This is a genomic window from Acinetobacter kyonggiensis (assembly GCF_900107285.1).
Lineage (GTDB): Bacteria > Pseudomonadota > Gammaproteobacteria > Pseudomonadales > Moraxellaceae > Acinetobacter > Acinetobacter kyonggiensis.
Map to the genome: position 1 here is coordinate 173,015 of NZ_FNPK01000001.1, position 115,343 is coordinate 288,357.

Here is a 115,343-nt window from a genome sequence, read left to right on the forward strand (position 1 = left end):
CGTATATCGAATCACAACAATATGATTCAGCAGATCTGCCTACACTGGTTTTATTTGATGTGAGTACAGCTTATGAAGTTTATACTTTCTGTTGGACTCTTTGCTGCCTATTGCATGCTATATGGTTGTGTATCGTCCCCGACAACGAATACCATGCAGCGAGAAGCCTATTTGCAGCAATTTATCGGGCAATCCAGTGATCAAATTCGTGCACAACTTGATTTAAGCAGCATAGGCTACCAGCAAGTCAGTCCACCTATCTTAAAAGCAAATACCTTAACTTATATTGCAGCTCGATCCATCAGCATTCCTGTCCCTATGGCGCAAAATCCTGCCATGGGCATCGGTGCAGGAACAACCGTTCCCATCCCAAGTACGGCTGCACAAAGCTACGATGTCAATTTGAACTGCCGTATCAGCTTTCTCTTAGAACAAAATATTGCCAAAGCGCTACACATGTCAGGACGCACCTGTTAAAAACACGCTCTTGATGCACTTTTGGCAAACTAAATATAAAAAATGCAGCTCTTTGGCTGCGTTTTTCATTTCAAATCTATGGTGAATAAACTTAGTTCAATGCAGCAACCACAGCTTGACCCATTTCAACAGTACCCACTTTGCCCATACCTTCAGACATAATATCTGCTGTACGTAAGCCTTGATCCAGTACATGACCTACAGCATCTTCAATCGCTTGTGCAGCCGCTTCTTCACGGAATGTGTAACGTAGCATCATTGCAACAGAAAGAATCGTTGCGAGTGGATTTGCAATGTTTTGACCTGCGATGTCTGGTGCAGAACCATGACAAGGTTCATACATACCTTTACCATTTTCATCCAAAGATGCCGATGGCAACATGCCAATTGAACCTGTCAACATTGCAGCTTCATCAGATAAAATGTCACCGAACAAGTTAGAAGTCACAATCACATCAAATTGTTTCGGTGCACGTACCAATTGCATTGCGGCATTATCCACATACATATGCGACAAGTTAATCTTTGGATATTCGGCTTCTTTCATTGCAGTGACCGTTTGTTTCCAAAGCTCAGTCACTTCTAGAACATTGGCTTTATCTACCGAACAAACTTTACCACCACGCAGACCTGCCAATTCAAACGCTACTTTCGCAATACGTCTAATTTCAGATTCTGAATAAATATCAGTGTTATAACCTTGTTTCTCACCATTTTCTAATTCACGAATACCACGTGGTTGACCAAAGTAAATACCACCTGTCAATTCACGTACAATCAGAATGTCTAAGCCAGAGACGATTTCTGGTTTCAAGCTCGAAGCATCTGCCAATTGTGGGTACAAAATTGCTGGACGTAAGTTAGCAAAAAGGTTGAGTTCACTACGAATTTTTAACAAACCACGTTCTGGACGAATTGAACGCTCAATGCTGTCCCATTTCGGCCCACCGACAGCACCGAGTAAAATGGCATCTGCTTTTTTTGCTTGTTCAGCTGTTTGTTCAGGATATGGTGCACCATGAACATCAATCGCTGCACCACCCAATAAACCTTGTTCCCAAGTCAAACCTAAATTGAATTTTTCATTTACGCGTGTGAGTACTTGTTCTGCGGCGTTAACAATTTCAGGACCGATGCCATCACCAGCTAAAATCAAAATATGTTTTGACATGAGATTTTCCATTTTCAAAGTCAGTCATTGGACTGATGCAATATTAAATTTTTTGTTCCACAAACTCACCTAAGCCATTTAGGGCATTATAAGGTTTGCAGAAACGTCGAATGGTTTTTTGGTCTTGTTGAAGCTCAACACAGAGTGGATCAGGTGCAGAAACATTCAACAGACTTCCTTGATGCCTCGTTCGGTCACGATACATCTTAAAGGTATAGTTTTTTTGAGCATTAAATTTGTGAAATACATGTAGTGTCTCAGCACGATCTTTCGATATCGGATAAAAACGAATCACCACTTCATGCTGCCCTGCTGGCACGGACAAAAACAAAGAATTCGGTTCTGCCAACAATTTGGGTTGTAAACGAACAATCCCCTGATCAATCGCTTCACGGCTCACACGGTGACTTTGAGCATCCACAATCGGCATTTGATCGAAACGCTCAAACTCACATTGTTCTGTTCCAGCACAAAAAATCAACGCATTTAATTTTGTCGACTCTGTCTCTTTCACATTATTAATACGTTTTTTATCCCAGCTTTGGCATGCACTTAAAGATGCAAGCATAAGCCCCAGCACAGCAAGCTGACCGTAAACTTTTGTCATTATTCGAGCCCAACCTCACCAATTAAAACCAACGAGATATTTTTATAGATTCGATATTAACAAGAGTTAAGCTCCGATACTACTATGTCCGAAATTTCAAACAATTAACCACGAATTTCTGCAAAGACCCAAGGGCGTGATTGCTTAGTTTTTTCTTCAAATGCACGAATATCATCCGCAACTTGAAGGGTTAAGCCAATATCATCCAAGCCATTCAATAAACAATGCTTACGAAATGGATCCACTTCAAATTTGAAAACTTCGCCTTGAGGTGTACGAACTTCCTGTGTTTCAAGATCGATAGTTAATTGATAACCCTCACTTGCAGCACATTCTTTAAAGAGTTGATCCACAATGTCTTCTGCTAAAATCACAGGCAACATACCGTTTTTAAAGCTGTTATTAAAGAAAATATCAGCATAGCTTGGGGCAATCACGGTACGAAAGCCGTACTCTTCTAAAGCCCAAGGTGCATGTTCACGGCTTGAACCACAGCCAAAATTGGCACGTGTAATCAAAACGGATGCACCTTGATAACGTGGTTGGTTCAAAATAAATTCAGGATTCTTTGGACGAATGGAATTATCTTGCCCCAGATAACCTTCATCTAAATAGCGTAATTCATCAAATAAGTTATCCCCAAAACCAGTGCGTTTGATGGACTTCAAAAACTGTTTTGGAATAATTAAATCTGTATCAACATTGGCACGGTCTAAAGGTGCAACAATACCTTGTTCAACGGTATAAGCTTTCATAATTTGCTCCTAGTCCCAATTAGAATGAACGAACATCGACGAAATGACCGGCTATCGCTGCCGCTGCGGCCATAGCTGGACTGACCAAATGGGTACGACCGCCATTGCCCTGACGACCTTCAAAGTTACGGTTAGAGGTCGATGCACAATGCTCCCCCGGTTGTAATTTGTCTGCATTCATCGCTAAACACATTGAACAGCCCGGCTCACGCCATTCAAAACCTGCTTCAACAAAGATTTTATCTAAACCTTCTGCTTCTGCTTGTTGCTTCACTAAGCCTGAACCCGGAACCACCATTGCCTGTTTAATTGAACCTGCAACTTTACGCCCTTGAATCACTTCAGCAGCAGCACGAATATCTTCAATACGCGAGTTGGTACATGAACCAATAAATACACGGTCTAATTGAATGTCAGCCAACGCTTGACCGGCATTTAAACCCATATATTGATAAGCACGTGTCCAATCATTACGTTGTACATCATCTTTGGCTTGTTCTAAAGTCGGTACGGCTTGTGAAACAGGAATGACCATTTCAGGTGAGGTTCCCCAAGACACTTGTGGCTCAATGTCTTCACCTTGTAACACCACAACGGTATCAAAATGCGCGTCTTCATCAGAATGTAAAGTATTCCAATATTCAACCGCGGCATCCCATTGTTCACCTTTTGGTGCGTAGTTACGACCTTGCACATATTCAATGGTTTTGTCATCGACAGCGACCATACCAACACGCGCACCCGCTTCAATCGCCATGTTACATACGGTCATACGACCTTCAATTGACATATCACGGAACACTTGACCACCGAATTCAATCGCATGACCTGTACCGCCCGCAGTGCCGATTTTACCAATAATGGCTAAAACCACGTCTTTTGATGTTACGCCTTGACCTAAAACACCATCAACACGAACCAACATGTTTTTCATTTTCTTTTGCACTAAGCACTGAGTTGCTAAAACATGTTCAACTTCAGATGTGCCGATACCATGTGCCAAACAGCCAAATGCACCATGTGTTGCAGTGTGCGAGTCGCCACAAACCACGGTCATGCCCGGCAAAGTTAAGCCTTGTTCAGGGCCAACCACATGGGCAATCCCTTGGCGAATATCATTGATCTTAAATTCAACAATATTAAAAGCATCGCAGTTGTCATCTAAAGTTTGCACTTGGATACGTGAAGTTTCATCTTCAATCCCTGCAATCCCTTGATCACGTTCAGCTTTTGAAGTCGGTACATTATGGTCAGGAGTCGCAACATTGGCACTTAAACGCCAAGGTTTACGACCTGCAAGCTGTAAACCCTCAAAAGCTTGCGGTGAAGTAACTTCATGTAATAAATGACGGTCGATGTAAAGTAAGGCTGAACCATCATCTCGTTGTTTTACTAAATGGTCATCCCACAATTTGTCATACAAAGTCTTTGCTTTTTGGGTATTGCCTGCCATGTCGACGTGCTCCATAGAACTGGGTAATGCTTTTATTAACTTCGATTATAACCACGTATTTACATAAATCTAATTTATCATTTTTATTAGTTTGAAAACTTTTTGGAATTAATTTTTTAACAGATCAAAACCACTTATGCTGACAATATTTCATATCGACACCTTTAAACCAACCTTTTATTTACATAGCATTTTATTGAAATGATCAAGATGAATTCATCGCTTGAGCCAACAATCCAGATTGAATAAAGCACAGCAACATCTCAACCTTCTTATTTGTATTCAAAAGGCTAGATAATTTTTCAGCTGTCTCTTGCCATGCTTGTTGACGGTTAAAAATAAAATTATGTAGATGGGTCTGCTTTACTCTCGAGCAGTTCCTCAATCGCCTTAATTAATTCCGCTTTTGCTGCACTACATTCAGCCGCAGCTCGATTTTCATCATTTTCATCATCGGCAAGCTCATAAACCGCAGTACGTTTTTCTACGGCTTCCTCAAACAAATCGAGGAGATATTTTATATGTTTAATATGCATAACTTACATCCTTTAAGAATAGATCAAGAGTTGATACTTTTTTTAGATTGATTGATTTTTAGATTAACTGGCTTTTAATTCAAAAAACCGATTTAAATATACAAAATGTTCGTTTTTACAAATCAAATAAGACTGATTATCCTTTAATCATATCCCGAAGATAAAGCTTGAGAAATCCCCTTATGGCACATATTCAAAAATTTGTTACTTACAACCAGAAAACCTTAAAGAAGACCTGTAGTTATTACATTATGCACATAGGCATTGCACTGTTGGTTGGCTATTTTGTCACAGGCAGTATCTGGATGGCATTAACGCTGAGTTTACTTGAACCGACCATTCAGGCGATTGCATTTTTCTTTCATGAAAAAGTTTGGGAAAAAAATGCCTCAAACTTGCAAAAAAGCCAGAACATGACGGTCTAGAATATTAAACATATTGTAGGTTCAAGCTTAATTCTTTCCACAAATCACTTTACTACTATGAAGTGATTTGTGATTTTTACCTCGTGCATTCACATCTTCATACATTTTTTAGCTTTGATTTTTATTCTGGCATTCACTTTTGGTATAAAAATATTTTATACTTATTTTGATATTTCATAACCAGACTACTCATATGAATCTTGCTGCTTTTGAAGCTTTTGTTAAAGTTATGGAAACAGGCTCTATTTCTATGGCTGCCGATCTGTTGTTTATTACCCAACCTGCAGTCACTAAACGAATTCATAGTTTAGAAGAATATTTTGGTGTAAAGCTGTTTGAGTCTGCGGGGCGCGGTGTTCAAGCCACTCATGCCGCTCACTCCCTGCTGCCTAAAGTAAAAAACTGGCTCAATGAACTGGGGGATATTCATCACACCCTCAGTCATGAACAAGGGCAAGTTCAAGGTAAGCTTAAAATAGGCACCAGCCATCATATTGGTTTACATCATTTGCCCAATCACCTACGCAATTATGTTCAAGCCTTTCCAGAGGTCACTTTAGATGTGCATTTTGTTGATTCTGAACAAGCCCATGAAAAAGTACTTGCGGGTGACTTAGAATTGGCATTTTTGACCCTACCGCCTCAAGGCGATGCTCGTCTGAGTTATGTGAACATTTGGGATGATCCTTTGGTTTTTGTCGCGGCATCCTTTCATCCTCTAGCCAATCAAAAAAATTTACAACTTGAAGATTTGATTCGATATCCAAGTTTATTACCTGCTGCACAGACATATACCAGTCAAATCACTTTGGCTGAATTTGAAAAACGTGGTTTAAAACCGAAAGTCAGCATGAGTAACAACCCACTCGAATCGATTCGCATGTTAGCCTCGATTGGTCTTGGTTGGTCCGTTTTGCCAAAGACTTTAATCAATCAAGATTTACAACAACTGGATATTAATTTTGAAATGCACCGTCAATTGGGTATGGTTTGGCACCCTGGGCGCAGCCAATCTAAGGCCGTTTTAGAGCTAATTGAAATGATGAAAATCAAGGGTTAAAGCCCCGCGGGAGAGAAAAGTTTCATCTCTTTCAATCCCGCATCTGCATCTATTTAATCTATCTTAACGATTGGTTGATTCTTCATGTAAGGATTCATTGAGCTGATCAACCACAATCGCCCATTCACCATCGGACTTTAATTTTTCAGCTAAAAACTGGTGCTGCGCATCTGACCAATAATCCGCTTCAGTAATTTTGGTATGTGCACTTAATTGATGGGTCGCAATAAAAAGTTCAATCGCGTCCTCAGTGGCCTCTAAGCCTAATTGTTCAAATAAATGAGTCATTCTTGGGCGTACAGCGCTCATTTTTTTCTCCATCCATTTTAATTCTTATGCATAACATAGCAGCTTCATGTTAAAAATGAAGGACAAAAATGTAAGGATTTTATACACATAAATAAAAATACAGCACTTAGAAGTGCTGTATTTTCAATATCATTTTAAAAATACTATGCATACATCATATCGACCAATCTTGAATATCCCAACCTTGTTCTTTCGCCAGTACAACCAAGCGATCATCAGGATTTACTGCAATAGCATGATCGGCATAGTCCAACAGAAAGCGGTCATTGATTGAATCTGAATATGCCCATGATTCCTCAACATTTCTGCCTTGTAGCCATTGTTCTAAACGTGCCAATTTGCCTTTCTGATAACAGGCGATATTAATGACTTTACCTGTATATTGACCATCAATGACTTCTGCATTGGTGGCAATCGTTTCAGTAATGCCAAACTCATGAAAAATCGGTGTGGTAATAAAGTCAGAAGTTGCGGTGATGCCCACCAATTCATGTCCAGCATCACGATGTTTTTCAATGGCAGCAAAACCTTCAGGACGCATTTGTGGACGAATCACTTTTTTCATGAATAACTCATGTAAGTCATGCAAATAATCATGGTCATGTTGAGTTAAAAATTCGAAGACAAATTCGTTATACGCAATCGGATCCAGTTGACCGGCTTTATAGTCTTCATAAAACTGGTCATTCATTTGACGATGTCGAGTTGGATCAACCAAACCTTCATTCACTAAAAACTCACCCCATGAATAATCTGAATCGGTGTTTAACAAGGTGTGATCGAGGTCAAATAAAGCCAATTTCATGAAAATACTCGTAAAAACTGAAATTTAAGAAAAATTTTGTAAATCTATCTCCGCTAGTCGATAGAAATTCGTTAAGATCATAGCAATTTTTAACATTTAAGCTGTGCTTTTTTTCGAGATGGATGTAGAAATAACAATCCCCGAAACTAAAGCCACACATTAAAAGCAGATTTAGGTAGCCAAATGATCGACTCAGAAGGTTTCCGACCGAATGTCGGGATCATTTTGGCAAACGACATTGGACAAGTTTTATGGGCAAAACGCATTGGACACAATGCTTGGCAATTTCCACAAGGAGGGATCCAGTATGGAGAAACCCCTGAACAGGCACTTTATCGTGAACTGAGAGAAGAAATTGGCCTCTTGCCCGAACATGTTCAAATTGTAGCGCAAACAAAAGGTTGGCTACGGTATCGTTTGCCGCAACGGTATATACGCTCGGATTCAGACCCCGTGTGTATTGGGCAAAAACAAAAGTGGTTTTTACTTAAACTGACAGCTTCAGCCAAGAACATTCAGCTGAATTTGTCTGACCCACCAGAGTTTGACCAATGGCAATGGGTAAGTTATTGGTATCCATTAGGACAAGTCGTGAATTTTAAACGCGATGTATACCGAAAAGCGATGGTGGAACTGTGTGATCAGTTGCCATCAATATAAACATAAAAAATCGTATGGAAATGCAGATTTTTTAGCAACATATTGTTATAAATAAAATAGATTTAAACTTTTTTTTGGAGCAGATTTTATGTCGAATATGCAGCTGGACACCTTAAGACGTATTGTACAAGAAATCAATGCGTCCACCAGTTTGCATGAATCACTCGACATTATGGTCAACCAAGTGGCCGAAGCCATGCATGTCGATGTTTGCTCCATTTACCTACTCGATGAACGTAATCAACGCTATTTACTGATGGCTTCTAAAGGTTTAAACCCTGAAGCTGTCGGACACGTTTCACTGCATACGGGTGAAGGCTTAGTCGGGTTGGTGGGACAGCGTGAAGAAATTGTCAATTTAGACAATGCGCCTAAACATGAACGCTTTTTATATCTGCCTGAAACGGGTGAGGAGATTTATAACTCTTTTCTCGGTGTTCCCGTCATGTATCGCCGTAAGGTGATGGGTGTTTTAGTTGTTCAAAATAAAGAACCGCATGACTTTAGTGAAGCAGCCGAATCTTTTCTCGTGACCTTATGCGCACAGCTTTCGGGTGTAATTGCACATGCACATGCCGTCGGCAATATTGATGTGTTCCGTAAACCCAACAGCCTACCTGCGTATAAAACCTTCCAAGGGATTTCAGGTTCTGGCGGGATTGCTTTAGGTCGTGCTGTCATTTTATATCCACCTGCCGATTTAGCCTCAGTTCCTGACCGTGAAGCCGATGACATTAGTGAAGAGCTTGAGCTGCTCGATCATGCTATTGATTCCGTGCGTCAAGAAATTCAATCGCTTGATGACAAAATGCAAGATGCCTTAATGGCAGAAGAACGTGCATTGTTTAGTGTGTTCTTACGCATGCTTGATGCAAATGCGCTACCTGCTGAAATTAAAGCTGAAATTCGCGACGGCAATTGGGCACAAGGTGCTGTTCGTATTGTGATTGACACCCATATTGCGCTATTTGCACAAATGGAAGATGACTATTTGCGTGAACGTGTCTCAGATCTGAAAGATTTGGGTCGTCGTATTTTAGCGTTCTTACAAGAAGCGGATGCCAGTCACCGCGAACTGACCGATGAAAGTATTTTGATTGGTGAGGAAATTTCAACTGCCGCTTTGGTTGAATTACCTGTCGATAAAATTGCCGCGATTGTCACCACTGAAGGTGCCATGAATTCACATATGGTGATTGTGGCACGTGCACTCGGTATTCCAACCGTGGTCGGTGTAACGGAGCTACCCATCAATACGCTTGATGATGTCGAGATGATTGTCGATGCACATCAAGGCCGGATCTTTATTAATCCACCACGTCGCTTGCGTACCCGCTATAAAGAAATTCAAAAAGAAGAAGAACAAATTGCAAAAGATTTAAAGCAATATGAAACCAAGGATTCCATTACCCCCGATGGCGTTACCGTCAAATTATACGTCAATACGGGTCTGATGATTGATGTGGTACGTGGCGTACAACGAGGGGCTAAAGGCGTCGGTTTATATCGCTCTGAAATTCCCTTTATGCTGCGTGATCGTTTTCCTGGTGAAGAAGAACAACGCGCCATTTATCGTCAACAGCTCAGCCACTTTGCCAATAAACCTGTGGTAATGCGTACCCTTGATATTGGTGCAGATAAAGATCTGCCCTATTTTTCGATTGAAGAAGATAATTCCGCTTTAGGCTGGCGTGGGATTCGATTTACACTGGATCATCCTGAAATTTTCTCATCGCAAATTCGTGCCATGCTCAAAGCCAGTATTGGCTTAAATAACTTGCATATCTTATTGCCGATGGTCACCAGTGTCAGCGAAGTTGAAGAAGCCTTGTATTTGCTTGAGCGTGATTGGATGGCGGTTCAAGAAGAAGAACAAGTCAAAATCACCAAACCGAAAATAGGGATTATGGTCGAAGTCCCGAGTGTATTATTACAAATTGAAGAATTTTCTGAATTGGTTGATTTTTTCTCGGTTGGTTCGAATGACTTAACCCAATATTTGCTGGCAGTTGACCGTAACAATCCTCGTGTCGCCAATGTGTATTCACACTTTCACCCAGCGGTGCTGCGTGCTTTAACCCGTTTGGTCAAAGAATGTCATAAGTACGATAAACCCATCAGTATTTGTGGTGAAATGGCAGGAGATCCTTTGGCTGCAATCTTATTGATGGCAATGGGATTTAATACCCTTTCAATGAGTTCCAGTAATATTTTACGGGTACGAAAAGCGATTTGCCATGTCCCGATGACAGATGCACTGGTTCAACTCGAACATGTATTAAAAATGGATAACCCATTAATCGTGAAAAGTTGGATGGAATATTATTTTAAGACGCATGGTTTGGGTGATATGGTGAAATCTGCAACACGTATTGTAAGTGCTTAAGCCACGTTAAATCCAAAAACAGCACAGAAAGAAAAAGGGAGATAATCATTCGAATATCTCCCTTTTTTGTGCTTGCTATAGCCACGTTTTGCATTTTTCTTTCGGTCTGTAAACACTTGGCTTTGATTGACTTCATGCATGTGTTTTGCTACAAAGTTGTGAATCACAATTTCTAGCTTTTTCTTTTGTTTCGCCATTTCATTCACCTATTTGGCTAAGATATTCTGGTACTTTGCCACATGAGATGTGGCAAAGTGATGATACGCTTTATTGTACATTTTACAAGCAAATTATACCAATGAATGGCTCGTTTTAAGCCTTTTCTTCATCTGTTTTGAATAGAAAAACACCCCGACTCCGCAAGAGAAAGACGCGATATATTTTACTCATTTAAAAAGCTCCAGAATTCCTCTCTGTGGGAGAGGAAATCTACAGAGAGGACTATATTCAAGCGGCAAAAGCCCTCGCCAGCAAGCGTTCTACATCTACATGCTGAGGATTTAACATGCCCACCACACGCCCATGAAAACCACTATAACGCGACTGAATAAAAGCAGTGGATACAAAATCTGGTGCATATTTTTTTAATAGCACCGCCTGAGCCAAAATCACTAAACGACTGACTAGACTGCGCGCCATAAACTGTAAGTCCTCAGGTGATTGCTGGAGCAATTTAAACAGCGACTGCAATTCATCTTTCAATGTTTCATCCTGCATGGCTGTCGAAGCTAGATTTTTAAACAAGACTTCTAGCGATTCAGGATCACGCCCAATCGCACGCAGTACATCAAGACACATAACATTGCCTGAACCTTCCCAAATGGTATTGACTGGCGCTTCTTTAAAAATACGCGCCATGATGCCATTGTCGACATAGCCATTGCCGCCAAAAATCTCCATCGCCTCACCACTGAGTTCCACGGTACGCTTACAAATCCAAAATTTAGCGGCTGGTGTCATCACACGTTTCCATGCTTGAGAAACCTCATCATCGGACTCATAACACTGCGCCAAATAGAAACTTAATTGCATGGCGGCTTCGGTTTCTAAGGCTAAATCGGCCAGTACCGCTTGCATCAAAGGCTGTTGCGCTAAATGTTTACCAAAAGCTTTGCGCTGACGGGTATAAGCAATACATTGTACTAAAGCTTGCCGCAGCATTGCGGTACTGCCCACAGAGCAAGTCAAACGGGTGTAATTTGCCATTTCAATGATGGTCGGAATGCCGCGTCCTGCTTCTCCAATCATGATGCCCCAAGCATCCTGAAATTCAACTTCAGAACTGGAGTTGCTTCGATTCCCGACTTTGTCTTTAAGACGTTGAATATAAATATTGTTCTTCGTTCCATCATCCAACCAATGTGGCACATAGAAACAGGCCAAGCCATCTTGTTCCGTTTTAGCCACCACCAAATGGGCATCCGACATCGGTGCAGAGAAAAACCATTTATGCCCTGTGAGTAAATAAGCTTTGCCACGTCCTGACTCTGCGACTGGCACAGCAAGGGTTTCATTGGCACGCACATCCGAACCTCCCTGCTTTTCGGTCATGCCCATACCGAGCCAAATCGATTTTTTCTGGCTGATTGGCACATCACGTTCATCGTATTCAGTCGAAAGTAATTGATCGCCTATTTTTGCCCACAGTTCAGGTTCTCGCTGAATCAGCGGAATACTGCCCAAAGTCATCGAGTTTGGGCACAAGTTGCCGCATTCGACCTGCCCTGCCAAATAAAAACGGGCTGCCCATTCCACCCATTTTGAAGATGAATTGGGATGATTAAACGGATGAGCATGGGTATCAAACTGCCGATTTAATGCCATCCATTTATGCCAAGCAGGATGAAATTCGATAAAGTCTTTACGGCGTCCTCGCGCATCAAAGGCATGTAAAATGGGGGTATGTTTATTGGCTAAATCCGCATATTGGTAATATTCACTTGAACCCACCTGCTGCCCAAATTCAGCCAAAGTTGTTTGATCTTGACTGCCGTAACGCAACAAAATTTCTTGTAAAACGGTATCGGTTTCAAATAGGTTGTAATTTTCCAGTTCATCAAACTGGTTGCTAATTTGATGGTTCATCCATGCATTGATCATACAAACTTCACTCTTGTTCTTATTCCATTTTCATATCAGTATAAAGAAAATTTCACAGTTACATGTTCAGCTTATGCAATGAAGAATCCGAAGGTTCAAGTCCGCCGTAAACCCCGCCAATCCAGAGCTAAGTTGACACAAGAAGCCTTACAAGAAAGTTTTGTTCAGCTTTTGCATGAGCGCCATGCGCATAAAATTACCATTCGGGAAATTACCGATGTAGCGGGTGTCGGTTTAGGGACGTTTTATGAATATTTTTCTAAAAAGGAAGATTTGGTTGCATTGACCATTCATCAGCATGTGAAAAGTAATGCGGAAATGCTAAAAGGTTATGCACAAAGCCAAATGGAATTATCCACAAGATTAAGTTTTGAGGACTATTTACAGCAGATTATTCATTTTCAGCTTGAGCAAATTCAAGCTCAGCAGTTTTTATGGGCGCAGACTTTTTTACTCGAACGACAGGTTTCAAACATTGAAAGTTATCAAAAGAGTTATGCCATGATGGTACAGATGTGGCACAGCATCCTTGAACCTTATGTTGATGATGAAGTGCAACTCAAGCGAATCAGCTTAAATGTGCAACGGGTGTGTTATGGCTTTGTGTCGCAGACCTTGTTGGTCGAGCCAGAGTTTGGGGAGTGGGTGATTTTGGAGGAAGATATTCTTCAAAATTTAGGAAAGCTTAATTTTTAATAAAAACAGGCTTTCCTCTTCACTTTTCGTTCTTACACTTAATATATAATTGATATATAAGATACTAATAAAATGTGATTCGTATAAGCTCGATTATATTAAATTGCATTTTTAGTAGCTAAAGATTTGGAAAACGAATTTTTGTTTCAGCTTTTCTAATTTCATTACTGGTAAAAGAAATAGTTGTTCCTAGTGAATAAGCATAGATCCCTTGAATAGAATCATTAGATGATTCATATGAGATATAAAATCCGTTATCAACTCTATCCACCCATTCGAAATTCATTTTATATTTTTCAAATAGAAATTCGATAATTTTCTTTTTTAACTCTATATCATTTGTATCAATATCATAAGCGATGCAATGAAGTTTACCTTGCCATTCTTGAAGTGAAATAGGTCCAATTGGGGTTGCCAATATATACCAGTTTGATTCTTTGATGAAATTCACGTTTGGAGTATGTTTTTCTAAATTGAATTTAGTCTGGATAGTTGAAAAATCTGAACCTATTTCAAATATAAACGGTTTTATTACTTTATCCTGATTCAGGGTATTGGTCTCTGCATGCAATAAACTATTAGTAAAAAGTAAAATGAAAGCCATCAAGATAAAAAAAGCTTTTGACATAAGTAATTCTAAATTTAAGTTTTCATAAAATTGACACTTTATACGCAACTATGCTTATAAATCAAATAATCTCAATATATTAAAGTCTATAAAAAACCGCTCTTTCGAGCGGTTTTTTCATTCCAGTGAAAACTACTTCACATCAAAACGGTCTGCATTCATCACTTTGTTCCATGCGGCAATAAAATCTTTCACAAATTTCTCTTTGTTGTCATCTTGCGCATACACTTCTGCATATGCCCGAAGAATTGAATTTGAACCGAAGACTAAGTCCACACGTGTCGCTGTCCACTTAGTCGCACCTGTGGCACGATCACGAATTTCATAACGGTTTTTACCGACTGGCGTCCATGTATTTGCCATGTCTGTCAGGTTTACAAAGAAGTCATTGCTCAATACACCTTCACGATTGGTCAACACGCCCTCCTGAGTACCGCCATAGTTTGTACCCAACACTCGCAAACCACCAACCAGCACGGTCATTTCAGGCGCAGTCAAACCCAACAATTGGGTATGATCTAACAGCAGTTCTTCAGGTTGTGCTGCAAACTCAGCTTTCTGGAAGTTACGATAACCATCACTGACAGGTTCAAGATCTTCAAATGAATACACATCCGTTTTTTCTTGAGTCGCATCACCACGGCCTGAGGTAAAGGGAACTTTTAAATTCACACCCGCAGCGTGTGCTGCTTTTTCAACGGCTGCACTGCCCCCTAACACGATGAGGTCGGCAATGCTGACTTTCTTCGCAAGACCCAATTGAATTTCTTCCAGTTTGGCCAAGACTTTTGCTAAACGAGCAGGCTCATTCGCTTGCCAGTCTTTTTGTGGTGCTAAGCGAATACGTGCGCCATTCGCACCACCACGGAAGTCTGAACTACGGAAAGTACGTGCACTATCCCAAGCGGTATTAATCAATTCAGCATCGCTTAAACCGCTATTCAACAGTTTGACTTTCAGCTCATCAATTTCTGCTTCAGATAAAATGTAATCCACACTAGGTATTGGATCTTGCCAAATTAAATCTTCCGCAGGAACATCTGCACCCAAATAACGCGATTTCGGCCCTAAGTCACGGTGCGTCAATTTAAACCATGCACGTGCAAATACTTCTGCAAAGTAGGCTGGGTCTTGGTAGAAACGCTCTGCGATTTTGCGGTATTCAGGATCAACTTTCAGCGCCATATCGGCATCAGTCATCATGGGGTTACGGCGTATATTCGGATTGTGTGCATCAACGGGTTTATCTTCTTCTTTAATGTTCACAGGTTCCCATTGATTTGCACCTGCTGGGCTTTTTGTCAGCTGCCAGTCATAGGTAAACAATAAGTAGAAGAATTCATTGTCCCATTGGGTTGGATGCGTGGTCCAAGCCCCTTCCAAACCGCTGACCATGGTATTGCCTGCATTCCCTGTGCCTTCAGGGTTATGCCAACCCAGACCTTGGAATTCGACATCTGCGCCTTCAACGTCTTTACCTAGCAATTCGGCTTTCCCATTACCGTGTGCTTTACCCACCGTGTGACCGCCCGCTGTTAATGCGACTGTTTCTTCATCATCCATCGCCATACGGTCAAACGTGGTACGCATATCTTGAGCTGTTTTTAATGGATCAGGATGACCATCGACACCTTCAGGATTGACATAGATTAAGCCCATTTGCACTGCTGCTAATGGATTTTCTAATGATTTACGGTCTTGGTCATTTTCATAACGGTTTTTGGTTGCATCCAGCCATTTATTTTCAGAACCCCAATAAATGTCTTTTTCTGGGTGCCAAATGTCTAAACGACCACCACCAAAACCATAGGTTTTCAGACCGGCTTCTTCATATGCGACTGTACCCGCGAGGACAATCAAATCGCCCCAAGAAAGTTTGTTGCCGTATTTACGTTTAATCGGCCAAAGTAAGCGACGGCCTTTATCGGTATTGACGTTATCTGGCCAACTGTTTAAAGGAGCAAAGCGTTGGTTACCCGTATTGGCGCCGCCACGGCCATCTTGCTTACGGTATGAACCTGCTAAGTGCCAAGCCGTGCGTACGAACATCCCAATATAACTGCCATAATCGGCTGGCCACCAGTCTTGGCTGGTATTAATTAACGTGCGAAGATCTTGTTTTACTGCTTCCAAGTCTAATGAATTAAAAGCTTTGACATAGTCAAAGTCTGGGTCCATTGGATTGGTTTTTTGATCATGTTGAGAGAGAATATCGAGATTTAAAGCATTTGGCCACCAAGCCGTATTTGAGCTGGCTATATTGGTATTCGCACCTTCCTTATGGAAAGGACAACCCGATGCAGCTTGCGTATCATTTGTCATTTTTGAACTCCAAAGCTACGTTCAATTGATTATTGTGAAGAACCGTTTATAAAATTACTTACCCTACCAACATAGCTGTTTTAGCTCACAATCAAAAGTGGATTTTACGAATAGAAACAATCGAAAAAGCCTATTTAAGAGATGCAAAAAATTAAAAATATTCAATTTTAAAAAGCTGAATTAAAAGATTTAAGGCTCTGTTGTCACAACATTTAAAAAACAATCATGCTTGCATTTTTTGACGCTATTTTTTTATCGAAAATAAATTTGCTATAGTTATGACATAGCCACTCAGAATAAATCCAGTCATGGCACATCGCATTACCGCAATCATTCAAAAACATGACATTATTTTGTTTGATGCCATTTGTGTGATTTGTAATGGTTGGGCAAAATTTTTGATCAAAAATGATCAATACTCAAAATTCAAACTTGCTTCCGCTCAATCGGCTTTGGGAGAAGAAATTTTAAAACATTATGGGATGTCCACCACTGACTATACCACCATGGTCGTCATTCTAAATGGACAGCTGTATACCGAATCGACAGCTTTACTTAAAGTCATGCAGCATTTGGGGCTGCCTTTTTCGCTGATGAATGCAGGCTATATCGTCCCTCGCCCAATCCGAGATTTTCTCTACCGCCGTGTAGCACTCAATCGTTATCAACTCTTTGGTCAAACCAATGATTGCTTGCTGCCATCTGCCGATAATAAACAGCACTTTTTGGAACATGCGCTTCGTGATGTATAAACAATGCTTGGAAAAACCACTTCAACTCATTCAGATGACACTGGCTGCTCTCTGGATCTATCAAGGATTGATACCGAAAATTTTATTTCAATCCAATGCTGAAATTAATATTTGGCAAGCGATGGGAGTTGAACTTGATATGGCAAAGATATGTGTTGCCCTATCAGGTCTGGTTGAAATCATGTTTGGCTGTACTTTTCTCATTTGGCAAAGAACAGGCTTGATCCATCAGCTCAATATTTTGGGCTTAACTGGATTATTACTCCTGATCATGATCACAGATCCGTTACAACTCACCACGGCATTTAATCCTATGGTCATGAATATTGCCATGATGGTTCTGTCAATCGTTGCCATTCAACTTTTAAAGCTCAGAAACAGTCAGCTTTAAAAGCATCAAACCACCAAACGTCGCCCTTCTCGCACGCAGTAAAAAGGGGTCATCAATTTAGAGGTATTTTTCATCGCCACTTTTAAATCTAACTCAGGTTGTTCACGACTTTCATCAGTCAATTGAAAGGTTCGGTAATGAATCGCCAGTGAACATTTCGAGTGTAAATCTTGATGCGCTTGAAACGCATCTTGTGGATTCATATGCATATAACGCATCAACTCACGTGGCTCATACGCACCTATCGGCAAAAGTGAAACACGTGGTGCGCCTAAACGACTTTGGATCTCTTTGAAATGTGGCGAGTAACCCGTATCCCCTGCAAAGAAGCAATGATCTTTACCTGCTAAAACAGAAAAACCACCCCACAGTGCACGATTTTGGTCACGTATGCCGCGTCCCGAACCATGCTGCGCAGGCGTATAAACAATTTTTAAATCATGTAATAAAGCCGATTGCCACCAGTCCATTTCCAAAACATGAAAACTCTTTGGTAAATACCATGAGTTGCCTAAGCCAGTATAAATCGGCATGGCAAATTGATGATGCAACCACTGTAAGCTGGCTAAATCCATATGGTCATAATGATTATGACTCAGTAATACCGCATGAATGGTCGGTAATTCCTGTAACGCAATGCCCGCAGGAATGACCCGTTTTGGCCCTTTGCCTTGCTTCGGCCCAACATGCTCACACCATACAGGGTCGGTTAATAAGTTATACGGACCAATTTGTAAAAGTACTGTCGCATGCCCAATAAACCAGACCTGCCAATCATCAATGCTGGCCTGTGGACGATCTTGAGGCATGGCCCGTTTAACGGCATGAAATTCTGCATGTTCTTTGGCAACATCGATATTCCATGTCGATGACTTGCGTTTTAATAACCATTTTAATAGGTCTGCACGTCCACGCCCTTGTGGACGCGGTAAAACATTGCAAAATCGTTGACCATCATGCTGGCTCGAATGCATAAATTGCAATGCAGGCTGACGCCAACTATGTGACCAACATTCTTGTGTAGGCAGTTGAAAGTGTAATTTTTCGGGCTTTTGCTTCATGTACATTCAATTTCTTAGTGTGACTTAAACATTCAAAATCCGATATTTCGAATGTTCCCTCATGTATATCACGTTTTTTATTCCAAACGTCCTTTCATACGTTCCAACCACACTTTTTTCGTTTGTGGTTTAATAAACAATGCCACAATTTCAGGATGAATCTGTTTAATTTTCGCTTCAATTCTGTTGACGCATGCTTCAATTTCATCCGATTGCAAATGGTCTTCAAACTCTAAACTTAAAGAGGCAAGCACTTGATGTGCACCCATCTGTTCAGTCAAAACACCATTCGCAGACAAGACTGCACTGTCTTCTTGCGCAATCAGTAAAATGTTATTGCGTAATTGTGGATCTGCAGTTTCACCCAGCAATAAACCTTTGGTTTCCCGCGCCAATAAAATAGCAGAAACAGCCAACACAATACCAATCAATATCGAGGCCACGCCATCCAACTCAGGAATATTTAACTGATGCGCCAAATAAATCCCGATCAACGCAATAAACAGACCACATAAAGCCGCGGTGTCTTCAAATAATACCGTAAAAGTGGTTGGATCTTTACTGCGACGGAAAGCTTCAAAATAACCTTGCTGACCTTTGACCTGACGAAACGCTTTTAACGCCACCAGCCATGATGCTCCTTCACATACAATCGCAATCGCTAAAACAATATAATTCAAACTCGGATTGAGCATTTCTTCAGGATGCCGCACATGTTGTATGCCCTGATAAATCGACACAATGGCACCCAATGCAAAAACCATTAGGGAAACAATAAAGGCCCAAAAATACAGTTCACGCCCATAACCAAATGGATGCTTCACATTGGCAGGCTGCTGCGATTTTTTGATGCCGTAGAGCAGTAAAATTTCATTTAGCGTATCCACGACGGAATGAATTGCTTCACTCAGCATGGCTGAACTATTGGTGATATAGGCCGCGACAAACTTGACCAAGGCTATGGCTAAATTACCCAGTAAAGCCGCATACACCACCATTTTATTTGAGTCAGACATTTAAAGTTGTCCTGAATTTATTGTTATCCAATACAGCGAGCATGATTGTCCCCAGCTCTTTATAGTAACGAAAGCATGGCGCATCTGGTTTATCTTTTTGTTGTTTTTAAAAGCGCATGCCTGTCAGGGAAAATGAGAAATTTATTAGTCAGCTTAATGCAGTCAAAATATGCTCAATCTGTTATTTTGAATATAGCATATACCCAAATAATCGAGCAGATGAACGTTCCGGATGATAAACACAGCATTAAACATGCATAAAAAACAGCCCTGTGCTAAGCACAGGGCTGTTCAAAGATCGCGTTACAAACTTTAAGCAATTTTGCGTAAGTCTAGTGTGATATCCAAATGTTTTTCCATTTCAAATGCGGTATTTTTACTGATCATTTTTTTCAAATGACGCATTTCTTTGCCCGCATTGACGGTAATGCCTGCAACAATTTGACCGTCAGTCACACCGTACATCACGAATGAATTGTCTGCCCCCTTCGCTGTATCCATTTCACCACGGACGTGCCATTCAGCCGCTGCCATATCACCGACAAATTGGACATTAATATCCAGTTGATCAGTCCAGAACCATGCTGGATTGGCTTTAGGATGTTCAACGCCCATCACATGACGCGCAAAAATTCCCGCTTGCAGGTTGGCATTTTCCCAAGTTTCCACACGGCGGTGATGACCACAGTCACGTAATTGAGTGGCAACATCACCTGCGGCATAAATGTCTGAATTTGACGTTTGACAATCTTGATTGACTTTAATCGCGACGTCCACGTCTAAGCCAGCATCAATCGCCAGTTGCGCATTGGGTACAATGCCAATACCGTAAACCACAGCATCGGCACGAAGTTCTTCACCAGAAGCCAAAGTGACCACAATTTCTTCGCCATCCTGCTTTTGATCCAGTCGGCAATCAGCGATTTGCGTTGCAAGACGGACATCGACACCTTTAGCACGATGCTGTTCAAGCAAAAATTCACTCAGGATAAGCGGTGAACAACGCCCCATTACCATCGAACCCATTTCAATGACAGTCACAACACAATCTTTAAACCATGCGCTTGATGCGAGTTCCAAACCAATGACACCGCCCCCAATCAAGATGATACGGCGGCCCGATTGCAGCACAGGGACTAAGGCTTGAGAGTCTTCAAGGTTACGCAAGGTATAAACATGTTTACCCAAAGCATCAAAGTTTGGTAAACGGCGCGCAGCACCACCTGTTGTAAGCAATAATTTATCGTAAGCAATAACCTCACCATTTTTAAGCTCAATACTATGCGCATCGCTATTGATTTTCACTACGCCATTGCCGCGGATCACCTCAACATTGAGATCTGCTAGTTTTTGCTCTGACAAGATTTCAATTTTGGTATCGGAAGGGTTGAGGATCACATCTTTAGACAACGGTGGACGCTCATAAGGCAGATGTGTTTCGTCACCCACCAAAATGATTTTGCCTGCATACTTATTGGCACGAAGTTCTAAAATGGCGCTTGCACCAGCTTGACCAGCACCCACAATAACAATGCTTGCAATATTCGTTTGGCTCATGTCCGTCCTTCCTTAGTTTTTCAATTCTGCCGATACAATGCCAAAGCCAGCAATCCATTCACTAATTGCTTCATAGACTTGCGTGGTCATGTGGTATTCGCCCAATTCAGACAATGCGGCAAATGCGGCAATCCATGAACGAACCTCTTGACCACCACGACCACCATCGCGACGAATTTCGGCTTCAGTCATCGCCTCAATCGCTGCGAAATCGCCCTTCTTGAAAGTTTCAAGTAAGGCAATATCCCATTCAGCATTTAAAGGCACGGCAACAGAAGTATCCCCTGCTGCAAGCTTTTGACCGACTGCAATAATTTTGGCTTGACGTGCATGACGTGCTTCAGTAGATGGATTGCGCCCTGCAATTAGAAATTCTTCTACTTCAGGTGGAACTGAACCCATTTGCGGTGTAGGCGGATCATGTGACAATCCCCCTGTGCCTAAAATCAGTACGCGTTCATTTTCAAGGTTCAGTGATTTGATGAACTGACCAATGGCACGACCTAAAGCCACCGTACGTTTAGTGGTTGGCATTGGTGCTGCTGCACCATTAATAAAAATTGGAATGGTTGGATAACGATCCAGTTGACCATCGCATAGGAAATGCAAAGGTTGAGTCACACCATGGTCGGCCTGCATGCGGTAAGAGTAAGCAACATCGACCCCTTCATCCAAGACACGACGCACTAAATTAAGGGCTGTTTCTTCTGGCACATTAATCTTGTTATTCTCTGCACCATAATTCCAATCGCCTGCGGCTGTGGCACGAATACCGACGCAGAAACTTGGCATGAGGTCATAAAAAAAACCGTTAAAATGGTCGGGGCCGAAAGTAATAATTAAAGTTGGATCAAAGGCTTTAACTTCAGCCGCCATTTTTTCAAATGCAGCACGAACATTGGTTTCCTGTTCTACACGCTGTGGCGAAGCAAATTCCATGAGTGGGCTGTGTGAAGCGCAAATCAGTTTAACGGCCATATGTGACTCCGAAATAGCAGCAATGTCTGTACTTCTTAATCTCCCCTCTTACGGAATATATTCCTCATCTTTGAAAAGAGGGGAAACTTTCGAATATGAAATTTTGATTTAAATTCGAGATACTCCCTCCTTTTGAAAGGATGAGAACCACTGTTTCGCAAGGGGAGGATTTAATTTATGAATAGTTCAGTGAATAAATCACTCGTCAAAAAAACCTGCACGTGGCTGACGCAAACCGCGAATACCCAAACCACAATCCGCATTAATTAAAACACCCGTCAGGGTACGGTTATTAGCGCGAGATGCCAGTAACACATAAGAACCAGTCATATCTTCAGGTTCAGGTAAGAAACCCAATGGCATGCCGCGGCCAATTTTCTCAGGGTCACGCGCATCAAGTAGACCCAAGTTTTCCTGACCCAATGATGCAGCGCCTTTGATATTGACGTTCATACCTGATGGTGCAACCGCATTGACGCGTACTTTTGGTGCAAGCTCATAGGCCAATTCTTTCATGATGCCCACACCAGCATGTTTAGATGCGGTGTAGATTGGACCACCACCAGCGGAATACAGCGCAGAGTTAGACAAGGTGAAGATGATTGAACCTTCAGATTTGACTAACTCATCTAGCGCAGCTTTGGCACCCAAAATGAGTGATTTGGTATTAATGCCCATGATTTCATCAAAGGCTGTTTCCAACTGCTCGCCAGAGGTATTGACGATATCTGCGTAATGATCCCAAATACCAGCATTACCCACGAAGCAATCCAGCTTACCAAAACGCTCTACAGTGGCTTGAACAGCACGGACATTGTCTGCATAGTTGGCCACATCACCCGCAATTGCAAGAATACGGTCACCAAAGTGTTCTTGCAAAGCATCCACTTTAGCTTGTGAACGCTGAAGAACCGCAACCTGTGCGCCCTCTTGTAAAAAACGCTCAACCAAAGCCCAGCCTAAGCCTGAACCACCACCGGTAATGAGTGCAACTTCGCCTTGTAGCCAACCCATGATTACTCTCCTGCCATCTCTACGAACAATTGACCATCTTCAACAATCACTGGGAAGGTTTTGATTGGATCAGTTGCTGGTAGGCACAATGCCTCACCTGTTTTTAAGCAAAAACGTGCTGAATGCAATGGGCATTCAACTGTACCGTCATCTTCCAGATAACCTTCAGACATCGATGCATTACCATGTGAACAACGGTCATTCATGGCGAAGAATTCTCCGCCATTGTTGAACACTGCCAGTGCTTCAATACCGTTTACGCCGCAATCTACTTTTAGCGCTTCGCCTTCGTCTAATTCATCAACTTGGCAAACAAAAATCTTATTCATTAGAAGAACACACTCAGGTTATGTGAGTTATAGGTCACTTGATCTAAGGTAATTTTACGGTTGAAGATTTGGAAGCCGAGGCCACCTTCAACTTGACGTAATTTGTCGTGACGCTTACCGCAGTAGATGGTGACGTCTTTCTCTTTTTGGGTACGGTACAACAAGTACGTGACGTACACATCGTATTCACCGTCCACTTCTGTCGGCTCTACAATCACGTTCGACACCATATGTGTAGTACGTGATGGCGGCTCTTCAGCCCACGCCATGCCCGTTTCAAGACGTGCAACACGACGCTCTAAAAGATCTTTGCTATCGTTAAATACCCACGTGGTTGGCGGTTCAACTGAACGGCGGCGGTCACGGGTTTGTGCATTTGGTGTCGTGCGCAGCGTATAAGAAATATCTTCTGCCAATAGATCCAGCCAATCACGGAATTTCCAATCGTCCAGCGCTTTGCCTTCACGATAGAGGAACTGACTAATTTGATGATGAAGTTCTAAACTGATCTGACTCATTTCATTAGCTCCTTCTCATATTGCTCAGCAGCTTTTTCGACCTCTTCCCATGTTTCATGAATCAATAGATCTGCCCAACGGCGGTATAAGCCACGTGCCGCAGTTTCAGAGAAAATGTAGTTGGTAATCCCGGGGATACCATCTTCACGTTTCTTCTCGTTACCCAAGCCCATTTCCATAATCAGCTTGTTATTCCGCGCTTTATAACCGCGTAATACTTTTTGAATCTCAATCCAGTTTTCAGAGTCATCTTGCTCCAAGAAACCAGCAGGACCAAAGGCACGCGTTGCAGAACGCTCAAACGCTTCTTTCACTTCTTGCGACGCTTCAGCATCGGCAATACAGAATGCCCAGACTTCCGTTTTATTTGGCCCACGTGGGTGCCATACGCGAAGTGTTGCCGTACCGTTTAACCATGACATAGTGGGGAACATGTTGTTGTGACCCGCCAGACGCAATGCACGCGTTTCGCCTAGACGTTCTTTTACTTCGTCATAGGTTTCACGGAAGTAGTTCGCCACTTCACCATCTACCCAGACGTTTGCATCGGGCTTTTCAGTAAAGAAGAAACCTGAACCATGGCCACGTGAACCGTACTGGATCGCGTCTTTCGCCGTTTCCCATACTGGACGCGCTGTTTGTGCAGCACCTAATTTTTTAGAAGACTCATCATCTGGTTTTGCACCCAACACTTGGATGGCTGATGCGTGAGAGAACAAGGCATGATATTGGTCAGATGCAAACTGTTCCGCTGCAAATTTCCAGTTACATTCAATTTCCCACTTATGCACACCACCAATGATCTCAGTCCCGCCCGGACGACGATCCACCACACCATCCAAATACCAAGCAATATCGCCCATATATTCGATTAAATCAGGTGTGGTTTCATCCCAGCAGCCAAAGATTAAGCCTTTGTAAGACTCAACACGATTCACTTCAACCAGACCCCATTTCTCTTTGCATGCACCTTGTGGGAATGCACGATCTTCTAATGGAATGTCTTTGAGTGAACCATCAACACCGTAAGACCAACCGTGGTATGGACAAGTAAATGCACGTGTATTACCACAGTCTGCAAAGCTCACACGCATAGAGCGGTGACGGCATTGGTTTAAAAATGCTTTGATTGAGCCGTCTTTTTGACGTGCCACAATAATCGGGTCTTCACCCATATAGGTATTGAAAAAGTCGCCCGCTTTAGGAATTTGGCTTTCATGACAAAGGAATAACCAAGTACGACCAAAAACGCGTTCAAGCTCTAATTCATATAAATCTGGATCGGTATAAATATATGGCGAGATACGTCCATTTTGTGCATCGACCAAAGCGTCAATTTCGCGCACATCAATTTTTCCACTCATGAAAAGCTCTCCTGTGACGTACTCAGTCACAAAGTAAATAGACTCAACTTTTAGTGGATGATGGTTTTTTCACAGCGTTTAGTGAAATATTTTTTTTGTTTCAATTAAGATATTTTATGGATTATTCGTAGCGTTTTTTTCTTATATTGAAATGGTCATGAAAAACTAAAAACCATTTATTTTCTAAATAGCAGAATCATCTTCACGGCATAGTTGTTTATAGATTATACTCACCCCAAATTATAGTAAGACATTTTTTGGATTACTCATTGGACTAGTTATATGGAATTACGACACCTAAGATATTTTATCACCGTTGCAGAAGAACTGAATTTTAGTAAAGCTGCGTTAAAGCTTTATACCGCGCAACCCTCTTTAAGTCAGCAAATTAAAGACCTCGAAGAAGATGTCGGTGTAAAGCTATTATATCGCACCAAGCGTAAAGTTGAACTGACGGAAGAAGGTGCCGTATTTCTAGAACAAGCTCGCCTCACATTGGCTCAAGCAGACAAAGCCATTGCTATGGCACGCCAAGTCCTACAAGCCAAACAGCAAATGTTGCGGATTGGTTTTGTGCCCGTAGCCGAGATGAAAATCTTTCCTTATGTATTACCCAATTTACGGGTACAAAATTCAGATTTAAAAATTGAATTGCTTAGTCTCAATAATACTGAGCAAATGAAGCTGTTAAAGAAAGGCGATCTGGATGTCACTTTTACCCGTCAAAATTTAAACAGTGATGAAATCGAAAGCTTATTTGTACTTCGAGAACCGCTGATTTTTATTTTGCCGGAAAATCATCCTTTAGCAAAATATGAACGAATTCCAGTGAAAGCATTGAATGGTGTTGATTTTATTATTCCTGCTGCGGAACAGTCTTTGACGCTACATAATACCATTCTAGAGTTTGCCAAAAGCAATGGTATTGAATTTAATATTGTACAAAAAGCCGATAATATCTTGTTTAATATCAACTCGATCGGCATGGGTTTAGGTTGCACCATCTTACCCGGCTACGTTGCACCATTGACCATGAAAAATACAGTCATTCGTGCCTTAGATATTGAACTGCCGTATTTGGACTTGTATGTCAGTTACCACAAAAACAGTAGTTCAGTCGCCGTTCATAAATTTGTTGAATTACTCACCCACGTGTTTTATCTCAATATCAATCGTGATTAAACAAACCATTTCCCCACTTTCTTTTTTAAATTGAGCACACCATTATTTTTTTGATAAATAATGGTGTCTTTTTTTGCCTATTTTTCTATTGATTTTGTACCATGAAGACTTAAGTCTTAGACTATTTATTGATGATAAAGTCTGTTTCGATGGGAAATAACGCATAACTTTTTCTTCGCTCATGCATAAAAATATCTCATAATCAAAAAATTACAACTTAAGTCTAATAAACACACTGCGGTATTGATAAAAAATGTATTGATAAAAATAGGCATAGATCTAGAGAGCATTATGAAAATACACTCATTGCATCGAATCAAAATAGGCGTTCAATACCATCCTTATTTTTTTATCATCTTTCCATCCATCGCAGTGCTGTATTATTTTTTACAATGGCTGACCCCGTGGCATTGGTCGAGCTGTCTTTTAATCAGTTGGAATATTTCAATTTATCACTATTTATTCTTAACCATAAAAAAATTATGGCACACAGATCATGCCCATATCTTACAGCGCGCACTACAACAAGATGCCAGTAAATGGATCATTTTACTGCTGGTGATCATGACCTTAATTATGTGCTTTATTGCCATTATTATTGAAATTAATCATTTACCCGCAGACCCTGCCATTCGAACAGGACACTTAATTTTATCTATTCTGACCATTATTTCGGCTTGGTTTTTTATGCATACCATCTTTGCAATTCATTATGCACATGACTTTTATTTGGCATTGGAAAAACATCAAGAGGGTGGCTTAGATTTTCCCAAATCGCCGCAACCAACCTATCCCGACTTTTTATATTTTAGTTATGTGATTGGCACGTCGGCTCAAACGGCGGATGTCTCGGTGACTAGCCAATCGATGCGTGTATTGAACACTTTGCACCTGATTTTGGCATATGGATTTAACACCACGATTTTGGCCATCAGTATTAATGTCGCAGCCAGTTTTATTATGGCTTAAAGCCAAACCTATACCCTCACCCCAAATAACTCGCATCAAGACATGTTGTCTACTAAACAAATGGAGCTGTACAAATCGTTGATCGACATAGACTTCGTCTGAGAATCTAAGCAATAAAAAAGGATGGCAAAAGCCACCCTGTTTTTTATCACTGAATTAAAGCAGATTACACGCCGCGCGCCGTTAAATAATCTTTAATCACGGTATTAAATTCTTCCGCTTTTTCAACTTGAGACCAATGACCACATTGACTGAAAATATGTGCATCTGCATGTGGAACAATGTTTAAGATATCCCATGAACGAGACACCGGAATCACCACGTCTTGTACACCATGAATCAGTAAAACTGGAACAGTAATGTCTTTCATTTTGTCAAAGTCGAGTGGGAACTCAAAACGGTCACGATCACGCGCGCCAACAACGTCCATTAGACGATCCGATGCATAGTCATTTTTGGCAGAATCAAAACGGACTTTAACCAATTCATCCGTAATCAAATCTTTGTTCACCACAAACATCGACAAGGTTTGCTTGATGCCTTCTTCTGTTAGAACTGGATTTGCATGGGCTTTTAGTGCCGCTGTTTGTTTTGCACCTCCAGTCCCCATAGATACGATACCGAGCACACGTTCAGGGTAATCCAAAACCATTTGGAATGCTAACCAACCGCCCAATGAGTTACCCACCACCCAAGTTTTTTCAATGCCCAAAGCATCTAAAGTACGGATGGCATGATCGACCCAAGCACGAATACCATAAGCCGTGTTTGGCGCAACAACGGATTGACCATAACCAATGGTGTCGATTGCGATACAACGGGCTTGTTCAGCAATTTGTGGCAAGTTCAACCACCAGTTTGCCGCAGCAGAGACGCCTGTACCCGAACCATGCAAGAAAAGAATAGGTGTACCTTCACCCATTTCATGATAATGCGTTAACTCACCTTCCGCAGTTTCAATCCACTTATCTTCTAAACCAAAAAATGAATCTGTTGTATATTCAGGGATTTGGACAGTGCTCATACATACTCCTCATGCAGCATTGATACGTGTTTGATTGACTCAATGACACGCTGAATGATAATAAATTCGACAATTTTACAGCCTAATATTACATGTTCATCAAGCACAAACTGATACTTAATAACGATGATAAACTACAAAAAAACGATAATTTAAGTATTTGTTTTTAATATATTTAAAATAAATTCATCGCCACAATTCAGCTTAAGTATTTCAAGCTCAATATGCTAAAACTCAAAAAAAAGAGCGACTGATCAACAGCCGTTCTTTTTCCATCAAATGATTAGAATTTATAGGTATAGGTTGTCGCAACACGATACTCTTTTAAGTCCGTTTTCCAGTCAAAATCAGCATCAATATACATCCCTTGAACGCCTAAACCTTTGAACTTACCCTCTGGAATGGTGTAATTCACAATCAGATTAATTTCATCCGATTTTTGCGCTTGTTTACCCGCTACATCAGCATCAGAACCCGTGAAATAAACCGCTGTAGCATTTAAGCCTTTCGCACCCAATGCAGAGAAATCATAAGCATAAGTAAAGCCCCATGATTTTTCATTCACATTGGTAAATGTCGCTACGCCCCAGTTCACTAAATAAGGTTGTGGCACCCAACCGCCAATGGTTGGGAATGCATTTTGACCAAACATCTGTTGATAGCCCAAAGCAAAGGTATGTGCGCCATGATTAACTTTAGCGCCTACAGATAGCGCCTGATTATCAATGTTTCCATACAATTGATCACCAGATTCTGAGTTATCGAAATAACGAATATGGCTGTCTAATTTTGCCTTTGCACCTAATGTGGTTTTGTAATTCACACCGACATAATGCTGTTGGTAAATATCTTGCACATCGGCATACCAATAGCTTGCACCAATATTTTTATTAAATTGATGATCAATACCGGCAATGTACATTCCATCTGCTTCTGCACCATGATCATAGGCAGGCGGTGCAAATTTCGTTAATTCGCGGAATTGGTTGTCATAACGGTTGTTAATACCATCAATATAGGCCAAGGTTAACTTGGTATCTTTGATTTCTTTCGATTCTAACCATGCACCGCTATATGTGGTCAGCAACTGACGCGATGGGTCAAAAACCAAGACAGGTGAAACAGGTAAAATTTCACCGACTTTCAATTCAGTTTGCGACACTTTGGCTTTTAAAGTTGCCCCTACTTTACCAAAATCACGCGCTTGCTTTTCTCCGTCATGCGGTAAAACCCAATCTGGATTTTTATCCCGACCATTCAAGCGTACAGCATGTTGAACCAAGATGTCAGCGCCCACTTTTATAGCACCTAAATCGGCATAACCAGACTTAGCATCTAAAGTCACGGCTTGAGACCAACTGCCCCAGTTGTTTTGTGGAAGATCGGCATACTGACGATCTAGATAGAAGTTTTTAAATTTTAATTGGACTTGGCTATCGTCGATAAATTCTGCATTCGTTGCAGTTGTACCTAGTGTTGCCGCAGCAGCACAGATTGCTATCCATAGTGTTTGACGATGCATGGCTAAATTCCCAGTGATCAAATTAAGCTATAACACCATCATGCTGAACAATTCTGAGTTGCGAAATCCGACTACAGTATTAAGCTTTAATGCGTTGAGCGCATGCTTACGATTTTCTGAATCTATATGCCAAGCTGGTTTAGAACTTAAAGCAATAAGATATTTTGCAGATATTTGATGCAACGCCCTATAAGCTATTGTTCACAGGCTTATTTTTATAAAAAAACAAAGATATTTACGCCAAACCAAAACAACTGATCGCTTTTAAGTTTAACTGCGCTTTTCCACCCGCTAAATATTTGAAAAAACTAATATCACTGGCATATGGCATGATATTTTTTATCTATTAATTTTTTGTATTTTTCTAAACAATGAAACACTTTTTGCATTAAAAAAAGCAGATGACCACCCACCCTTCATATCACCCAATAAAAAGCACCTCTAAAAGGTAATGCCAGTCAGTTAAGGGTTTTAGAAATAAAGTCCTTAGTTTTTAGTTGTTCATGACGGAGTCTTATATTTTTAAATCAAATACTTGGAGCTCATCTATTACTTTGGATAAGCCCAAAGTAATCAAAGGCATTGTCATCCGCAAAACTCGCCAAATACCTTTTATTGATTAATAAATCGCAGAAACTGTATTTTTCCAAAGTAGTGTTGCCTCGAACAGTTACGGATGACGTTTCCGCGTATCGAATAACATCATGAAGTTAAAAAATAAAATGCCAGTCAATTTCTAAACGGACTGGCATTACCTATAAAAGGTGCTTTTTTCACTGAAAAATCAGTACGACAACGAAGCTTAAAATTCTAAGCTTGCAGTACTTTGGCTTTCGACATGGTCAATGCCAAATCTTCAATCATGTCTTCTTGACCACCCACTGTACCGCGGCGACCCAATTCCATTAAGATTTCACGTGCAGACACACCATATTTGGCTTCAGCACGTTTCGCGAATAACAAGAATGATGAGTAAACGCCTGCATAACCTAAAGTTGCTGCATCACGATCAGCACGAATCGGGTTCAACATCATAGGAATCACAAGATCTTCAGCAACATCCTGAACTTTAAACAAATCAACCCCTGTATCCATTCCCATGCGATTCGCAACGGCAATGAATAACTCCAGTGGTGTATTCCCTGCACCCGCACCTAAACCAGCAGAAGCCAAGTCAACCCGTATCGCGCCCGCTTGAACAGCAGCTACAGTATTGGCAACACCCATACCTAAGTTATGATGACCATGGAAGCCCAGTTCAATACTCGGGTCAAGACTGTCACGCAAACAAGCAACACGATCCGTTACATCTTGTGGCAACATATAACCCGCGGAGTCAGTCACATAAATACAGTTCGCACCGTAAGACACCATTTTTTTCGCTTCTTCAAGCAATTGAGCCGGTGTTGCCATGTGAGCCAACATTAAGAAACCGACTGTATCCATCTCTAACTGACGTGCAGCCGTGATGTGCTGTTCGGAACAGTCCGCTTCTGTACAGTGCGTTGCCACACGAATGGTTGAAACACCAATTTCATGTGCCATTTTCAAATGGTCAACCGTACCAATCCCAGGTAAAAGAAGTGCCGAGACTTTCGCATTCTTCATCCGTGGCACAACCGCAGACAAATACTCCTCATCTGTTGCCGCAGCAAAACCGTAGTTCACCGATGAACCACCAAGGCCATCACCGTGTGTCACTTCAATTAAAGGTACGCCTGCATCATCAAGGGCGGTTGAAATCGCAATCATTTGCTCAACAGTCGTTTGATGGCGCTGTGGGTGCATACCATCACGCAAAGTCATATCATGAACAATAATCTTAGACATGTGGTTGCTCCTTATACCGCTTCAATGGTTGCTTGTTGTGCAATTAAACGCTCTGCAAACATTTCCGCAGTGCGTGCAGCTGCCGCTGTCATAATATCGAGGTTACCGGCATATTTAGGCAAGTAATCGCCTAAACCTTCAACTTCTAAATACATAGAAACGCGGTTGTCATCAAAGACTGGACCATTTACCAGTTTATAACCTGGTACATATTTTTGAACCTCGGAAATCATGGCATGCACTGATGCAGTAATTGCCGCCTGATCTGGTTCACCTTCAACGAGGCAATGAACCGTATCACGCATCATGAGTGGTGGCTCAGCAGGATTGATAATGATGATCGCTTTACCCGCTTTCGCGCCGCCAACTTTCTCAATCGCACCCGCAGTGGTACGGGTAAATTCATCAATGTTTTTACGTGTGCCCGGACCTACAGATTTAGTCGATACCGTTGCGATGATTTCACCATAGCTCACAGGCTGAACACGTGAAACGGCAGCTACCATCGGAATCGTGGCTTGACCACCACAGGTCACCATGTTGACGTTTGGCAATTCACCTTGTTCAAGCAATGCAGCAAGATTTACTGGTGGTACGCAAAATGGTCCAACCGCTGCCGGTGTTAAATCAATCATCTGTACGCCAAGTTCATTTAACTTGCGGCTGTTTTCAGCATGCACATAGGCAGAGGTTGCATCAAATGCAATTTGAATGTTGTCTGCCAATACATGTGGCAATAAACCATCAACGCCTTCTGCTGTGGTTTTTAGACCCATGCTCGCAGCACGAGCCAAACCCTCAGACGTTGGGTCAATTCCCACCATCCAGACAGGTTCTAACCATTCGCTACGTTGCAGTTTGTAAAGCAAATCTGTGCCGATATTACCCGGACCAATCAATGCACATTTAATCTTTTTCATGAATGTACTCTCTAAAATTCCGATTTATACAAAAACATTATTCAGCAGCGAAAGCGGCAACCACTGAACCAAAGCCTTCAATCTCAACTTTGAATTCGTCACCTGGGTTTGCAACAACCATTGGGCCAAGCGCACCTGTAAGAATGATGTCACCTGCCAAGAGTGGACGACCACGACGTACCATTTCGTCAGCCAACCACACTGCGGCATTTAAAGGGTTTGCCAAACATGCTTTGCCCACACCTTGAGAGACAACTTCGTCACCACGCGTCATCACCATTTTGCAATTCACAAGGTCTAGGTTTTCCAGTTTCACTGGACGTGAGCCTAAAACATAAGCCGCAGATGAAGCATTATCTGCAACCGTATCAATCAGGGAAATTTTCCAATTTTCGATACGACTATCGACCACTTCTATAGCGGGCAATGCATAGTCAGTCGCACTGATAATGTCTGCGTAAGTGTGTTTTTCTTGGGTTAAATCTTGATGAATGATGAGTGCAATTTCAGCTTCAACTTTCGGTTGAATGAGTAACCCCGCAGGAATGGCTTCACCATCACCATAGGCCATATCGGCAAACAACATCCCAAAATCAGGTTGATTTACCCCAAGTTGCGCTTGTACAACTTTTGAAGTCAAACCAATCTTGCGTCCAACCAAACGACGCCCTTCAGCAAGCGCACGCTGGGTATTCACTTCTTGAGCGGCATAGGCGATATCGACATCGGCACTTTCACCCCCCAATTGTGGGCGAATAGGTGCAACCGCAACTTTTGACAGTTCAGCTTCTCTAAGCGCTAAAGCAACGGATTCAACACTCGTTTCAACAACAGCAGAATTCGACATCAATGTTTCCTTAAACTGCAAAAATGGACTTATACTGTTTTAGATAAAAAATGATTGAGTAAGATTTAAAACTCGGATCGATTAGATCAATTGCGACAGACGAGCTGTATCTGATCATCTATAAAACGCGTATATGTATAAACAGTTTAAGCATCGGAAAAATGGCGACTTTACGCCAATACTTATTTTATTTTTTACAATAGTTAGAACCTATAAATCTTTTTTTTGTTTTATCAATCAAAATAAACAGCGTAGAAAAATCAAAGCGAAAAATGATCCAATCATTCAGAATTTAGTTTTGTATATTTTGATTAAACTTTTCATCTACGACTAAAAGATAATAAGCGTGAAGTTTATTTGTATAAATCTACAACAAAAAATAAGCCTCTTTCATAAGCAATACCAGTCAGCCAAGGAGTTTTGTAATAAATTTCTTAGCTTTTTAGTTCTTCACAACGGAGTCTTATATTTTTAAATCAAATACTTGGAGCTCATCTATTACTTTGGATAAGCCCAAAGTAATCAAAGGCATTTGTCATCCGCAAAACTCGTCAAATTCCTTTTACTAATTAATAAATCGCAGAAACCTTACTTTTTTAAAATAGTTTTGCCTCGAACAGTTGCGGATGACATTTCCGCATATCGAATAACATCATGAATTTAAAATAAAAAAACCAGTCAATTTCTTAACTGACTGGCATTACTTTCATAAGAGGCTTATTTAAGTAAAATGATTTTATGCGGCAAATAAAGCAGGATTATTCTTTAAACTTTCACGTTGTTGTATAGCTAAAACATAGCGCTCAATCGCAGGATGGGGCTGTAATAGATTCATTTTTAATTGCCACATGATCATTGCCCCTAAACTGATATCGGCTGCCGTAAACTGTGAACCACATAAATACGGGCTTGCTTGCTCCAAGCCTTGAATCAACGCCTGATAGGTATCTTGATAATCACCATAACCCATAAACATTTTTTGTTCAGGTGCCACTTGAACTTTTAAATGTTCATTGTCAGAGGCTGCTGCAAAAGGTCCTGCACCAAAGAACAACCAACGGTAATATAAACCTCTTTTCGGATCATCAAGTGCAGGAGCTAACCCTTTTTCAGAGAATTTATCTGCCAAATACGCACAAATGGCATCTAGCTCATAAATCACCACATCGCCATCGACTAAAACAGGCACTTTGCCAAAAGGGTTTAATTTTAGAAATTCTGCTGATTTCATTTCTGTACCATATGCAACTTCTATGCGCTCAACCTCAATCCCCAAATCAAGAATGAGCCAATCCACGACAACACCACGAGATTGCGTATTGGTATATAAAGTTAAAGCCATTGTTCTATCCTCTGTGTTTATTGTTTTTTGAGCATAGAACTTGGCTGTGTCAGTTTTTGTCAGTAGTGCTTTGTGAAGCTTCTGAATTTGAAAATTCTTTTTGACACCATTGGTGAAATAAATGACGTTTAAATTCGGGGTAGATTTGCTCAGTGATGGTTAGCACTTGAATTCGATCTAAACGGAAATTTCTAAAATCTGCACGAAGTTCACACCATGCAGCCAACAACATTTTGTCGTTAAAATATCCCAATGCAAAAGGCCATAATTGCCTGTGTGAAATCTGTTTCTGCTCATCAATATAATTAATCTGAATTTTAGTTTGTAAACGAATTGCGATACGAACTTGTTCAACAATGGTTTGATTAACCTCAATCCATGAATGAATTGATTTTAGATAAGTATCATTTAAAAATTCTTGTTTTCTTTGTGGCAAAACTGCTTTAAATTTGCTTAATACCGAATGTGAGGCCTGCTGTAATGCTTGATCAGGAATAGATTTAGCCCATTGTAATGCAAGATACATCGCTTCAATTTCTGATTCATCCAAACTCATGGGAGGAAGGAGAAAGTTCTCTTTCAATTGAAATCCTAAACCTGTACTGCCCTCAATATTGACTCCTTGATCACGTAAACTTTCAATATCTCGATAAACACTTCGCACACTGATTTGCAAATGTTCAGCCAAACGTTGTGCAGTGACAGGATAACGCTGTTCACGCAGATGCTGTAATAAATGAAGTAATCGAATGGAACGACTCATATGTTATTTTCTTGTTATTCAAAATTAAATTGAGGCGCATATCCTTATACACCTTGAAAAATGATCAACTTTGCTTAAGCCACATCGGAAGCATTCACTTGCTGATTTAAAAATTGATCTAAACTCGCCACATCATCTGCAATGGTTAAAGGGTTAAACGTTTGCAATACAGCTGGCGTATGTACGCCATAACTCACCCCTACTCTGGGCATGGCAATATTCCGCGCCATTTCTAAATCATAAGAGGTATCTCCAACCATAATCGCCTGTTCAGCTTTTACCCCTGTGAAAGCTAGAATTTCAGCCAACATCAGTGGATCAGGTTTAGACTTGGTTTCACTTGCCGCACGCGTAATCTCAAACAAATCATGACTATTGGTTTGAGCCAGCACACGATCCAAACCTCTACGGCTTTTACCCGTCGCCACCGCAAGCTGAACGCCCTGATTTTTGAGTCCATACAACATTTCAGCAATGCCAGCAAACCAAGCATCACCCGTTGAATGGGCAACATAATGATCGCCATAACACTTCAAAAGATCAGTATGTAATTCAGGCACTGTAGGAAATAAAACTTGAGCCACTTCTGGTAAACCTAAACCGATAATACTTTTTGCCGCTTCAGGGGTCAGGGGTTGCTCAAATTGCTGCGCTGCAAACAGTAGACTTGCCACAATCTGCCCCACTGAATCAAACAAAGTGCCATCCCAATCAAAGACAATCAGTTCTACAGGTTTATTCATTTCGCTCTCATTATTTCAATTTTTTCATGAATCAAAACAGTTGCTACTCGTTCGGTGGCATGAATGCCGCCATTGAGCAAGCAGTACAAGGATGTGCTGCTTGCTCAATAAAAGATTTTTGTTACTTTTGCTCTTTCAAAAGTGAGCAACAATTATTTAGACTGCGCGCGGAGCTGTGCCACCAAATTCTGCATATCTTCAGGCAAAGGTGCTTCAATTGTAGGATAACCCGGAATTTCTAAACGCAAGGCATGCAAACACAAACGACGTGCCGCAGGGCCTTTATATTCAGTTTCATGGCCGTATTTATCATCACCAATTAAAGGATGACCAATACTTAAACCGTGCACACGAATTTGATGTGTGCGTCCCGAAAGCGGTGAAGCATAAACCAAAGTACCATGACGGAAACGCTCTGCGACATTCCACTGCGTTTGACTTGGCTTACCTTCTTTAGATACGCGTACGCGACGCTCACCATTGGCCAATTCATAACGGTGTAAAGGCGCATCAATCAGTTGTTTATCCAAACTGACCTGACCTTTCACAATAGCGGCATAGGTTTTTTTAATTTTATGTTCACGCAGTAAATCTTGCAGAGTTTTAAGCGTACTACGTTTTTTACTGATCATCACTAAACCAGACGTATCACGGTCAATACGATGAATCAGCTCTAAATATTTTTTACCTGTGGCTGCACGCAAACCTTCAATCAAGCCATAGGCCACACCACTGCCACCATGCACGGCAATGCCCGAAGGTTTATTCACAATCATCAAGCCTTCATCTTCATAAATCACACGGCTGAGTAAGCTTTGTGCAACTTTATCTGACACAGGTGCAGCCGTTTCGTCTTTAGGTTCATAACGAATCGGTGCCACACGAATTTGATCGCCAATTGCCAGTTTGGTTTCAGCTTTAATGCGCTTTTTATTGACCCGAACTTGCCCTTCACGCATCAAGCGATAAATCCGACTTTTAGGCACACCTTTGAGCCTAGAAAATAGAAAATTATCGATACGTTGACCCGATTGATGCTCGTCCACTTCAAACCAAGTGACACTTTGCCATTCTTGCGTAGAATTCATACAGTTACGATGACCCAAAAAAATACTAAAATTGATTAAAAACTGATCACTTAGGCTATGCTTTACACAAGAAATTTAAGCTTAGCCCATAGGCAGATGATGCAAGGTTTGATATAGTCAGCGCACGGATACCACCGTTAGTGTGAAAAAATTTAATTACTTCAATATTTTTGAAGCTAAACATTAAATTTCACAACTCATACTAAATACGGAAAGGTCCCTAAAGAATATGCCGACGCCGAAGGCTTATTATATCGGCAAAAAAGCAAACTGTTGCGTTTAATTGTACTTAATGTACATAAATCAGTTTGCCCCAAAAATATGTCGCCAACTTTGAGTTGGTTTTTAAACGTAAACTGATACACATCAAATGAGTCGCAACCTGAAGTCGCATTCAGGCTACAACGTTGATGCATTGGATCTGCACATAAAGCAAAGATACGATGATAATTCCGTATCAAGACGCTCTATCTTAAACGAAGGGATGATCTTCAAGCTACGTGACAGTGAAAGTTACTCACATCCAATGCACCGTTTATCCGCCAGTGAATCCGTTCAGGTGACTTTAATCGTTGAAAGATTGAAGCCGTATTGCCATCATCAATACGTGAATCAAAAACCGAAGCCGAACAAAAAAGGCCGGTAAAAAAGCTCAGACCACAGGTGTTATTTTGAGATCTGAGTGTTGATCCGTAATATGTGATGTTCGCTACGTGAATAGCGATGTTTTGTTGTGTATCACTATTAGGTGTTATACCCATGAAACGTATGTTGATTAATGCAACACATGCCGAAGAGATTCGCGTTGCACTTGTCACGGGTCAGCGTCTTTACGATTTTGATTTAGAAAATCGTACCCGTGAACAAAAAAAATCCAATATCTATAAAGGTCACGTGACTCGCGTCGAGCCTTCATTAGAAGCTGTTTTTGTTGAGTATGGTGCAGGTCGTCAAGGCTTCCTCTCTATGCGTGAAATCGCAAACTCATACTACCAAGCAGATCCACGTCAAACTTCAAATATCCGTGAATTGATCACTGAAGGCACTGAGCTTTTGGTTCAAGTGGAAAAAGAAGAACGTGGTAATAAAGGGGCTGCCCTTTCGACCTTTATTTCACTGGCTGGACGTTATTTGGTACTTATGCCAAACAATCCAAAAGGTGGCGGTATTAGTCGTCAAATTTCAGGTTCAGTTCGTGAAGAATTGAAAGAAATGTTGGCATCACTTAATACACCGCGTGGCATGAGCGTGATTGTCCGTACCGCTGGTATTGGTCGCTCTCAAGAAGAATTACAACTTGATTTACAGCACTTGCTTGACCTTTGGGCGCAAATCCAAAGCACTGCAAGCTCTGGTCCATCACCAATGTTGGTGCATCAAGAAGCGGGTGTGGTCACACGTGCGATTCGTGACTATTTACGTGACGATGTTGCTGAAATTTTAATTGACTCTGAACAAGCCTATAACGAAGCGTATAACTTTGTTAAAGCCGTAATGCCGCGTCAGTTAGAAAAGTTAAAAACTTATACTTTAAATGAGCCTTTATTTGCTCACTTCGGTATCGAAAGTCAAATTCAGACTGCCTATGAACGTGAAGTCAAACTTCCTTCTGGTGGTTCAATCGTCATCGACCAAACCGAAGCTTTAGTGTCTATCGACATTAACTCGGCAAAATCGACACGTGGTCACGATGTTGAAGACACGGCTTTAAATACCAATTTAGAAGCAGCTGAAGAAATTGCGCGTCAACTGCGTTTACGTGATATCGGTGGTTTAGTGGTGATCGATTTTATCGACATGACCAAAGACCGCAATCAGCGTATGGTTGAAGCCAAACTTCGTGAAGCAACGCAAAGCGACCGTGCCCGTATCCAATTCGGTCAATTGTCTCGTTTTGGCTTAATGGAAATGAGTCGCCAACGCTTACGCCCTTCTTTAGAAGAAGCAACAGGTTACGTTTGCCCACGCTGTCATGGCACAGGCATGGTGCGTGACTTACGTTCTCTTTCCCTTTCGATTATGCGTAAAGTAGAAGAAATTGCGCTACGTGAACGTCATGGTGAAGTTCAAGTTGAAGTGCCTGTTGAAATTGCAGCATTCTTATTGAATGAAAAGCGTCACAGCCTCGTTTACCTAGAACAAACTTCAAATGTACGTGTGACTGTTTTACCACACCCACATTTAGAAACGCCGCATTATGAAATTACGTATAATGCTGAAGGTTTTGCACCAACCAGCTATGAACGTACCGAAGCAACACGTTCAAGTGAAAAAGAGTTGGGTTACGAATCATCTGAATGGCATTTAGAAGATGGGCAACAAGCTCAAGCTGCACCGCAAGCTCAGCAGCAAGACAAAAACCAGAACAACAAGCAACAACGTCGTCCACAACAAGCTGCTCAAGAAACACAGCAACAACAGCCAACTCAAGTTGCACCTGTTGCTCAAGCTTCAGCAAGCCCATGTGCATGGTTAGAAAACTTGTTTGTGCAAAAGCAAGCGAAAACTGTTGATCAAGCCCGTTCGGCAAACAATGCTGCCGCAGCCATTGAACAAATGGTCAATGGTGGTGCTGTGAGTCGTGGTCAATTTGGTCAAGTGGGTCAAGTTACAACGGCTGCACCTGTTCAAAGCGCACCAGTTGCAACTGCAAACAGCAATGCTTACTTAACGCCAAATACACCTGTGGCACATAAACAGGAACAGCGTGAAGTTGCCGATAAGTATTCTGATAAAGAAGAAAAAACGCAACGTCACAATAAAAAACGCGTTAACAAGCCAAAAGAGCAACGCGAACAAGTTCAGCATGACAATCCACAAAACCAAGTGCATGAAGAAATTGTTCAAGTCTCTCGTCAGGAACAACGCCAAGAACAGCGTCAGGAACAACGTCAAGATCCGCGTGAAAATAAACGCCCGACTCGACGTCAACATCCAGAACAACAAAATGCTGAAGTTCAACTCGAGCAAAATGCTGTTCCACGCCGTGACCGTAATAATCAACAACGTCCAAACCGCCCAAATCGTCACCGCGATCAAAGCGTATTGAACGAGCAAACACCTCAACCAGCGGTTGCTGCTGCTCCTGTTGTAAATGAGCAACAACCAAAAGTCGAAGTGATTGATACACCGCGTCAAGAGGTTATGCCAACAGCATTAGTCATTAATGTCGATCAAGCGAAAAGCGAAATCATTGCATTAAACTCGGCGCCTGTTGTGGTTGAAACGCCTGTTGCACCAATGGCACCTGTCGCTGTGGCAGAAACCAAAGCCGCGGTAACAGAAAAACCAGTGGTTGTGAAGGAAGAGAAGCCTGTAACAGCGACTAAACCGCAAGAGTCACATAAACCACGTTCTGCTGATCGACGTGCAAGTAACGACCCACGCATGCGTAGTCGCCAAAAACGTGAAAATCAAGCGAAACAACAAGCTCCTGCTGCAAAGTTGAATCCATCACAGGTTCCAACCTTGAGCCAATATACCGTGGGCAGTTTAATTCGCCATGTATATGGTGAGGATTGTTCAGTACTGATCGAGCAGTTTGGTTTAATCCCAACCTTCAATCGTGCATTGGTGAAATTCACTGAGCAATATGCTGCGACTATCGTGCATCAGGCAACTGAAGCAGAAACAGCACAGCCTGTTACACGTGATGTTGCGGTAACGAAAGCGGCTCCAGAAGCTGAACCAGCACCGGTATTGGACTTAACACCGCCTACAGCTATTTCAGATAAGCGTGTTGCCAATGATCCACGTGAACGTCGTCGTTTAGCAAAACTTGCAGCGGAACAAGCTTTAGAGCAAGCAAAGCAAGCACATAGCGAACCTGAAGCAAGCAAAGATGTGGCGACCATCGCACCTGAGGTGGTGGTTGAAACAGCTCCTGTTGAAATCGAGCCTGTGACAGAACAAGTCACAGTAATCGAAGACGTCGCAGTCGTGGATGAACCTAAAGTCGCTGCTGAACCTACGCCTAAAGCTGAGAAACCAGCGCCTATGGCAAAAGTAATAGAGCCTAAGACTGTTGAAGCAAAGCCTGCACAAGCTGAAACAGCTGTAGAGGTTGCGCAAGATGTACAGGCACTAGCAGAGCCAAAAACGGATGCGAACAAAGACGAAATGGAAGATGATGAAGACAAACCCATCCGCCCTCGTCGTCCTCGTGGTCGTCCACCAAAGAAAGTAACGCCTGCAAATGAGTCATAATTCGCTCTAATGCAGCAAAATAAAAAAACCTAGTCATTTCGGTGACTAGGTTTTTTTTGTTATTTTGACCAAATTAGGTTGATTGCTCTAGGACTAAACAACTAAAAAGAAGCTGCAATATAAGCACGAACAAATAGACATACTGGATTATGAAAAATAAATAGGATTCTTATGAACCACAGCACACAAAATGACTTGATTAGCATCACGGATGTCGCAGCAAAGTTACCCAAATTTATCAGTAAAGTCCCCCATTTATTGAGTGGACTGAAACAAGCCTATTTACGCACCCCCAATACACCTGCGGGCTTAGGTATTGCATTTGAGAAAGCAGTCAAGCGTAATCCGCAAGGGAATGCCTTATTATTCGAAGAGCAAAAATTCACTTATCAAGCACTCAATGAATGGGCAAACCAAATTGGGCACTTTTATTTGTCTATTGGCGCACGTAAAGGTGATGTGATTGCCGTCATGGTGGAAAATCGCCCTGAACTGGTGGCAACCGTGATTGCTTTAGCCAAAATTGGGGTCACCGCAGCTTTAGTCAATACTTCACAAAACAGTAAAGCATTAACCCATAGCATTAACCTAGTCAAACCGATTGCCATTATTATTGGTGAAGAATGTCGTGTCGCAGTGGATGAAGTCCGTCAAGACTTGCTCCTTAAAGAAGATCGCTTTCACTGGTTTGCAGATCAGGAAACCTTAGTTGATGCTGGTAAATCGCCGAAAGGATGGACAAATTTAGCAGAAAAAATCATTCACTTCCCTAAATTCAACACCCCTACCACGCAGAGCATTCAAGGCAAAGATGGTCTATTTTACATCTATACCTCAGGTACGACAGGTTTACCCAAAGCCGTCATTTTCACCCATAGCCGCTGGACATTGGCATACGGCACCTATGGTCATATCTTAGCGTTAAACAGCGATGATGTGATGTACTGCACCCTACCGCTTTACCATGCGACAGGTATTGTGGTTTGTTGGTGCGGTGTGATTGCAGGCAGTGCAACACTAGCCTTGCGACGTAAATACTCAACCTCTGCTTTTTGGAAAGATGTCAAAAAATTTGATGCCTCTGCCATTGGCTATGTTGGTGAGTTATGCCGTTACCTCATGGATGCACCAAGCTCTGAACTTGAACATGGTCATCGAGTCAAGAAAATGATCGGTAATGGCATGCGTCCCAATATCTGGGATAAATTCAAACAACGCTTTGGTGTAGAAGAAATTCTTGAGCTATATGCATCAAGCGAAGGCAATGTTGGTTTCAGCAACATCTTTAATTTTGACAATACCGTCGGCTTTTCCCCAACCCCTTATGCGATTATTGAATTTGATAAAGAAAGCAACAGCCCTGTAAAAGATGCCCAAGGCTGGTGTAAAAAAGTCAAAAAAGGTGAAGTCGGCTTACTCGTGGGCAAAATTACCCGTCGCTCACCATTTGATGGCTATACCGATCCTGAAAAAAATAAATCGGTCATTATGAAAGATGTCTTTACTCAGGGTGACTCTTTCTTTAACACGGGTGATCTGGTGCGTGATATTGGTTTCCGTCATGCTCAATTTGTTGACCGTTTAGGCGATACCTACCGCTGGAAAGGTGAAAATGTATCGACGACCGAAGTCGAAAATGTCGTCAGTGAATATGAAAAAATTGCTGAAGCCGTGGTTTATGGGGTAGAAATTCCCAATACCAATGGTCGTGCTGGCATGGCAGCCATTACACTGGCAGATCATGCGGAATTTACCGAACACGATTTACAGCAAATGACCACCGAATTTAAAAAATGCTTGCCAGCCTATGCGGTTCCTGTGTTTTTACGCATTCAAGTCCACGTTGAAACGACAGGCACCTTTAAATATCAAAAGAACACGTTAAAAGAACAAGCCTTTGATCCCAATAAAACAGACGAACGCTTGTTGGTTTTACTGCCAAACGCAACAGGATACTGTGATTTAACCGCTGAAATATTCAACAATATTCAAGCTTATCAATACCGTTTCTAATTCAAACAGTATATTTTTTGACTAGATCTAGCAAATTTGTTGCATTTATAATCAAACATCAACAAGTTTGCTATTTTTTACTTGCGCTCGTTTCATAACTTGCTACAATACGCCCATCAAAACGAAGTGGTGTTTAGAAAAATTTTCTTGCACTGCTCATTCAAGTTTTACTTGAATGTTGGTTCAGGGTCGTTAGCTCAGCTGGTAGAGCAGCGGACTTTTAATCCGTTGGTCCCGCGTTCGAATCGCGGACGACCCACCACTTATTTTGATCACCTAGAGATGGGTCGTTAGCTCAGCTGGTAGAGCAGCGGACTTTTAATCCGTTGGTCCCGCGTTCGAATCGCGGACGACCCACCATCTTCTAAAAACTTCTGCCATGAAGTTTTTTTGCTTTAAAAGCACTCTTTCTAAATGGGTCGTTAGCTCAGCTGGTAGAGCAGCGGACTTTTAATCCGTTGGTCCCGCGTTCGAATCGCGGACGACCCACCATTTATTCCTTAAGATTGCGTTCTGTTCTCCTAAGCAGAAATGAAATTTCCAAGTCTTTCAAACACAATAAATTCCGCCCTTTCGGCCGCTTCATCTCGCTCGAAATTTTGCTTTATCTTGTACTTTATTTAAAAGCATGTTTTAAATAGGTTCAGGGTTGTTAGCTCAGTGGGTAGAGCAGTAGACTCTTAATCTATTGGTCGAGGGTTCAAGCCCCTCACAACCCACCAAATTTAATCAGAAGCAATGCAAATCAATATTCATGCCATAAAAAAATCTCCGCATTCGGAGATTTTTTGTCATCTGAATTTAATCATAGGCTTGGTTTAACGGGCTCTTTCACTAAACGATAGGCATATTTAGGAAAAGCATTGCCCTGCGCAAAATATTGTCTATTGCGCTTAGTCTGATTGGAAATTTTAGCTAAATCCATTACCAAGTTTTGATCTGGATCAATGTGATAAAAAAACTCTACCCCATTGCCACGATGCAAAATAATTTGATGATGCTCTAAATCATAAGACCAATGATCTTGATGATATTGAACATCCGAAGCAAAAGTTATTTGTCCCAAATGGATAATGCTACGGTGTGCTGTACCATCGGCTAATAAATTAACAATAAAATCGGCTGTCCCCTTTTCACACGCCACAAAGGGATCATCACAACGAATCACCGTCTGGTAACGTCCCACATAAGGTTCAGCACTTTGAGGAATCGTATGCGGGGTTTCTTCTGTAGCTTTGGTGGCTACAGGTAATGTCGCCTGCCCAGCGACTTCCGTCAGTTTTTTACCTTCAATATTGCTCACTGCCAGATCAGTCGCTTCGGTTGCTGGTTGTATTTGTTCAGCGACAGAATCTTCTAATGACTTATTACAGCCGACAAGAGCAGTAAACATAACCACAAGAACACAGTAACCATAATTAGCATTTCGAAACACGTATCCCTCCTGTCTCAGCCCGTCCATTGCTTTATTCTTTGCAAATACTCAATTAATTACAATAGATACTAAAGTCAAATCTCCGTTTTATACGGAATAAGATACTTGATATTTAATGGATTATTATTAACAACAAGCCATCTTTTTTTTCAGGTCAATCCATTTTATGTGCTCAATTCACAAGAATAAGTGTCCAGTTACATAACTTAACTATTTTTCTAGCCGATAACCCTTTAAAAACTGATTTACATCACCATTTTATCAGTATGAGTAAATTGTTTTAACTCAGCTATTTTTAATTTTAAGGAGACTTAGATGGCCAATGTTGGCTTGTATCGCTCTAACCGCCAAAATATGATCGCAGGTGTAATAGGCGGTATTGCTGAACGATTTGGTTGGAATGCAAATTTGCTTCGCATTATATTTGTCATTGTTTCTCTAATGAGCGCTGCATTCCCAGGAATTTTAGTTTATTTGGTTTTATGGCTCATTATGCCTAAAAAACAGTTTCAAATAACTCCTGCTCAAGGCTATCAAAATCCCGTTCGTACGGTACATCAAGATTCTAATGATCCATACCGTTAATCATTTTTAGTTTTCGGCTACGACTTTTCCCCAAGAGTCGTAGCTTTTTTTTGTCTATATTTCGCTATGCGCTGATCTGATTCAGCTGTTGATTCAATGCCGCAATCATGTCTGCGCGACTAATCATTCCCACTATTTTTTGATCTTCAACCACAGGAATATAATTAAATGAGCGTTCGACAAAATAAGGCACCAAATCCTGTATCGGTTGCTCTGGTTTTACGGTAACCACTTGACGCACCATAATATGTTTCACTTGATGCTCCCATGTCGTTCTCATATCATTTGCACGCTTAAACCATTCCACCACTTCATACAAAGCCAATGTTCCCACCAATTGCTGCTCAGCATTGGACACAGGTAAGCTCATTAAATTCATCTGTTTAAATTTATCCAAAGCCGAATGAATATCCTCCTGCTCATTTAAACTCACGACATGTTTACTCATAATATCCTGACACTTAAACTGGCTCTGCCCTCGTGCATTGGCCTTTTCCTGTGCCGCTAAAATAATTTTCTGTAAATCATATTCACTAATATCTAAAAGTTCAGTTTGTTGATCCAAAGTGGCTTGAATATCTTGCGGCTGAATCGTGACTTTTTGGGTAGGTGTTGGGTCTTTAGAGCGTTGATTGACTTGTGCAATTTGCGGATATTGTTTTCCCAACATGCGATTAAATACAATTGCAATCACTAACAATAAAATAGAATTCAATAAAACAGGATAAAAAATAAAGTGATAGCCCAGTTGATGTACCGCATCCCCGCCCAATACAGCAGTAATGGCGATTGCACCACTGGGTGGATGCAATGAATCTGTGGTCATCATTAATACAATAGACAGCCCAACAGCAACACTAAAAGCTTCCGTTAAATTTGGAATATACATGGCGCAAGTCACACCAATAATCCCAGCAAGGGTATTACCCACCACCATATTCCACGGTTGCGCCAATGGACTGGCAGGTACTGCAAACAACAAGACCGATGATGCCCCCATAGGCGCGATATACCATGCATTAATGTCACCCAACACCCACCAACTGATCAACGATGAGAGTAGTAGCCCTAACAGTGCACCTATGCCACACAATAAGCGCTCTTTTAACGGAAGAACTTTAAAATTGGGTTTTAAGATATTGAGCCATCTAAGTTGTGAATGAAACACAGCACGCCTTTGGTTATGTTGGAATTGATTTACGAATTATAGAATGATGCAACAATAAGGTGTATTTATTTTATATTTTTCCATGATCAATAGATTCAGCATGTTTGAAATAAAAAATGCCCTGCTCTTTACAGCGATCAGGATGAGTTTCCTTTGTCATTCATTCTCTATCGTGTTTTAAACCAGAGAGCGACACACAGTGAACCTCATACATTTCTTTTAATTCATCGTCCTTCGCAATACTTTTACTGCTCTTTTATACTGACTAATCATCCAGTTTATCGGTAATGATTGGCTCAATTTTGAGCATCTCGATCTCGCCATAGAAAGTAGAAAAAGCAACATCGCCAGCATCTATTCCTGTAGCAATTCGAATTAAATTTTCTACAGGTGCTAATCGGGTTGGATCAAACAACACCCATCCGCCCTCTAAATAGGCTTCAAAAATGGCATGAAAATCGGGTAGAAATTTTTCAATTTCGACATAACCCACCACCATACGTGCTGGAATCCCTAAAGCACGACAGAGTGCAATCCCTAAATGAGCAAAGTCACGACACACTCCAGCCCGATGTATTAATACATCGGTCGCCGTTGTAAATTGGTTAGAGCTACCAGAAACATAAAAAATGTTATTACAAACCCACTGTTCAATGGCTTTAACTCGCGTATACCCTTGAGCCATCCATCCAAATGATCGATTTGCCATATCCACCAAAAGGTCTGAATTACAATATCGACTGGCCAATAAATAAGGCAGCACTTCATCGGGTAAATTTGGAATCGCAACTTCATTAAGATTGTGCTGAACATCGGCATTGATCACAGGATGACGTTCAACCGTAGCACTATAGTTCACTTCAAAAGCATCACAAGCTTCAATATGCAATCTGATATAACGGTTTTGCAGACTTGAGTCGTGAAATTCACGCCATATCACAGGCGGAGAAAAGCTAAGCTGTTCTGTAAGGATGGTTTGATCGGGATGATCAGCAACTTGAATCAGAAAAACAAATTCTGTAGCTTGGACAATCTTGTATGTTAAATGGCACTGAATTTTACAAGTTGTCATGATCGTCCTTATTTTTTAAGCATTATTTCACTGCATGCAGATTAAACCAGTTTCACGCAAATAAATGAATAAGATTGCTTTATCTTTATCACAATTTTAGGTCAATCATGACATGCATCTGATTTATTTTTGCTTTTCAATTCAGCATAAAGCACTTACTAAAACAGCAAATCGTACGACTGGAAATAGAGACCTGATCTCTTTTAACGGTATTTTGATTTTTTCAAAAAAGTATCGACGCATTAACCCTTTGCCACTCTTCCTGAAACTCCTTATAATTGAGCACAATTTTCTCTAATTTTAAGTGGATGACCATGAGTCGCGCCATATCGCATATTGATACCTTCCAAGGCTTAATTCTTGCCTTACAAAATTACTGGGCTGAACAAGGTTGTGTCATTTTACAACCTTACGATATGGAAATGGGCGCAGGCACATTCCACACTGCAACCTTCCTTCGAGCACTTGGCCCTGAAACGTGGAACGCGGCATACGTTCAACCGTCACGTCGCCCTAAAGATGGTCGCTATGGTGAAAACCCGAACCGTTTACAGCATTACTACCAATTCCAAGTGGTGCTTAAACCAAACCCAGACAACATCCAACAGCTTTACCTTGACTCTTTAAAAGCCATTGGTATTGATACCCTCGTTCACGACATTCGTTTTGTTGAAGACAACTGGGAATCGCCAACGCTAGGCGCTTGGGGCTTGGGCTGGGAAGTTTGGCTCAACGGTATGGAAGTGACTCAGTTCACTTACTTCCAACAAGTGGGTGGTGTTGAATGCTACCCTGTGACTGGCGAAATCACTTACGGTCTTGAACGTCTTGCCATGTACTTGCAAGGTGTCGACTCAGTTTATGATTTGGTTTGGACTAAAGGTCAATTCGGTACTGTGACCTATGGCGATGTATTCCATCAAAATGAAGTCGAACAATCGACCTATAACTTTGAATATGCCAACGTCGAAAAAATGTTTGAATTATTCGATTTTTACGAAGCTGAAGCGACACGCTTGATTGAAGCTGAACTTCCACTGCCTGCTTATGAGCAAGTGATTAAAGCATCGCATAGCTTTAACTTGCTTGATGCGCGTGGTGCAATTTCAGTGACTGAACGTCAACGCTATATTTTACGTGTGCGTACTTTGGCGCGTTCAATTGCACAAAGTTATGTGGCGGCACGTGCCAAGCTTGGCTTCCCAATGGCAGAGCCAGCACTACGTGATGAAGTTTTAGCACAGTTAAAAGCACAAGTTGAAGCAGAAGCAAAAGAAGCCAACAAGGAGAGCAAATAATGTCTAAACATACAGTATTGTTCGAATTGGGTTGTGAAGAACTTCCACCAAAAAGCTTAAAAAAATTACGTGATGCACTACAAGCAGAAACAGTAAAAGGCTTAAAAGATGCAGGCTTAGCATTCGATTCAATCGAAGCGTATGCAGCGCCACGTCGTTTGGCTTTAAAAATTGTGGATGTTGATGCTGCTCAAGCCGATACGCAAAAACGCTTTGATGGCCCTGCACTACAAGCCGCTTATGATGCGGAAGGCAAACCAAGCAAAGCATTAGAAGGCTTTATGCGTGGTCAAGGCATCACTGCGGATCAAGTGACCACGTTCCAAGCGGGTAAAGTTGAAAAAGTTTGCTATTTAAAAGATGTTAAAGGTCAAAGCCTTGAGGTTTTACTGCCACAAATTTTACAAGCAGCGCTGGATAACCTGCCAATTGCAAAACGTATGCGTTCAGCGGCAAGTCGTACTGAATTCGTGCGTCCTGTAAAATGGGTGGTGTTGCTCAAAGACAATGATGTGATTGAAGCCACTATTCAAGACCATCAAGCAGGCAATGTGACTTATGGTCATCGTTTCCATGCGCCTGAAGCAATTACTTTGGCTCATGCAGATGAATATCTTGCCAAATTAAAAGCGGCTTATGTGGTTGCTGACTTTGCAGAACGCCAAGCGATCATTGATCAACAAGTCAAAGCTTTGGCAGATGAAGTCAATGCGATTGCGATTGTACCAAGCGACCTGCGTGATGAAGTGACCGCATTGGTGGAATGGCCTGTTGCGCTTCGTGCCAGCTTTGAAGAACGCTTCCTTGCTGTACCGCAAGAAGCGTTGATTACCACCATGCAGGACAATCAAAAATATTTCTGCTTGGTAAATAGTGATCATAAACTTCAACCTTACTTCATTACTGTTTCAAATATTGAGTCTAAAGATCCGATTCAGATTATTGAAGGTAATGAAAAAGTAGTTCGTCCACGTTTGTCTGATGCTGAATTCTTCTTCTTACAAGATCAAAAGCAACCGCTAGCATCGCGTAAAGAGAAACTCGCAAACATGGTGTTCCAAGCACAATTGGGTACGCTGTGGGATAAATCACAACGTATTGCAAAATTGGCTGTGGCGTTATCGAACATCACGGGTGCAACAGCGGCTGATGCTGAAAAAGCAGCACTGCTGGCAAAATGTGACTTAACCTCTGAACTGGTCGGTGAATTCCCTGAACTTCAAGGTATTGCGGGCACTTACTATGCACGCATTGAAGGTGAAAACCATGAAGTGGCTGAAGCTTTAGGTGAACAGTATTTACCTAAATTTGCAGGCGATGTTTTACCGCAAACCAAAACAGGCACAACCATTGCCCTTGCCGACCGTTTAGATACGCTGACGGGTATTTTTGGTATTGGTCAAGCACCTACAGGTTCAAAAGACCCGTTTGCACTGCGTCGTTCTGCGATTGGTATTTTGCGTTTAGTGACTGAAAACAATCTTGATGTATCAATTGAAGAATTGATTACGCTTGCATTGAATGCGTATGGTGATGTGGTTGCTAATCATGCGAAAACTTTAGCGGATGCTGTTGCATTCCTTGAAGGTCGTTACCGTGCCAAGTATGAAGACCAAGGCGTTGCAGTTGATGTGATTCAAGCTGTTCAAGCCTTGTCACCAAAATCGCCTCTTGATTTTGACAAGCGTGTCACTGCGGTGAATCATTTCCGTGCCTTGCCTGAAGCGGCTGCACTGGCTGCTGCGAATAAACGTGTTGCCAACATTCTAGCGAAAGAAGCTGAACCAACGGGCGCAGTGGTTGAAGCAAACTTAGTTGAAGAGGCTGAAAAAGCATTATTCGCTGTACTTGCTAAAATTACGCCTGAAGTTGAACCGCTATTTGCTGCCAAAGATTACACCACTGCATTGTCTAAGCTTGCTGCTTTACGTGCGCCTGTGGATGCATTCTTTGAAGGCGTAATGGTCATGGCAGATGATGCAGAATTGAAAGCCAACCGTTTACGTTTATTGGCTCAATTACGTGGCTTGTTTACCAGTGTTGCGGATATTTCTGTGCTTCAACACTAACACCAAGATATAGCTAAATTTAAAAAACCCGCTTTAGAGCGGGTTTTTATTATCTTTTTAACTAAATATTATAAATAATTATCAATATCATTTGATTAAATAAAGACCTATAAATCAAACAATTGTCATAATTATAATTTATCATTGCATGGCAAAATTTCGAAATAAAATACTGCATATTTTTAATATATAAATCATTCTTTAGGTCAATTTTTTTAATGAATAAAACATTTCTAAGCTTAATCGCAAGCACTATTATTTTAACTGGGTGTGCAACGACAAAATCAATTCAATATCCTGCTAAAGGTAGCAATACCACACTTTCTGTATCATCGGAACAAATCTCTGCGATGACAGAATCTGGTGGTGGTGATCACTTTATTGAAGGAAGTCAAATTACAGTTGGTGATGCAAGTAATGCACTTTCTAACCCTGCTTCAGGTATGTTTGGACTCATTGGCGTTGGTGTAGCTACAGCAATTGATAAAAAAATGAATGGATCTGCAATCTCTAAAAGTAATTTAAAACAAGCCATTAAATTTGATGCAATAGTAAATAAAAAAATTACTTCTGCTTTGGAAAAAAACTCAACAGATACATCCCTTAAAATACTGGCATTAAATCAACCTTCTGATATTAAAATTGTTCCATTTGCACGACTTTCTTTTCGAGAAAAACCAGATGTAACAGCCACCTTTGGTCTTAAAGCTGAATTTAAAAATGCTGCTGATAATCATTCATCTACAAAGCGCTTATATAATTACATCAGTCAAAAAAAGGCACCGTTAACAGAATGGGATGCAAATAATAATGCGATATTTTTTACTCAGACCAATGGTGCTTTCGATGCATTATCACAAGTCCTAGCTTTAGATATACAGCATCAATTAAACCTAGAAGCTGCCAGTGAAATAAAACAAAAGGAATGTAAATCAACAACTGCGTGGGGTAATATTACTTTTATTGAAGCACCTGAAAAGCTATGTATCGGTGTATTAAAAAATAATAAAGGTAAAGTTTTCCAAAATATGGTCTTGGTAATTGAACAGTAAAATTTTTAATTTAGAGCATGAATAACAGTACTAAATCATAGCTATATTTAATGTATAGCTATGAAACTATAACAAGATAAAAACTCTATTTTTCATCTAAAATATTTTCAGCGCTGGAAAAAAACAATTAAAGATGATAAAAAATAATTACTTATAATAATGGAATTAAAATAATGTATAAGAAAATTCTTCTGTTCACTGCAATTACCTTAAACATTACTCATACACAGGCAAATACTGAACTGACTCGTACCGAAATTATAGTCAGTTCACCAGACACAGTTGCCACCTACGACTGCGAAGGCCGTAATGTCACCATACCCGCACCAGATAGTACTATTAGACTCAAAGGAAACTGTCCTGTTGTGAATGTTATCGGACCTGACACCACTGTATATGTTGAAGCTGTCAATAAAATTAGAATTTCTGGTCCAAATTCCAAGGTGTATTATAAACGCAGTTTACATCCCAGCCGTTTTGTACAAGTCAAAACCTATGGTTCAAGTAGTGCAGCCTATCAAGTCCGTTGAATTTAAAATCACTGAATGACGATATTCTGATAGCTAGATGATCTGATGTTTATAAATTCTCTCTTCCTAGACTTTAGTTTTTATGATCATCCATTTGACTTATTAATTATCTTTTTGAACTAGAAAAACTATAGGTATTTTTCCACCAATTTCATATACTCAAACTAACAATACTCAACAAGAAAGAATATTATGAAACTTAAAACTCTTATTTTGACTGGTCTTGCTAGCGTTGCCCTTACTGCATGTACATCTGCACCCAAAATCCCACAACTTGAAACTGGCGTCCTACAAGAAGTAAAAAACTTAGACGTTTACCCAGACACCACCAATAACAAAGCCAAATTGACTAAATTCAGTGACAAATGCGTGATTGAATTTACTGGCAACCTAAAAGCAGGCAAAGCCGTAGAACAATGGTCATTTAAAAGTTTAACCCTTATTTCAGGCGGTTCTGCAAGTTTTGCAAAAGATGGTACAAGCACCGCAACCAATTTCGACCTACACGATGCAACGGTACAAAAGAACTTCCTTGCACTACGTAACTACTTTGCCAAAGAAGCACTCGCACAATGTGAATAATTGGTTTCTGATGCAGCACTAAAAGCTCTCTTTTTTATAGAAAATGGGGGCTTTTTTTATTACGCCATTCACACTGTAGCAGTAAATGTATAAGCCTGTTGTAAGGCTGTATCAATTTCAGCATATTTTTGTTTAACCGCTTCATTCGCGATTACAATAAATCTAGAACGTAGATGATTGCGACAATGAAAAGGAATAAATACCGATATGAAACTGATGAAAACAGCGCTATTGAGCAGTGTAATTTTAACCTCCACTTGCCTTTTTATCCAAACTACATCGGCAGCAGAAACAACGCCAGCAACTAAAACAGCACCTGCTTATGGCGACAACCCGAATATCTTTAAAGTGTTGGGATATAAGGCGCAACAAGCTGCACAAAATACAGCGGATAAAGTCGATCATGCAGCGCAAAAAGGCATCGCCAAAGTAAAACCTAAAGTGGATAATGCTTGGGAAGAAAGCAAAGTACGGGCAACTGAAACATCCGTGCTTGCAAAAGAAAAATCTCAACAAGCAGCAGCAACCGTTAACAAAAAAATAAATGAGACCAAGGATGCTGTCATCGGCAGCCCAAATACACAGCCTGCACCCATTATTTCACACCCTTTAAGCCAGTCATCTAGCAGTATTGAATCTGTACCTGCTCCAACACCGACAACAGAAGCACCGCAGACACCAAGCAAAGGCAGCATAAATTTATAATATATCCCCTCTCTTATTTTGAGAGAGCAATACGCAGAATGTCGGTTAATTCACTTGTCGAATCGGCTGACCTGCTTTAAAAGCCGTAACATTGTCCACCATCTGCTGCACTATACGTTGACGTGCATCTACACTGCCCCATGCACTATGTGGCGTAACAATTAAGTTAGGAAGATGAGAATCTAACAAGACATTGCCCTCTTTCGGGGGTTCAACCGTCAATACATCAGTCGCTGCACCTGCAATTTTGCCTTGAACTAAGGCATCAGCAAGGTCTGCTTCATTGACAATTCCGCCACGTGCACAGTTAATGAGAAATGCACTCGGTTTCATTGCATCAAAGGCCTTGGCATCAATCAAGTCACGAGTATCTTCTGTTAATGGACAATGCAGACTGAGGAAATCGACTTGTGGCAATAATGCTGTAAAAGGAATACGACTGCTATCGCTCGGACGGTTTGGCAAAGAGCCCACTAAAACCTTCATGCCAAAGGCTTCGGCTAATTTGGCCACCGCTTGCCCCAATTCACCATAACCCAAAACCCCTAAAGTTTTACCTTCCAGTTCAACAATGGGGAAATCTAACAAACAGAAAATGGGTGATTTATTCCATTGTCCTTGCTGCACCGCACGATCATATTGAAGCAATGAGGTTGCTAAAGCCAACATTAAAGTTAAGGTATGCTGAGCCACAGCAGAAGTGCCATAGCCCTGACAATTACACACCACAATGCCCTGCGCACGTGCTTGAACTAGGTCAATATTATTGGTGCCTGTTGCAGAAATTAAAATCAGTTTCAAATTCGGACATTGTTGAATGGTTGCTGCATCGACTATCACTTTATTGCTCATGATGACATCTGCATATTGCACACGCTCTAATAACTGCGCTTGGCTGGTACTTGGATATAAACTTAACGCGTCAAAACTGGCCTCTAATGCACTCAAATCCAAATCATGTTGATCCAGTGATTCATAATCTAAAAATACGGCTTTCATCAAGCATTCCTTGGCTAATTTTAAAAGAAATCTACAAATTCATTTTAGAGATTCAAAGCCAACTTTGTCATATTTTTCAACTCAATTTAAACACTTGTTATGAAAAACCCACTATTTAGTGGGTTTATTCATATGGACTTGGATAGACTTGCGTATTTGGCTAAACACATACATTGCTAAAGCGAAAACCAAAAGCAATCCGCTGCCCATAATGATATACGAGCTATCAGGAATCTGGGCAAATGCATAGGAAGGTAGCAATAGAGCGAGTATGGCTAAAAGCACAGTCGGTATAAAATCATGTTTCATCCTAAAGCACCCTTTATTGTTTATTCTTCGATATTTAGCAAATTGAACTTGCCTTATATTTTCTATCTTAGACCGATTAAAATATAAAGCAAGTGGTCAAAAATCAGACTAAAGTCGAGTTTATTTTAAACAATAACAAGCTACTCAATCATGCTTAAGGATGAAACGGTTGAGTCACGAATTGAGCCGTTTCAGGCGTGTCTTCAATAAAGTCATGACTGCCATATTCATTATTATTTAAGTTTAAATGCTTATAACTGAGCACATAAAAATCACTATATTTTTTCATTACAATCGGGTGCATGCCTGCTGTTAAAGGCTCGTGTTCTTTAAATAATTTTATGACGTGGCGATCATTCATCGCCACCACGTAGCGTTCATCATTTAAAGTAATTTGTACCAAAGCACTACCCTTAGCAAAAATTGGAATCAAAAATTTATGATTTAAAGCAATCGCACTGGCGGCATAGCTTTCAATTTTTTGGCTAATCACATTAAACACCAAGCCATGACCAAACGAGTCAAGTAACTGGCTGCGGTTTTCCTGCGGTAAATTGACCTGTATACCCAGTTTCATTAAATCTTGCTGACTGACTTGCTTATTACTCAACAATTCTCTTAATAACTGTTGTTTCAACTTTGCATCAAAAAACTGATTATCGAGCTGTAAGTCATTGTTAATTAAAATTGAACCCAAAGCATTTTTATGGCGTGGCAATAAATTTTCAATCACTTTACGGTAATAAAACTTACTGTTCTTTTTGACCTGACGAATCTTTTTATAAAAGTAAGTGGCATCAAAATCATGCAACAGAAAGTCATGTAATAATTCTGAACTAGCCAGTACCGCAATGGCATCATGCCCAGTAAAAGGTAAATTCAAGGTATGAATGTGCGGTAACACTTGTTCGAGCTTTACATATTGCGCACGATCTTCTGGACAATACGGATCATAAACCACAATGTATTCACGCTCAGCAGAAACATCTTGCGGCTGAATTTGCATGTTGGCATTCAGTTCCGCGTGAAAGAACATGTTATAACGCGGGTCTTCAACATCGTCAGGATTAATTGAATACTGTGGCACGAGGGCAACCACACGTTTTAAATCGAGCAAATTCGAATATTTAATCGCGGCATAACCGCCCATTGAACCGCCATAACCAATACGGGTTTTAAATGGGGCAATCAGCTCTTGAATTTCGGCAAACATCTGGCGCATTGAGCTTTCAGGAAACCACGATTTCTGCTTCGGCATAATGCCAATGACATTAAAATCATATTTAGAAAGTGACTTTTCAGCATTAATCGACAATCCTTTGGCACGCGTAATTAAGTCACCAAAAGAGAAAATCAATTCATCCGATGAGCCTCTTAAAAAAATGACCCGAATTTGTTCGTCTTCAAAAATAATGTGTTTATCCATTTCCACACCGAAGCAAATCGGCCCTTGTTTTTAGAGTCAATAAAACAAATAGACAGTGTGCCTATTTACCAAAAGCCAATATGTTATTTTATAGATGCTCAGAAGATTAAAAAGCGCAAAATATGACACAATCACTACATCCAGCCGCTCAAAAAGGCTTCAGTTCAGCAGCAGAACTCTATCAACAGGTTCGCCCCAGTTATCCACAAGACATCGTACATTGGTTGCAAGATCAGCTCCAACTTGACGAAAAATCACAGGTAATTGATCTCGGTTCGGGTACTGGCAAATTCTTACCTTACTTACAACAGATCACAAAACACATTACCGCAATTGAACCAATTCAGGAAATGTTGGCACAATTACAAAGCGCCTATCCAGACGTTCAAACACTGCAAGCATCGAGCGAGCAGCTGCCCTTAAGCAGACATAGCCTTGATGCTGTCATCTGCGCACAATCATTTCACTGGTTTGCCAATCTTGAAACATTACAGCAAATTCATCACGTGCTCAAACCTACTGGACATTTGGCTCTGATTTGGAATCAACGTGATATTCAGGTCGATTGGGTCAAAGCCCTCGCGGATATGATTGCACCTTTGGAGGGTAACACACCTCGTTATCATAGTGGTCAATGGAAAAAGGTCTTTGAGCAGCAAACATTGTTTCAACTGGATCATGTACAGACCTTTCAACAAGCACATAAAGGTACTGTGGAAAATGTCGTTGCTAAACGCTTACTTTCCACCAGTTTTATTGCCGCAATGCCAGAACACGAACAGCAACAGTTAAAAGCCCAATTTGAACAGATTGTTTTCAAGTACACTGGAAAACAAGCTCAAGATGAAATTGCTTTTCCCTATTTAACCTATGCTTATGACTTTAAAAAAATTGATTCGCAATAAAGGAATGATCATGAAAAAATTTCAAATGAAACAATTGGGTTTTCCTCTTTTACTCTGTTCAAGCTTGCTAATCAGTGCTTGTGATAACAGTAAAAATGCCACCGACCAAAACGATAAAATTCAACCTGAAGATAAAGTCATGCAGGAGTTGATTACTGAACCAGTGAAAGCTTTTGAAAAAACGCCAAATGATCAACATGATATTGCCTTACTGACCGACTTTGATCAGCGCTTTACCCAAATGAGCGATGACATGGAAGATGAACTAAGCAAAATGCGAGAAGCAGGTTCACTGACCAATGAATTTGCCCATCAGCGAAAACGGGACAATATTCAGTCGGCACTCAACATGTTGAAAGAACTGGATTTAAAAACGGCGCAAGGTCGCTATATTCAAGGCTTGATTGCAGAATATTGGCAAATACAAGCCAAGCTTTATAATGAGAACAAAGAACCAAAAGCAGCAGAGATGAAAAAATCAGAGGATCAAGACAAAGGCTTAGGTGAGTTTTTACATGCGCAAGAACAGCTTGAACATTGGCAATCGCAATATCCTGAAATGACACCATCTGAAGCAACAAAATCAGCCCCATAAAAAAGGGATCATTTGATCCCTTTGAGTAGCTAATAGCGAAACATTATGGGCGTTCAGCATATTGCGGCAAAGTATCGCAAATGGTGTCCCATTCCGCTTTAGAGGCCACAAAAATATGCTGTGTTGGCGCTTGTGTCAGTGCTGTATCCAATGTGCCGATACGTAAACGGTAGACATCAGGTGTTTCCGCTTTAATACTAATGATCGGTGAGCCGCAATCGGCACAGAAACAACGCTGTGTAGTGGCTGTCGATTGAAACTTTTTCAATAAATGCTCACCTTGTACAATTTTAAAATCTGCTTTTTGAATGGGTGCATTGGTTGCAAAAGCAGTGCCATTGGCTTTGCGGCACTTTCGGCAATGACATTCCACAATGTCACCAATTTCACCTTGAATTTCATAGCGCAGACCGCCACACAAACAACTTCCTGTATATCGACTTTCTTCAGCCATAAACGACTTCATTTTTATCATGAGGGAGTTTTTAAGCTAGCATATTTCTGATCATGCTTCAAAAAATCGCCAACTATTGTTGCGTAGAAAGATAGTTTTGCACACCCTCAGCTGCGGCACGACCAGTTGCAAAACAAGCAGTCAGTAAATAACCGCCCGTCGGTGCATCCCAATCCAACATTTCCCCACAACAAAAGACCTGTGGATTCGAACGTAATTGTAGTTGTTCAGTCAGTACGTCGCGCTTTATTCCGCCAGCACAGCTAATGGCTTCTTCTATGGGGCGAAAACCACTGATGGCAATCCGCAGATGTTTGACCTTTTGCGCCAGCACCAAAGGATCATTCCACAGCACTTTGGCAACCAATTCACGGACTAAACTGGCTTTGGCTGAATCCAAGCCAGCCTTACGCCAGACATTGCTGAGCGACTGTTTTTTACTGGGTTGTAATTTTTGGGCTAATTGCGCAATGGTTTGATCGGGCAGTAAATCCAAATATAGCTGCATCGTCTGACCATTTTTCACTTGCTCACGCAATGCACGGCCCTGCTTATAGATCAAACCACTTTCTAAACCATAATGGCTAATCACAATATCACCCATGGTTTTGGTTTGATCATCCACCCATGCTTCAACCCGTTTTAACGGCTGACCGAAAACAGGTTGCATAAACTTAGACCACTGATGCTCAACGCCTGCATTGCTGGCTTGAAAAGCTTCAATTTCACCCTGTGCCAACCATTGCTGCCATGCACCATCACTGCCTAATTTTGACCAAGACACCGCACCGCAAGCCAGCACGATTGCATCAAAACTCTGTACTGTAACCTGTTCACTCACTAAGTCCTTGACCGTCAGTGCCGCTGCATTTAAGTCTAAACACTGATGCCGATAATGAAACTGAATACCCTGTTGCTGCAAGCGTTTCAGCCATGCACGCAATAAAGGGGCAGCTTTCATTTCAATCGGGAAAACCCGCCCAGATGAACCAATATAGGATTCAATGCCCAAATCTTTCATCCAGCTTTGAATCCAGACGGCATCCCACTGTCTCACCCACGGTTCAAGCCACTCTGCTTGATCATAGCGCTCAATAAATTGGGCCACAGGTTCAGCATGGGAAATATTTAACCCTGTTTTACCTGCCATTAAAAACTTACGCGCAGCCGAAGGTTTCTGTTCATAAACATGCACCTCATAATCGGACTGAGTTAAAACTTCCGCAGCCATGAGACCCGCAGGGCCAGCACCAATAATTGCAACACGCTTTTTCATGACTCACTCATTCAGCTTTTTCAGGTGCAGCAGTTAAAGCTATTTGCTGAGCTGCACTCTGCCCCTGTAAAGGCATAAAATCGTCAAAACGGGTACGATAACCTTCTGGCTTGGTGATGATCAATTGCTGACACAATTCACCGCGCTGCAAATATTTAATTTCAAAATGTGTGCGTGCTGAGGTTTCAGCAATCACTTCTTTCACAAAAGGAAGTTTCCATACTTCAATCAACTTCTGCTCTGCTTCAGCGATATATTCAGCAATATTACTGGCCAATGTGATTGTTCCACCGACCTGTAAACGTGACAATAAAAATTCAAAAAAGGGCATATTTAACCAGCGCTGCGCTGGATTATGTGGCTCAGGATTGGGATATAAAATAAAAAATTGCTGCACTTGAGCAGGATTCAATGCATGTACAATCCACGGCATTGCATCAGCATGAATCGGCTGTAAATTCGCCTGCCCTTCTAGGACATGCTGCTTATGCATAGCCAGACATTTTTCACGGGTGCGTTCAATCGCCACTAACTTTTTTTCAGGATTTTGTCCCGAAAACAACAAGGCATGTTTGCCCTTACCTGCGCCAATTTCCACACAAATGGGATCTGGGCTGATCATTTGAAAATCACGAGGCGCATGCATACGCTGTGCTTGAAATTGACGAATTGGCATAATCAGATCAAACTAACAAAAATCGGCTCAAGTCTAGCAAGAGCGACTGTATTTGCCTAATCGAATCATCATTTTTATCTGGAGCACAACATGCCTCGTACTTTCCCGTGTCCACGCTGTGGTGATCTTTCAACTTGGGAAGGCAATGAATTCCGTCCTTTTTGTTCTGAACGCTGCAAAATGATTGACTTAGGCGCTTGGGCCAATGATGAATATAAACTCCCGACTCAAGATGCACCCCAAGCCGATGGCGGTCGGGAAGAAGATCAGTTTTAAGGTTTTATGCTTAAAATTACCTTTCCCGAAAAATCAATGCAGTGGTTGATGAATGATACTCATCAACCTCAACCGCATGAATTAGAATCCAGCTTTTTATTTTAAGGCTAAAAAGAAGCATAGCCATTGCAATCATCGACAGTGCTGAACGGTAGCAACTATCGATAAAAGACTACAAAATATCTTATTGAAAACCATTCAAATTTTTTTTGTTTGTTGATCAAAAGAATAGCTGATAAAAAATAATCATGGCTCATTTTTTAAACTATAATGGTTTGATAAATATAAGGAAATGAAAATGGAACCATCATACTTAAAAATTCTATTTTTTCTATTTACCTTACTCAGTCTTACGAGTTTAGGTTTTGGAATTTATCACCATGATGTCATTATTATGGCTATTGGCATCTTATTTTGTTTAGCAACCATTATCATCGCCTTAGAATTAAAGAAGCACAACAGCAACCCATTTCGTCGAGATTGATGAAATGGATTCATCAATCTCGACGCAAAGAAAAAGATTAACCAGCCTTACCTGCAACAAACGGATTATGTTGTTTTTCGAAACCAATGGTACTTAAAGGCCCATGTCCTGAAATAAATTGCGTTGCGTCTGGCAGACTAAAACATTCACGTTTAATCGAATCAATCAGTTGTTGATGATTACCACGGGGGAAATCTGTACGACCAATTGAACCTTTAAACAACACATCACCTGTCCAAAGCAACCCATAATTCTGGTTATAGAACATCACATGACCTGGGGTATGCCCCGGTGCAAAACGAACTTCAAATGCTTCATCACCCAACGTCAGTACTTCACCGCCTTCTAGCCATTGCGTTACTTCAACTTTTTCTGGAATAGGAAAACCATACTTTGCAGATACTTCTTGGATCATATCAAGCCAAAAAGCATCTTCTTTATGCGGCCCAATCACAGGTACATGCCACACTTTGCTTAATGCACCCACAGCCCCTGCATGGTCTAAATGTCCATGCGTTAACCATAAGGCTTTCACCGTTAAACCCAAAGCGTCGACTTCAGCTTGCAGTTTTTCAGGTTCACCACCAGCATCAATCAAAATTGCTTCTTTGGTTTCAGAATCCCAGACAATTGAACAGTTTTGTTGAAATGCCGTAACAGGGACAATTTTGACTTGCAACATAATGGCGAAACCTCGATGAAATTAGTGAGCTAATGTTTGCGTTAAGGCATCAAGATTAGCTTGAAGCAAAGTTGTGAGCAATGCCAAATGATCTGTATCGGCATTTAAGGCGGGAATATAAGCATAGTCTTGTCCTCCTGCCGACTTAAACAAGTCTGCATTTTGAATCGCCAATTCTTCTAGCGTTTCCAAACAATCTGCTGAAAAAGCAGGACTCATAATCTGTACCGACTTTACCCCTTGCTCTGCCCATTGCTGCAATATGACATCGGTATAAGGTTTGACCCATTCCTGCTTACCAAAACGTGATTGGAAGCTGATCGCCCACTGATCCTCTGCTAAATTCAAAGCCTGCGCTAATAATTGCGCTGTAATACGACAACGATCGGCATAGGGATCGCCCTTATCTGCATAAGGCTGTGGAATACCGTGAAATGACATCAATAATTTTTCGGCACTGCCATGCTCAGCGCGATAGTTACGCACACTTTGCGCCAAAGCCTGAATATATAAAGGATGCTGATAATAATCACGAATAATCGACAAGCCCGGCAAATTACGCTGAGTCAAGATCCACTTGGCAATCGCATCATACAGTGGCGCAGTAGAAGTAGCCGAATATTGAGGGAACAAAGGCAAGAGAATAATGTGATCTTGTACATTTGCACTTAAATTTTGCAGTAAAGCTTGAATCCCCGGATTGCCATAGCTCATGGCAGGCACCACATTTAATTCAAATTGCGGATAGTCTTGAGTCAATTGCTGCTGAACCGCTTGCACTTGTTGCAAGACAATTTCACGCATCGGTGAGTCTTGCCCCCAGACCATGGCATACGCATGTGCAACACGTTTTGGGCGAAAGGGTAAAACAAAGAGTCTTAAAATGATTTGCCAAATTGGCTTGGGAATTTCGATCACACGCTGATCGGATAAAAACTGCTTCAGAAAACGGCGAACTGCAACAGCAGTGGGTTCGTCTGGCGTACCCAAATTGGCCAAAATAATGGTGACTTTTGCTTGAGGTGCAGAAAACATCAAACCCTATTCCAATATGAATAAACTGGGTTTACTTTAACAGTTTTCTACACCTTCGCCATATCCATTAATAAGATGAGTTAAATTGAAAAACACGATTATTATCAAGCAAATTACTTTCCAGTAATTTCTGTCCCTTCGGCGTTAAATGCCACAACATGCGTTGACGGTCATCTCGTCCAGATTGAATAATCCAGTCATTTTGACGCATTTGCATTTTAATGCTGTGCAATGCCCGAATATTGATTTGTGAACGGGCAACCGCATGTGCACGAGGCATTTCGAGTCGTGCATCCGCCAAACCATTATCATTTAAATATTCATTCATACATTTAGAAAAATATTCTTCTGGGGTTGGATGAAGAAACATGGTGCCTAAAATACTCAGCAACTGTGCCCACGTCAGTTTCTTTTGAATTTTCAGTTCTTTAAAATTACCGTCCTGATAAGCATGCATGCGATATTCAAAAGCAAAGACTTCATGCATGGAAACTTTGGGCAAAGTTAAGAACGGATCGACCTCGCGCTTACCCACTTCAGTTTCAAGTTGCTCAATTTTTACTTTCAACTGATCAATTTCATCATGCAACAACTGGGTGTTTTGTGGTCTCACCCAGCCTGAAACAGGATAGCGTTCTAACATTTGCGGCATATTAAAACGTACGGCCATTTCCAAATCACGCATGCTGCGATAGGTAAAAATTTGATCCGCTTCTTGTTGTAATAATTTACGAAATTCTAAAAACTTCTCGCGTAGTTCTGGCTTTTGATCCTGCAAAGATAAATCCCGAGATAATGGGTCTTCATGCATAAATACAATAATGGGTTTCTGTTTGGTGACTGCATAGATATATTCTAAATGCATATAGCCGACACCAGACACAGATTGCTCACCGTATTGACTGCCCAAAAGAATCACCACATAGTCACAATCATCAATTTGACGACGTGCAAATGCTGTACTTAAAGGTGTCCTTTGCTCCAAGCCCCACGAAAAGAATCCCATGCCCACCAAAGTTTGAGCCAAAATGATACGCTCTGGCTGCATTTCACTGCCAGACATAGAAATAAAAACCTGATAACGCTTATCGAGCATTGGTTATCCTCTTCCAATTGCACATTACATCTCCCTCCAACTGTAGTTATGCTGAGCAGATGGAGATGTAATCCGATGACCTAATCTAAAATTTATTTTTTGTACTATATTTCAAAAGACTATTCGCGTTTGATTGCTTATTCAACAGCAATATTACGAATATTCCAAGTTAAATCATCTTGAATCAAGTATTGCAACACAGTTTTTAAGTTTTCTGCGTTATTGCCACTCACATGACATTCAATCCGCACACCGTCATTTTGATCTTGCTCAAATAATAACTCATTTTTAATCAAAATTCGGGCTGTTTGTCGCGCAACTGGTACACCAGAGTCAATTAATGTCAGTTTCTGACTAAAAATAGACTCAATTGCAGGTTTTAGAAAGGGATAATGAGTACAACCTAAAACTAAATAATCAGCACCTTGATCCACCACAGGTTGTAATATTTCTTTTAACATGGCTAAACATGCTGTACTCATTTGTGTGCCACTTTCGACAAAAGGCACCAAATCCAGACAAGTCACAGGAATCACATTGACGTGGGCAGGAAGTGCAAAACGCTGCATGACATCTTGAATCAGTTTGCCGCGAAAAGTCGCTGGCGTTGCCAGTACAGCCACCGTTTTTGATTTTGTTTGTAAGACCGCAGGTTTTAAAGCGGGTACTAAGCCAATAATGGGAAAATCTTCACCATAATAATCACGTAAATAATCAAGGCTAAAAGCAGATGCCGTATTGCATGCCACCACCGCGACTTTACAACCTTGCCGATATAACCATTCAATCGCTTGAGCCGTCAATTCACGAATATTCTGATCGTCACGTGGCCCATAGGGCACATGTGCAGTATCAGCATAATAAAGAATCCGCTCTTTGGGTAAATATCGAGCAATATCCTGTGCCACCGACAACCCACCTATTCCAGAGTCAAAAATTCCGATCGGCGCATGAGATTGTGCCTTGGGCATTGGATCTATTAAAGGATAAATAGGATGAATGGCTGTCATAGCTTCACTTTTCAGCAGTTCAAAAAGGGAGAGAACAAAGCTTAAACCTCAGGTGCCTAATTGCAAGTAAAAATCACCGCTTTGTAGGCTTAAGATGGTATCACCTTGCTCATTTTCAAGCAGTTGCCCCATTTCAATTAAATGAAAAAAAGCGGCACGTTGAATTAAAGCATTAAGACCAAAACGCACATGGACATAAGGACGTAACTCAACCGATCCATCATGAGCAACATAGTCGCGCATAAAAATAGCATGTTCAGCATCCACAATGACTATATCTTGCGTGGTGGTAGTCAACTGAAGGTAATTTTTCCCATCAATTTCCACTCGACCAACCTGATTCACCCATAAAGGTTCATCTTCCACCTCAATTTCAATTTGTTCGACTGGGGTTTTTAAATAGAACTTCCCCTGTTCTTTCCAAAGTACGCTGGAGAACAGATCAATCAGGGCCTGACGTTTGATCAATTGACCTTCGTGCCACCATTCTCCGTTGGCTTTCACCTTTAAATCCATTGTGCCACAATGCTTTGGGGTAAATTGCTCCAATGGGGGAATTGACCTTTTGTGACCGGTCTGTGCATCTTTTAAGTATTGTGCAATACCCATTAAATTTTTATCATCAGCAATAGCTACTTCTTTCGTCGGATTTGGTGAATTATTTTGATTAATCATAAATGAAGACCCTACTGACGGAAAAATAATATGATTCAGCCAATTGGCTAGATCAAGGTTTAAAACTATACTAGCCCACAATATAAAAGACACGATAATAAAATTGTGTCTGGGCATTAAGAACACTCATGGCAGCACCGAGTGAAATCACTACGGTTGCCACCTTCAAATACTATGAGGAGTCCTACATGGAGCACATCGAACGTGAATCGATGGAGTTTGACGTAGTCATCGTTGGCGCAGGCCCTGCTGGTCTTTCTGCAGCGATTAAAATTCGTCAACTTGCAATTGAAAATAACCTGAACGATCTGTCCGTTTGTGTCGTGGAAAAGGGCTCTGAAGTTGGTGCGCACATTTTATCTGGCGCGGTTCTTGAACCTCGTGCCATGAATGAGTTGTTCCCGAACTGGAAGGAAGAAGGTGCGCCTTTAAATGTTCCAGTGACTGAAGACAAAACGTATTTCTTGTTGTCTGATGAAAAATCACAAGAAGCACCGCATTGGATGGTGCCTAAAACCATGCATAATGATGGCAACTATGTCATCTCTTTAGGTAACGTGGTTCGTTGGTTAGGTACGAAAGCGGAAGAACTTGAAGTTTCAATTTTCCCAGGCTTTGCTGCTTCTGAAATCCTTTACCATGCCGATGGTACAGTCAAAGGGATTCAAACGGGCGACATGGGCATTGGTAAAGATGGTGAACCAACCCATAACTTTACGCCGGGTTATGAACTGCATGCCAAATACACGATTTTTGCTGAAGGTTGCCGTGGTCACCTAGGCAAGCGCCTGATCGCTAAGTTTGATTTAGATAAAGATGCCGATCCGCAACACTACGGTATCGGGATTAAAGAATTGTGGGAAATCGACCCTGCGAAACATAAACCCGGTTTGGTGATGCACGGTGCAGGTTGGCCATTAAATGAAACGGGTTCTTCAGGTGGTTGGTGGTTATACCACGCTGAAAATAACCAAGTCACTTTAGGCTTGATTGTTGATTTGTCATACACCAATCCAAACATGTATCCATTTGCAGAAATGCAACGTTGGAAAACCCATCCCCTGATCAAGCAATATCTTGAAGGTGGGAAACGTATTTCTTACGGTGCACGTGCCATTACCAAAGGCGGTATTAATGCCTTACCGAAGTTTACCTTCCCAGGTGGCTCGCTCATTGGTGATGATGCAGGTTTCTTGAACTTTGCTAAAATCAAAGGTTCTCACACAGCGATGAAATCTGGCATGCTTTGCGCAGAAGCAGTGTTTGAAGCGATTGCTGCTGGTGTAGAAAAAGGCGGTGATCTTGCGATTGCTCGCGTGACTGAAGGTGAAGACTTCTTTGCGAAAGAGTTAACCGCTTATACCGACAAGTTCAATAACAGCTGGCTAAAAGAAGAGTTATACAACTCTCGTAACTTCGGCCCTGCATTTCACAAGTTTGGTCAATGGATTGGTGGTGCATTTAACTTTATCGATCAAAACATCTTTAAAGTGCCATTTACATTGCATGACTTAGTGCCTGATTTCAGCACATTGAAAACGGTCGATACGGCTACATTCAAACCGAACTACCCAAAACCTGATAACAAACTAACTTTTGACCGTTTGTCTTCTGTATTTGTATCCAATACTGTACATGAAGAAAATCAGCCTGCGCATTTGAAACTGACCGATGCCTCTATTCCAGTCAACGTCAACTTGCCAAAATGGGATGAGCCTGCTCAGCGTTACTGCCCTGCTGGTGTGTATGAAATTATGGAAGAGAATGACGGTTCTAAACGCTTCCAAATTAATGCAGCCAACTGTGTGCACTGTAAGACCTGTGATATTAAAGACCCTTCACAGAACATCACTTGGGTCACGCCTGAGGGTGGCGGTGGTCCTAATTACCCGAATATGTAATATTCCTTGCGACAGGGTCAAACTCTGTTTTCCCTGTCTCATCTTGCGAAGCAGTGCTTCTCATACCCGAATATGTAATATTCAATAAAAAATCCCCTTTCGAGGGGATTTTTTATGTCATCTTAAAATAAAGCACACAATATTCTGAATTAGCCTTTCTTGACCAAATAATGAAACTCTTTATTGCCCGCTTCATCTAGCACTTCTTCTTGTAATAATAATTCATGGCCTAAATGCATACAAAATTTTGGAATATCCCATGAGGTTGAATTATCGGTCGCAAACACCTCAACCACATCACCCGATTTGGATTTACGAATCGCTTGATGCAACATCATTACAGGTTCAGGACAACGCAGTCCTCGTGTATTTAGCTGAAGAGTTGGCGTAACAAGCGGTTCAGACATCGGTAAACTCGGTATTAAAAAATCCTCGCTATTTTAACATAAACTTAAATGCCATTATTTGCTTAAAAATACAGTTTAAAATAAGCAGGCAGAATGACTGATATATTCATGCAATACAGCAATTTTAGAGATAGACATCTATATTTTCTCGGGTATGATAAAATTCGTTTTTTTAGATATTAAGAGTCTTTAGGAAAGATCATGCACGAGGAATCAGGCCCGTCGTGGGGCATGCGTGGCTTACGCAAATGGCTAAGCACTGCACCCGAAACTCGCGACGAACTGCTAAAATTAGTACAAGATTCACGTCGTTTTTTAGAACCCGATACTGTTGCAATGCTTGAAGGCGTACTTGACCTTCCTGCAACAAAAATTCGTGAGGTCATGACCCCGCGAACTGCAATGATCAGCTTACAAGAAGATGATCAGTTACTGGACATCTTACATACCCTTGTAGAGTCGGCACATTCTCGTTTTCCAGTATTTTCATCCGACCAACCCGACAATGTGGTGGGTATTTTATTGGCAAAGGACTTATTGCCTTATTTGACTGAACCGAGCAATAAAGTCGATATTCGTGCCTTGATGCGTCAACCCATATTTGTGCCTGAAAGTGCGCGATCTGACCAAGTTCTGCGTATGTTAAAAAATACCCAGACCCATATTGCTGTAGTGATTGATGAATATGGCACAACGTCTGGATTGGTTACCTTAGAAGACATTTTAGAAGAAATTGTCGGTGAAATTGAAGATGAACATGATATGGTCGATGAAGAAGCACAATTCATCATTCCTGACAATGATCCTCAAACGGCAAATACGTGGTTAGTTCAAGCACTTACACCAATTGAACACTTTAACAATGTTTTAGATGCTGATTTTTCCGATGATGAAGTAGAAACTGTTGGCGGTTTATTGCTTCAAGAAATGGGTTTAGTCAGCGATTTACAAGGTCAAATCATTGAGCTTGAGAATTGGCAATTTACCATTATAGAAGCAGATGCCCGCACTATTCATCTGATTCGAGCTGTCCGTAAATGAGAACTTACTTTAATAAGCTGTTCAATTCATCCCAACAACAAAAACAGCTCCCGTTTATTTACCCCTTTTTCATTTCATTATTTTCAGGTGCCATGTTCAGCTTTGCGCTGGCACCTTATTATTACTGGTGGCTGGCACTGCTGTCACCCGCTTTACTCTATGCTTCGCTGCGTAAACGCTCTGCTCGACAAGCCTTTGGTATGGGTTGGGCTTATGGCTTTGGTTTATGGTTTGTCGGTGCATTTTGGCTGTATACCTCTATCCATGTTTATGGCGACACCAGTGCTTTTTTAAGTGTTCTGATGATTGCCTTCATGGCCTTGCTGATGGGCTTATTTACTGCTTTACAGACATGGCTATACCGTCGCTTCTTTCCTGAAACTCCCCTTACCTTTGCACCGCTTTGGGTATTTTTTGAATGGGCAAAAACTTGGGTATTTACTGGTTTCCCATGGTTATTTGCCGGTTATGCCTTCACTGAACGCTTCCTAGATGGCTATGCACCGTTATTCGGGATCTTTGGTGTTTCGTTTGTGGTGATTATTTTAGCCTGCGCCTTGGTTGAAATCCTGAATAAATGGCTATTTTGGCTCATTCCTTCAGCGCTCTTACTTTTGGGTGCTTGGGGCGCTTCCTACCTCAGCTTTGTTCAACCTAAAAATACCAAACCACTTTCTGTCTCTTTAATTCAAGGCAATATTCCTCAAGATCTAAAATGGCTGACCGAATATCAAGTGAAAACCTTGATGATCTATGCCAATTTAAGTCGAACTGAATGGGGACGTGATCTCATTGTTTGGCCTGAATCCTCAATTCCGCTGTTCCAAACCGATATTGAACCCTTCCTTGATGCAATGAAAGTTCAAGCAGAAAAATCAGGCACAGCGTGGGTCACGGGTATTCCTTATTGGGATCTAAAGGAATCTCAAATTGAGCAGCATCCAATGTATTACAACAGCATCATGGCTTTAGGTGATGAATCTACAGGTTTGTATAAAAAACAGCGTTTAGTCCCCTTTGGTGAATATATTCCACTCTCAGGTTGGCTCAGTTGGGTGTTACCTGCATTGCAAAATGACCCATCGATGAGCGGTTTTTCGCGTGGTGCACGTGAGCAAAAGCCATTGGAGGTAAAAAACCATCCTTTAGGTGCTGCGATTTGTTATGAGGTGGCGTATCCAAGCCTGACGCGTCGTAATGCCCGTCAAAGTGATTTCTTGGTGACTGTATCCAATGATGCATGGTTTACTGGTACAGCAGGGCCTTGGCAGCATTTACAAATGGTGCAAATGCGCGCCAAAGAAAATGGCCGTTGGTTTATTCGCGCCACCAATACTGGTGTGACTGCATTTATCGATCATAACGGGCATATTGTAAAGCAAGCGCCTACGGATCAAACAGCGGTTCTTCGCGGTGAACTGCCAGCCATGCAAGGCGAAACCTTATATATGCGCCTCAGTGATTGGCCGATTCTAGCTTTTTCATTGTTGTTGTTAATTTTAGGTTGGATTTATCGTCCACGTGAAGTAGATGTCTCATTTAAATCACGGCGTTAAAATTCCTTTCTATCTCCATTATTAAAGGAAGAAAAGTCCCTCTTGGGAAAAGGCGGGATTTAGGGGGATTAAATATTTCCACAATCCAATAGCGGCTTAGGAAGTAAACATATACCAATCCCTCCCAACCTCCCTTTTTAAAAGGGAGGGGCTTTTACAATGAAATAAAAAACCGAGGTCAATGCCTCGGTTTTTTATACACATCATTTTATAATTGAGTCACTAAATAAGACATCATGGTTGCTAAAAAAAACATTGGAATATAACAATAAATTTTGACCACACGGTGTTCTAAAGCTGAAATCTGTTCTTGTTTTAAGCTTAATACAGTCGCTTTCAATGCAGACCAAAAGCACAGTACCAGTAAGGTACTAAATACACTGATGGCAAAAAAGCCCACCATAATTTGGCTACTTCCCTCTGTCGCATGCCATAAAGTTAAAATACCTTGACTCATGGGAAGTAAACTCAAAATCAAAAGAACAGATTTGAGCATTGACCAATGAAATTGACCAATTTCATCCGCTATCATTAATGCTTTCATTCTATCCTCCATAGACAAAATCGTTGCCATTTCAAACATTATGCAAGTTTTTTTATAAATAAAAAGGCTATTTTTCTTCACACTTCATCATTATTGTAACTATTAAATATGGGAATAATTCTTATTATAACTACCAAATAGCAATATTATATTATTTATATAAAATTCAATATTTTAACATATACTCATTAATTAGGATTTATTATCACTTCACTTTGTATTGAACCATCAGATCAAGTGAAGTGATTTATTTCATAAATGCAATAAAATAATGATTCTCAGTTAAGGCTGATAATAAATATCAGTATCTGTACCTTCACCGCCTTCTTTACCATCTGCGCCAAAAGAATACAAATCAAAGGCACGACCTTCGGCACCTGGAATCACATATTGAATATCATTATCCCAGCTGTCTTTTGGATAGCCGCCTTTCACATAACCACCTTGCATCCAATTTTTTGCAGAAGCAGGTTGATTAACTAAAGCATCTAAACCACCATCTTGCATCGAAGGATACTTACCATTATCAAGCTTATATTGATCTAAAGCACCTGCAACGCCTTTTAAAGTAATGGCAGAGGTATCCACTTTGGCTTTCTCACCACGCCCCATGACATTCGGTACGATCAGTGCAGCCAACACCCCTAAAATCACAATCACCACCATTACTTCAATGAGGGTAAAGCCTGATTGCTTCGCTTGATATTTTTTAGCTTGCATATAACTCTCTCGCAAAAATCTTTATCTTTATAAAATGGGTTAAATCATATTATTCATATTTACAATCGGCAACATCACCGCGATTACAATCACTAAAACAATACTCGCCATCACCACCAACATTAAGGGTTCAAGCAGTGCCAGTAAAGTTGAAATTAAGGTGGTGACTTCACGATCTTGCATGCTTGAAGCTCGCTCGAGCATACGATCCAGTTCGCCCGAGGCTTCACCACTTTTGATCATTTGTACCATCATCGGGGGGAAATAACCACTACGCTCCAGTTGCGTTGCAAGGTTGCCGCCTTCTGTCACTTTCTCTGCCGCTAAATTGACAGAATCACGAATCACCCAGTTATTACTGACCGCTGCGCCAATTTTAAGCGCGTCTACCAACGGTACACCAGACTTGGTCAAAATCGATAAGGTACTGGCAAAACGTGCAGCATTTATACCACGCGATAATTTACCAAATAATGGCAATTTGAGTGTTAAACGATCAAAAGCATAATGCCCAGCCGAAGTTCTTAAAAACCGAACTAATGTAATAAAACCAACCACACCTGCGACAAGCAAAAAGGGCCATGCCACCCGAATAAAATCGCTGGCTTTCATTAAAGCAACTGTAATCCAAGGCAGTGCATCTTTACTTTGATCAAAAGTTTTGACAATGTCTGGCACCACGTAGGTCATCAGCCCCATCACAATCGCAAAAGACATTAGCATCAGAATAATCGGATAAATCATCGCACCCTGCACTTTCTTTTGCATGGCAAAACGGTTTTCGGTGTAATCTGATAATTGATCTAGAATTAAATCAAGATGCCCTGAACGCTCACCCGCAGCAATAGTGGCAATATATAAATCGGGTAACCGCCCTGCTTGCTGCAAAGCATTGGCAAGTGAATGCCCTTCCATAACTTTTGAGCGTACCGACATCAACAAGTTTTGCACATGTACTTTTTCACTTTGTTTACCCACGGCACGCAGTGCTTCTTCTAAAGGAATCGCAGCGGCAACCAAAACTGAAAGTTGACGGGTAAATAAGGCCAAATCATAAGCGGTGACTTTTTTCTGCAACCATCGTTCTGAGCGATGCTTATCTTTTTGCTCAACAGGGTCAACCGTCACAGGAATGAGGGATTTGTCTCTGAGCTGTTGACGAATTTGACGCGCGGAATCGCCTTCTAACACGCCTTTTTGCTGCTTCCCTGAAGCATCAATGGCAGTAAATTGATATGCAGGCATTGTAATGCTCTAATTTTCCAAAATTTGCTTCAGCGCTGTTGCGTCTGACCACCAAAATCATTCATATTCTGAGACATAAATGATTTGCTCACTCTAACATAACTCGATCTTGAGCACGACGAAATTTGATTAGGACGATTTGACCCTTATTTATGCCAAATACAACATCGACTCCATCCAATATTTATCGCATTCGTGTTGCTGTATCTGTACATGTCTATGACTGCTTTGATTACAGCCTAAGTGCCCAACAGTACCAACAGGCCCAAATTGGCGCACGTGTTGCTGTGTCGTTTGGACGGCAAAATCTGGTCGGGATTATTGTGGAAAAATTAACACCAGACACCCCGATTGACCCCCGTTTTAAACTCAAAGCCATTACCGAACTGCTCGATGAGCACGCTATTTTAGATCAGAAAAGTTTAAGTTTATTGACATGGTCAGCGCAATATTATCAATTTCCAATTGGTGAAGTCTTCCAAAGTGCCTTACCGACTTTTTTACGCCAAGGTAAACCGTATAATTTATTGGCACGTATGTGGAATGTTTTAGACTTGCATGCCGAAGCAAAAGTGACCCGTTCGGAAAAACAACAAGAAGCTTATAAAATACTCAAATTGCATCCAACAGGAACCACAGAAAATATTTTAAATTTGGCTGGTATTGAAACAGCCACACTAAAAGCTTTAGAAAAAAAAGCCATTGTGGAATGTGTTTTAGAAAAGCAAGATTTCAGCCCACAGCCTGTCACACTGGCACAAATGCCCTTAACGGCCAATGAAGAGCAAAAAAAAGCCATTCAACACGTGCTCAAGGCACAGAAAAAATATCAAGCCTTTTTACTCGATGGCTTAACGGGTAGTGGCAAAACTGAAGTGTATTTGCAGATCATGCAAGATGTTTTGAAACAAGGCAAACAAGTGTTGGTGTTGGTGCCTGAAATTGGTTTAACGCCACAAACCATTAGCCGCTTTCAATCACGTTTTCATAGCAATATTGTGTTACTCCATTCAGGGCTGAATGACACCAAACGCTTACAAGCATGGCAAGCCGCGCAAACAGGCAAAGCCTCTATTATTTTGGGCACCCGTTCTGCCATTTATACACCGCTGCCCAATTTAGGTTTAATCATTTTAGATGAAGAACATGATCTGTCCTTTAAACAACAAGAAGGTTTTCGCTATCACGCCCGTGATGTCGCAATGTATCGTGCGCATTTAGAAAGTTGTCCGATTATTTTAGGTTCAGCCACCCCAAGCATCGACAGTTACGCCTTGGTGGATGCAGGCAAAATGACCCGTTTAGAACTGAGTCAGCGTGCAGGTGTGGCACTCATGCCGAAAATTCATCTGATTGATCTGAAAGTTGCCCAAAAGCAAAATGGCATTAGCCAAAGCCTGCTTGATGAAATACAAAAACGCCTCGATAAAAAAGAACAAGTCTTGGTGTTTTTAAACCGACGCGGTTATGCGCCCGTGTTGATTTGTGAAAGTTGTGCATGGCAGGCAAAGTGCCCACATTGTGATGCCAATTTCACTGTACATCGTCAACCGTATCAGCATTTACATTGTCACCATTGCGGCACGATTCATCGCATGCCAAATCATTGTCCACAGTGTCAGCATACCGAACTCAAATCGATTGGTTTGGGAACGGCCAAGGTTGAAGAACATTTACAACAGTTATTTCCCAAATTTGACGTGATACGAGTTGACCGCGACTCCACCAGTCGCGTGGGGAGCTGGCAAAAAATTTATGACAAAATTCAAAAAAGTGAACCGATTATTTTGCTTGGCACACAAATGTTGGCAAAAGGACACCACTTTCCTTACGTAACTTTAGTGGCCATTTTAGATATTGATTCAGGCTTATTTAGTGTCGATTTTCGCGCCACAGAACGCACAGCGCAACTGATTGTTCAAGTGGCAGGGCGTGCAGGTCGCGGGGAACGCAAAGGTGAGGTCTATTTACAAACGCTCAGACCTGACCACCCTTTACTCACGACATTAATCCAAGAAAATTATTATCATTTTGCCAAACAAACCTTAAAAGAACGTCGTGCAGCTTTACTCCCCCCGTTTCGGTATGCGGCACTGATTCGTTGTGAGTCGAAAAATCAGGAACAAAACCAAGCCTTCTTAGAACAACATGCCCAAGCCTTAAGACAGGTTTCAGAAAACCTGATTGATATTTGGGGACCCATTCCAGCGCCAATGGAACGCAAAGCGGGACGTTATCAAGCACATATGGTACTGCTATCCCAAGATCGGGCGAGATTACATTTTTATATTCGGGCTTGGTGGCAAAATATGTTGCATCAAAAGCCCTCAACCATGAAACTTACCTTAGATATAGACCCTCAGGAATTAAGCTAAGTTAAAGTTCTCCTTTGGCTTAAATTTTTTGGCACTAAAATAAATTCTAGGACAGGCTGATGTCGCTACTGTTACAAATTACGATTTTCCTTGGTGCGTCCTTACTCTTGGTGCCTTTAGCCAAACGCTTCGGAATTGCCACCGTACTCGGTTATTTGTTTACAGGTATGTTGCTGGGTCCCAGTGTATTCAATATTACCAGTGACCCTGAATCCATCCAAGAATTGGCTGAATTTGGCGTGATTCTGTTAATGTTCATTATTGGTCTAGAACTGCGACCACAACGGCTGTGGGAAATGCGTAAATCCATCTTTTTGATGGGCAGCTTACAAGTCGGCATGACTGGCATTATTCTCGCCATCGTTGTCTTTTTTGCCTTACAACAAAACATTGCTGCAAGTTTTGTCATTGGTACTGCACTCGCGCTGTCATCGACGGCTTTTGTTTTGCAACTACTGGCCGAAAAACAACAACTCAACACCACCTTTGGGCAACAGTCTTTTTCTGTACTCCTATTTCAGGATATTGCTGCCATTCCCCTGCTGGCGATTATTCCCCTCTTAGCAGGCAATGAATCGACCCATCACGGTATTGCCTATTTCGCCGCAATTATTGCCACCTTTAGCGGTTTATTTTTATTTAGCCGTTATATGATGCGGCCCTTTTTTCGCTTTGTCGCTAAAAGCGGTGCACATGAATTGATTACAGCTGTGGGGCTATTTATTGTCTTGGGCGTTGTAGTGCTAATGGATGTACTCGGCATTAGTACTACTTTGGGTGCATTCTTAACAGGCGTGTTACTGGCAGACTCAGAATTTCGACATGAATTGGAAGCCAGTATCGCGCCCTTTAAAGGACTTTTACTCGGTCTCTTCTTTATGACCGTGGGGATGACCACACAATTGTCACTCTTGGTCGATATGCCGTGGTTGATTATTGGTGGGGCATTTACTTTAATATTGGTGAAAAGCATAACGCTCACTGCCATTGCCCGTTATTTAAAATATTCATGGCGCAACAGTTTGCTGCTTGCGACCTGCTTATCTCAGGGGGGTGAGTTTGCCTTTGTGGTACTGAAAGTCGCAAGTAGTGAAAAAGTCATTAGCCAAGCCATTTTGGAACCGATAACCCTTATCGTGACACTGTCAATGGTGCTCACGCCCATGCTGTATTGGCTGATCAGCACATGGATTATTCCTGTACTTGATAAAGAAAAAGAAAAAGCCCCTGTCTATGACGAAATTCCAAATATTCACAACCCGATGATTATTGCTGGATTTGGACGTTTTGGACAAATCATTGCGCGTATTGCCCACCTACAACATCAATCCTTTACCGCGATTGACAGCAATTTAGAAAAAGTTGATTTCGTGCGTCAGTATGGTGGTACGTTATACTATGGAGATGCCACACAACCCGATATTTTACGCTCTGCGGGTATTCAACATGCTAAAGTTTTTGTGTTAGCCATTGATGATATTGAAGACTCCATGAACGTGGCACGGCATATTCGTTTAAATTATCCGAATCTGAAACTGTTGGTACGTGCCCGTGATCGTCATCATGTCCATTTACTGCGTGATTTAGGTGTCGAACAGATTTGGCGTGAAACCTACTTATCATCGCTTGGTATGGCCTATCGTGCCTTGCGTGAATTGGATATTAGTGAAGAAGATGCGTATAAAAGTATTGAATTGTTCCGTGACTACGATGAAAAGTTATTAATTCAGCAACAACGTATTTATACCGATGAACAAAAGGTCTATGAAACCCATCGTAATGCTTTAGCAGAGCTAGAACACTTATTTGAAAGTGATGCTCAAATTCGTCAAGAACCTACTGGCGTCAATTTACAACGCGACTTAGCGCATCCGCGTATTGATGTCACACGAGATGATAGTAACTAGCTTGTGTTTTACAATGTAGACACCATTAACACGGGCTATTGGAGAAATTTATGTCTGAATTACGTCAACGCTTTTATATTGAAAATTGCCCAATTCGCGGTGAAGTGGTCCATTTGGAAAAAGTATTACAAACAATTCTTGCCCAACGTGATTATCCTCAAGCCATTCAAGTCCTGTTGGGCGAAATGCTGAGTGCCACCGCATTACTTGCCAGTACCCTTAAAATTAAAGGTCGTATTAGCCTTCAAATTCAAGCAGCTGGCACATTCAAATGGGCGATGGCGGAATGTAATCATTTAGGTGAGTTACGTGCATCAGCAGATTATGAAGAAGATTCTCGCTTCTTACAGGCAGAAAACAGCAGCACCGTTTTCAAAGCACTGGTCAATCCTGTCCTTTTTATTAACATTGAACCTGAATTTGGTGAACGCTATCAAGGCATCATTGCACTTGAATACGACACCTTAGCGGGTTGTTTGATGCAGTATTACGATTTATCTGTACAAATTCCAACCAAAATTATGTTAGCCAGTACCGCAGAATGTTCAGGTGGTTTACTCATTCAACTGTTACCGCGAAATAGTGAAGAAGAGCAGCAACGTGTCGATGAAGACCTATGGCCTCGCCTGACCATGTTGACTGAAACCTTAAAACCTGAAGAACTGACCAAGCTCGATGCCACAGAAATTCTCTATCGTTTGTATAATGAAGAAGATGTCCGTTTACCTGACGTTGAGGAATTAAAATTTGGGTGTACTTGTTCTAAAGACCGTTGTGCCAATGCCCTAATTCAAATTGGCGTTGAAGCGGTACGTGAAACCCTCGAATTTCAAAATCCAATTACCATGGACTGCCAATTCTGTAGCACCCGCTATAGCTTTACTGCGGAAGAAGCTTTTGGCTTATTTGGCAAACATCTCAGCTAATGTAAGCTCAGTCGGTTAAAAAAGAGTGGCGATACAGCTACTCTTTTTTTATACAAAAATTAAACTCAATCTTGTTTTAAGTTCAGCGGGCTTAAACCATCAACATGAACTGAAATAATCCGCAGATAAAAAGATCAGCCTCCTGAACAACTCAATCAAAAGTCATTTTTGGGCTTTTTTTAAGATTCAAGCTTTCAAAAGCCAACTAATCAAACATAATCAATTGTTTTTGTGAAATATATTGCTTTTTCTTATTTGATTTCCACAAGGTTTATCGCTATAAATTAGGCGCTTTACTCTAAAACTATAAAATATTTCATTTTAAGGGGACATTAATGAAGAATTTATATCAAGGTATTCTTGCAAGCGTTATATTCGCAACACTTTCTTCCTTTAGTTTTGCTGCTAACATAAATGATCCTTTAGTCGGCAAATGGAAAACAGTGGATGACCGTACGGGTTATTCTCGTGCAGATGTCGAAATTAGTAAAAAACCAGATGGCACTTATGAAGGTGTCATTGTGGCAACGCGCAGTGTGCCTGGCACAGAAAAAATGCTGACTTGTACCAATTGTCCCGGTAATTTAAAAGACAAACCATTTTTAGGTTTACCTTTTATTTGGGGCTTTAAACAAAACCCAGATAATCCGCGTGAATTTAATCATGGTCGAGTGCTTGACCCGATTGGAGGCAAAATCTATAAAGGTAAGGCACGTCTCAGCGCAAGTGGCAAACATTTAAATCTACGGGGGTATGTCGGTGTTTCAGTCATTGGGCGTAGTGTAACGTGGATTAAATATTGATTTTATTTATGATTTTAAAAGACTCCTTTTCAGGAGTCTTTTTTTTGTCATAATTTGAAACAATAAGGTACAGATCTACACTATTTCAATTTTATGAAATAGCATAATAATGATTAAAACATAACCAGTTTTAGCTTCCTATTTTATGACTAAAAATTATTATGAAATTCTGGGTATTACGCGTAATGCCACCCCAGACCAAATCAAGAAAGCTTATCGAAAATTAGCTCGAAAATACCATCCCGATATAAGCAAAGAAGCGAATGCCGAGGAGAACATGCAAGCCATTAATGTGGCTTATGACACTTTAAGTCATGAACAGAAAAAAACTGAATACGATTTTCAGTTAGATCATCCAGAAGCCTTTTATCAATCTGATCAACATACAGGCACGGATGGTTTTGACCATACACAATTTTATCGTCAAGGCTCTGACCAACAGCAGCATTCAAATTTTAGTGGTTTTGAAGATCTTTTTGGACGTTTCGGTTCAGGCTTTGGTGGAGGAAATCATCACTATCAAAATCAACACAGGCAGCAACAACGTAGCTATAAAGGTGAAGACCAACATGCCAATATAGAGGTCGATGTTGACATTGCTTTCCATGGCTCAACCCAAAATATTACCTTACAAATTCCAACGTTGAATGCTTATGGAGAAGCAGAAGTTCAACGTAAAACATTAAAAGTCAAAATCCCTAAAGGCATGAAGGAAGGTCAACAAATTCGTCTGGCAGGACAAGGTCAAAGCGGGATCAATGGCGGTAAAAATGGCGACCTTTATATTGAAATTCACTATAAAGACACCGAGCAAATTCGAGTCGAAGGTGCTGATATTTATTACACCATTAATGTTGCACCGTGGGAGGCAGCATTAGGTCAAAGCATTGAAATCATGACCCCTGAAGGAAGTAAAGTTCAAGTAAATTTACCTAAAAATGCAAAAACAGGTCAACAGTTACGGTTAAAAGACAAAGGAATACCAAGTAAAACACCCGGTCATCTATTTTTGGTTTTAAATATTGTGTATCCAACTGCGCAAACTGAACATGAACAGCAGGCTTATCAAGCTTTCGCGGAAGCCTTTTCAACATTTAAGCCTCGTAATGCTTAAGGAGAGAATCATGACCACTATTCATTATCGTGAAATTATTTGTGATGGATTCAATCATGCCGAAGTCATCGATGAGCATCATAGTTTTGATTTAAAGCATTTTGCTGATGCCTGTGGACAGAGTCCTGAATGGGTTTTACAACTTTTAGAATACGATATTTTAGATACACGTCCAGAAGAACGAATTCATCAGTTTTTTGGTGATGATATTTCTCGTGCACGTCGAGCTTACCGTTTACAACGTGACTTTGATGCCAGCTTTTCTGCAGTCGCCATGATGCTTGACTTAATTGATGAAGTACAACAATTGCGTCAGCAAGTTAAACACATGAATGTCAAAGACTCTTAACCTGATGCTTTAAAACCGAATCGTATTGCCCTATATCGCCCCATATGAGGTTGATATTTCTATCATAAATGAACTCTGAGAGAATAATCTAGGCTTATGAAAACGAAAGAATGCAATAAAAAGATTAAACGAATGTTTCCTGAACATCAGGATTTGATCCATAAACTCCGTCATGATGACCCTCATTTTGCAAAAATATTTGAGAGTCATCAAGAATTGGATAAAGAAATCATCCAGCTTGAACTCAATCCAGTTAATTTAATTAATGATGATATTGAGTCAATGAAGCGTAAAAAACTAAAAATGAAAGATGAAATCTATAAAATACTGACGAAAAATGCTCAAGCAGGTGATTTTTCTTAAGCTCTAAGCCTAGGTCAGTCCATTTAATTTTCAGTTTAAGTCAACGTTGTATTGTTGTGCTTAAAAATAAGATTCCTTTTGATCAAAAGCGAACTGCTATTTAAGCTTGGTCAACTTTTCGACTTCCTTTATCGTTTCTTTAACGGATTGCTTAATCGGTTCATAATCTAAAAACCACAATAAATTAATATGCTGATCTTTATGCTGTTGGGCCAACATATCAATCACGCTCTTTTCACCACGCCCAACTAAATGTCTACGATAGAAATAATAGACTAACAATAGCGTGGTGATAAACATGACCAGCAACATACTCAAAAAACCAATTGGAGACTTTAATCCAGGAATAAATTCAAAGTTCATCCCATAGATCCCCGTTAATAAAGTAAGCGGGGCAAATACTGCGGTAATAATGGCAAGAATCCGCATATTTTCATTGGTTTGATTGGCAATTGCTGAAAAGTGTAAGTCCATTGCTGCTTGAACAGCCGCGCGAAGACGAACCGTATGTTTTTGAATTCGCTCAATATGACTCACCAAATCATCCATACGAATCAACATCACATCCTGTCGTTCAGGCTTTTTCTTACCTTTTAAATGTGGGTAGTTATCTACAATTTCATCGCGCAATTCTTGTAAAGTATCAATTTGCTCTTCACAAAGGTTTTCGACTTGTTGAAACGCCATATTCTCTTGTAACAGCTGATTCCATTTGCTAAACCGACGGTGACCTTGCAATAATTCTTGCTGCCAAAATTCAACCCGACGGGTCAATGGCACACGTAAATCTAAATAACCATCGACCATACTATTCAATAAGCGCAGCGCTAAATCTAACGGTGTAACCGCAAGTTTTCGCGGTTTATTCTGCTCTAAAAGTGGACGAGCAAGTATTGTTTCCATTCTTGAAATATAATTTTCAATTGCCCTATTACCCTGCTCACGTACCGTAATCAAAACTTGCGGGGTAATCATGAAACTAATGGGGGTTGTGGCTAAACCAAAGAATTTTTCATGCTGCTCAAGTGCTTGCTCACCAGCTTTAATCTCATCATCTGGCGTGATGAGTTTACGAAAAATAAGTAAGTCATAATCATCCATGGTATCAAATACACAAGGATGTTCTAAATTCAGAATATCTTTAACATGGAATTCATTGAGTGCAATATCGGTATGCGCATAAATTTCTTTTTGCCATGCATCTGCACGATTCACCACATCATCTCGTGTGCAATCGACCCATAAAAACTCAAGCTCGGCTTCGTTATTTGGCTCTTTTTGTACAAAAATATGATGTTCTGTTGGATGCTGATAAAAATAATAAACTTGCATTAAAACAATTCTCTATTGTGCTTTTTTGTTGTTTACTCGATAGACATTCAGCTAAAACTTACAATCTATCCGTTGTAAAATTATGTGCTGAGCAGAAAACTTAAGCAATCAGATAAAGCTTTGTTTCTTCATACTGACTTCATTTCAATTTAAAAAAGCCCGCATGAGGCGGGCTTTTTTAAACAAGGAACAATTATACTTGTTCGATGTCTTTCATTGTTAACTTGATACGACCACGGTTATCAACGTCAGCAACTTGCACTCTCACTTCTTGACCTTCTTTCAATACGTCTGCAACATTGGCAATACGTTCGTTAGAAATTTGCGAAATGTGAAGTAAACCGTCAGTACCTGGCATGATATTCACAAACGCACCAAATTCAACGATACGAATCACTTTACCTACGTAAATTGTACCTGGTTCAATTTCAGCAGTTAATGCTTGGATTTTTGCAACCGCAGCAGCAGCAGCAGCTTTCGTTTCACCAAATACGCGAACTGTACCGTTATCTTCAATATCAATCGCTGCTTTAGTTTCTTCAGTAATGGCACGAATCGTTGCGCCGCCTTTACCGATTACATCACGGATCTTATCAGGATTGATGTTGATCACTTGGAATGTTGGCGCATGCATTGAAATTTCAGGGCGAGCACGTGAAATCACTTGGTTCATTTCATTGAGGATGTGCATACGACCCGCATACGCTTGGTTCAATGCAGCTTCCATGATTTCTTCAGTGATACCTTCAATCTTGATATCCATTTGAAGCGCAGTAATACCGTTTGCAGAACCCGCTACTTTAAAGTCCATGTCACCTAAGTGATCTTCGTCACCTAAGATGTCAGAAAGAACTGCGAAACGCTCGCCTTCTTTCACTAGACCCATTGCAATACCGGCAACTGGTGCTTTCAATGGAACACCTGCATCCATAAGGGATAATGAAGCACCACATACAGAAGCCATTGAAGATGAACCGTTCGATTCAGTAATATCCGATACGATACGAATTACGTACGGGAAGCGATCAGCAGGTGGAAGTACCGCTTGAACACCACGACGCGCCAAACGACCGTGACCAATTTCACGACGTTTAGGACCAGATTCACGACCCGTTTCACCTACAGAGTATGCAGGGAAGTTGTAATGCAACATGAAGTTGTCAGTTTTTGTACCTGACAATGTATCCACCATCAATGCATCACGTGTGTTACCTAAAGTTGTTGTAACCAACGCTTGAGTTTCACCACGTGTGAACAATGCTGAACCGTGTGCACGACCCAATACACCGACTTGAACGTCAATACCACGAACAGTTTTGGTGTCACGACCATCAATACGTGGTTTACCAGACAAGATATTGTCACGAACCGTACGGTATTTTAAGTCTTCAAAGAGTTCGTTCACTTCTTCCGCAATACCCGCTTCGTCATTTTCTGGAACGAATTGAGCAACCGCTTCTGCATAAAGTGCATCAAGTGCTGCATAACGGTCTTGTTTCACTGCAATGGTATACGCTTCAGAAATTTTTGCTTCGAATGCATCTTTCAATTGACCAAGAAGCGCTTCGTTTTTACTTGGCGCAACCCAAGTTGATTCAACCGCACCCGCAGCAGCAGCAAATTCTTTAATCGCTTGAATGGCGATTTGCATTTCGTCATGACCGAAAAGTACAGCGCCAAGCATTTGGTCTTCTGAAAGCTCTTTCGCTTCAGATTCAACCATCAATACCGCAGCTTCAGTACCTGCAACCACAAGATCAAGATCAGATTCTTTTAATTGTTCTTGGTTCGGGTTAAGAATGTATTCACCGTTGATTAAACCAACACGTGCACCAGCGATTGGACCACGGAATGGAACACCCGCAATTGACATTGCAGCTGAAGCACCCAACATTGCAGCAATGTCAGCATCCATGGTTTTATCAGAAGAAATAACCGTTGCTGTGACTTGGATTTCGTTATAGAAACCTTCTGGGAATAATGGACGAATTGGACGGTCAATTAAACGTGAAATTAAAGTTTCAGCTTCAGACTGACGGCCTTCACGTTTGCCATAACCACCAGGGATACGACCAGCAGCATATTGTTTTTCTTGGTAGTTAACAGTTAGCGGGAAGAAGTCTTGACCTGCTTTTGCTTTTGGTTGAGCAACAATCGCAACCAGTACAGTTACGCCGCCCATAGTAATTACAACAGTATTTGCTTGACGTGCAACACGACCTGTTTCTAAAACAACGGTGTGTTGACCATATTGGAATTCTTTACGAATAATATTAAACATCGACATGTATTTTTGTTTCCTGATTTTATTCTAGTGGAGACCCCTAAGGTTTGGCATTCACATTACCGTATGTAACTATAAATGACAAAGCTTAGAAGCCGACCTCACCAGATTTAAAAAAACACCAATTTAAGACACAAAGAAGGAGCGAAACATTCGCCCCTTCCCAATACCTAGCCGAAGCTAGGTAGACTTTCTTTTTCAGTCTGACAGCATTCAAAATGCAATCGTCCGAAAAATAAGTTTAATCGAATTAACGACGTAAACCTAAAGCAGCGATCAATGCGCTGTAACGAGTAGCATCTTTACCTTTAAGGTAATCAAGAAGCTTACGACGTTGGTTAACCATACGGATCAAACCGCGACGGCTATGATGGTCGTGTTTGTGATCTTTAAAGTGACCTTGCAAATCATTGATTTGAGCAGTCAATAAAGCCACTTGAACTTCAGGTGAACCAGTGTCGTTTTCAGCGCGAGCAAATTTAGCAACGATCTCTGCGCGATCTGCGTTTGTTAAAGCCATTCGATTTCTCCGAGATGCTTAAAAAAATTACGTATGATAAAAATCAATTGATTACTCAATTGACTGCCGTGCATCACTACAGCAAGTCGCCTATTTTAAGTGATCTATCGCTATATTGCAAAAATGATTTAAGTTCGTCGGCAATTCGGCAACTGACAGCATTAAATAAAATAGGCAAACTAACATTGGTCTGTTATCAATCTATAACAAAGAGCAAAGAAAATAAAAATATTGCGAGGGAATGTGAAAATTTTATCAACAAATACCTGTTATGTGCCAAAAGACCTGAATCAAGTGATTCGATCTAAAGATGAGGTTGCAGCTGAATTGGGTGGAATGACTGAAAAACAAATTCAAAAAATTTGGAACAGTGTCGAGGCTCTTTATCAAACAGGAAATTATCCTTTAGCCACTTTATGTTTACGTCGTCAGGGGAAAATACTTTTAAATCGCAGCATTGGTTATGCGCAAGGTAACTCGCCAGATGGCTTAGCGCCTGATGCCAAGATTGCTACACCCGATACACCGATCTGTTTATTTTCAGCATCTAAAATGATTACTGCAATGTTGATCCATATGCTGGATGAACGGGGTGATCTGAATTTACTCGATCCGATTAGCTACTATATTCCTGAATATGGTGTAAATGGTAAACGTCGTGCCACCATTTTCCATTTACTCTCTCATCGCGGTGGTATTCCTCGCATTGACAGCGAAGTCACCCCTGAGCTGCTTTTTGACCAAGAACGAGTTTTAAAACTTCTGTATGCAGCCAAACCTGTTTCGCCATCGGGTAATCACCTTGCGTATCATGCCGTCACCGCAGGTTATATTTTGGGTGAAATTGTTCAGCGCGTAACGGGACAAAGTGTTCGACAATTTTTGCATGAACAGATTGAAAAACCGATGGGCTTAGATTATTTCAACTATGGTTTAAAAGCTGAATATCGTGCAGATGTGGCTTTAAATTATGCGACAGGCATGCATCCAAGTTTAGGTACAGACCATTATCTCAATCATGTCTTGGGTGGTGGCTTACAGCTTGCCGTAGATGTCACCAATGATCCCCGTTTTATGGACACCATTTGCCCTGCTGGAAATATTTATACCAGTGCTGAGCAAGTGGGGCGTTTCTTTGAAATGCTGTTGAGTGGTGGTGAATACCAAGGCAAACAAATTATGAGTGCCCAAACAGTATTTCGCTCGACCTTACCAACGTCAGGTATCAGCTTAGATCGAACATTATTAGCCCCCATGCGTTATGCCTTAGGTCCAATGCTCGGCAGTAATCCTATCGGTTTATTTGGACCAATGACGGGACAAGCTTTTGGACATATCGGTTTTTCAAATATTTTATGTTGGGCAGATCCAGAACGTGATATTAGTGTATCGCTATTAACCACAGGCAAATCTGTGGTGGGTACACATTTACCTATGCTCGCAAAAATGCTCTATCAAATTTCAACCAACTGTCCAAAAATCTCGAAAAACCAACGGCGTTCATTATTTGCAACAGATCGTTATGAAGCAGACTTAGTTTAAATACTTAAACTTGGCATATAAAAAAAAGCCCAAGCTAGGCTTGGGCTTTTTTTTGCGCTGTAGTTTCTTATGTTTTAGTTCTTGTTGTTTTATTTATAGTCATCGTATTCGCTATTCCGCGTTTTTTATAATAAACAATCCATGTGTTAACTTATTACGTCCTTATGTGACATATTTTGCCATAAAGCCTTATGTAAAGAAGTCGACTTTTTCGTATCTCCGTGTAAGCATTTACGTACATTGGTTAATCTTTTTTTCATCATGTAAACCTAGCAATCTGTTACTGTGATTTAAACATCAGGGTTAAGCTCGACATCAATATCGACTGACTATAAAAACAGTGCTCTCCCAAGCTACCGATAAGTTCTAAAGTGCTTGAATTGCGTGTCTCAGATTAAGCAAGTCTTTGGATGACAGCTATTTTTTAGATATAAAAAAGCCTTGTAGTCTCTCCCAAAACTACAAGGCTTAGCGGCTGTAAGTTTCCTCTTTATCTTACTTCACTGTAAGTTCGCTGTCTGAAGACATTATTATTATGTTATGGCGATTATACCCAACTATCCGTGTTGAGCTTTTTATGTGAAGCCATCATCTCAAAAACGCTCCTAAAGCTCCATGCGCTAATCGCTCGAATTACTGTAAGCAATTTCGTACAAAAGTAAGTATTATTTATTTTTAATTAACAGTTTAGTAAATTATTAATTTTATCTAATAGACCACTCTTTCTTGAGGTCCGAACAGTCAAAGATTGTAGTAAAGCATCGGGGTCTACAGATAAGCTGACCACCTTTTTCGCGCGTGTAATGGCGGTATAAAGTAGTTCTTTACTCAATAAATTTTTCGCAGCCTCATCAAGCACCACAGCAACATGTGTAAATTCGGAACCTTGTGATTTATGAATCGTCAGTACAAATGCAGTTTCAATACTTTTCGGTAAGCGAGTCGCAGGCACCCATTTTTCTAAACTGGGAAAATACACTTCGAATTGTGACTGACCATCTCGACTACGCTTAAAGCAAATCCCAATATCACCATTCGACAAACCGAGTTGGTAATCATTATAAGTCATCATCACTGGTCGTCCGACATACCAATCCCCTTGCTTAGTCATCTGTCGTGCTAAGGCTTCAAGTAGGCGTTGTTCTATTTGGATATTGAGCTGTGCCAAACCTAAAGCACCATGTCGCATCGCGGTCAAAATGCGATAATTATCAAAAACTTTGACCACTTCTGCGATGTAAAGTTCTGGCTCATCGGCGGTTAAATAGCTTTTTAACAGCTCAATATAATGCTGATAACCCAGTATCAATTTGTCGTAATACGGCAGCCAATCCACTGGCTTCGCGCTATTTTTTGGCAAATATTCCAGTTGAATCTGATCTTCCATTTCAGCAGTGAGCGCGATAGCTTTTATTTCACTTGGATGAACCACTTGCTCGGCAAATTTTTCGAGCAATGCAGCAGTGTTTTGGCTCGGCTGTTGCGCCTGAATAAATTGAGCCATTTGCCCAATCAACGCGCCTTGCTTAAAACGACGACTGTTGCGCAAATTCACCCTATTTTCTGCCAATGCTGGAACTTGTTGTAAATCGGCAAGCACTGAGCCGACATCGACTGCGGCCAATTGATCTGCGTCGCCCAATAAAATTAAGCGGGCATGCTCAGGTACAGCAGACAACAGCATTGTTGCCAAACTCAAATCCAACATCGACGCTTCATCAATCACAATCACATCGTAAGGCAACGGTTGTTGGGCATGAAAACGCGGCTGAGCATTGCTGCCTAAACCCAATAAACGATGAATGGTAATCGGATTGAGTTGTTTTAACTCATCCGTCACCAAACCCTGAAGTTTTTCATCATTTAAAGAGTTTTGCAGCGCTTCTTTCATCCGCTGTGCAGCTTTCCCTGTGGGTGCCGCCATCGCAATACGAATATTGGGCATCGCTTGATTCAGCACGGCAATAATCCGTGCCAAAGTATAAGTTTTCCCCGTCCCCGGCCCACCGGTAATAATATTTAATCCATGCTGGGCGACCATGGTTAAAGCTTGAATTTGATGTTCATCAGTCAATAAATGAGGATAAGCCGAGATATCAACAGCTGCTATTTTTTGCTGTTTTAAGCGTGCCACCTGCTGTGCCAAAGACTGTTCCAAAGCCCAGTAACGATACAGATACAAGCGCTGACCATCAAAAACAAACGGTGCAATCTGTTGCCCAATATGGGCAGCTGAAACCACCAGATCATTTAAAGTCTCGGCTTGTTCCGAACTTGCAGAAATACAACTGTCGCCCTGTTGAATTGCCTCAAAAACTTGCTCAATAATGTCACTGCTATTTTCGTTCTGTGGTGCATGACTCAAGGGCTTCTGGCGAATAAACCGACTCCAAGTGCTGATCCACTCAGTGCTTTGATTCACTTTGTATTGTTTATTTTCCACACAGTTATCCTCAAAGTTACCCACAGCTTAATTTATTGTTTAAACACTGTTAATTTCGATCAACTAAATAATTTTGCTGCTTTTATCTTCAGCAAAATAGCCCAAAATAGCATCAAGCCGCAGCACAAATTCGGTATCTGGTTTCCAGTGATAGTAGCCTTGCTCTGCTTGTCCATTCATGCCGCGCAAATACAAATAACTCGCGCCGCCCAAATGCTTTTCAATCTCATAATCTTGCATTTGTAGTGTTAAATAACGATGTAAAGCCACCAGATATAAGCCTGCCTGCAACCAATAACTGGCTTGCGACATACTTTGCTGAATTGCCGTTGCAGAATAATGGATTTGATCTGTACCTAAAAAATTACTTTTATAATCGGCAATGTGATATTGCTGACCATCAAAATAAACCAAATCAATCGATCCTGTTAAATAGCGCGCAGAATTTGCTGGATTAAAATCAAGCATTTCAATGCCATATTCTGCATAGAGCTGATGAATTCGTTGAATCGCTAACACATGATCTGACAATGAGAGATAAAAAGGAAATTCGGCTAAATGTTCATGTTCGGTCAGCTGATTGAGTTGAAAGGTTTGATGTAAGGGCGTCGCTAAAACCTGCTGCAACCAATCTACAATCAACTCAATTAAATGATCATCGGTTCCTTTAATAAATTCTTTTTCATATTTTTTAAATAATTCATCCAATAAATTTTCATACTTATTTTTAAAACGGCGGCGAATCTCCAAAGCCCAATCTTGCGGATCTTTAAAATCAATATGTTCAAAAATTTCATGCAGGAAGGTTCCTGCAACCGTTCCCATGGGAAACTGACGTTTAATCCATGACAGCGGTTGGCTTGAAGTCGTTGCAATGGCATCAATGCGATGAATTTCATCTGCCGCACTGAGCATTTTTTCAGTCTGAACAGCAAAAATGTCCATAACTTGTTTACGCGTTAAATGTTGTGCCAAGGCACTAAAACTGGTTTTGGAGCGTGGATAAAAACGCTGCGTTGGAAATTTCAATGCCTGTAAAGGTCGTAAGGGTTGTGCTTGTTTAATCTGTAACTGAATAGGCTTATCCGTCAGCAAGGCTTCATCGGCACTACTAGCATGAACAAAGGCTTGTCCACGCCAAAACGCCAAGCCATTGACTGATTTACCTTCTTGATCTTGCAATAGTGCATAGACACGGTGGCTTGCTCGGGTCAGTGCCACATACCAAAGTCGATGCTGCTCTGCGACAGCACGTGCATTGTGCTGATCAATCGCATTTTGATCCAATAAATTTTTATCATTCACCGCCACCACACGTTGCAGTTCCACTTTCCCCGTCACGGGATGAACATACTCTACGGTGGAAAAATTCAGCGTCTTATTCATTTCCCTGAAATCTTTATCGGCCCCAAGTAGAAAAACAATTTTAAATTCCAATCCCTTAGACTGATGGATGGTCATTAACTGAATGCCTGCCTCATTGGACAGTTTACGTTCCAGTTCCCACTCACGTTCTGCTGGCGATTGCAGTTGTTTTAAATACCAATGATAGAGCTTTTGCGCACCTTGATATTGTTCGCTATGCTGACTAAGCAATTCGGTCAAATGGCGTAAATTCACCACAGTACGTTCATTATCTCGGCTTTGTGTTGCCACCACATTTTTCCAAACGTGGAATAAATTCAAAGCATATTGCCAAGCCGTTAAAAAGCCTTTTTCTAGCCACATTTCACGGATGCAGTCAAAGTCATAAATAAACTGACTTAAGCCATCGGCTTGCGCTTCAAGCTGCATTAATTGTTGTAAATTAAAACCCAACAATCGACTTAATAAAGCCCGTTTAATTTTAGCCTCATCGTAAGGATGCATAATTGCACTAAGCAAAGCGCCGACATCTTTGGCGACTTGATGATCAAATACACTGCGTTTTGAAGGGCGGTTGACCCGAATACCTAGACGTTCCAATTCATATTGGGCTTTATCTAAACCATCGTGGTTTTTCGATAAAATGGCGATGTCATTTTCAATTAAATATCGCGGGTTGCTCTGTTCTGCCAGATAAAGTGTTTCTTCAATTCCCTGATTCAATAAGTCACAGATTTTCCATGCCACCTGAATCGGTTCATCTTTTTTATCATTTAATAACAGCCAACGTAGTGGTTGATGATTTTCACCGTGCGCATCAATAAGCGGTGGATGTGGACGAACACCGGCTGCAACGGGACTGTAAATCACCTCTTCACCAAAATCCATTTGCCGTTGAAACAGTGCATCGACCGCTTCCACCAAGACTTTCACGGAACGATGGTTATGCCTGAGGCTGTATTCTTGACCTTGTTTACTCAATACATCGGCACGGGCTTTGTTATAGGTCAGCATGTCGCCACCGCGAAAGCCATAAATCGCTTGTTTGGGATCACCGACCATAATCATGCAACTTTGGCTATAGCGCTTGGCATCGCGCCAGATTCGCGCCAATATATCGTCTTGATCTTGGTTGGTATCTTGAAATTCATCCACCAAAATCAGTGGATAATGTGCCTGTACAAACTTGGCGAAACGCAAACCTTGTTCGCCTTGCAACGCTTCCGACAAGGTACGAATTTGCTGCGCAAACGTGGTTTCACTTTTCTGTTGCAGCACTTGCGGTAAGCGTTTTTTCACTTCGCGGCTTAAATAAAATTTTAAATACGCATCCAATACATCCAAATCTACACTGAGCTTGGACAACGCTTCACAAAAGCGGCGTAAGCTTTGTATCAGCACATGCTGATCAAACTGATTGAGCACATCTTCAGCACATTTATTTAAGACTTTTTTAGTCGCAAGATCGGTCAGATTTTTCAGTGTTTTTTCGAAATGCGGCGCAAATAAAGCATAGCTGCCTTGCTCAGCCAAAGCCTGAATAAAAGCAGGTAAATCCTCACACAGCGTTCGTTGCATTAAGCCATCAGTCCGCCATTTTTTACCAATCACCGCATGATGTTGCCCTTCTGGCTGATAATATTCACTCAAAGTTGCAATCAGAGTTAAATCCAACTGCACAAAATCATTAACCAATTGTTCAAACTGCATTAAATCCAATGTTGGAGGTGTGACTTCCTGAAACTGTGCCGAAGCAAAGTTCAGCGTATTTTCCACCACAGGGATATAGGCATCTTGTGATTTTAGTTTTTGATTAAGTAGCAAATAATCGACAACATTTTGCGGTTGCAGTTGAATCCATTCACGTAGGACATCGTGAATTAATTGCTGGGTATAACGCTTAGCATCATCGGTAATATCGGCACGTTCAATTTTGCCACTTTCAAAGGAAAACTCACGCAATAACTTTTGACTAAAACTGTCCAGTGTGCCGACAAATAGCTCATCTAACTGATCAAGCACTAATTTTAAACGCTCACGCGCATAATCCACGCGCGTAGCATAGTCCTGCAAAACCTTTTGCAATAAAGGATCCGTTTCAGCTGTAATTTTGGCTTGAATTTCAGCTTCAGTGAGTGATTGACAGCCTTCAAAATAACGTAAGGTTTCAAGCAAACGCAGCCGAATACGGTTTTTGAGCTCTGCGGCAGCTTTACGGGTAAACGTAGTCGCAATCACCTGATTCGGCAGATAAGCGCCCAGAAAAATCCGTACCATCAAACTGGATAAAGTAAAGGTTTTTCCTGTCCCTGCCGAAGCTTCAATCCAGTGCAAACCTTTAAATTGCATATCGACAATGGGGTTGAAGGATATTTGGGTTAATGTTTGAGGATGATTCATGCTGTTTTATTCCTCAATCACAGATTGATGCCAAAAGACCGGCTGATAGAGCTGATAGGAAAATTGTTTGCAAGCCTGTTCAAGCAAAGCGGTGGCATCTTGTTCCTGTAAAATAAATTGCCAGTCACGGTGCATTTTGGTCGCTTCATTATCGGCAACCGAAAAACCTGTAAATTTGCCATCTTCATGCCAATCTTTATAGATCACCTCCATATCTTCAATACACATCTGATTTTGCTCATTGGCTTGCCAGTCATGCACTTTATCTTTTTCAGCAATTTTCAGCAGCAAAGCAGCAGGTAACACCAAAGGCTGAGTTTGTCCATATTTCCACGCCGCTAACCAGTGCGAAATCCATTCCCGAGCCTGATTAGAACTCACCCCCTGACATAACAGGGTTCGGTCACTAAACACCACAATCCGCGTCAGTTTTTCACCGCCCTCGCCCATATTTAAATACGCCAGCCAAAGTAAATATTCTAACCACACTTTGGCACGACGCTTGGCACGTGCACTGGAAGCCTCCAGACTGACCCATTGTTCTGCACTGTTTTTAGGCAGGCGAATGTTCATATAAATCTGATCATTGATCTTCCAGACCTGCTGTGTCGTCGGGGTCGTTTCAGAGGCATAGTTCAACAAGCGATCTTTTAAGCGCTGTTGTTCCAACACGCTGACTTGCCAACTGCTGTGTTTCAATTTTCCAATCGGCAGCTGATCCATCAACAATTCAGGCTTTGCTTCACCTTCATGCTGCTGTAAAAAATGCCGTACAGCATAACGCCCTAGCCCATCCAGTAATAACGGTTCTTGCACTGCGGGTAAATCTTCAGGGCGTAAATTATCCACGCCTAAGGTTTTTAAATATAAGCGTGCTGGAAAAGTCACATCCTGAATCCACTGATGGCTATCCAACACTTGTACATCTTGTTGCAAATGTTGATATGGGGTATTCACCCAAGCCGCACGTTGTCCCGTGGCGTGACGAATTTGCCCAGCCACACTGAACCATTGATCCTGATAACGTACCGGTTTTAGAGATTCAAAACCGACTGGATCAAACGGTAATAAAGGATGCACGTGATAAAGGGATTGTAGTTGTTCTGCTACGTCAACCCCATGAATATTCACGGTTTCATTCACCGCAGCATCGGGTTGTTTCGACTGCACAATAAAAGCCAGATGTTGAATCAGTTCCTGCAACACGGTTGATGGATCACGCACCTCACCATCGTTAATATCGAAGCCATTATAAAATAACCATAAGCTTTCTTGTGCCAACAACAGGTTATCTAAAAATGCGCCTTGGTCATCTTCCAAACGTGAACGATCACCCAATTGTGGTTTCAACAAATCCATTAAATCAAAGGGTAAATGCTGGCTGCGATTTGGAAATTTACCACTGTCGAGTCCAAGCATCACAATCAGTTTATACGGTACAGGTCGAATCTGACCAATTTGACTAAAGGTAATTTGCCCCGTCGGTTCAGCATGTTCCAGTTGTGTTTCTAAAGTACTGTTAATTTCAGCCAATAAATACGGTAATGGCAAACTCAACGCACGTAAGGCATGATGATCGTGCTCATCATAAAAACTGGCAAGTGTCAGCATGCGTTCTTGTTTTTTAATAATTTTATAGACACTGCCTAAAGACTCAACCCCAGCGTCTTCAAATTCAGTAATGTCCTGCATCAGCCGTTTCAGCCATGTTTCAACAGGCACACTTTCGCCTTGTTCATGTGCTGTCATCCAGTCACGGCGTGCATCAAAATCTTGATAAATCTGGATCAGCTTGGCAATTAATTCAAAATCACTCGGCAGCACTTTGGCAAAACTGAGCGTGCCTTGAAATAAAGTATGTTCAGGAATGGCAACGCCCAAAGCCAGACGATCGAGCGCAAATTTAAAACTAAAACGATAGTCGTCATCACCTGCAGACAAACTGCGCTGCAAATGCTGTGCATCTAAGCCGCGTTTAAAACCAGCATCAATTAACAATTCCGTGATGCGTTCAATTGCATTGACTTCTAAACCGTAAAGCTGCTGGGTTGCACTCAGACTCAGCCAATCGGCAAAATCTTCAATGCTAAAACGTCTTTGAATCAGTTCAATTCGCCCCAAAACTGCTGTCCAAGCATTCAGCGCATCCAGCTGAGTGACCCCTGCAATTTTAATCGGCAAATACACACTGTCTCTGGACAGTTGATGACTACTGCCTGTTTTTTGCTGAATCAGATCGCATTCACTGGGTGGTGGCGCAAACACACTACGAATTAAAGGTTCTAGTTCACTTAAACTCGGACTCAGTACCAAAATATCGCTGGGTCTGCGCGGCTCGTCTTTACTGCCTTGTGCCAACCAGTGAATCAGCTGCTCTTTTAAAACTTCCAGCTGACGTAAACTGGAATGACAGACATGAATCTGAATCGAATCATCGTGCTCATCTAATACATATTGCTGCTGTTCGGGTTCAACCAAATACAACACATCAGACTGCACTTTAGCCAATAAATGGTTTGCATAATCATCGACAAAGGCATCTGCCCAAATGCCATCTTCGCCTGAAGACAAGTTGGATAATAAGGAAAAATGATCTCGTGCTTGTTTACCAAAACGCGTCAATAACGGATGGCGTGATTCACGCTGTTCGGCATTAAAATTTAAGGTAAATTCCTGAAAGAATTTTGTAATGTCCGCATCACTGGCTTGCGGGTTTTTAGCAATAAAACGTTCTTTTACCCCAACGTCATAACGGGCTTTCCAATTTGGATCGACACTGTCCGCCCAATACTCTTGCGAAGGATTGTAGTGCAAAATATAAATATCAATGTACTGCCCCAAACGGCGTAAAAATGCCAGTTGCATGGGCGGCAAATCCAGTAAAGTAAAAATCACCAACTGGGACGGTAATTTTTTGAGCGCAGCTTGCCGTGTCTCAGGATGATCCAGAATTTCCCAAAACATGGCATCAATACTTTGCATCTGCTCAAAGTCTTGATGAAAAACTTCCTGCCATAACCAACGCTGCCATGCTTCCAATTCATGCGCTTGATTTAAAGTAAATGCAGAAATTTCAGTATTGGTTTTAAAAAACATCTGTTCAATCGGCAGTGGTTTATTTTGCCCCCATGCCTGCAACCAATTGCTTGGACAGTTGCATAAATTGGCTGGGCAGTTTTTCTGACAATGCCCACGATATTCCATGTAATGACTAAACAAGCGTGATACTTGTTCCGCCACCCAATACAGCATGCCTTGCTTTTTCAGCTGCTTTTCCACCCCTTGTTCTAAACGATCAGCACTGTCATAAATGCGCTGTACAATCGAATATAAAGGATGATCTGGGGTTAAAGGATTTTGCTGTGCTTGAATAAAAGTTTTTAAGGCTTGAAAGATGCGCCACTTAATAATAATGCGTGGAATATTGGCTTTACGAACCTGTTCTTTTTGCTCGACCAACACCCATTGATAAGCTGACCATTGAAAGCCGCGAATACGATGATGAAATTGGGTATTGGCACTAATGCCCTTTTGTTCTGCTAATTTTTGCGTTAACCATGCTTCAACCGCATGCGACGGCACAATAAAATGTTGAGTTTTAAGCACCTGAAAAGGCGTTGCAGCAGGCTTATTCACGGTCGTCAACATGGCATGGACAAGCACATCAATACGCTGACTTTGAATCACATGAATTGCCATGAATTACCTACTCCACTCTTTTTTAAAATACAATGCCTACAAAAGCATAAAAATTATTTACTATACATCTGCATCTGTCTATGTCACTTTGAGATTTCGGTTCGATTCAAAAATGCTTTGAAATTCGTACCTTAATAGGGTCTTTTGACATTTTACCCCTTAGTCATTAAATAGAAAAACCAACACGAAGTTTAAGGTATTTAGATTATGAAAATAGATAAAATTCCAGACTCAATAGACCCAGCATTAGATTTAGAAATCATTCGTGCAGAATGCTTAGAACTGGTGCAAAAACGAGCTTACATTTCTGCTGGTGCTGCTGTCGCACCTGTGCCATTTCTAGATGTTGTTATCGATGTCGGAATTTTGTCACAACTCATTCCAGAAGTGAATGCGCGCTTTGGTTTAGCACCCGAACAAATTAGTGTCTACGATCCCGAGACCAAACAAGTACATTGGCAAGAACTGCGCAAACGAGGGGTAGAGTTCTCAGGACTGGTGATTGCACGTACTGCGGTTAAAAAATCCATCAATAATGTTGCCGCTAAAGTTATCACCAAACAAGTGACTAAATTCATTCCTTTAGGGGGACAAATTATTGCCGCAAGTTTAGGTTATATTGTCATGAAAAAAGTCGCAGCAGCGCATGTAGAAGAATGTTACAGCCTTGCCAAAGACATTCAAAAAAAACAAAATGCTCAGCTTGTCGGTTAAGCACAGCGTTATCAGTCGTTGACCCTCAAAGTAGACTGATCTTTCTGCTGAGCGCTTAATCTGCGCTCAGCTGTTTTAAAATGGTTCGCAATACCTCTAAACGCGCCATATATTTATCGTTGGTGGCAATAATATGCCACGGTGCATGCACGGTGCTGGTTTGCTCAAACATATCTGCGGCAGCGTCTAAGTAACCGTCCCATTTTTCACGATTACGCCAGTCATCGGCAGTAATTTTAAAGCGTTTATGTGGTGTTTCTTCTCGCGCTTTAAAGCGCACTTCCTGCTCATCTTTACTAATGGCAAGCCAAAATTTAATCACCACGGTTTGACTGTTGACCAAATCATTTTCAAAACGGTTAATTTCTTCATAAGCACGTTGCCACTCGACCTCATTGGCAAAACCCTCAACCCGCTCGACCAAGACCCGACCATACCAAGAACGGTCAAAAATGGTAATATCTTCATCGGTCTGCAATTTGGTCCAAAAACGCCATAAATAGGGATGACGTAATTCATATTTCTCAGGTGCCGCAATGGTATGAATGTCATATTCACGTGGATCAAGATTTTTTACAATGCGTTTGATTGCACCACCTTTCCCCGCAGCATCCATCCCTTCAAAGACAATAATCGCTTTGCGATCATCAAAGCGCAGTGCTTCAGCCACTTTAAGCGACAGTTTTTTAAATTCTGCTTTATAGTTTTCTTGATTGACCGCCTTATTTGCTGGCGCTAATAAAGGCTCTGGAACGGTTGCCTGTTTCCACTTGGTTTTGTTTTGACTTAAATGTTCTGGGCAATGCTCTAAAGCACGTAAAATATGTTGGGCAAATTGTTGATCACGTAATTTTTCATCTTCACAATCAATCACGGTCCAATCATCAGTAAAACGCTGACGCAGTTTTTGTACATTGTCATATTGCTTTTTATTACGCCAATCTAAGCCATGCAGTTTATGCCAATGCACTTCACTCGGCTTCATATTATCTAATCGTTTTTGCAAAGATTTCCATGACAAATCAAACCAGACTTTCACCACATCAACATGGTTGTTTTTTAGATCCTGTTCAAAGCTGCGCATGTCCTCGACATAGGCATCAAACAGCGTTTCATCTAATGGTTTGGACACATGTAAAGCCGTGATTAACAGATCGCTATACCAATTGCCAAACATCACCATAATTTGCCCTTCCGCGGGAATAAAGGGTGCATACGGTTGCCAAAAAGTTTGATTTTGCTTAAATATATTGGGTGCATCGGCTTTGACCCGCAAATAACGCGGATCGACCCATTCACGTAGCTGCTTAACAGACTCGCCCTTACCCGCCAATTCAATGCCATTGACTAAAATCACCAGACTTTTGGCATTTTTTTGGTCGCGGGTATTTTTTAAAAAATATTGTGCTTCAATCAAATTCAAGGAAAGCTGAGCTTCATCCAACAGCTGATTTTCAGTTTTTTCTATTTTTTCTATAGACATATGGCTTCCAAATCCTTGTATTTATTTCAGTATATCCAAGCATAGAACAAGGCTGAATCATAAAATATACATTTTATGTTGCGTAAAATTGCTTCTTTCTACATCACACTGACTTCTTTTTAGTCATTTTTATCACAGATTGTCATAGCGAGTTTGCCAATCTCGTTCTAAGATTTAACCATCTAAAAAATAATAGAGATGCTTGATGTCAAAACTGGCTGCATTGGATGACTTATTAGAGTTATATTATCAACTGAATTACCATCAAAATCCTGACATTTTTCAGCGTTTACAAGACGTGCAAGCTTGGCAAAAAGTGCGCATGCAAAGCACGCATTTACGACAGTTTGCTGAAAAGCACAATATTTTAATGTCTGAGTATTTTCTCAATCGCTTATATGGCGGTTCAGATTTTGACGCTTTGGCGGGGCAAATTGCGCGTTTAATGAAATATGCGCATAAAGCAGAAAAACTGATTCCTGAAAATGCCATCAGAACAGGCACATCAGGCGTTTCTTTGGCTATTTTAGCCGTACAACTGGATGAGCAAGTCGCGATACAATTGCTCAAAGACTACCATCCACATGAAAAGTTAACCGATGAAATGATGCGTTTGACCTACCTTAAACTGGATCAAGGGCAACAACGCCTTCAACAGCTGGATTTACTTGACCAGTTGGGCTTGAGTTTAGATCAATATATGCGCTCATTTATGGTCTATACCGCATTTAAAATGTGTAAAGGTGCAGCCAGCAAATACAACTTTCAAGTGATGTATGAATTTATGCAGGATGGCTTTTTAGCGATGAAACCATTAAAGTCGGCAGAGAAATTTGTCAAAGATTTTACTGCGGTTGAACGCCAAATTATCCATCAAGTTCATGCAGCCGATCCCAATCCATTTCAGTATCAATGATGCTGTTGTGGAAATAACAAATCGAACTGTGAATTAAAATAAAGAATAGATTTCTGTATATTATTCATAACAATTGCATGCTGATTGCTGTACAACGTCTTAGAATCTGTCATCATGCATGCACTGCAACATTAACCCTATTTTTATGTTAGGAGTGACTCTATGTCTAATGAAAATCAAACGCCTACCTCTACCCCTGAGTCGGCACCAAATACAGACAAAGTAAGTCCTTTCTTAACCGAACCGCTTCCACAAGGTACTGCTCAAGGTCAGCAACAATCCTTACAACAACAGCTGACAAATACCCCTGTTACAGGTTCAGTACCCAAATATAATCTGCCACGTGGCGCCAATACAGGCAATGTCGGTGCAACCACACACTTCGGTTATCAAACCGTGAGTAGTGATGATAAAGCACAAAAAGTCGCTGAAGTGTTCCATTCTGTTGCCAGCAAATACGACATCATGAATGACTTGATGTCGTTCGGTATTCACCGTCTATGGAAACGCTTTGCCATTAATATGTCTGGCGTACGTCGTGGTCAGCATGTACTGGATATTGCAGGCGGTACAGGCGATTTAGCCAAAGTCTTTAGCCGTGAAGTCGGCCCTACAGGTCATGTCGTTCTTTCAGACATCAACGAATCCATGCTCAATGTGGGTCGTGACCGTTTAATCGATGCTGGTTGTACCAATGTCGATTTCGTTTTAGCCAATGCTGAAACTTTAGAGCCATTTGCAGACAACAGCTTTGACTTGCTGACCATCAGCTTTGGTTTACGTAACGTGACCGATAAAGATGCTGCGCTTGCAGCCATGTACCGTGTGCTTAAGCCGGGCGGTCGTTTACTGATTTTAGAATTTTCTAAACCGGTATTTGAACCGTTCTCTAAGCTTTATGATTTGTATTCATTTACGGCATTGCCAATCATGGGCAAAATCATTGCCAATGACTCAGAAAGCTACAAATACTTAGCAGAATCGATTCGTATGCACCCCGACCAACGTACCCTAAAAGGCATGATGGAACAGGCAGGCTTCCAAAACTGTGATTACCACAACTTAACCGGTGGTATTGTTGCGGTTCACCGCGGCTTTAAACTGTAAGGGTTTACGCTATGTGGTCGATTCTGGCACTGGGTGCAGTCGAACGATTCATTCATCATGTCATTGATTTGGATGCGCTTACTCGTATCCAACTGAATGCACTGCAAGGCAAAATGTTGCGTGTGGTCATTGATACCCCGCAACTGTCTGTCGATGTATTTTTTGACCAAGACAAAGTTCGCCTTGAACCTACCGTCACAGGGCAAAGTGAAAAAATATCTATTTTTGAACAACGTCCATTTGATCAAAATCAACAGCTTTCTGAAGCAACGGCCACCTTACACGTTAAAAATGTAGTTGAGCTTTTAAAGTTACTGTTTGCCGAGGATGTCGGTAATATCCCACTGCAAGGTGACTATCACTTGTTGCAAGATATTCAACGGATCATGCAACAAGCCGAACCTGATTTAGCATCACATTTAAGTCCTTGGATTGGCCCGAGCCTTGCACATGAACTGGGTAAAATTCAACACGTCCCGCAACATTTAAAACGCTCATTGCAAAGCCATTTGTTCTTTGCTGAAGATGCCTTAAAAGAAGATTTAGCTGTATTTGCCCCACGCTGGCAAATGGATGACTTAAATCAAGACACGCGCATTCTCAATCAAAATTTAGATCGTGCTGAAGCCAAAATTCAACAACTTCAAGCACACATTGATGCAGCTGCAACTTCTGCTTCACCTCAAGATTAGGTAATAACATATATGATTCCGCACGTTTCACGTTTACTCGAACTTTGGCGCATTGCCGCGCACTATAGACTCGACACGTTGTTTCCTGCGGAAGAATTACCAGAAAAAGCTCGTCATGCTTTAAGCTTGATTCGCATGCACCCTGCGGCATGGTCGAGTCGTGAGCGTAAAAATCCACTCAAGCTGAAACTCGCTTTAGAGGAAATGGGACCACTTGCAATTAAGCTTGGCCAGTTGCTCTCTACCCGCCGTGATTTGATTGCACCTGAAGTTTTACAGCAATTGGTGTTATTACAAGATCGCGTCAAACCATTTGACAATCATGTTGCCAAAATGCGGATTCAGGAATCCTTAAAAGCCGATGTAAACACCCTGTTTGCTCGTTTTGATGAGCAACCACTTGCCGCTGCCTCAATCGCACAAGTGCATACCGCTGCTTTGCATGATGGCCGTGAAGTGGTGGTGAAAGTCACGCGCCCCAATATTCGTCAACAAATTTTACATGATTTTGAAATTCTGGATTGGCTCGGTGCAGCCTTAGAAAAACGCCTAGAAGCAGCACGGGCGCTACATCTTTCGGAAATTATTCAGAACTATCGTCAAATCATTCTCAATGAATTGGATTTGACTTTAGAAGCCGACAACACCCGTCGTATGCGCCATTACTTCACTGGCTCGAGCATGATGTATGTGCCTGAAGTCTATATGGACAGCAAAGATGTCATGGTGGCGGAACGCATCACCGGTGTGCCGATTTCCGATATCTCAACCTTTGATAAAATGGGCATGAATCGTGCGGAATTGGCAGAAAAAGGTTTAACCATCTTTTTTACCCAAGTCTTCCGTGACAACTTTTTCCATGCCGACATGCATCCCGGCAACGTCTTTGTCGAAACGATTAACCCTAGCAATCCACGCTTTATTGCACTGGATTGCGCCATTATGGGTGAGTTGTCTAAACACGATCAGATGACCGTGGCACGCATGTTACTTGCGGTCATGAACAGCAACTTCATGCAACTGATTCTGGTGGTGCATCAAGCGGGTTGGATTCCACCGGGCACCGATCAAGATGCTTTAGCACGTGAAATGCGTCGTACGGTTGGACCAATGGTCTCGAAACCGATGCATGAACTAGATTTTGCCGGCATTCTGATTCAAGTGATGGATATTGCACGGCGTTTCCATTTGGAAATTCCGCCACAATTGATGTTGCTCTTAAAAACCTTGGTGCATGTGGAAGGTTTAGGCACAGACCTGTATCCAGAACTGGATATTTGGAAACTGGCGAAACCGATTTTGACCGATTGGATTAAAGCCAATATGAGTCCAGTCAAAAATATGAAAGAACTGGGTCAGCAAATTCCAGATTTACTCCTCGGTGCGCAAGACCTGCCTAGCCTGATGATTGACAGCCTTAATGGTTTAAAAAATCAGTCGGCTTGGCATTCCAAACAACTGAATGAACTCCAAAGCATGCGTTTGCAAATGGAACATCAGCAAAAACGCAGTTGGATATTCGGTAGCATTATGGCAATTTTGTTATCTATTGCCATTATTGCACCGTGGTATGTCTCAATCTTACTGATCGTATTCTCGGGTATCCTTGCCCTTTGGCGCATCGCAAAATAACTCAGTTTATACACATTTAGAACCTCTAACAGCCTGATGATGAAAATGATCAGGCTGTTTTGTGATGTAATGACTCACCAGTCAACAAGTGATAAATATCGCCATTGTCGCTGAGGCCTAGCAACTTAAAATAACAACACACTTGTATATTTAATCCTAGACCATGACGCAAATTCTGCAAAAATACCGCCCTTCTCTGACGATTCGTGCAGGTCATCTTGCACGCCAACTGATTGAAAAAGAAGGTTTACATGCACAGCAAGTTGATATTGTGCCGGGTGCGGCAGGTGGCCCAAAAGGGATTGGTATTCAAGGTTTAGACCAAGCCATTTTTGGTGATTTTTTTGCCCAAGCCCCACAGCGCAGAACACTGATTGGTTCATCTATTGGCAGTTGGCGTTTTGCCAGTATTTTGGCTTGGGGTGCAAAAGAAGGCACTGAACGCTTATCTAATTTATATACCAACCTCTCTTTTGATAAAAAAATGTCACGTCAGGAAGTTGCTCACATTTGCCAAGGCATGTTGATTGACCTGATTCAAGGTCAAGAGCAACAACTGATTGATCATCCTGACTATCACCTCGCAGTGATTTCAATTAAAGCCCAGCACATTTTCCAAAGTGATTTGGCTCTTCCTTTATTGGCCTCTGTGGCAGGTATTATTGGCAGTAATGCACTCGGTCGTAAGCACAATCGCCTGTTTATGCAACGGGTGATTAGCCAACCGGCATCAGGTCAGCAATTTAAAGTCATTGATGACTTTGTCACCCATTATCAAACTTTAAATAGCGATAATGCCATTCCTTGGTTAATGGCATCCGCCTCTATTCCGGGTGTCATGTCAGCTATTCGTAATATTCCAGATGCACCCAAAGGCAGTTACCGTGATGGGGGTTTAATTGACTATCACATTGACCTGCCCTTTGAAAGCCAAGGCATTGTGCTGTATCCGCATTTTAGTGACAGCATTACACCGGGTTGGTTCGACAAAATGTTAAAAAATCGTAAAGCCAACCCTGAAAATCAGGCACGAACCTTATTGCTTTCGCCTTCGCAAGAGTATTTGCAATCCTTACTTCTTGGACGTTTACCCGATCGTAAAGATTTCACCTTAAAAGGTTTAGAGCAAAAACAACGCATTCAAATGTGGAACCAGTGTGTGGCTGAAAGTCAGCGTTTAGGGGATGAATTTTTAGAAATGGTCGAAAAACAAAATTTCCCTCAGTTTATGCAAGATTTATAATGCTGGTTTAAGTGCAGCTTTGCTGATCGCGTGAGCTGTATCTTGTATTTAAATCCGCGACTATTTCAATTATTTTGATCCATAAAAATAAAGCACGCTATTTTTAAAAGCTTTAATATTAATGAGAGATAAAGTGCAATTATGCTGATGCAGCGTATATTTTTTTCTCAAAGCAGTGCGAATCACGTACACTATGGAGTTGCGATTTTAAGTCGCTCTTTTAAATTTTGAACATATTTTTGGTGAAATTATCATGAACAACGTGCAATGGCTCGATGAAGTAAAATTTAACGAACAAGGTCTTATTCCTGCCATTGCACAGCATCATCAAACCGGTCGTGTACTGATGGTTGCATGGATGAACCGTGAGGCTTTGGCTTTAACTGCTGAAAAAAATCAAGCGGTTTACTTTTCCCGTTCACGCCAAAAATTATGGCATAAAGGCGAAGAATCGGGTCATTTCCAAACCGTACATGAAATCCGTTTGGACTGCGATGCCGATGTCATTGTGTTGCAAATCGAACAACATGGTGGCATTGCTTGTCATACCGGTCGTGAATCGTGCTTCTACCGTAAACTAACCGAAAATGGCTGGGAAATAGTCGATGCTCAATTGAAAGATCCAAGCCAAATTTATGCGGAAAAATCGGTGAATCCACATACCCTTGCGATGAATGCCTCAACGGCTCAATCTGAACAAATTGAAATTTTGAATTATTTAGGTCAGATGATGGCGGAACGCAAAAAAGCCAATCCAGACTCATCTTATGTGGCCAAGCTGTATCATAAAGGCTTAAATAAAATTTTAGAAAAAGTCGGCGAAGAAAGTATTGAAAGCATTATTGCCGCAAAAGATTTTAAATCTGAGCCGAAAGAAGACAATAAAAACGATTTAATTTATGAAGTGGCAGACCTGTGGTTTCACACCATTGTGATGCTGGGTTATTTCGACATTGAACCACAAGTAATTTTAAACGAACTCGCGCGTCGCCAAGGCTTATCGGGTTTGGTTGAAAAAGCCAATCGTCAACACTAAGCCGATGCCTGTGTCTGATCCCAAAAAACCAAGCGCCACCTATGAGCAAGCGATTGCCATCGACAACGCGCGTTTAGGCAAATCCTTTAAAGTGATTGCCTATGCAGGCACAGGTAAAACCACCACCTTACAAATGATCAGTGACGCCATGCCTGAACGGCGCGGTATGTATCTGGCGTTTAACAAAGCCATTGCATCAGAAGCACAAAGTAAATTTCATCGCAATGTCGACTGTCGTACCTTTCACTCGCTGGCGTTTCGTAGTGTGCCACGTGGCGTGACCGATAAACTACGTCTACCACGTTTAAGCCCGAGTTTCATCGCCAAAGAATATCGACTCCAGCCCATTACCTTACGCCGAATGATGGGTGGACGTTACGAAAAATATGTCATGATGCCCAGTCGTTTGGCCAGTCTGGTTGCCAATGCGGTGAGTTATTTTTGTTCCACCAGTTCGCAATATCCAGCACCACGCCATCTTCAAGCACCCAGTTGGTTACATCCCGATGATATTGCTGAACTACAGACGCATCTTTATCCCGCCATTGAACGACGTTGGTTAGAATCAATTGATCCAAACCATCAAGCGGGTATTGGTCACGATATTTATCTAAAACTGTGGGCATTGTCTGAACCCAACATTCCAACCGATTATGTGTTGTTTGATGAAGCACAAGATGCTGACCCATTGATGCTCGGTATTTTGCTGCGTCAAAGAAATACCCAAGTGATTTATGTCGGTGATGCGCATCAACAAATTTATGCATGGCGCGGTGCAGTCAATGCCATGCAACAGCTCCCTTTGCCTGAATCTCGCTTAACCACGTCTTTCCGTTTTGGTGAAGAGATTGCGTTAAATGCCAATGCCATTTTGGGCGCGTTAAATGAAACTGTTCCCCTCTTAGGCAATCCACACCTGCATTCCAAAGTAGTCAATAAACCGCATACCAAACAACGTGATGCCATTTTATGCCGTACCAATGCACGGGCGATGGAGTTATTGCTGGCAGGTTTAGTGCATGGCGACAAAGTCAGCTTACAAGCCGATCATGTCAAACTGAACCGTTTTGTCGATGCTGCAAGCATGCTCAAGCAAGGTAAACGCGTCACGGATGTGCCTGAACTGGCTTGGTTTAATTCATGGCATGATGTGCATGAATATTGCGAAACCAATGACGGCAGCGACATTAAACCTTTGGTGAAATTGGTGGATGATCACGGTACAGATCCATTGAAACGTGCCTTAGCCAAAATCAGCCCGATTGAGCATGCCGATTATATTATTTCAACCGCCCATAAAGCCAAAGGCTTGGAATGGGATCGGGTGCATATCGAAGATGACTATCAATTTAAGGTCAACGAAAAAGACCATAAAATTAGTGATGAAGAGTTAAGATTGCTTTACGTGGCTTGCACACGTGCTAAAGTAAGTTTAAATATTCACCATATTTACGATTTGGTGCAACAGCTCAAAAAACAAATGCCCTTATCGTTGCGTAAAGCTGTGGGAGAATAATTTCAGCTTATTGTGCAATGTAGGTATTCTATGAAAATCGATGCTATTCAACTCAAACATACCCTTCATTTTGCCGATCTCAAGCTGAAATTTAATGAGAAACCCATCACCTTGATTATGGGTGATCAAGGCACTGGCAAAACCACCATTTTAAGATTCACTTATCAAGCCTTAACGTGGTTTGCAGCGCGTTATAAAGACTTACGTGCTGCGGGTGTGGTGATGCTTGATCAAGACATTATGCTGAACCGTTTACAATCCAAAATTGATATTCGGGTGCAGATCCCCAATGATATTGGTACTTTGAATGAATCCAGTGAAGTACCAGACAAAGTACTTGGTTATTGCGATTGGCAACTGTATAAAACCTTAAATAGTCAGGGTATTGGCAGCAGTAAAGCAGAAACCCAACAATTAGAAAACTTAATCGAACTGTATCAAAATGCCATCCAGCATGATCAACTCCAAGGCTTGCCCTTAATTGCCTATTACCCAGCAGAACGCTTTGTCAATGAAATGAATATTCTGAGTAAGAACAATCCACTCATTTTTCAAAGCGCACATGCTTATGAAGTTTCAGCGATTCCCTTTACCACTTTTAGCCGTTTTTTTGAATGGTTGCGTGAAGTGAGTGATATTGAAAATGCACAGATCGCACAACTGTTTCAACAACTGCTCTCCGATCCATCTGTTCAAAAAAACAAAGAAACTGACTTTTTACAGCAATTATTTCATGCACAAAAGCAGATGCATAGCCCTCATTTAGATGCGTTAAAACAAGCTTTAACGACGGTCATTCCTGCTTTAGACGATATTTTTGTGCAGTACCAACCGAAATTACAATTGATGGTGCGTTATCAAGGCAAAAATATGCTCTATCAACAACTGTCGAATAGCGTGAAAAATTGGATTGCATTGGTGGGTGATATTGTGCGGCGTTTATGCGTACTCAATCCGAATAGTTTATATCCCTGCCTTGAAGGCGACGGTATTTTACTTATTGATGCGATTGATCATCAACTGGATCAAAATACTGCTCAAGTGATTTTACCGCGCTTACATCAGGCTTTTCCGCGACTACAAATTATTGCCACAGGTAATCGTAGTGAATTACTCGAACATGCAGCCAAGTATCAATGCTTGAAAATTGAAAATAAACAAATTTTTGAGATACAGCTACAACCATTACAGGACAAATTTGATCGTATTTATGAAAACTTAGTCTTTAATGAAGAGATCATTGAAACAGATCGCCTGTTTGAACCAACCGCAGAAAATATTACCCCACAAAGTCTATGGCAACACATTCAACAGCATTTAAACTTAGAACAGCAAAATGAGTTACTGGGTTTAATGAATGCACAAGATGGTACCTCTTCACATCAGCCCTTGCCATAATACAAACTTAACCGCTTAAATTGCATGCAAAAAAGTTTAATCGGTAAAAATATTGAGTACTCAGTTTTTCATCAGTTTGAAACATGCTACGCCCAGATTACATAGACGGGTAGATAATATGTTACGTATGCGCAAAACTAATTGATGTTGTTTTATTCATGTAATAAGATCAGGGATATGTAAAGTTTTATAGTAAAATCCGATTTTACTATTACTTTTTACAAGTTGCGCAACACAGCTTGTTTTCAATATTTTTAACTCCGATTGGCTTTCAAGATTTAAACGTTTGGATTGCTCTTTGTGATCCTGTAGTCCTTGAAAGATAACATTCACCCTTAGGTTTTTATCAACCTAATTCACGACAATGGATATGAGTGTGCTACCGATTATTATATTGTTACCCTTAGTATTGGGCACTACACTTGTCTCGTGGCTGAAAAAATTTTCGCGCGGGGTAACGGCCTTAGGGGCGATTGGGGTCAGTCTAAGCAGCCTCATCTTATTACTGACTCAAGCAAAAGATGTTTTCAATGGTGCAACAATCACGCAAAGTTGGTCATGGTTACCTCAGCTAGGCATCAACTTAAGTTTCCGTTTGGATGCTTTAGGTTTGTTATTTTGTTTGCTGATTAGTGGTATCGGCACACTCATTTATATCTACGCTTATTATTATTTAAGTCCTAAGAATTCACTGAGCAAGCTGTATGTATTGCTCATGTTATTCATGGCATCCATGCTGGGTATCTCGCTCTCCAATAATTTAATTTTGCTGCTCGTTTTTTGGGAGCTGACCAGTATTTCTTCTTTTCTGCTGGTGGGTTATTGGAGTAATTATGAAGCCGCACAGCGCGGCTCACGTATGGCACTCACCATTACAGGCATGGGCGGTTTAGCCATGTTGGGTGGTTTCATTTTGTTAGGTCAAATAACGGGCACTTATCAAATAGACCAAATTCTTACCATGACTGAGAAAATTCAAAGTCATTCGCTATTTGTACCCACTTTACTGCTCATTTTAATGGGTGCATTTACCAAAAGTGCACAGTTTCCGTTCCATTTTTGGCTGCCGAATGCCATGGCAGCGCCTACGCCTGTATCGGCCTATCTGCACTCTGCAACCATGGTCAAAGCAGGTATTTTCCTGCTGGCAAGACTCTCTCCTATTTTTGTCGGTGCTGCGCTGTATCACAACATTGTGACTTTCGTAGGCCTATTTACGCTGTGTATGGCCGCCTTTTTTGCCATTTTTAAAGAAGATTTAAAAGGTTTACTGGCCTATTCCACCATTAGTCATTTAGGTTTAATTGTCTGCTTATTGGGGATTGGCTCTCCTCTTGCTGTTGCCGCAGCCATCTTCCATATTATTAACCATGCGACGTTTAAAGCTGCCCTATTCATGATTGCCGGTATTATTGATCATGAAACAGGGACACGTGATTTGCGTAAACTCAGTGGGATTTGGCAATTACTTCCGTTCACTGCCACCTTAACCATGATCACTGCTGCCTCAATGGCGGGTGTACCACTGACCAATGGTTTTTTATCCAAAGAAATGTTCTTTACTGAACTACTTGCCAACCTCTCTGGTCCAGTACTGATTGGCTCTGCGATTGTGGCAACCTTAGCGGGTATCTTTGCGGTTACTTATTCAGTGCGACTGGTTCATGGCGTATTCTTTGATGGCCCTTTAGGCAAAGCTGTTCCCAATAAAGACGCACATGAGCCTGCTTTTGGCATGCGAGCACCTGCAACTTTTCTGGCGATTTTATGTATTTTAGTTGGGCTTCTCCCTGCCCTCTTGGTTGAAAATATTGTTAATTCAACCACACGTGCCAGCACACAATTACCAAATTTTGCAGGTACTCATCTTGCCCTTTGGCATGGTTTTAACCTGCCTTTATTGATGAGTACAATCGCACTGTTAGGCGGACTGTGCTTTTACTTTGCTCTGGCCAAAGGTGGAACCATTCGTGAGATTAACCTTGATCCAATGCTGGGTAAATTTCAAGGTCGCATCTTATTTGATTTATTTTTAAAACATCTCTTGCTGAAATCACGCCAGTTCAAACGTAAAACTGAAAATGGTTCACTACAAAGTTATTTAATCTGGATCGTGGCTTTTACTATTGCATTGGTTGCTATGCCATTAATCAATCAAGGTTTAACCACTGGTAGCCGTGAACTTACCCATGCCCCTGCCGTTGCAATTGTACTGTGGTTACTCTTGTTCTCTGCCTGCTGGATGATGTTGTGGTTCCACCATGAACGCATTAAAGCCGTGTTGATTAGTGGTGCAATAGGCTTAGTGGTGACCATGGTGTTCGTGACGCTGTCTGCACCAGACCTTGCTTTAACGCAAATTACCGTCGATGTCGTCACCACCGTTTTACTGTTGATGAGTTTGTCTTTATTGCCACAACTCACGCCTTATGAATCGAGTGGATCACGTCGTTGGCGTGATGCCCTCATTGCGATTGGCGCTGGCCTCGGTATTGGTTGGATTGCTTGGCTGATTTTAACCCGTGACCACAATTCAATTTCATGGTTCTTCATGCAGCAATCCATTCCTTTGGGGGGTGGGAGCAATGTGGTCAATGTCATTTTAGTCGACTTCCGTGGTTTCGATACCTTTGGAGAGATTACCGTACTGGGTATTGCTGCGATTGGCGCCCTGTGCTTAATGGATGGCATGCGTGCGCATGGCACCACCATTACCCAAGGTTTAACCTACCGCTTTAATCCATCACCCTTGATGTTCCGTATTACTGCTTCATGGATTTTACCTTTAGCACTGGTGGTGAGTTTGTATATCTTCCTACGTGGACATAACTTACCAGGCGGTGGATTTATTGCGGGTTTAATTACCTCATTGGCTTTGATCATTCAATACATTGCACTGGGTCAAGATCAAGCTGAGCAAATGTTAAAAGCCAAATCAGGACGTTTATATGAAATTTGGATTGGTTCAGGCTTAGTCATTGCAGGACTCACAGGCTTAGGTGCTTGGTTCTGGGAACGTCCGTTCCTGACCAGTGCGCATATTTATGTCTCTCCACCTCTTTTAGGTGAAATGCACCTTCCCTCCGCTGCGCTCTTTGATCTTGGGGTTTATATCACGGTCGTTGGTGCAACCATGCTGTTGATTTCAGTATTAGGTGACTCGCGTCACTCCAGCATGACTGGTCCAATTGTACCGAAGGGGGAATAAAATGATCAGCTTAGAATTTTTACTTGCCTCTGCCATTGGGCTACTTACAGCAACGGGAATTTATTTAATTCTACGGGCACGTACTTTTCCTGTGGTACTCGGTTTGGCAATGATTGGCTATGCCGTCAACTTATTTCTTTTTGCGATGGGTCGTCTGCAAATTAATGCACCCGCGGTACTTACCGAAACCACCAAGGTAACCGATCCCCTGCCCCAAGCTTTGGTGCTCACTGCGATTGTGATTGGTTTTGCAACCACTGCTTTTATTGTGCAACTTGCGCTACGCAGTCGTTATGAAACAGGAACCGATCACGTCGACTCGAAAGAAGATATTATTCCTATTGACCCACGTGAGGATGAGCCTTAATGAATGCTGTCATCCAATTCTGGACTGAACATACCCCAATTTTTAGCATTTTAATTCCAGCTTTTACTGCTTTTTTATTGGTGTTACTTGGTAATCCAGGCGCTGGCTCATTAGCACACGATTGGCGCCAACCTTGGCGTCGTGGCATTAGTTACATTTCTTCAATTTTAGGTTTAGCCACGGCTATTCTTTATTTAATCTCTGCCAGTAGTGGGCAAATCAGTGTTTACAATTTAGGTGAATGGGCTGCACCATTCGGGATTGTCTTGGTGCTAGACCAACTTTCTGCACTGATGGTCGTCCTCACGTATGCCCTAGCAACCGCTGTTTTATGGTATGCAAGTCATGAGTGGGATACACGTGGTCGTTATTTCCATGCCATGTTCCATTTCTTATTGATGGGTCTATGCGGTGCATTTCTGACAGGTGACTTATTCAACTTATTTGTGTTCTTTGAAATCCTGTTGATGGCATCCTATGTGTTACTTTTACATGGACAAGGCAAAGCACGTTTTCAACTGGGCATTCATTACGTCACCATTAACTTATTGGCTTCTGCGCTCTTTCTGATTGGTCTCGGCATCATTTATGGCAGTGTCGGCAGCCTAAATATGGCCGATGTCACACGCCTAATCCCACTTTTAGAACCTGACCAACATAAACTTGCTGTGGCTGGTGGCTTATTACTCTTTGTGGTTTTTGGTATTAAAGCCGCGATGCTGCCTGTTGGTTTCTGGCTGCCTAAAACCTATGCCGTTGCCACAACACCTGTTGCTGCGATTTTTACCATTATGACCAAAGTGGGGATCTATGCCATTTTACGGATTAATGGCACAGTATTTGACGATCATTTAAGTCAAAGCATTTTGGTGTCTTGGTTATTGCCAATTGGCCTCATTACTTCAGTCTATGGCGTTATTGGCGCAATTGGCGCAGAACGACTGCGCCGCTTCGTCGGATTTATGATTCTGTCATCTATTGGCACGATCTTAATCGCCATTTCGCTGTTTAATACCTTGGCATGGGCTGCCGCACTGTATTATTTAGTGCATAGTACCCTGATTGCTGCTGCATTTTATTTGCTCTCTGGCTGGATTACCTCGCAACGTGGTGCATTTAAAGACCATTTCAAAGTTGCGCCACACATGAAACAACAAAAAGTCGTTTCATTAACCTTCTTTTTAATTGCTTTAATGATGGCAGGCTTGCCTCCATTTAGTGGCTTCTTAGGTAAAGTCTTTATCTTACAAGCCACGTCACATTCACCGTATCAATTACTGATTATTATTGTAGTGTTAATTGTCAGCTTACTCAGTATTATTGCCTTTACCCGCATCGGTTTTGTACTGTTCTGGCGTGCCACACAACCCGAAGACAATCCAAATTCGGCAGAATATAAGGCCTATCAAGCCTTGCCAGATCAAGCACCTGCTCGAAATGACAAAACCATCTATTTACTGCTTTTAGCTTTAATTCTGTATATGGTTTATGCCAGCCCAATTCAGCAATATATGTTTAAAACGGCTGAACAAATACAAAATAATGCCTTATACGAAAGCAGAATTTTGAAAAGGGATCATCTAAATCAGGTCATCAGCGTACAACCATATGATCCAGAAAATCTACCTGAAACCAAATATGGCGGTGAAACGGTTGATCCAAATGCGCATCTCATCCCTTATGTTATTTCTGAAAATACTTTAAACGGTGAGCATATTTCAGAATATAAACAACGCCAAATCAATCAACAAATCGTACAAGAACCGGCCCACCCAGATGATGCCAAACTGAAACCTATGGAGCCTTAACTATGCAAAAAACATCGTTTTTGGAAAACTGGCTACCCCATCCATTTGTTTCTGTCATTGTGGCTTTAAGCTGGATCATGCTTGCGCATAGTATTGACCCAGCAACATTACTGATGGCTTTCATGCTCGGAATTTTTATTCCGCGCTTAGTCAATCCCTTTACTGCCCGTACACCGAATATCAACTGGCTATTGGCATTCAAATTATTTTTTGTGGTGCTCTGGGACATCATTATTTGCAATATTAAAGTGGCTAAATTGGTTCTTGGGCCTACGCATAAACTGCATCCGAAATGGTTTCGAGTACCGTTAGACTCCCAACATGAACAAGTCAATGTTTTACTTGCCCTGATTATTACCACAACCCCCGGTACGGTCACGGCTGGGATTGACCAAGACCGTGGTGATATTTTAGTTCATGCATTAAGCAGTGATAACATAGAAATTGACATTCAAGACATTAAAACTCGTTATGAAAAAGCACTGATGATGATTTTTAATGTGGAATCAGGAGACGATGCATGAGCATTTTGCCTTATACGCTGGGCATATGTATGGTTGCCATCACCATTTCAATGTTCCTTTGCCTAATTCGTTTAGTTATCGGCCCCTCTATTGTTGATCGACTTTTGGCTCTGGATACTCTTTTTCTCAATGCCACCTGTTTAATTGTCATTTTGGGTATTTATTGGGCAAGCACCTCATTCTTTGAGGGAGCACTCTTGGTTGCCATGCTTGGTTTTGTCTCAACAGCAGCCCTCGCCCGCTACTTTACCACTGGTCATGTCGTGGATTAGGAGTAAAAATAATGCAACTTGTTATGGAAATTCTGGTTTCAATTTTTTTATTGATTGGTGCTTTCTTTACGCTGGTGGGTGGAATTGGCATGGTACGCCTCCCCGATTTATTTATGCGTCTACATGCACCAACCAAATCAAGTACGTTAGGTCTGGGTAGTTTTTTAATTGCTGCCATTATTTTTGCTGCTTTTAATGGCCGTTTTGGTTTTGCTGAAATACTCATTACCTTATTCATTTTTATCACAGCACCGGTATCGGCCAATCTGATGGCACAAGCAGCTCTGCATTTACGTTTACGCTCAACCAGTGGTGAAGTACCTGAAAGTTTAGACCGCCCACTCCCTTGGCAACGTTCTCGAGTTCGCCGCCAATATC

General features: G+C 41.3%; 102 protein-coding genes and 4 tRNA genes (1 of these 106 cut by a window edge). 54 read left to right on the forward strand and 52 right to left on the reverse strand.

Annotated elements, in window-relative coordinates; genetic code table 11:
• Positions 1 to 72: 72 nt before the first annotated feature.
• On the forward strand, positions 73 to 477 hold the full coding sequence (locus BLV99_RS00810) for a hypothetical protein (RefSeq protein WP_086165064.1): 405 nt from the start codon (positions 73 to 75) through the stop codon (positions 475 to 477).
• Positions 478 to 568: 91 nt separating this feature from the next.
• Here the strand turns inward: BLV99_RS00810 and leuB are convergent, their stop codons facing one another.
• From leuB to BLV99_RS00835, 5 genes are all read right to left on the reverse strand, one after another.
• Positions 569 to 1,648 (reverse strand): 3-isopropylmalate dehydrogenase, encoded by a 1,080-nt coding sequence (leuB, locus tag BLV99_RS00815; RefSeq protein WP_086183844.1) that lies wholly within the window; start codon positions 1,646 to 1,648, stop codon positions 569 to 571.
• A 43-nt stretch (positions 1,649 to 1,691) separates the two neighbouring features.
• Positions 1,692 to 2,255 carry a hypothetical protein gene (locus BLV99_RS00820; RefSeq protein ID WP_092686770.1) on the reverse strand — a complete coding sequence of 188 codons (564 nt, stop codon included), beginning with the start codon at positions 2,253 to 2,255 and terminating at the stop codon, positions 1,692 to 1,694.
• A 104-nt stretch (positions 2,256 to 2,359) separates the two neighbouring features.
• Positions 2,360 to 3,010, reverse strand: a complete 651-nt coding sequence (gene leuD / locus BLV99_RS00825; protein WP_092686773.1) for a 3-isopropylmalate dehydratase small subunit — start codon at positions 3,008 to 3,010, stop codon at positions 2,360 to 2,362.
• A gap of 19 nt (positions 3,011 to 3,029) precedes the next feature.
• Positions 3,030 to 4,463 carry a 3-isopropylmalate dehydratase large subunit gene (gene leuC, locus BLV99_RS00830; RefSeq protein WP_092686776.1) on the reverse strand — a complete coding sequence of 478 codons (1,434 nt, stop codon included), beginning with the start codon at positions 4,461 to 4,463 and terminating at the stop codon, positions 3,030 to 3,032.
• A gap of 344 nt (positions 4,464 to 4,807) precedes the next feature.
• Positions 4,808 to 4,999: a hypothetical protein gene (locus BLV99_RS00835; protein WP_086183848.1), complete on the reverse strand. Its 192-nt coding sequence runs from the start codon at positions 4,997 to 4,999 to the stop codon at positions 4,808 to 4,810.
• A 182-nt stretch (positions 5,000 to 5,181) separates the two neighbouring features.
• On the opposite strand from BLV99_RS00835, the gene BLV99_RS00840 reads away from it, so the two are divergent.
• On the forward strand, positions 5,182 to 5,424 hold the full coding sequence (locus BLV99_RS00840; RefSeq protein ID WP_086183849.1) for a DUF2061 domain-containing protein: 243 nt from the start codon (positions 5,182 to 5,184) through the stop codon (positions 5,422 to 5,424).
• Positions 5,425 to 5,617: 193 nt separating this feature from the next.
• On the forward strand, positions 5,618 to 6,484 hold the full coding sequence (locus BLV99_RS00845; RefSeq protein WP_086183850.1) for a LysR family transcriptional regulator: 867 nt from the start codon (positions 5,618 to 5,620) through the stop codon (positions 6,482 to 6,484).
• Positions 6,485 to 6,547: 63 nt separating this feature from the next.
• On the opposite strand, the gene BLV99_RS00850 is transcribed toward BLV99_RS00845, so the two are convergent.
• Positions 6,548 to 6,793 carry a DUF2789 family protein gene (locus BLV99_RS00850; protein ID WP_086183851.1) on the reverse strand — a complete coding sequence of 82 codons (246 nt, stop codon included), beginning with the start codon at positions 6,791 to 6,793 and terminating at the stop codon, positions 6,548 to 6,550.
• A 154-nt stretch (positions 6,794 to 6,947) separates the two neighbouring features.
• Positions 6,948 to 7,598 carry an HAD family hydrolase gene (locus BLV99_RS00855; RefSeq protein ID WP_086183852.1) on the reverse strand — a complete coding sequence of 217 codons (651 nt, stop codon included), beginning with the start codon at positions 7,596 to 7,598 and terminating at the stop codon, positions 6,948 to 6,950.
• Between the two features lie 183 nt (positions 7,599 to 7,781).
• Here BLV99_RS00855 and BLV99_RS00860 point away from each other — a divergent pair, with 183 nt between their 5' ends.
• Positions 7,782 to 8,258, forward strand: coding sequence for an RNA pyrophosphohydrolase (locus tag BLV99_RS00860; RefSeq protein WP_086183853.1), 477 nt, complete (start codon positions 7,782 to 7,784; stop codon positions 8,256 to 8,258).
• Positions 8,259 to 8,346: 88 nt separating this feature from the next.
• Complete coding sequence (gene ptsP / locus BLV99_RS00865) at positions 8,347 to 10,644, forward strand: phosphoenolpyruvate--protein phosphotransferase (RefSeq protein ID WP_086183854.1); 2,298 nt, start codon at positions 8,347 to 8,349, stop codon at positions 10,642 to 10,644.
• Here the strand turns inward: ptsP and BLV99_RS00870 are convergent.
• The gene (locus tag BLV99_RS00870; RefSeq protein ID WP_086183855.1) at positions 10,641 to 10,841 is read right to left on the reverse strand and encodes a DUF7230 family protein; all 201 of its coding nucleotides are present in this window, start codon (positions 10,839 to 10,841) and stop codon (positions 10,641 to 10,643) included. The genes ptsP and BLV99_RS00870 overlap by 4 nt on opposite strands.
• A 250-nt stretch (positions 10,842 to 11,091) precedes the next feature.
• Complete coding sequence (locus tag BLV99_RS00875; RefSeq protein ID WP_092686779.1) at positions 11,092 to 12,744, reverse strand: acyl-CoA dehydrogenase family protein; 1,653 nt, start codon at positions 12,742 to 12,744, stop codon at positions 11,092 to 11,094.
• Positions 12,745 to 12,822: 78 nt separating this feature from the next.
• On the opposite strand from BLV99_RS00875, the gene BLV99_RS00880 reads away from it, so the two are divergent.
• Positions 12,823 to 13,440: a TetR/AcrR family transcriptional regulator gene (locus tag BLV99_RS00880; RefSeq protein ID WP_092687130.1), complete on the forward strand. Its 618-nt coding sequence runs from the start codon at positions 12,823 to 12,825 to the stop codon at positions 13,438 to 13,440.
• Positions 13,441 to 13,558: 118 nt separating this feature from the next.
• Here BLV99_RS00880 and BLV99_RS00885 read toward each other — a convergent pair whose 3' ends face one another.
• On the reverse strand, positions 13,559 to 14,068 hold the full coding sequence (locus BLV99_RS00885; protein WP_092686782.1) for a hypothetical protein: 510 nt from the start codon (positions 14,066 to 14,068) through the stop codon (positions 13,559 to 13,561).
• Positions 14,069 to 14,200: 132 nt separating this feature from the next.
• Positions 14,201 to 16,390 carry a catalase/peroxidase HPI gene (katG, locus tag BLV99_RS00890; protein ID WP_092686785.1) on the reverse strand — a complete coding sequence of 730 codons (2,190 nt, stop codon included), beginning with the start codon at positions 16,388 to 16,390 and terminating at the stop codon, positions 14,201 to 14,203.
• A 308-nt stretch (positions 16,391 to 16,698) separates the two neighbouring features.
• Between katG and BLV99_RS00895 the strand changes: the two genes are divergently transcribed.
• Complete coding sequence (locus tag BLV99_RS00895) at positions 16,699 to 17,142, forward strand: thiol-disulfide oxidoreductase DCC family protein (RefSeq protein WP_092686788.1); 444 nt, start codon at positions 16,699 to 16,701, stop codon at positions 17,140 to 17,142.
• Entirely contained in the window at positions 17,135 to 17,533 is a 399-nt protein-coding gene (locus BLV99_RS00900) for a DoxX-like family protein (protein ID WP_092686791.1), read from the forward strand. Before BLV99_RS00895 ends, BLV99_RS00900 begins: the two co-directional genes overlap by 8 nt.
• 5 nt (positions 17,534 to 17,538) lie before the next feature.
• Here BLV99_RS00900 and BLV99_RS00905 read toward each other — a convergent pair whose 3' ends face one another.
• The 8 genes from BLV99_RS00905 to hcaE form a co-directional block, all read right to left on the reverse strand.
• Complete coding sequence (locus BLV99_RS00905; protein ID WP_092686794.1) at positions 17,539 to 18,594, reverse strand: MBL fold metallo-hydrolase; 1,056 nt, start codon at positions 18,592 to 18,594, stop codon at positions 17,539 to 17,541.
• 77 nt (positions 18,595 to 18,671) lie between these two features.
• Positions 18,672 to 19,610, reverse strand: a complete 939-nt coding sequence (locus BLV99_RS00910) for a cation diffusion facilitator family transporter (protein ID WP_092686797.1) — start codon at positions 19,608 to 19,610, stop codon at positions 18,672 to 18,674.
• A 312-nt stretch (positions 19,611 to 19,922) separates the two neighbouring features.
• Positions 19,923 to 21,167, reverse strand: coding sequence for a 3-phenylpropionate/cinnamic acid dioxygenase ferredoxin--NAD(+) reductase subunit (gene hcaD / locus BLV99_RS00920; RefSeq protein WP_092686803.1), 1,245 nt, complete (start codon positions 21,165 to 21,167; stop codon positions 19,923 to 19,925).
• Between the two features lie 12 nt (positions 21,168 to 21,179).
• Positions 21,180 to 22,145, reverse strand: coding sequence for a 3-carboxyethylcatechol 2,3-dioxygenase (locus BLV99_RS00925; protein WP_092686806.1), 966 nt, complete (start codon positions 22,143 to 22,145; stop codon positions 21,180 to 21,182).
• 198 nt (positions 22,146 to 22,343) lie between these two features.
• A complete protein-coding gene (gene hcaB, locus BLV99_RS00930; protein WP_092686810.1) occupies positions 22,344 to 23,159 on the reverse strand; it encodes a 3-phenylpropionate-dihydrodiol/cinnamic acid-dihydrodiol dehydrogenase in 816 nt (271 codons plus the stop codon).
• A gap of 2 nt (positions 23,160 to 23,161) precedes the next feature.
• The gene (gene hcaC / locus BLV99_RS00935) at positions 23,162 to 23,488 is read right to left on the reverse strand and encodes a 3-phenylpropionate/cinnamic acid dioxygenase ferredoxin subunit (RefSeq protein WP_067722172.1); all 327 of its coding nucleotides are present in this window, start codon (positions 23,486 to 23,488) and stop codon (positions 23,162 to 23,164) included.
• Complete coding sequence (hcaF, locus tag BLV99_RS00940; RefSeq protein ID WP_086183865.1) at positions 23,488 to 24,006, reverse strand: 3-phenylpropionate/cinnamic acid dioxygenase subunit beta; 519 nt, start codon at positions 24,004 to 24,006, stop codon at positions 23,488 to 23,490. The genes hcaC and hcaF overlap by 1 nt, the downstream gene beginning before the upstream one ends.
• A complete protein-coding gene (gene hcaE, locus BLV99_RS00945) occupies positions 24,003 to 25,370 on the reverse strand; it encodes a 3-phenylpropionate/cinnamic acid dioxygenase subunit alpha (RefSeq protein ID WP_092686813.1) in 1,368 nt (455 codons plus the stop codon). The genes hcaF and hcaE overlap by 4 nt, the downstream gene beginning before the upstream one ends.
• Before the next feature lie 282 nt (positions 25,371 to 25,652).
• Here hcaE and hcaR point away from each other — a divergent pair, with 282 nt between their 5' ends.
• Both hcaR and BLV99_RS00955 read left to right on the forward strand, forming a co-directional pair.
• The gene (gene hcaR / locus BLV99_RS00950) at positions 25,653 to 26,552 is read left to right on the forward strand and encodes a DNA-binding transcriptional regulator HcaR (protein ID WP_092686816.1); all 900 of its coding nucleotides are present in this window, start codon (positions 25,653 to 25,655) and stop codon (positions 26,550 to 26,552) included.
• Positions 26,553 to 26,843: 291 nt separating this feature from the next.
• Positions 26,844 to 27,521 (forward strand): DUF1345 domain-containing protein, encoded by a 678-nt coding sequence (locus tag BLV99_RS00955; RefSeq protein ID WP_086183868.1) that lies wholly within the window; start codon positions 26,844 to 26,846, stop codon positions 27,519 to 27,521.
• 166 nt (positions 27,522 to 27,687) lie between these two features.
• On the opposite strand, the gene BLV99_RS00960 is transcribed toward BLV99_RS00955, so the two are convergent.
• The 9 genes from BLV99_RS00960 to BLV99_RS01000 all read right to left on the reverse strand — a co-directional run bounded on the left by BLV99_RS00960 (position 27,688) and on the right by BLV99_RS01000 (position 37,600).
• The gene (locus BLV99_RS00960) at positions 27,688 to 28,545 is read right to left on the reverse strand and encodes an alpha/beta fold hydrolase (protein ID WP_086183869.1); all 858 of its coding nucleotides are present in this window, start codon (positions 28,543 to 28,545) and stop codon (positions 27,688 to 27,690) included.
• Positions 28,546 to 28,828: 283 nt separating this feature from the next.
• The gene (locus tag BLV99_RS00965; RefSeq protein WP_092686819.1) at positions 28,829 to 30,067 is read right to left on the reverse strand and encodes an OprD family outer membrane porin; all 1,239 of its coding nucleotides are present in this window, start codon (positions 30,065 to 30,067) and stop codon (positions 28,829 to 28,831) included.
• A gap of 810 nt (positions 30,068 to 30,877) precedes the next feature.
• The gene (gene dmpG, locus BLV99_RS00970) at positions 30,878 to 31,897 is read right to left on the reverse strand and encodes a 4-hydroxy-2-oxovalerate aldolase (RefSeq protein ID WP_092686822.1); all 1,020 of its coding nucleotides are present in this window, start codon (positions 31,895 to 31,897) and stop codon (positions 30,878 to 30,880) included.
• A gap of 11 nt (positions 31,898 to 31,908) precedes the next feature.
• Positions 31,909 to 32,817 carry an acetaldehyde dehydrogenase (acetylating) gene (locus tag BLV99_RS00975; RefSeq protein WP_092686826.1) on the reverse strand — a complete coding sequence of 303 codons (909 nt, stop codon included), beginning with the start codon at positions 32,815 to 32,817 and terminating at the stop codon, positions 31,909 to 31,911.
• Between the two features lie 37 nt (positions 32,818 to 32,854).
• The gene (locus BLV99_RS00980; RefSeq protein WP_092686829.1) at positions 32,855 to 33,664 is read right to left on the reverse strand and encodes a fumarylacetoacetate hydrolase family protein; all 810 of its coding nucleotides are present in this window, start codon (positions 33,662 to 33,664) and stop codon (positions 32,855 to 32,857) included.
• Positions 33,665 to 34,400: 736 nt separating this feature from the next.
• The gene (locus tag BLV99_RS00985) at positions 34,401 to 35,006 is read right to left on the reverse strand and encodes a glutathione S-transferase family protein (RefSeq protein WP_092686832.1); all 606 of its coding nucleotides are present in this window, start codon (positions 35,004 to 35,006) and stop codon (positions 34,401 to 34,403) included.
• Positions 35,007 to 35,055: 49 nt separating this feature from the next.
• A complete protein-coding gene (locus BLV99_RS00990) occupies positions 35,056 to 35,769 on the reverse strand; it encodes a helix-turn-helix transcriptional regulator (RefSeq protein ID WP_092686835.1) in 714 nt (237 codons plus the stop codon).
• 74 nt (positions 35,770 to 35,843) lie between these two features.
• On the reverse strand, positions 35,844 to 36,512 hold the full coding sequence (locus tag BLV99_RS00995; RefSeq protein ID WP_092686839.1) for an HAD-IA family hydrolase: 669 nt from the start codon (positions 36,510 to 36,512) through the stop codon (positions 35,844 to 35,846).
• Between the two features lie 152 nt (positions 36,513 to 36,664).
• The gene (locus tag BLV99_RS01000; protein ID WP_004649946.1) at positions 36,665 to 37,600 is read right to left on the reverse strand and encodes an RluA family pseudouridine synthase; all 936 of its coding nucleotides are present in this window, start codon (positions 37,598 to 37,600) and stop codon (positions 36,665 to 36,667) included.
• A 370-nt stretch (positions 37,601 to 37,970) separates the two neighbouring features.
• Between BLV99_RS01000 and BLV99_RS18175 the strand changes: the two genes are divergently transcribed.
• From BLV99_RS18175 to BLV99_RS01035, 7 genes are all read left to right on the forward strand, one after another.
• Positions 37,971 to 38,246, forward strand: coding sequence for a hypothetical protein (locus tag BLV99_RS18175; RefSeq protein WP_167356280.1), 276 nt, complete (start codon positions 37,971 to 37,973; stop codon positions 38,244 to 38,246).
• 113 nt (positions 38,247 to 38,359) lie between these two features.
• Complete coding sequence (locus BLV99_RS01010; RefSeq protein ID WP_092686842.1) at positions 38,360 to 41,806, forward strand: Rne/Rng family ribonuclease; 3,447 nt, start codon at positions 38,360 to 38,362, stop codon at positions 41,804 to 41,806.
• 171 nt (positions 41,807 to 41,977) lie between these two features.
• The gene (locus BLV99_RS01015) at positions 41,978 to 43,819 is read left to right on the forward strand and encodes a long-chain-acyl-CoA synthetase (RefSeq protein WP_092686845.1); all 1,842 of its coding nucleotides are present in this window, start codon (positions 41,978 to 41,980) and stop codon (positions 43,817 to 43,819) included.
• 186 nt (positions 43,820 to 44,005) lie between these two features.
• Positions 44,006 to 44,081, forward strand: a tRNA-Lys gene (locus tag BLV99_RS01020).
• Between the two features lie 22 nt (positions 44,082 to 44,103).
• Positions 44,104 to 44,179 (forward strand) — tRNA-Lys (locus tag BLV99_RS01025).
• A 56-nt stretch (positions 44,180 to 44,235) separates the two neighbouring features.
• Positions 44,236 to 44,311 (forward strand) — tRNA-Lys (locus tag BLV99_RS01030).
• Positions 44,312 to 44,465: 154 nt separating this feature from the next.
• Positions 44,466 to 44,541: transfer RNA gene (locus tag BLV99_RS01035), tRNA-Lys, on the forward strand.
• 83 nt (positions 44,542 to 44,624) lie between these two features.
• Here the strand turns inward: BLV99_RS01035 and BLV99_RS01040 are convergent.
• Complete coding sequence (locus tag BLV99_RS01040; RefSeq protein ID WP_213030955.1) at positions 44,625 to 45,254, reverse strand: hypothetical protein; 630 nt, start codon at positions 45,252 to 45,254, stop codon at positions 44,625 to 44,627.
• 315 nt (positions 45,255 to 45,569) lie between these two features.
• On the opposite strand from BLV99_RS01040, the gene BLV99_RS01045 reads away from it, so the two are divergent.
• A complete protein-coding gene (locus BLV99_RS01045; RefSeq protein WP_086183879.1) occupies positions 45,570 to 45,839 on the forward strand; it encodes a PspC domain-containing protein in 270 nt (89 codons plus the stop codon).
• A gap of 64 nt (positions 45,840 to 45,903) precedes the next feature.
• Here the strand turns inward: BLV99_RS01045 and BLV99_RS01050 are convergent, their stop codons facing one another.
• Both BLV99_RS01050 and BLV99_RS01055 read right to left on the reverse strand, forming a co-directional pair.
• Positions 45,904 to 47,007: an HPP family protein gene (locus BLV99_RS01050; protein ID WP_092686848.1), complete on the reverse strand. Its 1,104-nt coding sequence runs from the start codon at positions 47,005 to 47,007 to the stop codon at positions 45,904 to 45,906.
• Positions 47,008 to 47,272: 265 nt separating this feature from the next.
• Positions 47,273 to 48,079, reverse strand: coding sequence for a transglutaminase-like domain-containing protein (locus tag BLV99_RS01055; protein WP_092686852.1), 807 nt, complete (start codon positions 48,077 to 48,079; stop codon positions 47,273 to 47,275).
• Between the two features lie 314 nt (positions 48,080 to 48,393).
• On the opposite strand from BLV99_RS01055, the gene glyQ reads away from it, so the two are divergent.
• The 6 genes from glyQ to BLV99_RS01085 all read left to right on the forward strand — a co-directional run bounded on the left by glyQ (position 48,394) and on the right by BLV99_RS01085 (position 54,315).
• Complete coding sequence (gene glyQ / locus BLV99_RS01060; RefSeq protein WP_092686855.1) at positions 48,394 to 49,377, forward strand: glycine--tRNA ligase subunit alpha; 984 nt, start codon at positions 48,394 to 48,396, stop codon at positions 49,375 to 49,377.
• The gene (gene glyS, locus BLV99_RS01065) at positions 49,377 to 51,446 is read left to right on the forward strand and encodes a glycine--tRNA ligase subunit beta (protein ID WP_092686858.1); all 2,070 of its coding nucleotides are present in this window, start codon (positions 49,377 to 49,379) and stop codon (positions 51,444 to 51,446) included. Before glyQ ends, glyS begins: the two co-directional genes overlap by 1 nt.
• 218 nt (positions 51,447 to 51,664) lie before the next feature.
• Positions 51,665 to 52,498: a hypothetical protein gene (locus tag BLV99_RS01070; RefSeq protein ID WP_092686861.1), complete on the forward strand. Its 834-nt coding sequence runs from the start codon at positions 51,665 to 51,667 to the stop codon at positions 52,496 to 52,498.
• A 173-nt stretch (positions 52,499 to 52,671) separates the two neighbouring features.
• Positions 52,672 to 53,028: a DUF3060 domain-containing protein gene (locus BLV99_RS01075; RefSeq protein ID WP_092686864.1), complete on the forward strand. Its 357-nt coding sequence runs from the start codon at positions 52,672 to 52,674 to the stop codon at positions 53,026 to 53,028.
• Positions 53,029 to 53,220: 192 nt separating this feature from the next.
• The gene (locus BLV99_RS01080; protein WP_004649957.1) at positions 53,221 to 53,610 is read left to right on the forward strand and encodes a hypothetical protein; all 390 of its coding nucleotides are present in this window, start codon (positions 53,221 to 53,223) and stop codon (positions 53,608 to 53,610) included.
• Between the two features lie 207 nt (positions 53,611 to 53,817).
• On the forward strand, positions 53,818 to 54,315 hold the full coding sequence (locus BLV99_RS01085) for a hypothetical protein (protein ID WP_092686867.1): 498 nt from the start codon (positions 53,818 to 53,820) through the stop codon (positions 54,313 to 54,315).
• Between the two features lie 45 nt (positions 54,316 to 54,360).
• Here the strand turns inward: BLV99_RS01085 and BLV99_RS01090 are convergent, their stop codons facing one another.
• Both BLV99_RS01090 and BLV99_RS01100 read right to left on the reverse strand, forming a co-directional pair.
• Positions 54,361 to 55,314, reverse strand: coding sequence for a 2-hydroxyacid dehydrogenase (locus BLV99_RS01090; RefSeq protein ID WP_092686870.1), 954 nt, complete (start codon positions 55,312 to 55,314; stop codon positions 54,361 to 54,363).
• 463 nt (positions 55,315 to 55,777) lie between these two features.
• The gene (locus tag BLV99_RS01100; protein WP_092686876.1) at positions 55,778 to 57,049 is read right to left on the reverse strand and encodes a hypothetical protein; all 1,272 of its coding nucleotides are present in this window, start codon (positions 57,047 to 57,049) and stop codon (positions 55,778 to 55,780) included.
• A 122-nt stretch (positions 57,050 to 57,171) separates the two neighbouring features.
• Here BLV99_RS01100 and BLV99_RS01105 point away from each other — a divergent pair, with 122 nt between their 5' ends.
• Positions 57,172 to 57,954 carry a class I SAM-dependent methyltransferase gene (locus BLV99_RS01105; protein ID WP_092686879.1) on the forward strand — a complete coding sequence of 261 codons (783 nt, stop codon included), beginning with the start codon at positions 57,172 to 57,174 and terminating at the stop codon, positions 57,952 to 57,954.
• A 10-nt stretch (positions 57,955 to 57,964) separates the two neighbouring features.
• Positions 57,965 to 58,549 carry a hypothetical protein gene (locus tag BLV99_RS01110; RefSeq protein ID WP_092687133.1) on the forward strand — a complete coding sequence of 195 codons (585 nt, stop codon included), beginning with the start codon at positions 57,965 to 57,967 and terminating at the stop codon, positions 58,547 to 58,549.
• A gap of 43 nt (positions 58,550 to 58,592) precedes the next feature.
• On the opposite strand, the gene BLV99_RS01115 is transcribed toward BLV99_RS01110, so the two are convergent.
• The 3 genes from BLV99_RS01115 to BLV99_RS01125 form a co-directional block, all read right to left on the reverse strand.
• Entirely contained in the window at positions 58,593 to 59,003 is a 411-nt protein-coding gene (locus BLV99_RS01115; RefSeq protein WP_092686882.1) for a GFA family protein, read from the reverse strand.
• A 73-nt stretch (positions 59,004 to 59,076) separates the two neighbouring features.
• A complete protein-coding gene (locus tag BLV99_RS01120; RefSeq protein WP_092686885.1) occupies positions 59,077 to 60,279 on the reverse strand; it encodes a TIGR03862 family flavoprotein in 1,203 nt (400 codons plus the stop codon).
• 7 nt (positions 60,280 to 60,286) lie between these two features.
• Complete coding sequence (locus BLV99_RS01125; protein ID WP_171259136.1) at positions 60,287 to 60,961, reverse strand: class I SAM-dependent methyltransferase; 675 nt, start codon at positions 60,959 to 60,961, stop codon at positions 60,287 to 60,289.
• 84 nt (positions 60,962 to 61,045) lie between these two features.
• Here BLV99_RS01125 and BLV99_RS01130 point away from each other — a divergent pair, with 84 nt between their 5' ends.
• Both BLV99_RS01130 and BLV99_RS01135 read left to right on the forward strand, forming a co-directional pair.
• Entirely contained in the window at positions 61,046 to 61,231 is a 186-nt protein-coding gene (locus BLV99_RS01130) for a DNA gyrase inhibitor YacG (RefSeq protein ID WP_092686892.1), read from the forward strand.
• Between the two features lie 298 nt (positions 61,232 to 61,529).
• Positions 61,530 to 61,715: a hypothetical protein gene (locus tag BLV99_RS01135; protein WP_092686895.1), complete on the forward strand. Its 186-nt coding sequence runs from the start codon at positions 61,530 to 61,532 to the stop codon at positions 61,713 to 61,715.
• Positions 61,716 to 61,752: 37 nt separating this feature from the next.
• Here the strand turns inward: BLV99_RS01135 and BLV99_RS01140 are convergent, their stop codons facing one another.
• The 5 genes from BLV99_RS01140 to BLV99_RS01160 form a co-directional block, all read right to left on the reverse strand.
• Positions 61,753 to 62,397, reverse strand: coding sequence for an MBL fold metallo-hydrolase (locus BLV99_RS01140; protein ID WP_086183893.1), 645 nt, complete (start codon positions 62,395 to 62,397; stop codon positions 61,753 to 61,755).
• 21 nt (positions 62,398 to 62,418) lie between these two features.
• Positions 62,419 to 63,432: a ferrochelatase gene (gene hemH, locus BLV99_RS01145; RefSeq protein ID WP_092686898.1), complete on the reverse strand. Its 1,014-nt coding sequence runs from the start codon at positions 63,430 to 63,432 to the stop codon at positions 62,419 to 62,421.
• Between the two features lie 67 nt (positions 63,433 to 63,499).
• Positions 63,500 to 64,528, reverse strand: coding sequence for a DUF4062 domain-containing protein (locus BLV99_RS01150; protein ID WP_086183895.1), 1,029 nt, complete (start codon positions 64,526 to 64,528; stop codon positions 63,500 to 63,502).
• Positions 64,529 to 64,665: 137 nt separating this feature from the next.
• A complete protein-coding gene (gene murI / locus BLV99_RS01155; protein ID WP_092686901.1) occupies positions 64,666 to 65,538 on the reverse strand; it encodes a glutamate racemase in 873 nt (290 codons plus the stop codon).
• Positions 65,539 to 65,586: 48 nt separating this feature from the next.
• Positions 65,587 to 66,213, reverse strand: coding sequence for a DUF1285 domain-containing protein (locus tag BLV99_RS01160; protein ID WP_086183897.1), 627 nt, complete (start codon positions 66,211 to 66,213; stop codon positions 65,587 to 65,589).
• 188 nt (positions 66,214 to 66,401) lie between these two features.
• Here BLV99_RS01160 and BLV99_RS01165 point away from each other — a divergent pair, with 188 nt between their 5' ends.
• Positions 66,402 to 68,114, forward strand: a complete 1,713-nt coding sequence (locus BLV99_RS01165; RefSeq protein ID WP_086183898.1) for an electron transfer flavoprotein-ubiquinone oxidoreductase — start codon at positions 66,402 to 66,404, stop codon at positions 68,112 to 68,114.
• 149 nt (positions 68,115 to 68,263) lie between these two features.
• On the opposite strand, the gene tusA is transcribed toward BLV99_RS01165, so the two are convergent.
• Complete coding sequence (tusA, locus tag BLV99_RS01170) at positions 68,264 to 68,521, reverse strand: sulfurtransferase TusA (RefSeq protein ID WP_092686904.1); 258 nt, start codon at positions 68,519 to 68,521, stop codon at positions 68,264 to 68,266.
• Between the two features lie 201 nt (positions 68,522 to 68,722).
• On the opposite strand from tusA, the gene BLV99_RS01175 reads away from it, so the two are divergent.
• Positions 68,723 to 69,562, forward strand: coding sequence for an HlyC/CorC family transporter (locus BLV99_RS01175; RefSeq protein WP_092686907.1), 840 nt, complete (start codon positions 68,723 to 68,725; stop codon positions 69,560 to 69,562).
• Positions 69,559 to 71,118, forward strand: coding sequence for an apolipoprotein N-acyltransferase (gene lnt / locus BLV99_RS01180; protein ID WP_092686910.1), 1,560 nt, complete (start codon positions 69,559 to 69,561; stop codon positions 71,116 to 71,118). Before BLV99_RS01175 ends, lnt begins: the two co-directional genes overlap by 4 nt.
• A gap of 208 nt (positions 71,119 to 71,326) precedes the next feature.
• On the opposite strand, the gene BLV99_RS01185 is transcribed toward lnt, so the two are convergent.
• The 3 genes from BLV99_RS01185 to gspF all read right to left on the reverse strand — a co-directional run bounded on the left by BLV99_RS01185 (position 71,327) and on the right by gspF (position 73,627).
• Positions 71,327 to 71,662, reverse strand: coding sequence for a hypothetical protein (locus tag BLV99_RS01185; RefSeq protein ID WP_086183901.1), 336 nt, complete (start codon positions 71,660 to 71,662; stop codon positions 71,327 to 71,329).
• Between the two features lie 282 nt (positions 71,663 to 71,944).
• Positions 71,945 to 72,382 carry a type II secretion system major pseudopilin GspG gene (gene gspG / locus BLV99_RS01190; protein WP_004649983.1) on the reverse strand — a complete coding sequence of 146 codons (438 nt, stop codon included), beginning with the start codon at positions 72,380 to 72,382 and terminating at the stop codon, positions 71,945 to 71,947.
• 39 nt (positions 72,383 to 72,421) lie between these two features.
• On the reverse strand, positions 72,422 to 73,627 hold the full coding sequence (gene gspF / locus BLV99_RS01195) for a type II secretion system inner membrane protein GspF (protein WP_092686913.1): 1,206 nt from the start codon (positions 73,625 to 73,627) through the stop codon (positions 72,422 to 72,424).
• Between the two features lie 152 nt (positions 73,628 to 73,779).
• On the opposite strand from gspF, the gene BLV99_RS01200 reads away from it, so the two are divergent.
• From BLV99_RS01200 to BLV99_RS01230, 7 genes are all read left to right on the forward strand, one after another.
• Positions 73,780 to 76,002 (forward strand): primosomal protein N', encoded by a 2,223-nt coding sequence (locus BLV99_RS01200; RefSeq protein ID WP_092686916.1) that lies wholly within the window; start codon positions 73,780 to 73,782, stop codon positions 76,000 to 76,002.
• 59 nt (positions 76,003 to 76,061) lie between these two features.
• Complete coding sequence (locus BLV99_RS01205; RefSeq protein WP_092686919.1) at positions 76,062 to 77,909, forward strand: monovalent cation:proton antiporter-2 (CPA2) family protein; 1,848 nt, start codon at positions 76,062 to 76,064, stop codon at positions 77,907 to 77,909.
• A gap of 50 nt (positions 77,910 to 77,959) precedes the next feature.
• A complete protein-coding gene (hslO, locus tag BLV99_RS01210; protein ID WP_086183905.1) occupies positions 77,960 to 78,835 on the forward strand; it encodes an Hsp33 family molecular chaperone HslO in 876 nt (291 codons plus the stop codon).
• 335 nt (positions 78,836 to 79,170) lie between these two features.
• The gene (locus BLV99_RS01215) at positions 79,171 to 79,638 is read left to right on the forward strand and encodes a DUF2147 domain-containing protein (RefSeq protein WP_092686922.1); all 468 of its coding nucleotides are present in this window, start codon (positions 79,171 to 79,173) and stop codon (positions 79,636 to 79,638) included.
• 145 nt (positions 79,639 to 79,783) lie between these two features.
• Complete coding sequence (locus BLV99_RS01220) at positions 79,784 to 80,752, forward strand: DnaJ C-terminal domain-containing protein (protein ID WP_086183907.1); 969 nt, start codon at positions 79,784 to 79,786, stop codon at positions 80,750 to 80,752.
• Between the two features lie 10 nt (positions 80,753 to 80,762).
• Positions 80,763 to 81,101 carry a chaperone modulator CbpM gene (locus BLV99_RS01225; protein WP_086183908.1) on the forward strand — a complete coding sequence of 113 codons (339 nt, stop codon included), beginning with the start codon at positions 80,763 to 80,765 and terminating at the stop codon, positions 81,099 to 81,101.
• 96 nt (positions 81,102 to 81,197) lie between these two features.
• Positions 81,198 to 81,464, forward strand: a complete 267-nt coding sequence (locus tag BLV99_RS01230) for an HP1242/YdcH family protein (RefSeq protein WP_004649991.1) — start codon at positions 81,198 to 81,200, stop codon at positions 81,462 to 81,464.
• 96 nt (positions 81,465 to 81,560) lie between these two features.
• On the opposite strand, the gene BLV99_RS01235 is transcribed toward BLV99_RS01230, so the two are convergent.
• The 3 genes from BLV99_RS01235 to rpsO form a co-directional block, all read right to left on the reverse strand.
• On the reverse strand, positions 81,561 to 82,796 hold the full coding sequence (locus BLV99_RS01235; protein WP_086183910.1) for a magnesium transporter CorA family protein: 1,236 nt from the start codon (positions 82,794 to 82,796) through the stop codon (positions 81,561 to 81,563).
• A 193-nt stretch (positions 82,797 to 82,989) separates the two neighbouring features.
• A complete protein-coding gene (gene pnp, locus BLV99_RS01240) occupies positions 82,990 to 85,077 on the reverse strand; it encodes a polyribonucleotide nucleotidyltransferase (RefSeq protein ID WP_171259138.1) in 2,088 nt (695 codons plus the stop codon).
• Positions 85,078 to 85,330: 253 nt separating this feature from the next.
• Positions 85,331 to 85,600, reverse strand: coding sequence for a 30S ribosomal protein S15 (gene rpsO / locus BLV99_RS01245; protein WP_086183912.1), 270 nt, complete (start codon positions 85,598 to 85,600; stop codon positions 85,331 to 85,333).
• A 243-nt stretch (positions 85,601 to 85,843) separates the two neighbouring features.
• Here rpsO and BLV99_RS01250 point away from each other — a divergent pair, with 243 nt between their 5' ends.
• Complete coding sequence (locus BLV99_RS01250; RefSeq protein WP_092686928.1) at positions 85,844 to 87,142, forward strand: serine hydrolase domain-containing protein; 1,299 nt, start codon at positions 85,844 to 85,846, stop codon at positions 87,140 to 87,142.
• A 679-nt stretch (positions 87,143 to 87,821) separates the two neighbouring features.
• Here the strand turns inward: BLV99_RS01250 and recD are convergent.
• The 3 genes from recD to BLV99_RS01265 all read right to left on the reverse strand — a co-directional run bounded on the left by recD (position 87,822) and on the right by BLV99_RS01265 (position 97,049).
• The gene (gene recD, locus BLV99_RS01255; protein ID WP_092686931.1) at positions 87,822 to 89,585 is read right to left on the reverse strand and encodes an exodeoxyribonuclease V subunit alpha; all 1,764 of its coding nucleotides are present in this window, start codon (positions 89,583 to 89,585) and stop codon (positions 87,822 to 87,824) included.
• Between the two features lie 63 nt (positions 89,586 to 89,648).
• Complete coding sequence (locus tag BLV99_RS01260; RefSeq protein WP_092686934.1) at positions 89,649 to 93,350, reverse strand: UvrD-helicase domain-containing protein; 3,702 nt, start codon at positions 93,348 to 93,350, stop codon at positions 89,649 to 89,651.
• 6 nt (positions 93,351 to 93,356) lie between these two features.
• Complete coding sequence (locus tag BLV99_RS01265) at positions 93,357 to 97,049, reverse strand: exodeoxyribonuclease V subunit gamma (RefSeq protein WP_092686937.1); 3,693 nt, start codon at positions 97,047 to 97,049, stop codon at positions 93,357 to 93,359.
• Between the two features lie 207 nt (positions 97,050 to 97,256).
• Between BLV99_RS01265 and BLV99_RS01270 the strand changes: the two genes are divergently transcribed.
• Entirely contained in the window at positions 97,257 to 97,763 is a 507-nt protein-coding gene (locus tag BLV99_RS01270) for a hypothetical protein (protein WP_092686940.1), read from the forward strand.
• 55 nt (positions 97,764 to 97,818) lie between these two features.
• On the opposite strand, the gene pap is transcribed toward BLV99_RS01270, so the two are convergent.
• A complete protein-coding gene (gene pap, locus BLV99_RS01275) occupies positions 97,819 to 99,246 on the reverse strand; it encodes a polyphosphate:AMP phosphotransferase (RefSeq protein ID WP_092686943.1) in 1,428 nt (475 codons plus the stop codon).
• A gap of 205 nt (positions 99,247 to 99,451) precedes the next feature.
• Here pap and BLV99_RS01280 point away from each other — a divergent pair, with 205 nt between their 5' ends.
• From BLV99_RS01280 to BLV99_RS01345, 14 genes are all read left to right on the forward strand, one after another.
• The gene (locus tag BLV99_RS01280; protein WP_086183919.1) at positions 99,452 to 100,162 is read left to right on the forward strand and encodes a DUF8198 family protein; all 711 of its coding nucleotides are present in this window, start codon (positions 99,452 to 99,454) and stop codon (positions 100,160 to 100,162) included.
• A gap of 162 nt (positions 100,163 to 100,324) precedes the next feature.
• Positions 100,325 to 101,269: a bifunctional demethylmenaquinone methyltransferase/2-methoxy-6-polyprenyl-1,4-benzoquinol methylase UbiE gene (ubiE, locus tag BLV99_RS01285; protein WP_004650003.1), complete on the forward strand. Its 945-nt coding sequence runs from the start codon at positions 100,325 to 100,327 to the stop codon at positions 101,267 to 101,269.
• 11 nt (positions 101,270 to 101,280) lie between these two features.
• Positions 101,281 to 101,961 carry a ubiquinone biosynthesis accessory factor UbiJ gene (locus BLV99_RS01290; protein WP_092686946.1) on the forward strand — a complete coding sequence of 227 codons (681 nt, stop codon included), beginning with the start codon at positions 101,281 to 101,283 and terminating at the stop codon, positions 101,959 to 101,961.
• Between the two features lie 12 nt (positions 101,962 to 101,973).
• Positions 101,974 to 103,593: an ABC1 kinase family protein gene (locus BLV99_RS01295; RefSeq protein ID WP_092686950.1), complete on the forward strand. Its 1,620-nt coding sequence runs from the start codon at positions 101,974 to 101,976 to the stop codon at positions 103,591 to 103,593.
• Positions 103,594 to 103,756: 163 nt separating this feature from the next.
• Positions 103,757 to 104,836, forward strand: coding sequence for a patatin-like phospholipase domain-containing protein (locus tag BLV99_RS01300; RefSeq protein ID WP_092686953.1), 1,080 nt, complete (start codon positions 103,757 to 103,759; stop codon positions 104,834 to 104,836).
• A gap of 253 nt (positions 104,837 to 105,089) precedes the next feature.
• Positions 105,090 to 105,872 carry a bifunctional phosphoribosyl-AMP cyclohydrolase/phosphoribosyl-ATP diphosphatase HisIE gene (gene hisIE / locus BLV99_RS01305; protein ID WP_092686956.1) on the forward strand — a complete coding sequence of 261 codons (783 nt, stop codon included), beginning with the start codon at positions 105,090 to 105,092 and terminating at the stop codon, positions 105,870 to 105,872.
• A gap of 10 nt (positions 105,873 to 105,882) precedes the next feature.
• A complete protein-coding gene (locus BLV99_RS01310) occupies positions 105,883 to 107,388 on the forward strand; it encodes a UvrD-helicase domain-containing protein (RefSeq protein ID WP_086165234.1) in 1,506 nt (501 codons plus the stop codon).
• A gap of 30 nt (positions 107,389 to 107,418) precedes the next feature.
• Positions 107,419 to 108,786 carry an AAA family ATPase gene (locus BLV99_RS01315; RefSeq protein ID WP_092686959.1) on the forward strand — a complete coding sequence of 456 codons (1,368 nt, stop codon included), beginning with the start codon at positions 107,419 to 107,421 and terminating at the stop codon, positions 108,784 to 108,786.
• A gap of 364 nt (positions 108,787 to 109,150) precedes the next feature.
• Positions 109,151 to 111,994 carry a monovalent cation/H+ antiporter subunit A gene (locus BLV99_RS01320; protein WP_092686962.1) on the forward strand — a complete coding sequence of 948 codons (2,844 nt, stop codon included), beginning with the start codon at positions 109,151 to 109,153 and terminating at the stop codon, positions 111,992 to 111,994.
• 1 nt (position 111,995) lies between these two features.
• Positions 111,996 to 112,361, forward strand: a complete 366-nt coding sequence (locus BLV99_RS01325) for a Na+/H+ antiporter subunit C (protein ID WP_086165151.1) — start codon at positions 111,996 to 111,998, stop codon at positions 112,359 to 112,361.
• Positions 112,361 to 114,169: a monovalent cation/H+ antiporter subunit D gene (locus BLV99_RS01330; RefSeq protein WP_092686965.1), complete on the forward strand. Its 1,809-nt coding sequence runs from the start codon at positions 112,361 to 112,363 to the stop codon at positions 114,167 to 114,169. Before BLV99_RS01325 ends, BLV99_RS01330 begins: the two co-directional genes overlap by 1 nt.
• 2 nt (positions 114,170 to 114,171) lie before the next feature.
• Positions 114,172 to 114,693: a Na+/H+ antiporter subunit E gene (locus BLV99_RS01335; RefSeq protein WP_092686968.1), complete on the forward strand. Its 522-nt coding sequence runs from the start codon at positions 114,172 to 114,174 to the stop codon at positions 114,691 to 114,693.
• Positions 114,690 to 114,965, forward strand: coding sequence for a monovalent cation/H+ antiporter subunit F (locus BLV99_RS01340; protein ID WP_074943837.1), 276 nt, complete (start codon positions 114,690 to 114,692; stop codon positions 114,963 to 114,965). The genes BLV99_RS01335 and BLV99_RS01340 overlap by 4 nt, the downstream gene beginning before the upstream one ends.
• Positions 114,966 to 114,976: 11 nt before the next feature.
• On the forward strand, positions 114,977 to 115,343 hold the 5' portion of the coding sequence (locus BLV99_RS01345) for a Na+/H+ antiporter subunit G (protein ID WP_092686971.1). It continues 11 nt past the right edge of the window; 367 of the gene's 378 nt are visible here — the first part of the coding sequence; the start codon lies at positions 114,977 to 114,979; its stop codon lies off the right edge, out of view.

Excerpts from the sequence above, each read along its gene's own strand:
- BLV99_RS00810 (WP_086165064.1), top strand. The coding sequence starts at position 73 with ATGAAGTTTATACTTTCTGTTGGACTCTTTGCTGCCTATTGCATGCTA.
- leuB (WP_086183844.1), bottom strand. The coding sequence starts at position 1,648 with ATGTCAAAACATATTTTGATTTTAGCTGGTGATGGCATCGGTCCTGAA.
- BLV99_RS00820 (WP_092686770.1), bottom strand. The coding sequence starts at position 2,255 with ATGACAAAAGTTTACGGTCAGCTTGCTGTGCTGGGGCTTATGCTTGCA.
- leuD (WP_092686773.1), bottom strand. The coding sequence starts at position 3,010 with ATGAAAGCTTATACCGTTGAACAAGGTATTGTTGCACCTTTAGACCGT.
- leuC (WP_092686776.1), bottom strand. The coding sequence starts at position 4,463 with ATGGCAGGCAATACCCAAAAAGCAAAGACTTTGTATGACAAATTGTGG.
- BLV99_RS00835 (WP_086183848.1), bottom strand. The coding sequence starts at position 4,999 with ATGCATATTAAACATATAAAATATCTCCTCGATTTGTTTGAGGAAGCC.
- BLV99_RS00840 (WP_086183849.1), top strand. The coding sequence starts at position 5,182 with ATGGCACATATTCAAAAATTTGTTACTTACAACCAGAAAACCTTAAAG.
- BLV99_RS00845 (WP_086183850.1), top strand. The coding sequence starts at position 5,618 with ATGAATCTTGCTGCTTTTGAAGCTTTTGTTAAAGTTATGGAAACAGGC.
- BLV99_RS00850 (WP_086183851.1), bottom strand. The coding sequence starts at position 6,793 with ATGAGCGCTGTACGCCCAAGAATGACTCATTTATTTGAACAATTAGGC.
- BLV99_RS00855 (WP_086183852.1), bottom strand. The coding sequence starts at position 7,598 with ATGAAATTGGCTTTATTTGACCTCGATCACACCTTGTTAAACACCGAT.
- BLV99_RS00860 (WP_086183853.1), top strand. The coding sequence starts at position 7,782 with ATGATCGACTCAGAAGGTTTCCGACCGAATGTCGGGATCATTTTGGCA.
- ptsP (WP_086183854.1), top strand. The coding sequence starts at position 8,347 with ATGTCGAATATGCAGCTGGACACCTTAAGACGTATTGTACAAGAAATC.
- BLV99_RS00870 (WP_086183855.1), bottom strand. The coding sequence starts at position 10,841 with ATGGCGAAACAAAAGAAAAAGCTAGAAATTGTGATTCACAACTTTGTA.
- BLV99_RS00875 (WP_092686779.1), bottom strand. The coding sequence starts at position 12,744 with ATGATCAATGCATGGATGAACCATCAAATTAGCAACCAGTTTGATGAA.
- BLV99_RS00880 (WP_092687130.1), top strand. The coding sequence starts at position 12,823 with ATGAAGAATCCGAAGGTTCAAGTCCGCCGTAAACCCCGCCAATCCAGA.
- BLV99_RS00885 (WP_092686782.1), bottom strand. The coding sequence starts at position 14,068 with ATGTCAAAAGCTTTTTTTATCTTGATGGCTTTCATTTTACTTTTTACT.
- katG (WP_092686785.1), bottom strand. The coding sequence starts at position 16,390 with ATGACAAATGATACGCAAGCTGCATCGGGTTGTCCTTTCCATAAGGAA.
- BLV99_RS00895 (WP_092686788.1), top strand. The coding sequence starts at position 16,699 with ATGGCACATCGCATTACCGCAATCATTCAAAAACATGACATTATTTTG.
- BLV99_RS00900 (WP_092686791.1), top strand. The coding sequence starts at position 17,135 with ATGTATAAACAATGCTTGGAAAAACCACTTCAACTCATTCAGATGACA.
- BLV99_RS00905 (WP_092686794.1), bottom strand. The coding sequence starts at position 18,594 with ATGAAGCAAAAGCCCGAAAAATTACACTTTCAACTGCCTACACAAGAA.
- BLV99_RS00910 (WP_092686797.1), bottom strand. The coding sequence starts at position 19,610 with ATGTCTGACTCAAATAAAATGGTGGTGTATGCGGCTTTACTGGGTAAT.
- hcaD (WP_092686803.1), bottom strand. The coding sequence starts at position 21,167 with ATGAGCCAAACGAATATTGCAAGCATTGTTATTGTGGGTGCTGGTCAA.
- BLV99_RS00925 (WP_092686806.1), bottom strand. The coding sequence starts at position 22,145 with ATGGCCGTTAAACTGATTTGCGCTTCACACAGCCCACTCATGGAATTT.
- hcaB (WP_092686810.1), bottom strand. The coding sequence starts at position 23,159 with ATGGGTTGGCTACAAGGCGAAGTTGCACTCATTACCGGTGGTGGTTCA.
- hcaC (WP_067722172.1), bottom strand. The coding sequence starts at position 23,488 with ATGAATAAGATTTTTGTTTGCCAAGTTGATGAATTAGACGAAGGCGAA.
- hcaF (WP_086183865.1), bottom strand. The coding sequence starts at position 24,006 with ATGAGTCAGATCAGTTTAGAACTTCATCATCAAATTAGTCAGTTCCTC.
- hcaE (WP_092686813.1), bottom strand. The coding sequence starts at position 25,370 with ATGAGTGGAAAAATTGATGTGCGCGAAATTGACGCTTTGGTCGATGCA.
- hcaR (WP_092686816.1), top strand. The coding sequence starts at position 25,653 with ATGGAATTACGACACCTAAGATATTTTATCACCGTTGCAGAAGAACTG.
- BLV99_RS00955 (WP_086183868.1), top strand. The coding sequence starts at position 26,844 with ATGAAAATACACTCATTGCATCGAATCAAAATAGGCGTTCAATACCAT.
- BLV99_RS00960 (WP_086183869.1), bottom strand. The coding sequence starts at position 28,545 with ATGAGCACTGTCCAAATCCCTGAATATACAACAGATTCATTTTTTGGT.
- BLV99_RS00965 (WP_092686819.1), bottom strand. The coding sequence starts at position 30,067 with ATGCATCGTCAAACACTATGGATAGCAATCTGTGCTGCTGCGGCAACA.
- dmpG (WP_092686822.1), bottom strand. The coding sequence starts at position 31,897 with ATGTCTAAGATTATTGTTCATGATATGACTTTGCGTGATGGTATGCAC.
- BLV99_RS00975 (WP_092686826.1), bottom strand. The coding sequence starts at position 32,817 with ATGAAAAAGATTAAATGTGCATTGATTGGTCCGGGTAATATCGGCACA.
- BLV99_RS00980 (WP_092686829.1), bottom strand. The coding sequence starts at position 33,664 with ATGTCGAATTCTGCTGTTGTTGAAACGAGTGTTGAATCCGTTGCTTTA.
- BLV99_RS00985 (WP_092686832.1), bottom strand. The coding sequence starts at position 35,006 with ATGGCTTTAACTTTATATACCAATACGCAATCTCGTGGTGTTGTCGTG.
- BLV99_RS00990 (WP_092686835.1), bottom strand. The coding sequence starts at position 35,769 with ATGAGTCGTTCCATTCGATTACTTCATTTATTACAGCATCTGCGTGAA.
- BLV99_RS00995 (WP_092686839.1), bottom strand. The coding sequence starts at position 36,512 with ATGAATAAACCTGTAGAACTGATTGTCTTTGATTGGGATGGCACTTTG.
- BLV99_RS01000 (WP_004649946.1), bottom strand. The coding sequence starts at position 37,600 with ATGAATTCTACGCAAGAATGGCAAAGTGTCACTTGGTTTGAAGTGGAC.
- BLV99_RS18175 (WP_167356280.1), top strand. The coding sequence starts at position 37,971 with ATGAGTCGCAACCTGAAGTCGCATTCAGGCTACAACGTTGATGCATTG.
- BLV99_RS01010 (WP_092686842.1), top strand. The coding sequence starts at position 38,360 with ATGAAACGTATGTTGATTAATGCAACACATGCCGAAGAGATTCGCGTT.
- BLV99_RS01015 (WP_092686845.1), top strand. The coding sequence starts at position 41,978 with ATGAACCACAGCACACAAAATGACTTGATTAGCATCACGGATGTCGCA.
- BLV99_RS01045 (WP_086183879.1), top strand. The coding sequence starts at position 45,570 with ATGGCCAATGTTGGCTTGTATCGCTCTAACCGCCAAAATATGATCGCA.
- BLV99_RS01055 (WP_092686852.1), bottom strand. The coding sequence starts at position 48,079 with ATGACAACTTGTAAAATTCAGTGCCATTTAACATACAAGATTGTCCAA.
- glyQ (WP_092686855.1), top strand. The coding sequence starts at position 48,394 with ATGAGTCGCGCCATATCGCATATTGATACCTTCCAAGGCTTAATTCTT.
- glyS (WP_092686858.1), top strand. The coding sequence starts at position 49,377 with ATGTCTAAACATACAGTATTGTTCGAATTGGGTTGTGAAGAACTTCCA.
- BLV99_RS01070 (WP_092686861.1), top strand. The coding sequence starts at position 51,665 with ATGAATAAAACATTTCTAAGCTTAATCGCAAGCACTATTATTTTAACT.
- BLV99_RS01075 (WP_092686864.1), top strand. The coding sequence starts at position 52,672 with ATGTATAAGAAAATTCTTCTGTTCACTGCAATTACCTTAAACATTACT.
- BLV99_RS01080 (WP_004649957.1), top strand. The coding sequence starts at position 53,221 with ATGAAACTTAAAACTCTTATTTTGACTGGTCTTGCTAGCGTTGCCCTT.
- BLV99_RS01085 (WP_092686867.1), top strand. The coding sequence starts at position 53,818 with ATGAAACTGATGAAAACAGCGCTATTGAGCAGTGTAATTTTAACCTCC.
- BLV99_RS01090 (WP_092686870.1), bottom strand. The coding sequence starts at position 55,314 with ATGAAAGCCGTATTTTTAGATTATGAATCACTGGATCAACATGATTTG.
- BLV99_RS01100 (WP_092686876.1), bottom strand. The coding sequence starts at position 57,049 with ATGGATAAACACATTATTTTTGAAGACGAACAAATTCGGGTCATTTTT.
- BLV99_RS01105 (WP_092686879.1), top strand. The coding sequence starts at position 57,172 with ATGACACAATCACTACATCCAGCCGCTCAAAAAGGCTTCAGTTCAGCA.
- BLV99_RS01110 (WP_092687133.1), top strand. The coding sequence starts at position 57,965 with ATGAAAAAATTTCAAATGAAACAATTGGGTTTTCCTCTTTTACTCTGT.
- BLV99_RS01115 (WP_092686882.1), bottom strand. The coding sequence starts at position 59,003 with ATGGCTGAAGAAAGTCGATATACAGGAAGTTGTTTGTGTGGCGGTCTG.
- BLV99_RS01120 (WP_092686885.1), bottom strand. The coding sequence starts at position 60,279 with ATGAAAAAGCGTGTTGCAATTATTGGTGCTGGCCCTGCGGGTCTCATG.
- BLV99_RS01130 (WP_092686892.1), top strand. The coding sequence starts at position 61,046 with ATGCCTCGTACTTTCCCGTGTCCACGCTGTGGTGATCTTTCAACTTGG.
- BLV99_RS01135 (WP_092686895.1), top strand. The coding sequence starts at position 61,530 with ATGGAACCATCATACTTAAAAATTCTATTTTTTCTATTTACCTTACTC.
- BLV99_RS01140 (WP_086183893.1), bottom strand. The coding sequence starts at position 62,397 with ATGTTGCAAGTCAAAATTGTCCCTGTTACGGCATTTCAACAAAACTGT.
- hemH (WP_092686898.1), bottom strand. The coding sequence starts at position 63,432 with ATGTTTTCTGCACCTCAAGCAAAAGTCACCATTATTTTGGCCAATTTG.
- BLV99_RS01150 (WP_086183895.1), bottom strand. The coding sequence starts at position 64,528 with ATGCTCGATAAGCGTTATCAGGTTTTTATTTCTATGTCTGGCAGTGAA.
- murI (WP_092686901.1), bottom strand. The coding sequence starts at position 65,538 with ATGACAGCCATTCATCCTATTTATCCTTTAATAGATCCAATGCCCAAG.
- BLV99_RS01160 (WP_086183897.1), bottom strand. The coding sequence starts at position 66,213 with ATGATTAATCAAAATAATTCACCAAATCCGACGAAAGAAGTAGCTATT.
- BLV99_RS01165 (WP_086183898.1), top strand. The coding sequence starts at position 66,402 with ATGGAGCACATCGAACGTGAATCGATGGAGTTTGACGTAGTCATCGTT.
- tusA (WP_092686904.1), bottom strand. The coding sequence starts at position 68,521 with ATGTCTGAACCGCTTGTTACGCCAACTCTTCAGCTAAATACACGAGGA.
- BLV99_RS01175 (WP_092686907.1), top strand. The coding sequence starts at position 68,723 with ATGCACGAGGAATCAGGCCCGTCGTGGGGCATGCGTGGCTTACGCAAA.
- lnt (WP_092686910.1), top strand. The coding sequence starts at position 69,559 with ATGAGAACTTACTTTAATAAGCTGTTCAATTCATCCCAACAACAAAAA.
- BLV99_RS01185 (WP_086183901.1), bottom strand. The coding sequence starts at position 71,662 with ATGAAAGCATTAATGATAGCGGATGAAATTGGTCAATTTCATTGGTCA.
- gspG (WP_004649983.1), bottom strand. The coding sequence starts at position 72,382 with ATGCAAGCTAAAAAATATCAAGCGAAGCAATCAGGCTTTACCCTCATT.
- gspF (WP_092686913.1), bottom strand. The coding sequence starts at position 73,627 with ATGCCTGCATATCAATTTACTGCCATTGATGCTTCAGGGAAGCAGCAA.
- BLV99_RS01200 (WP_092686916.1), top strand. The coding sequence starts at position 73,780 with ATGCCAAATACAACATCGACTCCATCCAATATTTATCGCATTCGTGTT.
- BLV99_RS01205 (WP_092686919.1), top strand. The coding sequence starts at position 76,062 with ATGTCGCTACTGTTACAAATTACGATTTTCCTTGGTGCGTCCTTACTC.
- hslO (WP_086183905.1), top strand. The coding sequence starts at position 77,960 with ATGTCTGAATTACGTCAACGCTTTTATATTGAAAATTGCCCAATTCGC.
- BLV99_RS01215 (WP_092686922.1), top strand. The coding sequence starts at position 79,171 with ATGAAGAATTTATATCAAGGTATTCTTGCAAGCGTTATATTCGCAACA.
- BLV99_RS01220 (WP_086183907.1), top strand. The coding sequence starts at position 79,784 with ATGACTAAAAATTATTATGAAATTCTGGGTATTACGCGTAATGCCACC.
- BLV99_RS01225 (WP_086183908.1), top strand. The coding sequence starts at position 80,763 with ATGACCACTATTCATTATCGTGAAATTATTTGTGATGGATTCAATCAT.
- BLV99_RS01230 (WP_004649991.1), top strand. The coding sequence starts at position 81,198 with ATGAAAACGAAAGAATGCAATAAAAAGATTAAACGAATGTTTCCTGAA.
- BLV99_RS01235 (WP_086183910.1), bottom strand. The coding sequence starts at position 82,796 with ATGCAAGTTTATTATTTTTATCAGCATCCAACAGAACATCATATTTTT.
- pnp (WP_171259138.1), bottom strand. The coding sequence starts at position 85,077 with ATGTTTAATATTATTCGTAAAGAATTCCAATATGGTCAACACACCGTT.
- rpsO (WP_086183912.1), bottom strand. The coding sequence starts at position 85,600 with ATGGCTTTAACAAACGCAGATCGCGCAGAGATCGTTGCTAAATTTGCT.
- BLV99_RS01260 (WP_092686934.1), bottom strand. The coding sequence starts at position 93,350 with ATGAATCATCCTCAAACATTAACCCAAATATCCTTCAACCCCATTGTC.
- BLV99_RS01265 (WP_092686937.1), bottom strand. The coding sequence starts at position 97,049 with ATGGCAATTCATGTGATTCAAAGTCAGCGTATTGATGTGCTTGTCCAT.
- BLV99_RS01270 (WP_092686940.1), top strand. The coding sequence starts at position 97,257 with ATGAAAATAGATAAAATTCCAGACTCAATAGACCCAGCATTAGATTTA.
- pap (WP_092686943.1), bottom strand. The coding sequence starts at position 99,246 with ATGTCTATAGAAAAAATAGAAAAAACTGAAAATCAGCTGTTGGATGAA.
- BLV99_RS01280 (WP_086183919.1), top strand. The coding sequence starts at position 99,452 with ATGTCAAAACTGGCTGCATTGGATGACTTATTAGAGTTATATTATCAA.
- ubiE (WP_004650003.1), top strand. The coding sequence starts at position 100,325 with ATGTCTAATGAAAATCAAACGCCTACCTCTACCCCTGAGTCGGCACCA.
- BLV99_RS01290 (WP_092686946.1), top strand. The coding sequence starts at position 101,281 with ATGTGGTCGATTCTGGCACTGGGTGCAGTCGAACGATTCATTCATCAT.
- BLV99_RS01295 (WP_092686950.1), top strand. The coding sequence starts at position 101,974 with ATGATTCCGCACGTTTCACGTTTACTCGAACTTTGGCGCATTGCCGCG.
- BLV99_RS01300 (WP_092686953.1), top strand. The coding sequence starts at position 103,757 with ATGACGCAAATTCTGCAAAAATACCGCCCTTCTCTGACGATTCGTGCA.
- hisIE (WP_092686956.1), top strand. The coding sequence starts at position 105,090 with ATGAACAACGTGCAATGGCTCGATGAAGTAAAATTTAACGAACAAGGT.
- BLV99_RS01315 (WP_092686959.1), top strand. The coding sequence starts at position 107,419 with ATGAAAATCGATGCTATTCAACTCAAACATACCCTTCATTTTGCCGAT.
- BLV99_RS01320 (WP_092686962.1), top strand. The coding sequence starts at position 109,151 with ATGGATATGAGTGTGCTACCGATTATTATATTGTTACCCTTAGTATTG.
- BLV99_RS01325 (WP_086165151.1), top strand. The coding sequence starts at position 111,996 with ATGATCAGCTTAGAATTTTTACTTGCCTCTGCCATTGGGCTACTTACA.
- BLV99_RS01330 (WP_092686965.1), top strand. The coding sequence starts at position 112,361 with ATGAATGCTGTCATCCAATTCTGGACTGAACATACCCCAATTTTTAGC.
- BLV99_RS01335 (WP_092686968.1), top strand. The coding sequence starts at position 114,172 with ATGCAAAAAACATCGTTTTTGGAAAACTGGCTACCCCATCCATTTGTT.
- BLV99_RS01340 (WP_074943837.1), top strand. The coding sequence starts at position 114,690 with ATGAGCATTTTGCCTTATACGCTGGGCATATGTATGGTTGCCATCACC.